Below are 92,683 nucleotides of genomic sequence, written 5' to 3' on the forward strand. Positions count from 1 at the left end.
CCGATAAACAGAATTAAATTAAGTTTTAGCTATTAGATGATACCGTTTTTGGAACATTTGTAAAAGGAGTGACTATAAGTGGAATCTATCGTAAGCAAGGTTCTAGATAATGTTGATATTCAAATTTTAGATTTACTGCAAAAGGATGCACAGTTAAGTAATACTGAGCTCGCAAAGCGTGTCAAGTTATCTCCCCCAGCTATACATTCAAGGATAAAACGTTTGGAAAATGAAGGGTTTATTAATGGACAAGTAGCAATTTTAAACCAGGAGAAGCTAGGTTTTGATTTATTATGTTTCATTTTTATTAGTACAAATATACATCAAGCTGAAGAACTGGAAGTTTTGGAAAAGGCATTAGCTTCTATGTCAGAAGTATTAGAGTGTCATTGTTTAACAGGTGAGTATGATTATCTTCTAAAAGTGGCTAATAAAGATCGGAAGGAATTAGAAATATTTATTAGAAAGTTAAATAAACTAGGCATAACAAAAATTCAAACTAGCCTAGCTCTTAGAGAAATTAAATATTCAACTGTTTTACCTATATGGGAAGAAAAGTCCCGTTCGTAAAAGAACACTTTATCGAACGTGTTTTATAGAACAAGAGAGAGAGAAAAGGTAGAAGAAGAAATAAAAAAATGAAGTCCTTTATAGATTGGATCCCAAGGAACGAGTCATTTAAGATTATTCTTATCACTTCAAGAGAATTGGGCAGGTACACTATGTCTTTCAATAATTACATCTCAACATCACTAGAAATACAAGCTTATGATCGATCCCGATAAAATCATTGCGTTAGAAATTTGAAATTTATAATGCCAACTGTATGCCATATATTTTTTCTTGAAAATGGATTGCTCAACCAGTTTAAGCACTGAGCCGTGGATCGATTAAAAAGCAGTGCACTCTTTATGAGTTGCACTGCTTTTTAAAATTTAATCCCGTTTATTATGGTCTTTAATTAGAAAAACGGTATTAAAGTATGCTGAATGAATCATTATCTTTATTTATTTATTTAACAAAACAGCTTCTTCGTTTCTAGGTTGTAGAGCCATTTGTAGTGCTCTTTTTTCTTCATCGTTTAAAGGGACCAATGGTAACCGGACACCTCCAACATTTAACCCCCGCATATTTAATGCTGATTTTACTGGTGCGGGGCTTGGTGCAGCAAATAATGCTTTCATGATTGGAAGAAGGTTACGATGTGTAGCGGCAGCACCATGGACATCACCATTTTTAAAGCTATTTATCATTTCTTGCATTTCATTACCAATTATGTGTGAAGAAACCGAAACAATTCCTGTTCCACCGATGGCTAAAACCGGTAATGTTAACCCATCATCGCCGCTGTACAATGTAAAATCACCAGTTGTTTTGCTTATGATTTGTGCCATGGCATCTAAGTCACCACTTGCCTCTTTTACAGCCACAATATTGTTGATTCTTGAGAGGTTAACAATCGTCTCTACTGACATATTTACAACACTTCGTCCTGGAATATTATAGAGCATTACCGGTAAAGATGTTGATTGGGCAATAGCCTTAAAGTGCTGAAATAATCCTTCTTGAGACGGCTTGTTATAGTATGGGGTAACGAGCATTATTCCGTCGACTCCTGCTGCCTCAGCTTGCCTTGTTAAGTTGATGGAAGCTTTCGTGTTATTTGAGCCAGTTCCAGCTATGACTGGAACTCTTCCATCAACAACCTCAACAACAATTTTGAATAAATCCAGTTTCTCTTCTGTTGTTAATGTAGGGGACTCTCCAGTTGTACCAGCTATTACTAATCCATCAGAGCCATTAGCAATTAAATAGTTTACTAAAGTTCTCGTAGCATTAAAATCAACCTCATCATTATGATTGAACGGGGTAACCATTGCGGTTAAAACTTGGCCAAAATTCATAACTTCACACCCTTTTGTATGATTTTTTAAAAATATTCAGAGGTGGTGGGCCATTCAGGAGTAAACGCAAAAAAGCAACAACGAGGATTCGCTGCTGCAGTAGAAACAATATTTATCAAAAAAATGTTTCCGCGCATAAGATAGCCCTCCATATAGTTTCCTATATGACAGTCCTGTATTTATTCAATAGCAGAACCAGCTTCAAGAACATGAGATTCTTTCGGCTTCGGCAAATTCCCCTTTCCACAATAGTCATAGGATCTCATTCTCCTCAAAATGTGTACTAATGGTTTTTGCTCCTCTATCCTCACTTCAAAAGTATGAAGTAAGAAAATATTTAATTGACTGTAATATAACAAGGAATCCTTTCTATTGCAAGGCAATTTAGAAAATTTTTTTAAGAATACATGAATAATCAATGAAAATGGATACGGTATAGGGCTGGATTCATCTTTTTTAGATTATGTAATCTCAACATTAATAGTTTTATAGATATATTCTGTTTCATAGGTGATTGGGCTTTTAGAAGCACAACCTGACGAATAAGGGTTTGTATTATCGTAGGACAATGCTAATGCTTTATTCATCGGTGCAATCGCAAAAAACAGTCCAAAGACAAGAGTTATTACCATCACAATATTTAATAATTTTTTATAATAACCTCTCTCCTTTCCTTCTTCTAGACTTTACCATATGAAAATTGGTATTTCTATGTACTGTGGAATCATTTACCATCTGTATAAATATTACCATTTTACGGGTAACTACGTAGTTGAGGGATAGTAGGGATAGTACCCCATTCCCATTAAGAAATGGAAAATCAATACCAAAAACGAAACAAAAGTGAATGGAACGAATACTGGCCTTAGTCCTTTTCTGATTATTAATATATAAATTACATTGGTCTTATATTTTATTAATAATGTAAAGTTACTATTTTAATTGGTAAACACCTTAAAAATTTATAAACAAGGAGGATAGTTGTTGATCTGTTTAAAAAATACATAATTAGCTAAACGATAAATAGGAGGTATTGATTTTGAAAGGGAAAAATAAATTTGCAGCAATGCTGACAGTTGTAACGGTAGGATTAACAACTTCTTTATCAAGTGTACAAGCATTCTCGGAATCTTCAAATTCAGATAATAAACGTAAACCTGAGCTCGTTTTTCCAGTAATCAGTGATGTGCATATTGATGATGGATCAACAGCTGATATGAACAAGTTCAGAACAGCCATGGATCAATTAAATAAAGCTGCGCCTAGACAGGATGCTTTTGTTGTCGTTGGGGATTTAACGGACTATGGATACGCTTCTGAATATGATAAGTTCTTCTCCATTTATAATGAGAAGAAACAAGGTGGTGTCCAATCCATGTTTACAATGGGGAACCATGATTATTGGAATGGACTTTCCGTTGAAAAGGCACAAGATCGTTTTCTCGAGAAAACAGGAATGGATTCTCTTTACTATCATAAAAAAGTAAATGGATATGATTTTATTACGTTAAGTCCGGAAAATGGTAATACGCATGGTTTATATTCCGTTAATCAAATTAACTGGCTAGGTGAAAAGTTAGCTGCAGCAGAAAAAGAGAATCCGGACCAACCAATCTTTGTTTTTCTTCATCAACACATTAAAGACACTGTGTATGGAAGTGACTTGTGGGGAACTCAGGAAAATAAAGAACTTTTATATGATACTTTAAAGAAACATCCACAGGTTATTACATTTTCAGGCCATTCTCATTATCCACTCGAAGACCCGAGAACGATTCATCAAAAAGACTTTACGTCAGTTGGCACGTCTTCTGTAAGTTATTTGGAATTGGAGCCAGGCAAACTTCAAGGGTTCCATCCAGAAGGATATCGGGATATTAGTCAAGGAATGATTGTAGAAGTTTATAATAATAAAGTTGTCATTAAAAAACGTGACTTTCATAAAGACGATTGGACAGGAAAACCATGGGTAATAAAAAATCCTTCTAAAAAAAATAAATTTAAATATACAGACGATCGAGATCAGTTACCACCGGTTTTTGCAGTTAAAGATAAGGCTTCGATTGTAGAAGAAAAATCTACACTAAGAAGTTTGAATGTAACATTTCCACAGGCAATAGATAACGCACTCGTACATTCATATCACATTACAGCCAAAAACAAGGAAACAGGGGAGATGGACGCAGATTTCACCGCATTTTCTGAATTCTATTATGATCCTGTACCAAAGAATTTAGAGTTCCCTGTTGCTGGACTTAAGCCAGGTACTGATTATGAAATTAAGGTACAAGCACTAGATTCATTTAACAATAGCAGTAAAAAGGTGTTACTGGCTGAAGGTCAGACAAAAGCCCTGGAAATGGTCTCGACACAAGCTTCTCCTTCTTTAGTAACAGAAGGTGAATCGACTGCACTCCAAGTGAAGGTGAAAAATTATGGAAGTAAAAGTATGAACGGGAAAATTAAAGTTGATGCACCTGAAGGTTGGAGTTTGGAGCACAATGAACTTGAGTATGTGCTATCAGGAACAGAAGAAAAAATGTTGACAATAAAAGCTACACCTAGCAAGGAGATATCGGGTTCATCACAATTCAAGATTACTGCTTACGAGGAAGGCCAAATAATTGGCTCCAAGAATATAAATGTATTCGTCAACATGATGCTTGGAGAAAGTTTTGACCAATTAGAGTCTGCATTAAAGCCAGCAGTGAATGAAAACATTCCAAGTTCCATTCTCGGTTGGAGCCATACAGCTCCTAATGGCTGGTCGGTTACGAATAGCTCGAATATGCCAGCTGGTACAGAAGAGTGGCAAGGTTGGAGCTTCACAACAAAGGACTTTTGGACAAAAGCAGAAGACCAGGAGCGTAACAAATTTGAACTTGGTCAAGGTGTTATAGCAGTAGCGGATCCTGATGAATGGGATGATAATGGTTCACCAGCAGCAAAAGGCTATTTTGATAGTACATTAACTTCACCTACTGTAAAAGTTGATGATGCCAAAGAGCTATACTTAGGATTTGCATCCCACTATAAACAAGAAGGAACGCAAACAGCTGAAGTGACTGCTGTCTTTGATAATGGGGAAAAACAACAAGTTCTCGTTTATGACAATAAAGCTGCTTCGGATAATAAAAATGGACATGTTTTGAATAAGTATGAAGTTAAATCGATTAATGTTCCTGAAGATGCTGCCTCTATGAAATTACAATGGAGAATGCATAATGCTAAAAATAATTGGTTTTGGTCGATTGACGATATTAGATTGGATGACCAAATGATCGTTTCACCAAAGTAAAGAGAAGAACAGATGAACTTTTCTTGATATTTGTAAAATGCGGACTTTCCTTAAGGGGAAGTTCGCTTTTTCTCTATGTCTCACAAACTCTGGACAAATAAAAAATATTTTAACAAAAAACAAGCTAGCCGGAACCCCGCTGGAAGCTTGATAAACAGTCGGCGGAAAGTGAGCGGATTTCTGAAATCAAGCTGGAACGTTTTTAAATAAAGAAACTGCAGGCAAAACTAAATAAGGACTTGGTTATACTGCATGATTTTTTTATTTTTTATGAACTGCAAACCCAATGGATTGAAGGAATATGCGACACTCCTGCCGAAAAACTGGCTAGCCTAGACCCCACAGACGCTTGCGTCGAGTAGGCTTGGCAGACAGTCGGCGGAAAGTGAGCGGATTTCTGAAATCAAGCTGGAACGTTTTTCAAATAAAAAAACTGTAAACTGACAATAGAATAGGATTTTTTATATGTATTTTAGAAAATTTTAAGATTTGTGTGATATGTTTTTTTTAGTACTAAAAAAAGTTATCGTGGGCAACATTTTTTTATGCAAGAACAGCAGATAAACAACTTTTCTATAAATGAGTAAACGAAAGATCGAAGCGGGGTGAAAATATTTGTCAATTAAAATGAGATTTCTGTTGTCCTACGTTGGCGTAATCCTTATTTCCATCACTTTGTTTTTAACAGCTGGATTTTTACTTATTTTTGCGATAACAGGTGATGTAAAAGCGATAGAACATTTATACAAAAAATCTTATCTCCAAAAACCTTTGACTGCAGTAGAGGAAAGTGTGTTTCTCGATTTAAAGCTTTTGGCAAAAAATAACCCTGAGCAGCTGCTAAATGAAGAACAGCTGAAGAAGATTGAACATGGAGATATTAAGATTGTCGTTAGAAAAGGTAAAAACATTGATTATGCGTCCCAAACACTAGATAAGCCAGGCTTGATACAATCACTTCCCAAGTTCGAAGAAACGAATATCAATACGCGGGACACAATCAAAATGAAAGACTTTTTTTTCACTTATGTGAAGTTTGATTTTTATTTTTCAGATAAAAGTGAAGGAAGTATTTTTGTATTGAGAAAGGCAAGTTCATATGCCGAGCTGACTCGAGAGCTCTTTCCCATTTTATTCGCTCTATTGTTATTACTGTTTGTAATGATTATTGGACTATTAAATTATTTAGTTTCACGTAGCATCATCAAACCGATCTCAATTCTTAAAGAAGGCGCAGAGCGGATAAAATCAGGAGATTTAAACTTTGAAATCAAGGCGACTTCGAATGATGAAATCGGGCAATTGAATAGAGCTTTTGAGGAAATGAGAAAAAAGTTAAAAGAGTCCGTAAACATTCAGCTTCAGTATGAGGAAAATCGCAAAGAGCTTCTCTCTAATATTTCCCATGACTTGAAAACACCGATCACTTCGATTATGGGGTATGTTGAGGGGATTAAAGACGGAGTAGCAAACACCCCACAGAAAATGGACAAGTATTTATCGACTGTATACCTAAAAGCAAGAGATATGGATTCATTGATAGATGAATTATTTTTATTTTCCAAGTTGGATTTGAAAAAAGAACCATTCACTTTTGAAACGGTCAGGTTAGATAAGTATTTAAAAGACTACGTAGAAGAACTTCAACTGGATTTACTTCAACTAGGGATCCAGATTGAACTTCATCAGGTGAATAAGCCGATATACGTGACAGCGGATAGAGAGAAACTGAAACGCGTATTGGCCAACCTGATCAGCAATTGTGTAAAGTATATGAATAAAGATGAAAAACACATTTCCATTTCTCTGCATGAAGGACTATATGATGTTGTTGTACAAGTAACTGATAATGGCTATGGAATAGAATCTTCTGCTTTGCCTTATATATTTAACCGCTTTTATCGTGCTGAGGAATCTAGAAATTCCCGGACAGGTGGAAGTGGTTTAGGACTTGCGATTGCAAAAAAAATTATCGGCGAGCATGGTGGAGATATTTGGGCTACTAGCGAGATAGGAAAAGGTACAAGTGTCTTTTTTTCCATAAAGAAAGGTGAGGAAATGTGAAAAAGATATTACTTATTGAAGACGAAGTCAGTATTGCTGAATTGCAAAGGGACTATTTGGAAATTAATGATTTTAGTGTCGATATTCAACATACTGGTGATGCAGGTCTCCAACAGGCCCTTCAAGGAAATTATCATTTAATCATTTTGGATATCATGCTTCCAGGGTTGAATGGATTTGAGATATGCAAACAAATACGTGCTGTCATGAATATCCCGATTTTGCTTGTATCCGCCAAAAAGGAAGATATTGATAAAATTCGGGGGCTTGGTCTAGGGGCAGATGATTATATTACAAAGCCATTTAGTCCAAGTGAACTAGTTGCAAGAGTGAAAGCGCATATAGCGCGGTATGAACGTTTATCAGGAAGTCACCCCAAATCTAATTCAATCTATGTTCATGGGATTTCAATAGATAAGTCAGCGCGCAGAGTTCACATAAACGGAGAAGTGGTGCCGTTTACAACAAAGGAATTCGATACTTTGGTGTTTTTTGTCATGCATCCGAATCAAGTATTAAGCAAAGAGCAGCTTTATGAAAATATTTGGGGATTGGAATCGGCTGCGGATGTTTCGACTGTCACCGTCCATATCAGGAAACTACGTGAAAAAATTGAAAGAAATCCTGCACATCCTAAATTTTTGGAAACCGTTTGGGGAGCAGGGTATCGCTTTAATGTTTAAATAGCATGTTAAGGACCCGTCACGAAGTGGCGGTTTTTTTTATAAACATTAAGAAATTTTATTAATAAGTTAATCATTATTTAAGAGATTGTTTAGAGGGAGTTTAAGGTTAAGCATTAACATAATGAAGACGGAATAAGTAAGCAACTAAAAATAAAAGGGAGAAAAAAACATCATGAAACCTAAAGAACATGTCAATTTGCTACATAAGAATGACGGGAAATCCATTTGCGGCTGTGAAGTACAAACAGGGAAAGGATGGTGTGTTTCATGTGGAGATGGCTAACGATTGTCATCGGAAGCCTTTTCATCCTTCAAGGCTGTGTCTTGGATAATGAAGTAGAGCTAAATAAACAAGAAAAGGAGACAGGAAAGGGAATGAATGTACAATTTATTCAAGCCGTAGAACGTAAAGAAACGGAAAGAATAAGAAGCTTGATTGAGCAAGGTGCAGAAATAAATACACAGGACTCGGAAGGGCGAACCGCCACAATGATTGCGACTTATAACAATGATGTAGAGACGGCAAAAATCCTTATTGAAGCGGGTGCAGACGTCAACATTCAGGATGACATGAAAAATAGCCCCTTCTTGTATGCCGGTGCTGAAGGTTATGTAGATATACTTAAACTTGCGATTGAAGCGGGTGCAGACCCCTCTATAACCAACCGTTATGGTGGAACGGCTTTAATCCCTGCTTCGGAACATGGTTATGTTGAGGTTATTAAAGAACTTCTTACTAAAACTGATATTGATGTGAATCATGTGAATGATCTCGGTTGGACCGCTTTGCTAGAAGCAATCATTTTGAATGATGGAGATGGAAAACAGCAGCAAACAGTTCAATTGCTAATAGATCATGGGGCAGATGTCAACATCCCCGATAATAACAGTATGACACCTTTACAACATGCCCGCGAGAAAGGGTTTAAGGAAATTGAACAAATTTTACTTAAGGCAGGAGCAAAATAACCAGATCGCTATACTTTTAATTTGTAATATCAATTGCACTACAAAAAAAACCACAATATGATGAGGAGACGAAAAAATGAATAAAAAAGCAATAATTTCATCAGCTATACTACTTGGGATAACGTTGGCAATAACAGGATGTAACACAAACGCACAAGAAAATAAAAGCGCTCAGAAGCAGGAACAAACTGCAAAACAGAGTAAACAAGAAAAAAAGTTAACCGCAGGAGAGGAAATGACTAAAATTCTTACTAGCACGAATTGGCAAGGAACAAAAGTTTATGATAAAAATAATAATGACTTAACAAAGGAGAATGCAAGCTTCATTGGTCTAGCTAAATATGATGATGAAGCATCGAGATATGAATTTTTTGATAAAAATACTAAAAAAAGTCGAGGTGATAAAGGAACTTTCTTTATCACGAATGGGAAGATTAGAGTGTTAATTTCAGAATCAATGGGTTACCAAGCCGTTGTTGAAATAACTGAACTGAATAAGGATATGTTTACTTATAAAAGAATGGGCAAAGATGCAAAAGGTAACGAAGTAGAAGTGTTTGTCGATCATATTCCCTATACTGAAACAGAACTTTCCTTTACTGATCCAGACAAAAATTTGGAAACTTATACAGGAGATGTAGTTACAGACGTTGATGGAGACAAAGTTTTATCAAGCACCACATGGAAAGGTACAGTGGCATTGGATGAAAAGGGAAATGATGTATCAAGCTATAACTCGAATTATTTAGGTCTGGCAAAATATGATGATAAAACAAATAAGTATGAATTTTTTGATGCTAAAACCGGTGAAAGCCGTGGTGATTACGGCTATTACGATGTTGTTCATGGAAATAAGATTAGAGCCCATGTTTCACAAGGGGAAAATAAGTATGGTGCAGTTCTTGAACTTACGGAGCTTAATGAAAATAAATTCACTTATAAACGAATCGGTAAAGATAAAGAGGGCAAAGATATAACGATAACAGTTGAACATATACCTTATGAAGGTGATTTGAAGCTAAAATCAACTAAGTAAATAAAAAAAGGGATTTTGCATTAATAGCAAAATCCCTTTCTTGATATAGTAATAGAATGTAGTTCAATTTTTTTACGCGTTAAACTGTTCAACAGATGTTTCCAGGTCATTAGCGAGCCTTACCATCGAAGAGGTGGAGAAGGAGATGTCCTCCATGGATTTCGCTTGTTGATCGGTTGATTGGGCAACTTGCTTTGAAGCCACTGCCGTTTCCCTTGTTAACCCTGCAAAATCTTCTATCGAAGCATTGATTTCTTGAGAACTTGCTGCCATTTGCTCTGTAATGGCGGATATTTCTTGAATCTGATCACTAACATGCTCAAAGGATTTTATGGTCTGTTTAAATGTTTCTCTTGTATTCAGGACAAATTTTGTCCCTTCCTCTACCTCTTTAGTACCGGTTTCCATCATTTTCACTGATTCATTTATGATGGATTTAAAATGAAGTAGGGACTCTTGTATATTGATTGCAGATTCCTTGGTGCCTACTGCCAATTTCCGTACTTCGTTCGATACCACCGCAAAACCTTTACCCTGTTCACCGGCTCTAGCAGCTTCAATGGCCGCATTTAATGACAGCAGGTTGGTTTGCTCGGCAATTCCCGTAATTAAATGTACAATATTCACAATTTCATTTGCTTGTTCGTCCAATTTCTTTATTTCTGAACTTGTTTGCAGCATAACATCTTTTACTTGCAGAATTTGATTTGAGAGTTCATTTATATCTTTATTTCCGATGGACATTCTAGCTGAAACATGATTTGTCTGTTCGCTGACTTCAGAAGAAGCTTCGGCAATTTTTTGTATCCCTATGGTCATTTCCTCGATGACCCTTGATGATTCTTCACTTCTGTGCAATTGTACTTCCGCAGCCCCTGCAACTTGCTGAATGCCTTTAACAATATGTTGTGTGGAAGTATCCATTTCTTTGATTTTGTGTTCGATATCACTTGATGATTCCAATAGCTGGTATGATGAGTTTTTCATGGAGTTGACAATAATGGTTGTATTGGTGATCATTTCTTCAAAGGATTTCACTAAAACCTTTATTTCGTCGTTTCCTTTAACCCTTGTGTTGCTAATCAGTTTATTGGCTGATAATAAATTTCCATTTGAGATTTCCTTTGCAGCCATGCTGACCTTGAGAAGGGGGCTTAACTTTCTAGTCAAGAACCATATTAATGCACCTACAACGATTGCCATTAAGATTACATTGATTATTATCATCAGGGGAAGGATGCCACCCAGTACTTTGCCGGTCGTAGCATCGACTTTACTGGCATCAATATCCACCCCTAGTATTCCAATGACCTCGTCCCCTTTCTTTATGGGAACAAAAACGGATAAATAGTCACCATATTCAGGATCATGAACGATGGAAGTGGTAGAAACCTTTCCCTTCATGACGCTTTCTACATCCTGATATGAAGTTACGGTTGTGGGGGTTGAAATGGGAGATGCTTTTTTATCTTCCTTACCCATTCCATCTATAAGAATATGGACTTTTTCGCTACTTTCGTCAATCCCCAATGTATAGACATATAATGCTCCAGTTTTTTGTTTATAATCGTCTAACTGTTCGCGTATCTCCCAATATGTAGAGGTTTCGGATTGATTACTTAAAAAATCGGCATAATATGTTGGATTTATTCCTTGAGCGATGTTGCTTGCGATGTCTAAGCTGCTCATAGCGATTGTTTTCTCAACCGTATCATTTGTACTTTTATACATCAATAGTAAACTTCCAATTAATGTAATGGCCATACCTGTTAAAAGAACAAAACCTATTTTCGTACTGAGTTTATTCATCTTTGTTTATTCCTTCCCCGTGTTATATATTTACCATGTTTTATATATCGGTAATAATTCAATATATTTAATGAGCCTTTAAAAGCTTCGAGTAGAGTTTTTTCCCTTTAGTCTTTAACCTGTTGGATAGAGGTTCATAATGAAATGATCTCAATATAAATAATGGATTGTAACTTTTCAAAAGAGAAAAAAGTATAAATCTTTATACAAGGAAAATAACTTCTGTATGAAAGACACGGGTTAAAATATACAAACGATTACCACTTTGATGAAACGCAAGGTCATAAAAGAAAAAAGTTCTTAAAGACAGTTTTTTCAGAAGGAAAAACAAAATTCCAAACTTAAAAGCTCAATAAAGGAGAGGAATGTATTTTAAGGGAAACCTATAGTTATGTTCGATTCTCTATTCTATAAATATCTTAGTATTGAAAAAATTCATCTTTCCCATTCTGATTCTATAAATCTTGACTGAAAAGGATATGATTAATAAATGTTGATTCTCTAAATATTAATTAGCGAAAAATAGAGGTTTTGTTAAATTGTTATAAAATTCAAAAAATGGTTTGACATTAGTAAAATTGGAAGCTTATAATCAACGTAAGATTTCAAATTTAAAAACCGAGTTTTATAATGTAGAACAAATTAACCTTCATGTTATTAAAAGTAATTGTTTAAAATGTCATGAATCAACTTGAAACGCAACTAGAAGTGAAGTGTTTTCCTTACTCCGAATAAAACAAAACGGAGTTTTATAATATAAAACAATTTAACTTTGGCTTATACAAGGGTGAGGAGAAGTTCTTAAAATCAGTCATAAATGATAACGCTTACAAAAAACTTTTGGGAGGGTTTTTATTGAAAAAAAGAATGCCTTTTGTATTCTCCACAAGCTTAACTCTTGCAGCAGCTTTACTTTTATCAGGATGTGGTGGAGGTGAGGGTGAAAAAGCCAGTGGATCTGGCGTTGAAAAGAAAACGATAAAAGTGGCGAATTATTTTGCTGAAAATCACCCTCAAAACATTGCCTTGAGAGAAAAATTTGAAAAAATAGTAGAAAAAGAGAGTAATGGTGAACTAGAGGTTCGGATTTATGCGAACAGTACTTTAGGTGCAGAAAAAGAATTTTATGACGGCGTCAGAAACGGAACGATTGAAATGGGTGTTCCAGGACTAATTATGCAGTCGGACATTCCGAAAATGGGTGTTCCGGAATGGCCCTTCCTATTTCGGGATTACGATCATGTAAAGAAGGTATTGAATGGACCTATCGGAGAAGAATTGACAGAAGAACTTGATCCAAAGCATGGAGTGACACCGCTCGCATGGAGTGCAAATGGATTTAGGATGTTTTCGAGTAATCGTCCAATTAAGAGTATGAAAGATTTTGATGGACTTCGACTCAGAATGCCGAACATTCCGAATTACATAAAACTAGGTGAATCATTGGGGGCAAATGTTAGTCCATTACCAATTTCAGAAGTTTTTACCGCACTTGAACAAAAGGTAGTGGATGCTCAAGATAATCCCATTGCCACGTTGAGATCCTCGGGGTGGAATGAAGTTCAAAGTGATGTACTAGAATCCAAGCATATGTTCAGCCCCAATATTTACATTATCAATAGCAAATTCTATAAAGGGCTGACAAAGGAGCAACAAACCATCATTCAAAAAGCAGCAAAAGAGTCGGCAGCATATGAGTTTGATTTGATGGAAAAAAGTTATGAAGATGACAAAGCATATCTTAAGGATAATGGAATCAAATTCACTAAGCCTGACGAAGATTTTGCACAAAAAATGTTAAAAGCATCTCAACCTGTTTATGATGAAGTTTTTGAGGAAAATGACTGGGCGGAAGAGCTTGTAGGAAAAATAAAAGCAGAATGAAGCAGGCGCTTTAGATAGGAAGGGGGAGATGTATAGGTGAAAAAAATTTCCAAAACCCTAGAAAATTCGTTGAACATTATTATGGCAGCAGCTTTAGCAATTATGGTCGTACTCGTGTTTGGTAATGTAGTACTTCGTTATTTCTTTAATTCAGGGATTACTTGGTCAGAAGAAATGTCAAGGTATCTCTTTATTTGGTTGACGTTCCTCGGCGCCATCGGAGCTTTCAAAAACAAAGAACACTTAGGTGTCGACATGGTCATCAAACGGCTCCCGAATAAGATGAAAAAAGTGGTTCTTGTTATTAGTGATTTGATGATGTTATTCGTTCTTCTCCTGATCCTGGATGGCAGCTGGAAAATGACATTGATAAACATTGATAGTACTGCACCAGCCACAGGCATGCCACTGGCATTTGTATATGGGACAGGTATTCTTGTGAGTGTTTCAATGGGCAGCATGATCATTTTCAATTTATATCGGATTTTCTTCAATAAAATTAAAGACGAAGAATTGGTGATGATAAGTGAGTCAGAAGAGCTAATTTCTCTCCATACTGATGAATTTGCTTCAGATATTAGGATTGTCAAGGAGGAGAAACAGGGATGATAGGTGTATTTGTCGGATCTTTACTGGGAGCCATGGGACTTGGAATACCTATTGCCTTTGCCTTACTTGTGAGTAGTGTAGTGTTAATGTATTTCCTTGGTATTTTTGATAGTCAAATAATCGCACAAAATCTAATCAGTGGCGCTGATAACTTCCCTCTAATGGCCATACCGTTCTTTATGCTTGCAGGAGAGGCGATGAATAGGGGCGGATTATCACGGCGTATCGTTGAGATGGCAATGAACTTGGTTGGCCATATCAAGGGAGGCCTTGGCTATGTTGCGATCATTGCGAGTGTGTTGTTTGCAAGTTTATCAGGATCTGCCGTTGCCGATACAGCAGCGCTTGGGGCTATATTAATTCCAATGATGGTGAAGTCAGGGTATGATGTGAACCGGTCAAGTGGGTTGATTGCATCCGGTGGTATCATTGCCCCGATCATTCCGCCAAGTATTGGCTTTATCATTTTCGGTGTCGCAAGTGGAGTGTCCATTACAAAGCTGTTTATGGCAGGAATCGTTCCTGGTATTTTACTAGCGGTTGGACTAACGGTTACCTGGGCCATTGTTGCACGAAAAGATAAAGTCGCCGTTAACCCCCGGGCTTCAACAAAAGAAATTCTTACTTCTCTTCGTCAAGGAGTTTGGGCTCTATTCCTGCCCATCATTATCATTGGTGGATTGAAATTCGGTTTATTCACACCGACTGAAGCGGCAGTGGTGGCTGCAGTCTACGCCATATTTGTCGGTCTTGTAATCTATCGAGAAATGAAAATGAAAGATTTGTATGAGGTCTTTGTTCATGCAGGAAAAATGACGAGTGTTGTCATGTTTCTGGTCGCCGCGGCACTCGTGTCATCCTGGCTGATAACGGTAGCCGATTTACCTGGTCAGGTGATTGGATTGCTGGAGCCATTTATGGATCATCCATTCCTTCTATTAATAATGATAAACTTATTGGTCATCGTAGTTGGAACTGCTATGGATATGACGCCGACAATCCTTATTCTAACACCTGTATTGATGCCATTGGTGGTCGCTGCAGGTATTGATCCAGTTTACTTTGGTGTCCTGTTTATCCTGAATAACGCCATCGGTTTACTTACACCACCGGTCGGAACCGTATTAAATGTCATGTGCGGCATAAGCAAGATCAGTATGGAAGATATCATGAAGGGGATTTGGCCTTTCTTGCTCGTGGAAGTAATTGTATTGATCTTGTTGATTCTGTTCCCTTCCTTAGTGCTGGTTCCTCTAGGCTGGTTTACCTCCTAACGGAATTAAACTAGTAATTCGGTTTGTATGCTGATATTCATCTTAATTAATAGGAGGAAAATGATAATGAATAATCTGTTCAAGCGTTTGGCGGTGGGGGTTTTACTGCCAGCCGTATTGCTATTAAGTGCTTGCGGAAACCAAAATGAAAGCGCTTCAGCTGACGGTATTCAAAAAAGAACAATCAAAGCAGGAATCGGGAATAGTAAAATGCATCCACAAGGGCAAGGAATGGAGAAATTTAAAGAACTGGTTGAAGAAAAAAGCGGGGGAAAAATGAAGGTCCAAAACTTTTTTGATGCCACCCTCGGGGATGATCAGAAAATGACAGAAGCACTTCAAGGTGGTTTACAGGAAGTAACTGTTCCTTCAACCTCTCCACTTGTGGGAATGATTAAGGAATTTGGAATTTATGACTTCCCGTTTGTCTTTAATAATGAAGAAGAAGCTTATTCCGTACTTGATGGTGCAATAGGCAAAAAACTTTTGGATAAATTACCGGAACATGATTTAGTAGGTCTGGGATATTGGGAAAATGGTTTCCGAAACTTAACCAACAGTAAACACCCTGTTAAAACGGTTGAGGATTTCAAAGGCCTTAAAATTCGTACCATGCAAAATGAAGTGCATTTAGATGCTTTTTCAAAGTTGGGTGCTAATCCATCGCCGATGGCCTTCTCTGAAGTATTTACTGCACTGGAAACCGGCACTGTTGATGGGCAGGAGAACCCACTCGCAACAATTCAAACGCAAAAATATAATGAAGTGCAAGACTACTTAAGTCTTACAAATCATGTTTATACACCATTTGTATTCCTTGTAAGTAAAAAGTTCTGGGACGACCTATCAGAAGAAGAGCAAAAAATCATGAGTGAGGCCGCACAAGAGGCTGGAAAGTATCAACGGGAAGTTAACCAAAAAGAAAATGAAAAGGCACTTAAGTATCTAAAAGAAGAAGGAATGAAAATCAATGAAGTAGAGCCGGAAGAAATGGAAAAAATGAAGAAAGCCATCCAACCAGTGACGGACGAATATGCCCAGAAATTCGGGCCGGATCTTGTAGAGGAAATGATGAGCGAAGTTGAAAAAGTACGCGGTAAATAATCCAGACTGTTTGGAGGATAGAAAATGGATATTATCTCTGAACTTTTACGTGAAATCCAATTACCGAAAATGGTCAAAGTGAGGCAGAAGTTTCTTACACCTCATATAGCTGATGTAGCTGGTGAGGTGAAGAAGGCGATAAAAGAAGCAGGTGTCTTATCAAGAATAAATGAAGATGACAGGGTGGCAATTGCAGTAGGAAGCAGAGGGGTGGCGGACCTTCCTACTATTGTAAGAGAAACGGTGGCTGCCGTTAAGGAGGCTGGCGGTAATCCTTTTATAGTCCCTGCAATGGGAAGCCATGGGGGTGCTACAGGGGATGGACAAATTGATGTGTTGCTTCAACTGGGTATTTCAGAAGAATCGGTTGGAGCGTCAATACTGTCATCGATGGAAGTTATTAAACTGGATGAATTGCCAAATGGGCTCCCTGTCTATATTGATAAGTTTGCATATGAATCAGATAAAATCATTGTCATTAATCGGATAAAACCACATACGGCATTTCGCGGACCGGTTGAAAGCGGACTAATGAAAATGATTACAATCGGTTTAGGCAAGCAAAAGGGAGCCGAAGCTGCACATGCATACAGCTTTAAGTATATGGCGGAACATGTCCCTGAAATGGCAAAAATTTCTTTAGCGAAAGCTCCTATCATATTTGGTCTTGCGACTATTGAAAATGCCTATGATAAACCAGCGAAAATCGTCGCAGTCCCAGCAGAGGAATTGGAGGAAGTGGAACCGGGACTATTGCTTGAAGCAAAATCATTGATGCCAAGAATCCATTTCGATTCGATCGACGTACTTATTGTAAATGAACTCGGAAAGGATATTTCAGGGGATGGAATGGATCCGAATATTACGGGTAACTTCGCCACTCCATATGCTACCGGTGGGCCAGAGGTTAAACGGACCGTTGTACTTGGACTTACTGAAAAAACTCACGGTAATGCAAACGGCATCGGCATGGCTGATATGACGACGAAGGCCGTCATGAATGAAATCGAATGGGAAAAAGGCTATGCCAATGCACTCACAAGCACAGTGACAGATGTAGTAAAGCTCCCGATGTTTTTAGATACGCAGGAATTAGCTGTTAAAGCTGCTATCAAAACGTGCAATGCCTTCAATTTGAATAAAGTGAGAGTCGTAAGAATAAAAAATACGCTTGAAATCGGTGAAATTTGGATTTCTGAAAGCATGATGGAAGAAGCTTTAAAAAACAAAAATTTAGAAATCCTGTCAGAACCAGAAGAATTGGCACTAGACTAAAAACCTTGGTTAATATTTTTAGAGAATGGAAGAATTCATTTGAAATCAGAAAAGGAGTGCTGAAATGACACACCTATATCCACTAATTGATAACGGGATAAACCCTTACCGCGATAATGTACAGGGAAAAGCAAATGAACCCATTACGGTTGCAGGTTTGTTGGACCGTTCGAAGCTGACGCTTGGCTCCACATATGAAGGGGGCAAGCCTGATTGGACGCTTGAAGAAATTTATATGCGGCTAGAGAGGAATGCCCCGCGTATCGCAATAATCGGTGGTTCGTCCGATCATCCGGCCCATATAATGGATTACCAAACGTCAGCACGGGCAGCAATCCGCATTTGGCAAAACGGCGGTGTGCCGTTTCATTTCTCGACACCGGTGATGTGTGATGGCACTGCGCAAAACAATCAAGGAATGAGTTACTCTCTCCAGAGCCGAAACGCGGTTGCACAAATGGTTGTCAACCAGCTAGAAGCTCACAGTTATCATGGTGCATTCGTAATTCAAGGGTGTGATAAGCAGCCTCTTGGTGTTGTAAGTGCACTCGCACATGTTGATCGTGTTCGCCGAAACCGTGGTGAAGCACCCTTTTTCGCAACATTCGCACCTGCTCACGTATTGGAAGGCGGTTCGATTCCAGCTGACGTGATTGAAGAATTGGAAACTCTTGCGAAAAAAGCGGAAAGTAAGGGAGCTACTGATGTAGCCGTTGATTTACGAGATACGATGGCATATATATTGCAATGTTCATCGAATACTGCATTTCAGGGTGTATTTGAACGGGCCTATGAACGAGGAATATTGACGAAGGAACAGCATAAATACTTTGAAATGAGACTTGCTGTCGCAACATGTGACGGGCAGGGAGGTGTATGTGCCTTTAATGGTACGGGGAATAGTTCACGTCATTTAGTGGCAGGCATGGGTCTCGTTCATCCAGCAGTGGAGCTGTTGACCGATCCACCAACACAACGCCAGATTAATTCGGTGCTTGATAGCTTTGCCGGCATGATAAACGAAGAGCGCTACGGCGTGGCCAACATTGTCGCTGCGAACATAAAAAATGCAATCCGTATTCACAGCGCTTCGGGTGGTTCTACTAACTTAATGATGCATATTGTTGCAGGCATGCTTTATGCAGGATACAAATTCAGTTTATGGGACCTTGACCGCATTCATCATTCACATCCAATTCCTGACTTATTTGATTACAGTTTGACAGAAGGAAGGGACATTTATTCACTTGCGATGCAGTGTTGCAGCGGGAACAGCAGAGGAATGGAAACACTTTTTCATGAACTTATTGAGAATGGTGTACCAATGGATCAGGATGCGCCGACTGTCGCAGCAAAAACCTGGAAAGAACGACTTTCGATCACAAGTAGCCTAAAAGCGGTTAATGTAAAGGAAAATCAGGTCATTTTATCCAATCCACGCCGTGGATTCAGCGGTGTTGATGTATTAAAAGGAAACTTCTTTGAAAGCGCCGTTGTAAAAATCAGCGGTATGCCGACACCACAGCTTGACCAATTCGATGATAAGCTTGCATTTGTCCTTTATTACGAAAATGAAGATGATGCAAATAAAAGCCTGCTCGATTCAAATCTGCTTTCAAAAATAAAAGAGCAAAAGCTTTTCGAACATAATCTATTGCTAGAATCTCTTAAATACAACAATGAGCCGGAATGGTCTCTTCTAAAAACCGCTACCTATGGGGAGCTATTTGACAGGATGGTTGAAGCAGGCACATTGAAAATTGCGGTTATTATCTCAGGGCAGGGGCCAGTGGCATTCGGAATGCCTGAAATGTTTACACCAATGCAACACATCAATGCAAATCGTGTTATGAAAAAAATCGCTACAATCATTAGCGATGGCCGCTATTCAGGAGTCACATATGGTGCTGCCATAGGACATATGACACCGGAAGCGTATGAAGGTGGCGGCATTGGTTTACTTAAATCAGGGGATGTAATTCACCTTCAGCTTCGTGATCGACGGATTGATTTTGTAGATTCTACTCAACTTCATTCTGGAAAGGTTATTCATGATTTTGCGGATCATTTTAAAGAAGAAAGACAATCATTGGCAGCTGAACGCAAGCAGCGGATGAAAGTTAGACAAAAAATGGTTGCGGCTAGCAACAGGATGTTTGGACATACAGATGCAGCAAATGGTGTTGTTCCAATCGCTGTCATTGAGGATGCGGTGCTTGATTATGAACAAGATATTATAATCCAGGAAAAAAAAGTAGAAATAAAGTGAGGTATGCTCGTCGTAAATCCGATAAGATAAAGGTAGACAGAATGATAAAAGGAGTGAGGAACGATGCCTATCATCCAATCGGTGGAGCGTGCCTTGAAAATATTGGATTTATTTGATGAGCGTGAGCGTGAACTAACTATAACAGAGATAAGCAAACGAATGAATTTACATAAAAGTACGGTTCATTCACTATTAAAAACCTTACAGGAGCATCACTATATTTCACAAGGCGAAGAAAATGGAAAATACTCGCTAGGATTAAAGCTATTGGAGAGGGGAAGCGTTGTCGTGACCCATCTCGATTTGCGCAATGTAGCAAGAAAACATCTTGAATGGCTTTCAGCAACAACGAATTTGACGCTGCACCTTGTCATATTAGACGGGCAGGAAGGTGTCTATGTCGATAAAGTGGAGGGCACTGGGGTAACGGTCCTCTATTCCCGTATTGGCCGGCGTGTTCCGATTCATACGAGTGCAGTTGGCAAATCTCTTGTTGCAACCAAAACGGATAGTGAACTGGATTTACTCTTGGACGGCTATGATTATACAGGACCGACCGATAGATCGATTAGATCCAAGGACCAATTTTTAGCGGAAATCGAAAAAGCACGCATTAATGGATATTCAATGGATAATGAAGAAAACGAACCGGGCATTTTCTGTCTGGCAGTACCGATAAAAGATTATTCAGGCAAGGTAATCGCTGCAATGAGTGTATCGATGCCTGCTTCTAAAGTAAATGAAGAAACACATGAGTATTATGTACGTCTCTTAAAGGAATGCAGCAGTAAAATTTCGCAGGAGCTCGGCTATGAATATCAAAAAATATAAATGAGGCCTGCCAATTAGGAGGAACTAGAAAATGAGAATTATTCGCTATGTAAAAGAAAGTAAAAAACAACTTGCTGCCGTGACAAACGAAAACAATGTGGTGGACCTTCCATTTACGGATTTTATGTCGTTGATTACAACGGCACGTCATGATAACAGAACAGCGTTTGATATTGTAAAACAAATTGCCGCCGAAGGGGAACTGCAGCCACTGGAAGGTCTTCAATTAACAACTCCTATCGACGCACCTGAAGTATGGGCATCTGGCGTTACCTATAAAAAAAGCAAGGAAGCACGTAACTACGAAGCTACGCAAGGAAAGCTGGACCGCCAAACATTCTATGACAAAGTTTATGATGCAGTGCGTCCTGAGATTTTCTTTAAATCGACTGCAGCAAGAACTGTGGGCCCGAATGATCCGGTATACTTGCGTTCAGATTCAAAATGGCAAATTCCTGAGCCGGAGCTTGGTCTGGTCATCGATAAAGAGGGAACGGTACTCGGATATATCGCGGGTAATGACATGAGCTGCCGAGATATTGAAGGTGAAAATCCGCTTTATCTTCCACAGGCAAAGGTATGGAAAAATTCTTGCTCCATTGGACCGGCAATATTGTTAAAAGAGGCTGTTACGGATCCATATGAGCTTAAAATCATGTGCCGTATTTATCGAAATGAAGAAAAAGTATTTGAAGGTGAAGCGAAAGTAAACCAACTGAAACGAAAATTGGAAGAGCTTGTCGACTATTTAGTCTTAGATAATACTGTTTTTGACGGATCAGTTTTACTTACTGGTACATGTGTGGTTCCGCCAAATGAATTTACATTGAAAGGCGATGACCGAATTGAAATCGAAATACCAGGGATTGGAGTATTGAACAACCCGGTTATCCAAAGTAAAGCAGTTCAAACAATTTAAGGGGTGACAAAATGAGCGAATATAAAACACTTTACTTAAGTGCGAAAGATAGTGTAGCTGTCGCTTTATCCGAAATCCCTGAAAACACATCAGTAGTTGTGAAGAAAGGCATGGAAGAACTTGTCGTATCCATTCTTGAACCGATTCGTTTTGGACATAAGTTCGCAGTCAAAGCCATCGAACAAGGAGCAGACATAATTAAATATGGGGAAGTCATAGGTGCAGCCTCAGCTTTTATTCCCGCTGGTGCACATGTTCATGTACACAATTTAGAAGGTAAAAGAGGAAGGGGTGACAAAATTGCTGAATGAAAAAATGCAGTTTTGGGGCTACCGCCGTCCGGATGGACGCGTCGGTGTCCGGAATCATGTACTGATTTTGCCAACGATAACATGCGCAACACAAACAGCGCAGCGAGTAACAGAGCTGGTGAGCGGAACCGTCACATTCATTCATCAGCATGGCTGTGCGCAAGTGGGCTCTGATTATGATCAAACGGCCCGAACCTATGCGGGAATGGGCATGAATCCAAATGTATATGGTGTCATAGTACTCGGACTTGGCTGTGAAACACATCAGGCGCACCGTATTGGAGATGAAATTGCCAAATGTGGTAAACCAGTGGAAACGGTATCGATTCAGGAACATGGCGGCACTCTTCAAACCATTGCCGAAGTAGCTAAAATTGCGGTCAAAATGGTCCAGGATGCCTCGATGGTGCAGCGGGAATTATGTGATTTTAGCGAGCTGATTGTCGGCACAGAATGCGGTGGGTCGGATGCATGCTCCGGCTTATCGGCTAACCCGGCAGTCGGACGTACAAGCGATTTGGTTGTTCAGCAGGGGGGAACCGCAATATTAGCGGAAACGACTGAACTCATCGGTGCGGAGCATTTGATCGCTAAACGGGCGGTAAACGATCAGGTAGCCAAAAAAGCTTATGCGGTTATTAAAATGATGGAGGACCGCTCGATACAAATGGGCGTAGATATCCGCACCGGAAATCCGAGTCCGGGAAACATTGAGGGAGGTCTCAGCTCACTCGAGGAAAAATCACTGGGGGCAGCGACAAAATCAGGCACAACCAGACTTGAAGAGGTCATTGATTATGCCCAGGTGCCCACAAAAAAAGGGCTCGTATGGATGGATACGCCTGGCCACGACATTGAGCAATTGACGGGAATGGTCGCAGGCGGTGCCCAAATCGTTCTCTTTACAAGTGGAAGAGGCACGCCGACGGGTTCTCCTATTTCACCCGTCATAAAAATCTCGACTAATACACCAATGTTTGACAGGATGAATGAAAATATGGATTTAAATGCTGGTACGATTGTCGATGGTTTAGAAACCGTTGATGAAGTGGGCAGGCGCATCATGGAAGAAATTCAACATGTTTCAAACGGAAAACTAACAAAAGCGGAGATATTAAAGCAGCATGACTTTGGTATATGGAGAATTGGACCGACATTCTAAAACGAAAAAGGAGCTAAAGACTATGATATCAACTACATTTGCAACGAAAACATATAAAAATTTCATTAATAATGAGTGGGTGAATGCATCTTCTGGAAATACAATCGAAAGCATTAATCCTGCGGACAAAGAACCGGTTGGTTATGTTCAAAGCTCAACGGTAGATGACTTGAACAAGGCTGTAGCTTCTGCGCATAAAGCAAAGAGGGATTGGCGTAGGATCGGGCAGTCTGCACGTGGACAAATCCTTTTCAAAACGGCCAATATATTGGAAGAAAATCTAGATGAAATTGCCGAAACGATGACTCGCGAAATGGGTAAAACGTTACCTGAAGCAAAAGGTGAAACGGCACGGGGGGTTGCAATTCTGCGTTACTATGCTGGGGAAGGGATGCGGAAAGACGGCGATGTTATTCCATCATCCGATAAAGATGCCCTAATGTTTACGAAACGTAGCCCACTTGGTGTTGTCGGGATAATCACGCCATGGAACTTCCCGGTTGCAATTCCCATCTGGAAAATGGCTCCTGCTCTTGTATATGGCAACTCAATCGTATGGAAACCGGCTACGGAGGGAGCCGTTACTGCAGCGAAAGTGATGGAATGCTTCACAAAAGCAGGCTTCCCGGAGGGCGTAGTGAACTTCATTACCGGTAAGGGGTCGATCATCGGTCAAGGACTCATAGATCATCCGCTTTTAAATGCGATCACATTTACCGGTTCTGAAAGTGTCGGTCAGAGCGTCGCAAAATCAGCTTCCGCACGCGGCATAAAATATCAGCTTGAAATGGGTGGCAAGAACCCAGTCATCGTAACGAAAGATGCAAACATCGACCAAGCTGTCGAGGCGGTCATCAGCGGTGGATTTCGTTCTTCCGGCCAGAAATGCACAGCTTCAAGTCGTGTAGTCGTTGAATCGTCCGTCTATGATGAATTCAAACAAAAACTGGTAAAGGCAGCAGCGGAAATTACAGTAGGCAACGGTCTTCAAGAGGGTATTTGGATGGGTCCGTGTGCAAGCGAAAGCCAGTTCAAAACGGTCACAGAGTACATTGAAAAAGGCAAGCAGGAAGGCGCAAAACTCATACATGGCGGGGAGATATTAACTGGCGGAGACTATGATAGGGGCTTTTTCATCACACCAGCGATTTTTGAAGACGTGACGTCCGAAATGGAGATTGCACAGGCAGAAATTTTTGGGCCAGTTATCGCGCTTATGAAAGCAACCGATCTTGTCGAAGCGATTGACTTGGCAAATAATACGAAGTACGGATTGAGTGCATCAATCTTCACATCAAATATTAGCTCAATTTTGGAGTTCATTGATGAAATTGAAGCAGGTCTTGTCCGCATTAACGCAGAAAGCGCGGGCGTAGAGTTGCAAGCCCCATTCGGAGGCATGAAGGCATCAAGCACGGGTTCGCGAGAGCAAGGTGAAGCGGCGAAAGAATTTTATACAGCCATAAAAACGGTTTTTATTAAAGGTTCTTAACAAGTGCAAGGGAGGTTTCCATTTTTGAAAATCTCTCTTTCTTCAAAAAAACATTGCGAGGTGCTTGATGAAAATCATAAAAATTTCTTTATACAAAGTTCCGCCCCGCTGGCTGTTTTTAAAAATCGATACGGATGAAGGCATTTCTGGATGGGGAGAGCCTGTCGTGGAAGGCCGTGCTGAAACTGTTAAAGCAGCAGTTAACGAACTGACTGATTATTTGATCGGGAGAAATCCGAACGATATTGAAGATATCTGGCAAACGCTTTATCGAGGTGGATTTTATCGCGGGGGCCCAATTTTAATGAGCGCCATTTCCGGCATTGAGCAGGCACTATGGGATATAAAAGGAAAATACTTCGATATTCCTGTATACCAAATGCTCGGCGGCAAAGCACGTCAAAAAATTAAAGTCTACTCATGGGTCGGAGGAGATAGACCGGTGGATGTAGTTGCTGCCGCAATAGAAAAACAGAAAGAAGGCTTCCTTGCTGTCAAAATGAACGCATCAGAAGAAATGAATTACATAGATAGCTTTTCGAAAGTAGAAGCGGTCATCGAACGCGTTGCTTCAATCAGGGAAGCGGTTGGCAAGGACTTTGGGATCGGTGTGGATTTTCACGGGAGGATTCATAAAACGATGGCAAAGGTGATTGTGAAAGAACTCGAACCATACCGTCCAATGTTCATTGAAGAACCGGTGCTCCCGGAAAACAATGAAGCACTTCGTGAGATTGCCTGGCATACAACGTGTCCGATTGCGACGGGAGAGAGAATGTATACGCGTTGGGGCTTTAAGCAGCTACTACAAGATGGTTATGTCGATATAATTCAGCCGGATCTGTCTCATACAGGTGGTATTTTAGAAGGGAAAAAAATTGCCGCAATGGCAGAAGCGTATGATGTAGCAATTGCGCCGCACTGCCCGCTCGGTCCGATGACTCTTGCTTCATCCATTCATTTGGACGCAACGACACCGAATTTCATTATTCAGGAGCAAAGCCTTGGTATTCATTACAACGAAGGCATGGACATTCTCGATTATATGAAAAATCCAGAATTATTCGATTATGAAAATGGCTATGTGAACATTCCGGATAAACCGGGTCTTGGAGTGGAAATTGATGAAGAAAAAGTGAAGCAGGCAGCAGAGACCGGACATAATTGGAAAAACCCAATTTGGCGTAATGAAGACGGGAGTATCGCTGAATGGTAATAAAAGGAGGAAAAATAATGGACTTTCATGGCATCGTTCCACCGGTAGTCACCTTATTTGATGAAACGGGGAACTTGGATTTGGAGTTGAACAGAAGGTATATCGACCTATTAATCTCACGGAATATTGACGGTATTTTGTTGATGGGTAGTTCAGGTGAGTTCTCCTCACTTACGACTGAAGAAAGGAAATTATATGTACGCGAAATGTTAAAGCACATTAACGGAAGAGTGCCAGTTATGGTCGGAGTCGGGCATACCGTATTAAAAGAGGTGCATGAACTGACTTCTTATGCAGAAGAGCATGGAGCGAACGGCGTTCTTGTAGTAAACCCATATTACTGGAAGCTGTCTGACGAGCAATTATATCGACATTTTTCCAGCGTAGCGAATCATACTAATCTGCAAGTTTTCATTTATAACATCCCGCTCTTGACCGGACAAAATTTATCAATCGAATTGATTAAAAAATTAGCCCAAGATCATCCCAACATAGCAGGTATTAAAGAGACGGTCAGTGATTTCGGGCACCTTCGTCAAGTGCTCGCGGAAGTGAAGAAAGTTCGCAGTGATTTCAAAGTCTTCTCCGCGTTTGACGAGCATTTGCTTCCGGCTCAAATGATTGGTGCAGCTGGAAGCATTAATGGAAGCGCTGTCTTTGCCCCGGAAATATCCGTACATTTATATGAATCGTATCATAAAGGGGATCTCGCTGAAGCCCAGAAAAATCATCAAGTGATTTCAAAACTGATGGATGTGTACAATTACGGTCCGACATTTTTTACAGCCATGAAAGAAGCTGTTCATCAGCGCTGGTTTGACGTTGCGGCTGGACACCGTGCCCCATGCGATGTATACCCTGCTGATTTGAGTGACAAAGTAGCTGCTCTCTTAAAAAATATAGATATGAAAGAAGGCGTCCAAAAATGAAAGAATCACGCGTCTTGCTCGAACAATTAGGCTACCCATCTACTGATCTTAAAGAACTTCCTACATCAACGAAAACATTTCCGGATGGAGCTCAATACCGCATTGAACTACCAAGTGTAGAAGGTCCAGCTGCCCTAAAAGAAACATTGAAAGAAATTGACCGACTCGGTTTGACTATTCACCGGATATCCCAGGGCAGCGGCATCATGCTTCAAACGGATGAAGAAATTAAAGAAATGTGTGAAATGACAGCAGAGCGCGGCATGGAGCTCAGTTTGTTTGTCGGTCCCAGGGGTTCATGGGATGTCAGTGCGGGACCGCTTACGCCAGGAGGTAAATCTCAGGGAATCCGCCATGAAGGATCGGACCAGCTTGTTTATGCAATGGAAGACTTGAAAAGAGGAGCTGCACTTGGTCTTCGCGGTGCGTTAGTTGCGGATGAAGGACTCCTACTTTTAACGAAAGAAATGAAAAAATACGGACAGCTTCCGGAAGACTTTGTTGTTAAAGTATCGGTTCAAATGGGTTCAGCCAATCCAGTATCCGTTAAATTAATGGAAGACATCGGAGCGGATACCTACAACGTGCCACCTGCATTAACGCTGTCTAAACTTGCAGCGATTCGACAATCAATAAACATTCCAATTGATTTATATGTTGAAGTTCCGGATACCTTTGGAGGCTTTCTTCGCTATTATGAAATACCGGAAATTATCCGTGTATTGGCGCCTGTATACATTAAATTTGGTTTGCGTAATCATCCTGATGTATACCCTTCAGGGAAACAATGGGAAAGTACGAACATCTCACTCGCTCAAGAACGTGTACGCCGTGCCGCAATTGGTATTCAAATGATCGAACGATACTATCCTGAAGCAAAAACATCGAAACTTGGTGCAGAAGGTCTCGGTATTGCAAAAATTGAAAAGGCAGCAGCGAAATAGATGTCTGGTATTACAATAAAGGAGTTGAGCCCGAATGACCTTTAAAATATTATTAACGGATTACGAATTTGAACATTTGAAATATGAAGAAGAGATTTTTCAAGAAAGCGGTCTGGATATCAATTTCATCAAAGCGCAATGCAAAACTGAAGAACAAGTTATGGAGCAGGCAAAAGAAGCGGATGCAATTTTAAATCAATATGCTCCTATCTCACGCCGAGTCATTGAGTCGCTTGAAAACACGAAAATCATTTCCCGCTATGGTGTTGGCGTCAATACAATTGATCTCAATGCGGCTAAAGAAAAGGGGATCACTGTCGCCAATGTACCGGATTATGGCATGGAAGAAGTATCGAATCATGCATTGGCACTTTTACTTTCGTCGGCGCGGAAAGTGACACTGTTAAACAAGGAAGTGAAAAAAGGTAACTGGGACTTTAAAGTGTGTGTCCCGATTCACCGTTTTAACGAACAAACGGTTGGGGTTCTCGGCTTTGGCCGGATTCCGCGCCGTTTCATTGAAAAGGTGAAACCGCTCGGCTTTAAAACCGCTGCTTATGACCCTTTCGTATCGGCGGCAGACATGGCTGCTGTCGGGGTTCAAAAAATGGATCTCGACGAAATTATAGGCGAAGCCGATTATTTGTCGATCCATGTGCCCTTAATTGATGATACATACCACCTGATCAATGAGGAGCGCCTTAAACAAATGAAGAGTAACGCGGTCATCATTAACACGGCACGTGGACCGATAATCGATGAAAAAGCACTTTCCTATGCACTTGAAAAAGGGATAATTGCAGGTGCTGCACTTGATGTGACAGAAAATGAGCCGGTCCGAATCGATAGCCCGCTACTCACAATGGACAATGTCATCATTACGCCGCACAGCGCCTGGTATTCTGAGGAAGCGATGGTTGAACTTCGTCAAAAAGCAGCAAGAAATATCGTTCAGGTCTTAAAAGGGGAAAAAACACCATACGCATTAACCTAAGAAAGGGGAAAAATATGAAAATAGCAACTTTTTCCGTGCAAACCGAACAGCACATCGGTCTTGTTAAAGATGATCAAATTATCAGCTTAACGGCTCTCGGTCCAGAAGAATTTCCTGCTTGCATGAAAAAATTTATAGAACGAGGAAGCGAGTTGCGTTCACGTGCTGAACAGTTAATCGAGCAACGGGTAAATGACGATGCAATATTCAAACTGTCAGAAGTAAATATCCTGCCGCCAATCGCAAAGCCGGATAAAATCATTTGCGTAGGACTTAACTATTTTGATCATTGCAAGGAAACCGGGATGGAGCCTCCTGAATCACCGGTCATTTTTTCGAAATATGCTAATGCTATTGCCGGACATAATGATGCGATTGAAATCCCGATTAATTCAACCGAGGTCGACTTTGAAGCAGAGCTTGCGTTTGTCATTGGTAGAGAAGCGAAACATGTGTCAGAAGAAGAGGCGGATGACTACGTCTTTGGCTACACGATTATGAATGATATCAGCGCCCGAGATTTGCAATTTCAGGACGGTCAGTGGTCAAGGGGCAAAACGGCGGATACATTTGCTCCATTTGGTCCTGTTATCGTGACAAAAGATGAAGTGGGTGACCCCCACAATCTAGCGATTTCGCTCGAATTAAACGGTGAAATTATGCAGGATTCAAATACAAGCAACCTAATTTTTACGGTTCCGAAAATCATTTCATTTTTATCACAGTCCATGACGCTAATGCCAGGTGATTTGATTGCAACTGGCACGCCACCAGGCGTTGGAATGGGAAGGAATCCGAAAATCTGGTTGAAAAACGGTGACCGGATGAACGTCAGCATTGAGAAGATCGGTACGCTTTCTAATCACGTAATAGCATGATAAGAGAAAGAAGATGATGACATGGATGTTGTAACCATCGGAGAAACAATGACAGTGTTTACCCCGAATGAAGAAGGACCGCTTCGCCACGCCAGATCTTTTTCGATGAAGTTTGGCGGTGCGGAATCCAATGTAGCGATCGGGTTAAGCCGACTCGGTCATAGCTCACGCTGGATTAGCCGTCTCGGTGAGGATGAATTTGGCGATGCCATGCAATCGTTCATTCGCGGAGAAGGTGTTGATGTCTCTTATGTAACAAGAGACCCTGATGCTCCTACCGGAGTCTTTTTTAAAGAATTCAGACGGCTGAATGATACTCGAGTTTATTATTACCGGAAAGATTCGGCAGCTAGTAAAATGACGGCGGAATTACTAACTGATCTTGCCATCCAAGGCGCCGCTTATCTCCATATTACGGGAATTACCCCTGCACTAGGGAATTCTTGTCAGTCGCTCTTGGATAAAGCGATCCGCATTGCTAAGGAAAACGGAACAAAAATCGTCTTCGATCCGAATATTCGCTTGAAAATATGGGGTGATGAAAATGAAGCACGTCACATCATAACAAAGTACGCCTCGAAAAGTGATATCGTCATGCCTGGGGTGGGCGAAGCCGAATTTTTATTCGGCTCCCATACTCCTGAAAAATTTGCAGATCATTTTCATGAACTCGGTGTCGAAACAGTTTTACTTAAAATGGGCAAAGAAGGCTCTTTAATTTCAGCCCCGTCTGTACCGAAAACATACGTTCCTGGATTCTATGTGGAAAGGGTCGTGGATCCCATCGGTGCTGGTGATGCTTTTGCATCCGGTGTACTTTCCGGTCTGCTTGATGGACTGCCGCTAGATGAAGCTGCAAGGCGTGGAAATGCCATGGGAGCAATGGCAACGATGGTAAATGGCGATGTTGAGGGTTTGCCGGCCCGTGCCGACCTCGCTTTGTTCATGAGTGGCGGCGCTGATGATGTGAAGAGGTAGAAAGGTGGAAAAAATGACTAAACTTGAAGAGCTTAAACATGGGAAGCTGGTCGCTGTCATTCGCGGTGCACGCCCCAATCAAATTATACCAATCGCCCGGGCCCTGAAAGAGGGCGGCATCCGAACGCTAGAAATAACAGTGGAAACTCCCAAAGTGTGCCATTTGATTGAAAGAGTGAAAGAGGAGTTCGGTGATGATATCATTGCGGGTGCCGGTACAGTATTGGATCCTGAAACGGCCCGTGCGGTAATAATGGCAGGGGCGGAATTTATCTTTTCTCCAACCGTCAATGTCAAAACGATTAAAATGGCGAAGCGCTATGGCGTTATTAGCATCCCAGGTGCGCTCACACCAACCGAAATATTGACTGCTTACGAGAATGGAGCTGACATTATCAAAGTTTTCCCGGCAGATGCATTGGGTGTTAGTTACTTTAAAAATCTTAAAGGGCCGCTTCCTCACATCCCTCTAATGCCAACTGGCGGTGTCAACCTTGACAACCTTGCTTCGTTTTTTAAGGCAGGGGCCATCGCTGCGGGAGTTGGCGGTTCATTGATCAATCCTGCGAAATTGATTACAGGTGAAGATTACACCAGGCTGACAGAAACGGCAAAAAAATTCTCGGCTATCGTACAAAAAAGCTAATGCAGTCCTACGCTTATATTCATATCAATTCAATAGGCGCTGGAAATGAAAGTATGACTGTATGTTATTTCCTCCATTCCTACCAATTTGATGTATCCGTTAAATTTCCATCAAGGGTGGCATTGCTGATGGACAGTAGATAAATTAAAGACAAACCAGAAAGGGGAAAAGTGCTATGTTACTAGAAAAGTACAGTAATCTGCAGGGTATTCTCCAAAAAATGGAGTCGGTTGTGGTCGCTTTTTCAGGAGGGGTGGATAGCACGTTTTTGCTAAAAGTCGCTATTGATACTCTGGGTTATGATAATGTGTTAGCCATTACAGCAGATTCGGAAACCTATCCGTCGAGTGAATTGAATGAAGCCATTATGCTAACAAAATGGATTGGTGCCAACCATCGTGTCATTCAAACTTCGGAGTTGGCCATTCCTGGATATAAAGAAAACAATCAGAATCGCTGTTACTTTTGTAAAAGTAGTTTATTTGACCATCTGCTTCCTATTCTTGAAGAATATGAATTTAATAATATTATTTATGGAGTTATCGCTGATGATGCTAACGAATTTCGTCCAGGCATGAAAGCAGCTAAAGAAAAAGGAATCAGGGGACCTCTTCTAGAAGCCGATTTATTCAAAGAAGAAATAAGAGTATTGTCCAAGCAAGCCGGATTGCCAACCTGGGATAAACCGTCATTTGCTTGCTTATCCTCACGAATAGCATATGGCGATATCATTACGAAGGAAAAATTGACCAAAGTTGATAAATCAGAGGCTTACATAAAATCACTGGATATTCATCAGGTAAGAGTCAGGACCCATGAGGATACTGCCCGAATTGAAGTTGAACCCGATGATATGCCGCGAGTGCTTCAATACCATGTGGCGATCACGAAACGGCTGAAGCAATTTGGTTATAAGTATGTATCAATGGATCTCACGGGCTATACAAGCGGAAGTATGAATATGGCGCTTAAAAAGGAAGAAATGTTATGATTGACGATATTTTGGAGCAGGTTCAAAAGGGTTCATTGACAGTTGCGGAAGCGAAGGGAAAACTTGCATCCTATGAAAATTTAGGATTTGTAAAAATCGATCATCATCGTAAAAGGAGACAAGGCTTTCCCGAAATTGTGTTTGGGGAAGGGAAAACAGCTGAACAAATTTTAACGATTGTCCAATCGCTGCGGACAAGGAATGATTCTGTGCTTGTGACTCGTATTTCTCGGGAAAAAGCGGTATTTGTACAAAAAGAATGTAGTGATTTTGAGTATAACGAGATTGCACGGACACTTGCTTGGGTTAAAGAAAAGCCGAAATCCGTTGATTCATATATTGCAATTGTGTGCGCCGGGACATCAGATTTGTCCGTTGCTGAAGAAGCTGCCGTGACGGCCGAAACCCTAGGTATTCCAGTCAGGCGTATATACGATGTAGGTGTTGCTGGACTGCACCGCCTTCTTGATAATATTGACGAGATACGAGGGGCTACGGTATCAGTTTGTGTTGCGGGGATGGAAGGGGCACTTCCAAGTGTGTTAGGAGGCCTTGTCACGAATCCAATTATTGCTGTGCCGACAAGTATTGGTTACGGTGCTAATTTTAACGGTTTATCGGCACTTTTATCGATGCTCAATTCATGCGCATCGGGTGTAAGTGTGGTGAACATAGATAATGGATTTGGTGCAGCCTACAATGCAGCCATTATATACAAACTCGTACATAAAAAGGAGGTCAATAGTGATGAGGACTTTATATTTTGACTGCTTTTCCGGCATAAGCGGAGATATGGTTATTGGTGCGTTGATTGATGCAGGTGCAGACCCTGTACAAATGGAAGAAGAGTTAAAAAAGCTGAACATAGATGAAGAATATAATCTGTCATGGGGGAAGGTCGTCAAAAATGGCATTACAAGTACTAAATTTGATGTCTTTCTTACCAGTAAATCAGAGCAAACACATGAACACAGCCACAGCCATGGACAAGAACACAGTCATGGACATGAACAAAGTCATGGACACAGTCACAGTCATGGACATGAGCACAACCATGGACAAGAACACAACCATAGCCATGAACACAGTCATGGACATGAACACAACCATAGCCATGTACCTCACAACCATCACGGCAGCCGTACCTACAAACAAATTGTAGAAGCTATCAATGAGGCGAACTTTAATGAATCGGTAACAAACAAGTCACTCGCCATTTTTAAGAAGATTGGTGAAGCGGAAGGGCACATACACGGGCTTCCTCTTGATAAAGTTCACTTTCACGAGGTGGGAGCGGTAGACTCAATAATAGATATAATCGGGGCTGCAATTTTAATCGATCAGCTAGGTATTGAATCAGTTCAGTCATCAGCCATTCCAACGGGATCTGGACATATACATATTGATCACGGAATATATCCTGTTCCTGCACCTGCCACTCTTGAAATATTAAAGGGGGTACCGATTGCCTCAAACGATATTCGTTCTGAATTAGCAACGCCGACCGGTGCTGCCATCGCTGCGGTTTTAGCTGAAAATTTCGGCTCGCTTCCACCCATGACTGTCGAATCGATTGGCTATGGTGCGGGAACAAAAACATTCGAAAATCATCCGAATGTCCTACGCATTATTATAGGGGAGATCCAATGAAGCGCCCACCTGATCATGAGCATCTTGATGAACAAATGGTGAAAATGGAAGTGAATCTAGATGATATTTCCGGTGAATGGCTTGGGCATGTAATGGATTTGTTGTTTGAATCAGGAGCAAATGATGTATTTTATACACCAATCTTTATGAAAAAAAATCGACCGGGGGTGTTATTGCAACTTCTCTGTTCACAGCAGGTGATTTCGAAAATGAAGAAGATATTATTTGCTGAAACGACGACTCTCGGTATTCGCTACTACCCTCTTACCGTGCACCGGCTTGAGCGCTCTTTTTTCAATGTGAATACTCAATGGGGGGAAGTGACGATGAAGAGAGGGATTCATGAGGGGTTGACCTTGCAGCAGGCCCCTGAATATGAAGATTGCCGTAAAATTGCCGTACAGAACAATATACCTCTTAAAAGGGTGTATGAAGAAGTATGGAAGTGTCTCGGGGAGGTGGTAGAGAAATGAGTTTGGTGTCGATTCTTACATTTGGATTCATATTAGGGATAAAGCATTCGTTAGAGCCGGATCATGTTATTGCGGTAGCAACCACGGCAGGAAATACGAAAAAATTATCGCGTTCCACTCTAACGGGGGTGTATTGGGGTATAGGCCATACATGTACGCTGTTTCTTATAGGTATGATGTTCATTTGGATGAAAGGGGAGATTCCAGAGTCGTTAAGCATGACGCTGGAATTCGGTGTTGGCATTATGCTTGTTATGCTAGGGGCGAAAAGTTTATTTAAAGCTAGCCCTAATATCACGAACGACAAAGATAGATTTCGCCCTTTTTTGGTGTCTGCTTTAATTGGGTTCGTCCATGGTCTCGCGGGCAGTGCCGCAATGGTCATTCTAACGATGTCGACAGTTACCGGAATAGGCCAAGGGTCCATCTATATAATAATATTTGGCGCTGGAACCATTATTGGCATGCTGTGCTTTACAACTTTACTAGGCATACCGTTTGCTTTGAATGGAAAGGACATCGTTTTAAACCGAATCTTCATCAAGCTGGCGGGAGCTATAAGTTTTTCATTCGGACTTTATTATATATACAAATTGGGTGTAACAGAAGGTTTGTTTGCGCTCTGGGCTAATTGATTTATTTTATAAGCATGACTGAAATCTCAGGCTGTCTGTAACCCATGGACAGTCTCTTTTATTTTTATTAATTCATCAAAACCAATATTAAGTAGACAAAATGTCTTCTAGGAGGTTTCTCAGAAAGAAAAGGGCCACAACTGACAAAAAGGCTTGTCTTAATGGGCACACTTCAATGGACATGTCCAAGCAAATTTATGGGTATATTGTAACGGATATGAATCTCCAATTATTATTCTGAAATTATTTGTAGTTGGAAGAAGGGATGGACAATAAAAATAAGACCCCATGACACTGCTAAGCCATTTTTTTAAGAATGGCAGTGTCGTAGGATCTGTTAGTATTTTTATATAGAAAGTCACGAAATCTAGGTTTTGCTGTAGCCGTTAGGCAGATATGCGTTTATTTTTCCGTTGAAGAATCCATATTTCTATTGCACCGGAGCCAAGCAATACTCCTGAAACAATGAATATAAGCCCAATGAAATGTGCAGGAACTATGGCTTCATTAAGGAAAAATGCTGCCCCTAACAAAGAGAATAAGGTGTTTAAGTTAAGAAATATCGATGATTCGGCTGCGCCTACCTTACCAATGGCATAATTATAGCTCATGTGCCCAAGGGCAGTGGCAAAAATAGCGGAGAACAAGAAAGCTCCCCAGATGGATGGCGGTGCCGTTGCCAGTGAAGATAAGCCCTCTGGTTCCTTCCATAAGCTGATGGCAAAAAGAATAAAAGACCCGATAAGCATCATGTAGCCGGTTAATAATCGTGGATCCATTGTTTTTGAGGCTTTATTAATGAGTATGAAACTCAGTGCCTGTGAAAGAATGGAAAGGAGAATATCCACATCTCCCAGATTAATGGAATGAAGTCCTCCACTTCCTGCCATAACGGTAAAACTCACGCCCAGAGCACCGCATATAAAGCCAAGAAGCCGGATTAAAGTGGGCTTTTTACGAAAGAATATCATGGTCAAGATGACAGTCAATATTGGCCCCATGCCCAGAATCAGCCCAGCATTCGAGGCTGAAGTCTTCGTCAATCCCTCAGCTAAAAAATAATGATGAAAAACGACACTCAAAAGTGCTCCTCCAAAAACGTAAAGAAGTTCACTTTTTTTAGGAAGACGTATTAATCCAAAGAAGAAAAGAATAATAATGACGATAAGAGAAGCAGTAAAAATTCTCAATGAAGTGATCGTTACTGGCTGCGTATGCGCAACTAAAATTTTAATAACTGAGACATTTAACCCCCACGTGATCATTATTCCGGTAAGTAAGATGTATATTTTCAAAAAACTCATTCCAAACAACCTTTCAAACTTATTTAACAATTGATATATTATACAACTTTCACTAAATTAATAGCAAAGAGTAAAATTTGATTAAAAGCCCAAGGGTGAAAAATCAGAAGCTCTTAATCATTAAAAAAGAGGGAAGAAATAACCCCTTCCGCTTTACCTTAATATGGTTTTTTATCATAAATTCAGCTGAAATATAATCAAATAAAAATAAAATTACAAATTATCTAACTTTTCTATTGTTTTTGGTAGGGTTTTCATTTACAATTTCCTTATGATTTACCAAACCGGTTTAGTAATTAACTAAATCGATTTAGCAATAAAGCTTAATGAAAGTGATATGATCAAATGTTTTTCTTTTTATTTGTGATTGTTCGAAAGAAGGAGGTACTGTATTGTCATCAAAATATGGTGTTTTAACGCTGGGCGACGCCATGATTACGCTAAATCCGGAAGAAACAGGACCTTTAAGATTCGTAACCCGTTTTGAGCGAAAAGTAGGAGGCGCAGAACTGAATTTTGCAATTGGCTGTGTAAGGCTAGGCATGCGGGCAAAATGGATAAGTCGTTTAGGCAAGGACGAGTTCGGCAGAGTTATCTATAATTTCGCTCGTGGGGAAGGCGTGGACATGAGTGATGTTGCCTTTGTAAATGGTTATCCAACATCCCTTAACTTTAAAGAAATCCGGGAAGATGGTTCCGGAAAGACATTTTATTACCGCTATCAATCTCCGATTTTAACTTTAAAACCGGAAGATATAACAGAAAAGATGTTTGAAGAGATTGATATAGTCCATCTTACTGGAGTATTTTTGGCTATAGATCCCCAAAATGTGGATATTGCCAAGAGGGTAATGGACATTGCAAAACAAAAAAATATACCTGTTTCCTTTGATCCGAATATTCGCTTAAAGCTATGGTCAATCGAGGAAGCAAGAACAGTTTATTATGATATTTTTCCATATGTTGATATTTTGCTTACAGGTTTGGATGAAATAAGATTGATCATCGGAACTGACTCAAAAGAATCTTTGGCAAAATTCGCGAAGGTGAATGACATTGATCAACTTGTCATCAAGGACGGGAAACATGGTTCAAAACTATATACCAAAAATGAATGGCATGAAAAAGAAGCCTTCCCTGTTATACCCCTGGACACTGTTGGAGCGGGAGATGGTTATGATGCCGGCTATATTTACGGATATCTTCATGGCTTATCCATTGATGAAAGATTAACATTCGCAAATGGTGTAGGAGCTCTTGTCACAACTGTTGCTGGGGACAATGAAGGATTACCGTATTTGGATGAAGTAATGCCTTTCATACAGAATGAGGCCGTTATAGAAAGATAGATGACTGAAAGAAACGAGGGAATGAAATGGCAACAGTAACGATTCAAGCGGAGGAAGCAAAACGATTAGTCATACAACAGCTGACCAAAGTGGGTTTAAATGAAGAAAATGCCGGGAAAATCGCGGAAGTATTGGTTCATGCCGATCTTAGAAATGTCAATTCCCATGGTGTTTTACGAACAGAGCATTATGTGAACCGTTTACAGGCAGGAGGAATAAATCCCGATGCACAGATTTCCTTTCAAAAGACAGGACCCGTTACCGGTGTAGTTGATGGAGATGATGGATTTGGTCATGTGATCAGCGACGTGGCCATGGACCATGCGATCGAAATGGCCAGAGATAATGGCGTGGGCATGGTGACTGTTTTTAATAGCAGCCATTGCGGAGCACTAAGCTATTTCGTTCAAAAAGCCGCTGAAGCAAAGTTGATTGGAATCGCAATGTCACATACCGATAAAATTGTGGTCCCATTCGGAGGGAAAACTTCTTTTCTTGGTACCAACCCAATCGCTTACGGAGTTCCTGCCAAAACGAAGAAACCCTTTATTCTTGATATGGCAACTTCCAATGTTGCACTGGGGAAAATCCTCCAGGCACGGGAAGAGGGAAAGGAAATCCCTGAAGGATGGGGTGTGGATGAAAATGGAGCTACGGTCACAGACCCGAATAAAGTCGTTTCCCTTTCCACTTTCGGAGGCCCGAAAGGCTATGGCCTATCCGTAATTGTAGATGTGTTTTCTGGATTATTGGCCGGTGCGGCATTTGGCCCGCACATTGGGAAAATGTATGACGATCTTGATAAGAAACGGAAGCTGGGACATTATTTTTGTGTAATTAATCCTTCGTTCTTTACGGATACTGATATATTTCTAGAGCAAATGGATCAAATGATCGAAGAGCTGCAACAGGTTGAACCTGCTCCAGGGTTCGATCGCGTATATGTACCGGGTGAGATTGAACAAATCAATGAAGAAAAAAACCTGAAACAAGGTATTACGATAGCATCAAGTGTTTATGAATTTCTTACAAAGTAGGTGGGGAAATGAAAGCGGTTCAAGTACGTAAAGCTCATGAACTTATCATTCAAGAATTTGAAAAACCACGGATTTCGAACTCGACGGATGTCCTTGTAAAAGTAAAAAGAGTCGGGATTTGCGGATCGGATATGCATATTTACCATGGCACCAATCCTCTTGCAACTTTGCCGCGGGTCGTTGGGCATGAAGTAGCGGGAGAAGTTGTGGAGATAGGTCAAGGCGTCGCGGGCATAAAAGTTGGTGACCACGTTGTTATTGAGCCCATCAGTTATTGCGGTGAGTGTTACGCCTGCCGCAAAGGACGCCAAAATGTTTGTGAAAAACTTTCCGTTTTTGGCGTGCATGAAGATGGTGGGTTGAGGGAATGGTTCGTCCTTCCCGAGAAACAATTACATGTTGTGGATTCCGCTTTAGCTTGGGATGAAATAGTATTGGCGGAGCCATACACAATTGGCGCACAGGCCGTTTGGAGAGGCGAAGTCGAGGAAGGGGAAACCGTGCTAATCCAGGGAGCTGGACCTATTGGGATATGCATTTTAAAGATGGCAAAGCTTCAAGGAGCATCTGTGATGATCACGGATTTAAGTGATGAGCGTTTGGAATTCGCTAAAGAAAGCGGCGCTGATATCACTGTCCATGCGGGAAAGGAAGATGTTCAAAAACGAGTGGAAGAATGGACGAATGGGGAAGGGGCCAACGTCGTCATTGATGCAGTATGCTTGCCGATGACCTTTGAATTGTCCTTTGATGTAGTGTCAACGGCCGGGCGGATTGTCGTACTCGGTTTTGATGAACGTCCTTCAGCTATTTCCCAGCTTCCAATCACTAAAAAGGAAGTATCTGTGAAAGGATCTAGATTGCAAACCGACCAGTTTCCAAAAGTGGTTAAGCTTTTGAATGAAGGCAAACTCAGACATGAAGGTTTAGTCACCCATACATTTTCGCTCAATGATATCCAGGAAGCATTTAATTTTGTTGAAAATCATCCCGAACAAGTTCGAAAAGCGATCATCGTTTTTAATTAAGGGGGTAGGAGTCATGGATAAACACTCAATCATACATCAAATAACGGAAACGAAAGTTGTAGCTGTTATCCGGGGACAGGATGCAAAAGAGGCGGTACAGCTGTCTAACGCTGCTGTAGAAGGAGGTGTTCGGGCAATCGAATTGACTTATACAACACCGGGAATTGAAGAAGCTTTCAAAGAACTGCAAAATACGGAAGCACTCTTAGGGGCAGGCTCGGTACTTGATTCTGAAACGGCACGACATGCGATTTTAGCTGGCGCCAATTTTATCGTCAGTCCCTATTTTGTCAATGGAGTAGCCGAACTATGTAATCGATACGGCATTCCCTATATGCCTGGTTGCATGACAATTAGAGAAATGGCTACATCATTGGAAGCAGGTTGTGATGTTTTAAAGTTATTTCCGGCAAACCATTTCGAACCTTCTTTCATCAAGTCGGTTAATGGACCACTGCCCAATGTAAGGATCATGCCAACAGGCGGAATAAATTTAGATAACATGAAGGACTGGCTTAATGCAGGCGCGGTAGCAATCGGTATCGGCAGTGACTTGAACAAAGCCTATCAGAATGGCGGCTATGAGGCCGCAGTGGAGTTAAGCAGAAAATACATGCAGAAAATTGCGGAATGACGGAGGTGCATGATGAACATTACATTTAGATGGTACGGGAAAGACAATGATACCGTTTCATTGGAGCACATTAAACAGATTCCTGGAGTGAAAGGGATCGTCTGGGCACTTCACCAAAAACCTGTTGGTGAGGTATGGGAAAAGGAAGAAATTAAAAAAGAAATCGAGTATATCCAATCATTTGGTTTTCACACGGATGTCGTAGAAAGTGTAAATGTCCATGAATCGATTAAATTGGGTAACGAAGATCGCATGATATATATAGAGAAATACAAAGAGACGATCCGGAATCTTTCGGAAGCTGGAGTGAAAGTCATTTGTTATAACTTCATGCCGATTTTTGATTGGACTCGGACTGAAATGTTCCATCCTTTGGAAGATGGCTCAACTGCCCTGTTTTATGAAAAGGCGAAAGTGGATACGTTAGATCCACAAGATTTAATTCGTACGGTAACGGAAGCCTCAGATTTAACTTTACCAGGTTGGGAACCAGAAAAGATGGATCAAATCTCTGAATTATTCGAAGCTTACAAAACTGTGGACGAAGAGCAGCTGTGGGCGAATCTTGAAATATTCCTAAAAGAAATATTACCTGTTGCCGAGGCTTGCGGTATAAAAATGGCAATACACCCGGATGATCCGCCATGGTCCATTTTTGGCTTGCCAAGAATCATCACCGGAGAGTCGAGCTATGAAAAACTGATCTCGATTTCGGATTCACCGTCGAATGCGTTCACCATGTGTACAGGCTCGATGGGGGCAAACCCTGAAAATGATATGGTCCAAGTGGCTAAAAAGTATGCAAACCGTTCGCCTTTCTCCCATATAAGAAATGTGAAGATTTATGAAAATGGCGACTTTGTGGAAACATCCCATCATACCCAGGATGGATCCATCAATATACAGGGCGTCGTGGAAGAATTGAATAAGCAAAATTATACTGGTTATGTCAGACCGGATCATGGCCGCCATATATGGGGTGAAGATTGCCGCCCTGGATACGGTTTATATGACCGAGCATTGGGAATCATGTATTTGCTCGGATTATGGGATGCATATGAAGCTGGTAAATCAGGTGGGGAATCATGATCCCCATACATGAAAACTTAACGAACAGGGTGGCAGTCATCACTGGGGGCAGCGGTGTTTTATGTTCCAAAATGGCTGTGGAATTGGCCCGTCATGGTGTCAAGATAGCTATATTGAACAGAACGGCAGAAAAAGGTCAAGAAGTGGTCGAACTCATTGAACAAGCAGGGGGAACTGCGATATCAATCGCGGCAGATGTTTTGAATAGAACCTCATTGGAGGATGCAAGAGGGAAAATAATTGATACGTTCGGAAGAGTGGATCTATTAATAAATGGAGCGGGTGGCAATCATCCTGATGCCATTACTGCTCCAGAGAAATATGGGGAAGAAGCAGAAGGAAAATCATTTTTTGATCTGGATGAAGATGGTTTCTCCCAAGTCTTTGCCAGTAATTTTACCGGTACATTTTTGGCAAGTCAGGTTTTTGGAAAAGAATTATTGCAAGTGGAAGCACCAGTTATCGTAAATATATCTTCCATGAGCGCCTACGCTCCAATGACTAAAGTACCAGCATATAGTGCCGCCAAAGCTTCGATAAATAATTTTACCATGTGGATGGCTGTTCATTTTGCCGAAGAAGGTTTACGGGTGAATGCCATTGCTCCAGGTTTCTTTTTGACGAAGCAAAATCGGGATCTTTTGCTTAATGAAGATGACAGTCTGACGGCAAGGTCTGATAAAATCATTACTTCAACACCCATGAAGCGTTTCGGGCAGCCTGAAGATTTACTTGGTACATTGCTTTGGCTCGTTGATGAATCCTATTCGGGCTTTGTCACAGGAATTACGGTACCGGTCGATGGGGGCTTCATGGCATACTCGGGCGTCTGAAGCCAGGTCCAATAAAAAGGCGAACAAGTTAAAGTTTAAATTAGTTCAACGGGTTGGGAAATTGTCTTTTTACTGCATCAGATGGTGATTGTAAAGCTTTACTTATTATAATAGAATATTCCTTATATATAAGCCATTTTGGTATTAGGCAGAAAAAATTGAAATCACACGACAGGAATGAATGAAATGAAAACCATTACAATTACTGATGTCGCCAATCACGCGAAAGTATCAAAAAGCACAGTTTCCCAATACCTGAACAAACGCTATGAATATATGAGTGAAAAAACAAGGAAAAAGATTGAAGAAACAATAGAAGAGTTAAACTATCAGCCTAATATAATAGCGCGCAGTTTAAAACAAAAATCCACTTTTACCGTTGGGGTAGTGGTTGCCAATATCCTTCACACGTTTTCAACGCAAGTTATTAGAGCTATAGAAAACTACTTTTATGAACAAGGGTTCCACATTATCGTTTGCAATGCAGATGACAATCCTGAAAAGGAAAAGAATTATATTGAAATGCTAAGGGCTAAACAAGTGGATGGGATCATCATTTTCCCCACAGGGGACAACCTTGATTTATATCAACGTATGAAGAGTGATCAATTCCCGATTGTTTTCATGGATAGGACGATCGAAGAATTGAATATTGCTACAGTCATGCTCGATAATCACCTTGCTTCCAAGTTAGCGGTCGATCGGTTTATTGAAAAGGGTTTTGAAAACATTGCAATCATAACCACTTCAATAATACGCGATATCAGTCCTCGAATCGAACGGATCAAAGGGTACAAGGATTCGCTCGCGTCACATGGGATACCATTCAATTCAGAATATATTAAAACTGTGAATGCAGATGAAATTCCGGTTGCGCTTTCAGAATTTTTCGAATTGGAAAAGCCGCCTCAAGCCATTTTGGCAGGAAATGATATCGTACTTAATGAAGTATTGCGTTATATGAAACAGCACGAAATCAATATACCTGATGACATAGCGGTCATAGGAATCGATGATGTTCCTTATGCCAGTTTCTATACACCGACCATCACAACGGTTAATCAGCCGGCCATTGAAATGGCAAACTTGGCAGCAGAGTTACTGCTTAGTCAAATCAATAAATCAGGAAAAGAGGATACAAGCGTCCATCGCTTGAAACCGACTTTGCTTTCAAGGAATTCTTGCTAGATTCGGATGTAAGAATTCCTGTGAAAAAGAAAGCGCTTTTTTTACGGGGATTCTAAACCGATTTAGTTTTTGGGTCATATAGGTTTTACTCTTGGTTATTAAATGGAAACGTTTCCAAAAATGCTGCTGCATTTATAGAAACGTATAGGGGGGTTCTTTATGTTTTCAAATGGTAGAGGAATGGTTATCGTTTTCTTGTTCTTGGCAGGGGTAATAAATTATCTGGACCGATCTGCACTATCCATTGCAGCTCCGTTCATCCAAGATGATTTATCCCTAACAGCAACACAGATGGGAATTATCTTTAGTAGCTTTTCAGTTGGTTATGCCGTATTTAACTTCCTTGGAGGCATGGCGTCCGATAAATGGGGAGCAAAGCTTACGCTTTTCGTGGCAATGATCGTTTGGTCATTATTCAGTGGTGCACTTGTGCTTGCTGTCGGTTTTGCCAGTATGATAGTCATCCGCATCTTGTTTGGGATGGGCGAAGGCCCTCTTTCAGCAACCATCAATAAAATGGTGAATAACTGGTTCCCGTCAAATCAACGGGCATCTGTCGTTGGTCTGACGAATAGCGGGACTCCGCTTGGTGGCGCAATCGCAGGTCCAATAGTTGGATTCATTGCCATCTCATATGGATGGAGAGTTTCTTTCATTGCCATAATGATAATTGGTCTTATTTGGGCGATTTGCTGGTGGAAGTTCGTTAAAGAAAAACCACAAGAGTCAAAAGAACAGAAACATACAGGAAAATCTTATGTAGCGGCAACATCGGAAGGAAAGGTGAAATTCACCTTTTATTTAAAACAAAAAACTGTTTTATTTACAGCTCTAGCCTTTTTCTCCTACAACTATATTCTCTTCTTTTTCTTAACTTGGTTCCCAAGCTATTTGGTGGATGCACGCGGCCTAAGTGTGGAAAATATGAGTATCATTACAGTGATTCCTTGGATTTTTGGATTCATCGGACTTGCTTTGGGTGGATTCGTGTCGGATTTCTTCTTTAAAAAATTCGCTCAAAAAGGTGTTTTATTCTCACGTAAACTCGTGCTTGTAACATGCTTGTTCTTATCGGCAGTATGTATCGGTTTTGCCGGACTTGTATCCACGACGGTCAGTGCGGTAACGCTTGTAGCACTTTCCGTCTTCTTCCTATATTTGACTGGTGCCATTTACTGGGCAATCGTCAACGATGTCGTAGACCCTGGTAATGTTGGATCTGTTGGAGGTTTTATGCATTTCTTGGCAAATACAGCAGGAATCATCGGACCGACGTTAACAGGATACATTGTCGATACCTCAGGCACATACACAGTTGCATTCTTGCTTGCTGGTGGATTGGCCATCGTTGCATCGCTTGCAGTCATCCGTTTTGTACGACCGATAGTAAAGCCTGCGTAATAGATTGTTAGAATGGAAGTGTCTCCCAAAGGGAAGACACTTCCATTTTTCATTTGTATTAGGCACGCCTAGCGAATCCGATTTTCTTTTCGAAATGTAGCTGGTGTCTTTTCATTGTATTTCTTAAAGGTACGATAAAATTGGGGCATGCTTTCAAAACCACACATTTCAGCAATATGGGCAATGGTGTGATTCGTTTCCAGCAAAAGTTCCTTTGCCCTGATGATTCTTTTCGTGTTTAGATACACGATTAAGCCAATTCCAGTCGTTTCCTTAAAAACTCTGCTGAAGTGTGCGGGACTGACCAAAGCTTTTTGTGCAAGTGCCGTCAGTGTTAATGGTTCATCAATATGTTCATTAATATAGATTAAAATATCTTTGATCCATTCTGAGCTATAGCTGCCCTCGGATAAATCCTCTTTGCCATTTATCCGGGTACGGTATAAATCAAGTATGATCTGATGAACGATCAGCAAACAAGCATGCCTCGAGCCTATTAATTGGCTAGTTGTTTCTTGCAGGATGAGCTGTAGCTGTTCCTCCAACTTTACTTGCTCCTTCTGCGGCAATGATATTTTGTAATTCTTACTCTTTTTTGTCAGATCAAACAAGTGTAAATATGAAAAAGAATCATCAACCACATCTTTATATATTAATGTGGGACTGAAAAAGATAATGGTGGAGGTGACAGGGTCGTCCTTATTCGGTAATGCCCTATGAATGGTATTATTCGGGATCAGAAATACATCCCCTTGCTGCATATCATAAAACACATCACCGATAAAAAAGGTCCCTTTACCGTTATAAACATAAACAATTTCATAATAGTCATGCATATGATCGGACAATTCATTCTGGGGACTTTTCGTATCTTGATAGACAAATGAGAATGGGAAGAGTAAATCATGGTTTAATGCATTATGAATTTTTTTCATTTGTTCATCTCCTGAAAGTATAATACAACAAGAATGAGTATATTTATAGCAAAAAACGCAATTTATATCTCATAAATTGATGTTAAAATTAAAATAGATTTAAAAATTAAAAAATTCAAGGGAAAAATGAAAGGGCTTTCGAAATGAATTGACGTTTGGTTCTGAACGTCTTACTCATGATAAGGAGGGACAAAATGAATAAATATGTTCAATTGCATTCAAATGATGATGTTGTTATTTCCTTGGAGGGAATTCATAAAGGACAGAGCTTCCAGATTCAAACAGAAGACAGTGGAATGATCCATATCAAGGCAAATGACGACATTCCTAAAGGGCATAAAATGTTAGTGAAACCGGTTAAACGAGGGGAGGACGTAATCAAATTTGGCTACTCGATCGGAAAAGCTAAAGAAGATATCTCCATTGGCGATTGGGTTCACACCCATAATTTAGCATCCGGTTTGCAAGGTATATTGGATTATTCCTATCAACCTAGCATTCAAGATACAAATGAGCCAAGTCAAAATCATACCTTCCAAGGATATATCCGTGAAAATGGGGAAGTGGGTATCCGGAATGAAATCTGGATCATCAATACGGTAGGCTGCATCAATAAAACATGTGAACTTCTCGCTAAAATGGGCAATGAGCAGTTTAAAGATCGTCAAATCGATGGGATTCATCACTTTTCCCACCCCTACGGTTGTTCTCAATTGGGAGATGATTTGACCCATACGCAGAAACTGTTGGCAGCCTTGGCTCAACATCCAAATGCAGCAGGGGTTTTAGTTGTAGGATTAGGGTGTGAGAACAATCAAATCGAAGCATTTAAAGAAGCCATAGGCGAATTTCCTCCTCATCGGATTAAATTTTTAAAAGCCCAGGAGGTTCAAGATGAATTGGAGAGCGGCTTAAGTTTAATGGGGGAATTAGTGGAATATGCGGAAAGGTTCGTATGCCAGACCGTACCAGTTTCAAAGTTGAAAATAGGCTTGAAGTGCGGTGGTTCCGATGGTTTTTCAGGCATTACCGCTAATCCATTGGTTGGTGCGGTTTCCGACTTAATAGTGGAAAATGGCGGGACCACGATATTGACAGAGGTTCCTGAGATGTTTGGAGCGGAAACGATATTGATGAACAGGGCAAGGGATGAAGAAACCTATAAGAAAATCGTTGGCCTTATTAATGATTTCAAACAGTATTTCATTCGCCATGATCAGGAAATTTATGAAAACCCTTCACCTGGAAACAAGGAAGGCGGCATAAGTACACTGGAGGAAAAATCACTTGGATGTACACAAAAAGGGGGCCATGCCACTGTAGTGGATGTAAGCCCATATGGACAACGAGTAGAGAAGCATGGTTTGAATTTAATCAATTCTCCTGGCAATGACCTGATTTCGGTGACGGCTTTGGCAGCAGCCGGCGCACATATCGTTCTATTCACTACGGGAAGGGGAACGCCGTTTGGGGGACCGGTGCCTACTGTAAAAATAGCTACGAATTCGGATTTAGCCGATCGTAAAAAGCACTGGATTGATTATAATGCCGGGCGGTTGATAGAAGGTCAAAAGATCGATGAATTAAAGGACGATTTATTCCATTACATTCTGGAGCTTTCAACAGGTAAAAAGAAAACGAATAATGAAAAATTCGGATATAGGGAGATAAGCATCTTTAAAGAAGGAGTCATTCTCTAATACATACACAATTTCTATCAAGTTATTAAAAAGGAGTGTTATTCAGTGAAAAGTATCGTTTGTGAACAACCTTTTGAATTTAAGATGATACAGTCGGAAAAACCAGTTCCAAACTCAGGGGAAGCTTTGATTCGTGTGCGGCGCATAGGTATATGCGGAACGGATATTCATGCCTATGGAGGCAATCAACCTTTTTTTAGCTATCCTCGAATACTTGGCCATGAATTATCCGGTTTTATTGAGTCGATACCGGAAAATGAATCTGGGCTTAATGTCGGGGATCAAGTATCGATCATCCCCTATATGGAATGTGGAGAATGCCTGGCTTGCAGAAGTGGAAAAACGAATTGCTGTACGGATATGAAAGTGTTGGGTGTACATGCTGAAGGCGGCATGAGTGAGTGGATTACGGTTCCTTATAATCATTTGGTGAGAACCGAGGGTCTCACACTTGACCAATCCGCAATGATAGAGCCTTTAAGTATAGGGGCTCACGCAGTTAGGCGCGCTGCTATTCATAAAGGGGAATTTGCACTTGTAATTGGTGCTGGGCCAATTGGCTTGGGAGTCATGGCATTCGCTAAAGAACAGGGTGCTAAGGTGATCGCAATGGATGTAAATGATGAACGCCTTGCGTTTGCCGGCAAATGGGCAAATGCCGATTATACTTTGAATGTTTTGGAGAATCCAATGGAGAAATTAGCCCAATTGACGAATGGAGATATGCCAAGCGTGGTATTTGATGCGACAGGTAATGCTAAGTCAATGATGGATTCATTTAAATACCCTGCTCACGGCGGAAGATTGATTTATGTAGGTTTAGTTAAAGCGGATATTTCCTTTAATGATCCTGAATTCCATAGTAAAGAGCTTACATTAATGGGAAGCCGCAATGCAACAAGGGATGACTTTGATTATGTCGTGAATACGCTGAAAAATGATTTGTTGGATATGAGCCAGTATATTACCCACCGCACACATTTGGATGAAATGATCAATCAGTTTGAAGGTTGGTTAACTCCTGAAGCTAAAGTGATCAAGGCCATTGTCGAAATATGAACATTAGTACGCTGTCATAAGGAAACCACATAAAACGCAATCCGAATTGGATATTTCTATTAGAAAGGAGTTCCTTGATCATGAACCTAAATAAAAGTCAACTGAAGCATCTGAGTAAAGATACAAACGCTGCCCAATATTCACATATGATGGAACTTCCCATGAAAGTATTGCAAATAGGGGAGGGGAATTTTCTTCGAGGCTTCTTTGATTGGATGATTCAAGAATGTAATAAACAAGGACATTTCATGGGAAGTATTGCAGTTACCCAGCCCCGCCCCGCCGGAAAAGGGAAAATAGAGGAAGTAAAGCGGCAAGATGGTATGTATACATTAATGTTACGTGGTTTTCACCAAGGCGGGAAAGTGGAACATACAGAGATCATTTCCGTTTTTTCAAAGGTAATTGATCCATATGAAGAATGGATGGAATTTTTAGCACTATCAGAAAATCCTGAATTGGAATTTGTAGTTTCCAACACGACTGAAGCAGGACTCAAATACCAGCCGATTCCTTTGGAAGAAGGAAAGCCGATTGAATCTTTTCCAGGAAAGCTGACTGCTTTTTTGTATCATCGCTATCTGCATTTCAACGGGGATGCGAAAAAGGGACTGATCATGCTTCCATGTGAGCTTTTAGAGAAAAATGGTGATTCATTGAAGCAATATGTTCTTAAGCATAGCAGGGATTGGGGTTTACCAAAGCCATTCATGGAGTGGGTGGACCGGGACAACCTATTCCTAAACTCGCTTGTAGACCGTATCGTTACAGGATTTCCAGCCAATGAGTCGGACAACCTATTTGCTGAATGGGGATACAAGGATACTCTGCTAAATACGGCAGAACCCTACCATTTATGGGCTATTGAAGGTGACCCTTGTATTGATCAACGTCTTCCTTTACAACAATCCGGCTTAAATGTGCATTGGGTAAAAGATTTGACACCTTATCAAATGAGGAAGGTAAGGATACTTAATGGTTCACATACCTTGTTGGCTCCTTTAGGCATTTTATCTGGATTGGAAGAAGTAAAACAGGCAATCGATCATCCGGAATTCAGCCAATTTCTGAGCAATGCCATCGAAAAGGAAATAATTCCTTCATTACCTTTTGATCAAAATGAGATGATGCAATATGGGGAAAGTGTTCTTGAGCGATTTAAGAATCCTTTTGTACATCACCTCCTGGCCGATATCTCGCTGAACAGTATTTCGAAGTTCAAGGCTCGTCTCCTGCCTACATTGGAGGAATATCATAAGGCGAAAGGCAGGCTGCCCGACTGTATCATAAAAGGCTTTTCGGGCCTGATCCGATTTTATAGGGTTAACGAAACCAAGGGGAGTTATATTGGTAAAAGCTTTGCGGGTAAAGTCTATGTCGTTAGAGATGATTTAAAGGCAATTGAATTTTTCAGGGAACAATGGCTTCGTTATGAGAGGGAAGAAATCCCGCTTAGACAATTGGTAGAGGCAACGTTGAGTAATCAATATCTATGGGGGAAGGATTTGAGCGGTATCCCTAACCTTGGAAACGAATTATGCCAATATCTAGAAGGGATGATTGACTGAAATTATCCGTTGAAAGGATTTGGACAAGGTTAAGTTCATGAATAACATTACTATCTATTATTTTTTTCTTTATTTTATTTGTATTTTTGGTATACTGAATTAGTGATATTTTTTCTTGGTAGTTTCCTAATGGAAAGATATTAAAAGAATTACATATTCTTTATTCCCGTGAAGGGGAGTAGCGTCAGGGATAACCTGAAATAAAGTCGTCATTACGTGGGAATCCCACCGGCTTTATTGGCCTAATTCATTTAGTGCTTAGCGAGACCTTTGCCATTTATGGCAGAGGTCTCTTTATTTTTGTAAAAAGGAGGAATTTGTGTTGGATTTTTTAACAGGTGAATTCATTTCAGGACTTTTAGCGATCATTATGATAGATTTGGTTCTAGCCGGTGATAATGCGATCCTTATTGGATTGGCTGCAAGAAAGCTTCCAAAAGAACAGCAAAAAAAGGTGATAATATGGGGAGCGGTCGGCGCAATTGTGATAAGGATCATTGCAACGCTGCTGGTTGTTTGGCTATTAGAGGTGCCGGGACTGCATTTAATAGGGGGATTACTTCTTGTATGGATTGCTTATAAGCTCCTTATCGATGAAGAAGAACATGATGTGAAGCCTGCAGACTCTATGTGGGCTGCTATAAAAACCATTATTATTGCAGATGCATTGATGGGATTGGACAATGTCCTAGCGGTTGCAGGTGCTTCTCATGGTAACTTCACTTTAGTGGTGATCGGTTTACTTGTATCAATTCCAGTAGTGATGTATGGAAGCACTTTGATCCTGAAACTGATCGAACGCTTCCCATTCATCATAATAATTGGTGCGGGAATACTAGGCTGGACAGCTTCTAAAATGATCGTAGCTGAACCTTTCATGCACGACTACTTTGCAAATCCCTTCATTAAATATGGATTTGAAGCAATAGTGGTAATTGGAATCCTGGTAGCCGGGATTTCAAGACAGAAAAATATCGAAAAAGAAAAAGCAAACAGAGAAAAAATGCAAATCGAACGTAATGGATAATTGATACAAAGAGACCTTTCGAAATGAAAGGTCTCTTCTTTTTGTCTATGCCATATAAGTACAAAACAAGAAAAAGGATGTACCAAAGTCCGCACTTTGGTATATCCTTTTGCGAATTAGCAAACGATAACATGCACTTCAATCATGATATCTTAGCCAAATGAGCATATGGAGCATTCACCCTATTTATTAGTTTAAGTTAATCCATACACTTTTGACTTCCGTATAATTATCCAAAGCATAACTGCCCATTTCCCGACCGATTCCACTTTGTTTATAACCGCCAAATGGGGAAGCTGCATCAAATGCGTTATAGCAGTTTACCCAAACTGTACCTGCTTTTAATTCATTAGCCACATAATGGGCTTTTTTTACATCCTGTGTCCATAAACCTGCAGCCAATCCATATTCTGAGTTATTTGCACGGTTTATCACATCATCCAAATCGTCAAAAGGCATCGCAGCTACAACAGGACCGAAGATTTCCTCTTTAGCGATTGTCATTTCGTCTTCAACGCCTGCAAATATTGTAGGAGTTACAAAATAACCTTCTCCTTGTCCGTAATTACCCCCGGTAACCACTTCAGCTCCTTCAGACTTTCCTTTTTCAATATAACCGCCGACTCTTTCCATTTGTTCACTGGATACCAAAGGACCTATCTGGGTAGATGGATCAAGACCGGCCCCTTGTTTAATGTTTTTTGCGTGGGACACTAAGTCAGCTACCACGTTATCATAGGATTTCTTTTGAATGTACAGGCGGGAACCGGCACAGCAAACTTGTCCTTGATTAAACATGATGCCCATTAAAGCTCCAGGAATGGCTTTACTCATATCTGCATCCGGTAAAATGATATTAGGTGATTTCCCGCCTAATTCCAACGAGATTTTTTTTACGGTTCCCGAAGCTTGGCGCATGATCATTTTCCCTACTGAGGTTGAACCAGTAAAGGCAATTTTATCGACATCAGGATGATCTACAAGCGGTGACCCTGCTGTTTCACCAAATCCAGGTATAACATTGAGAACGCCAGGAGGAAAACCTGCTTCAAGCGCCAATTGACCTAAATATAATGCTGAAAGCGGCGTTTGCTCAGCTGGTTTTAAAACGATCGTACATCCCGTTGCAAGGGCTGCGCCTAATTTCCATGCGGCCATAAGTAAAGGGAAATTCCAAGGGATGATCTGCCCTACCACCCCGACTGCTTCATGACGGGTATAATTGAAGTAATTCCCAGAAACAGGTATTGTTTGTCCCACTATCTTAGTGGTCCATCCAGCATAATAACGGAAGTGATCAATTGCAAGGGGGACATCGGCATTGGTGGTTTCGCCAATCGGCTTGCCATTATCCAGGGTATCCAATTGTGCTAACGCTTCTTTATGTTCCTCCATGAGGTCCGCTAATTTATAAATGAGGCGACTGCGTTCCGATGCACTCATTTTTTTCCATGGACCGTTGTCGAAAGCCTTACGGGCTGCTTTGACTGCTTTATCTACATCTTCCGGACCTGCTTCACTCACAACCGCTAAAACCTTGCCGTTTGAAGGATCGAGGGTCTCAAAGGTTTTTCCTGAAGCAGCTTCCACCAATTCCCCATTAATCAAAAGCTTTTTAGTGCCCTTCAAGAATTCCTGCACTCTCGGATTAAGTTTAATAGTTTGTTCCATGTATAATACCCCTTTTCATTTGGATTTTAAGTTCGATATTTGTTCGGACAATGGCGTTCCTCTAAGTAAAAGGATCAGGCATAATCTTATGTTTTTGATACTATTCTCATTGACTGACTTGCAGCAAGTCTGAATATCTTTAAAAACTGGATTACTTGAATTCTTACCCCCCTTATCATAAGGAATCAATTTCTCGACATGTAATTATGCAAGACTTATGCCATAACAAAAAACCAATGAAACCAGCTAAAGAAGATGCTGGAGGGACATGGGAAGGTGGCAAACTGTTCCATATTGGAACAGGAAGTTGTACCAATATGGAACAAAAAAGTTTAGAAGTTGGCATAATGCGTTTTCATTTTGGTGGGTATCTGAATTTTCTGTTATAATTAAACTGAATGAACGAACCCTAAATGCTCTGAAACTTTGGATTACATAGAGTTTCATTAATGAAATTGAATAAAAAACAGTGGCCGATTTACTGGATTATACATACGGGAGGATTATTCAATGTCTGTTAATATAAGCTCGGATAAAGGAACCGTACCGGCATTTATTCAAGAATCATGGCAGCGGTGCATTTCGAAGGGACTTCAGCCAAGCATGATGGATAGGGAAGATATGCTTGGTGCATTCGAGTTGGCCGAATACCACGATCGATATGCGGAACTCCTGTACCATTCTTCTCCCATTTTAGAAGAAGTTTATCGCTCGATTAATGGTTTGGAGTCCATTTTATTACTTGCTGCTCCTGAAGGATATATCATTGAAACAGTTGGGGATCCAGCTTTCATTAGGCATGCAGATAATGTTTCCCTAAGAAAAGGGGCTAATTGGCTAGAGGAATCAAAAGGAACAAATGCGATAGGAACAGCCATAGTAGAGAAAAACCCTGTACTAATTCATGGCAGTCAACACTTTCATCAGGATAACCATTTCCTTACTTGTGCCGCATCGCCCATTTATCACCCTGAGGGGCATCTGCTTGGTGTTCTGAATTTAAGCAGTCATCAACAGAATTATCATCCTTTTTCCATTAGTTTAGTTCAGAGGGTGGCTGATAGCATCAAACAAGCACTCTTATTGTCACATACACAAAAAAGGGAGAAAAACCTTTATTTTATATATGATTCATACCCTGATCCGTTAATTACCCTTGATAAAGAGGGAAAAGTTACAGATCTCAATATAGCGGCGTCACATGTTATCGGCACAATGGAAAAACCAGTATCGAATATAATATCAGGTACAGACCCACTTGTTTTAGAACAGAAGGTTTCAATTAAGGACCAGGAATTCCTGGTTCAAACCCTTGGTAAAAATATAGAACATCAATCCTCCGTGATCGTAAGGTTAAAAAAACAAAAATTGATTGATGGTTTAAAAACTAATCGTTATCAATTTACCGATATAATAAGTAATGATCCGCAAATGAATCAAACCATATCCATTGCTAAAAGAGCTGCAGCGCTTGATATCAGCCTGCTAATCACTGGGGAGAGCGGAACGGGAAAAGAACTGTTCGCTCAATCCATTCATGGGGTTAGCTTAAGAAGTGATAAACCATTCATCGCCATCAATTGCAGCGCAATTCCCGAAAACTTATTGGAAAGTGAGTTATTTGGATATGAAAAGGGTGCCTTTACTGGCGCAAAAAGCGGCGGGCATAAGGGGAAATTCGAAGCTGCAGATGGCGGTACCCTGTTTTTGGATGAAATCGGGGACATGCCGCTTAAAGCTCAAGCGACTCTGCTCCGTGTGCTTCAGGAACGATGTGTGACGCGCGTCGGAGGACATGCTTCCATTCCAATCGATGTAAGGGTCATTGCCGCCACCAACAAAGACTTACAAAAAGGAATTGAAGCTGGGGAATTCCGTGCAGATCTATTTTTCCGTCTTTGTGGATTGTCTTTAAAACTTCCAAATCTAAGGAGTCGTAAAGATTTATTGCTGTTAGCAGAATATATTTTAACGGATTTACCTTATAAGAGCGAACATACCGAACTAACTGACGAAGCTAAAACATTCATTTTGGAATATTCGTGGCCAGGTAATTTCCGTGAATTGCAAAATGTGCTGGGACAGGCTGCATTCCTAGCTGATAATGGCCCGATTACAAGGGAATTGGTTGAGGCACTTTGTCCTGCTTCTTCCATGACGCATGAGGAAGGGGCAAATGCCGATCGAGAACCAAGAAACTTTCAAGAACAAGAAACCCTACTTATAAGGAATGCATTGGAACGAACAAATGGGAATATCAGTAACGCAGCGAAACAACTCGACATCGGCCGTAATACGCTATATAGAAAAATGAAAAAGTATGGAATCAACTTTCAAAAGTAAGAGACTCACAGTATATAAAAAAATATGAAGGATCTTTTTATGACAATTTCAGATTCCCGACCTGATTTGGTCGGTTCTTTGTTATCGCAAGTAACTATATGCGGACTAGCATACCTGTCTCCTTATAAGCTACATTTCACCTAAAAAACAATAAATAATGAAGTGCAGGATATCAAAATCTCATATAGAATGATGTTATTGATGTAGTAACTAAATTCCGCAAGGGGATGTGTGGTCAATAGTATGGAGTTGTCATCTGAACATAAAAAGTATAAACATATATTGATTCAATATTTGGAAGAAAATGAATCTGTGTTTTTAAATGAATGGAACGAGACTATTAAGATCAATGAAATAGAACCCTACAAAGATAGAATTAAGGAAAATGGTTATGGGATGTACTCACTGGTCATCCAAACGTTCAAGGAGGTATTGTCTGATGATGTGCTGATAAAATTGGCTTACCAAGTTGCAAAAGAACGTCTTGAAGCAAATATCAACATTGGGGATTTTCTATATAATATCAATTTGGGAAGAAATATCATAATCAGAAATGTTTTTGGCGCCAATATCCCAATTAAATATATGCAGAGATTCATTAATGACATTAACCTGCACTTTGATACGTTCAGCTACCATGCAGTAACTAGATATACGAATCTTACAAATGAAGTGATTGAGGAAAAAAAGTCTTATATTAGTGAAAACCACAAAGATAAATTAGCGGTACTGGGTCAAATATCATCAAGCTTTGTACATGAGTTCCGTAACCCTCTTACAGCTATCATGGGGTTCAATAAATTATTGAAGAGGGAGAATCCTGACTTGAAATATTTGGATATCATTGATTATGAGTTAAACCAGTTGAATTTCAGGATAACCCAATTCCTCCATACCTCTAAATCTGATTTTAATGAAGAACAAAGAGAGGAAATTGCCGTATTAAAGTTAATTGAAGAAATACAAGAATTGACATATGCAAATATTGTGGATGCCAGCGTTAATGTGGAAATAGATATTTATCCAAACTTCGTCATGACAGCGAGCAAGGATGGGTTAAAACAAGTGTTCTTGAATCTTTTTATTAATTCCATTGATGCCTTAAAGGATAAGGAACATCCTAGAATTTTGAGGATAAACTCTTTAATTGAGGCGAATGAAAGAATAATTCGAATTTCAAATAATGGACCGGCCATTGCCAGTGAATTGATCGAATCTATTTTTGAGCCCTTTGTCACAACGAAAGAATTAGGAACGGGAATTGGATTATATGTATGTAAAAAGATCATTGAAAGTAATGATGGATATATGAATTGTGTCTCCAATGAAAATTTAACCACATTCAGCATCCATTTCCCCGAAGTTCAGTACTGAATCATAAGGGTTTCATACATATCAGTAGGGTAATTTACATACAGCATTATATACATATTGAATTTTTTCGAAGCTTGTAAACATAGAGTTTTAATTATTAGAAGGAGGGGCATACCGGTTCTGCCGGTGTTTTACATATAATCATTCTCAGTGAAAATAAATTTATTTGGAAGATGCCAAGAAATCATAATTAGGATTTTAGCATCTTCTTTTTTATCCCTGTATTTTTCAGTATATATGTGTCGAAATAATAAAAGAAAACAAATAAATTGTCATTTTTTGATTCGTTTATGAATCGAAAAGGGTCGATAATTAATGTATGAATCGAAAATTGAAATAATAATTCAATATTGAATCGTTTTAAATACATAAAAGCATTAAACCCTAATAAAATAACTATCCTTTTTTTGGCATGGATATTGCTTTTATTATATATGTATAAAATTTTAGTGAGAGAGGGTGCTTTTATTAAAAAGGAAGTGTTAGGAAAGAAAGGGTAGAGCGGGATATCTATATTTTTACATAAAAGGACTTCACTCAACATAAAGTGCAAAAACAGCAAGGTTCTTTGTACTTTCAGCTGAGGTGCTGATGTTAGTAAAGAGGGAATATAAATCGAAAAGCGGTTACGGTTAATAGAGTATATGCTGTGCAATATACATATAACGATCGTGAATTTGGCCTCATTAAAACTAATGATGAAACGGGAATAGGACTGCACTGTAAACATCGTTTTGAATGAAAGATTTCTACTAAGGTACCCATGAGCAATGGTTTACTGTACAAAACGGAAATTAGACAGTTTTAAAGGATGGTGACAATAGTGGCACTTCAAACAAATGAATTGAAACATGGTCTTAAGACCAGGCATGTCACAATGATTTCTATTGGCGGGGTAATTGGGGCAGGACTATTTATCGGAAGCGGAACAATAATAGATTCAGCTGGGCCTGGTGCTATTTTATCCTATATAATCGCTGGATTGATGATCGTGCTTATAATGCGTATGCTGGGTGAAATGGCTGTGGTAAATCCTGATAGCGGATCCTTTTCAACATATGCGCATCAAGCATTTGGTCCCTGGGCCGGATACACGATCGGCTGGTTATACTGGTTCAACTGGGTTATCATCATTGCTATAGAAACTACGTTATTGGGTACTATGATTCATGATTGGTTTCCTGGTATACCCATGTGGGCTGCTAGTCTATCCTTCCCTATATTAATGACGATTACGAATATCTATTCAGTCAAAGCTTATGGGGAATTTGAATACTGGTTAGCTTTCATGAAAGTGGCTGCCATTGTAATATTCCTCTTCCTGGGTGCCGCCATGATTTTCGGATTTGTTCCGGGATTTGATTCACCAGGCCTTTCAAACATTACTGGAGATGGAGGATTTTTACCAAAAGGGTTTCTGCCTGTCCTTCTTAGTGTGATTTTCATTACTTTCTCTTTATCGGGAAGTGAGGTAGCTGCCATTGCTGCAGGAGAGTCTGAAAACCCTGAAAAAAATATTATTAGAGCCATAAACAGTGTTGTATGGCGTCTCCTTCTTTTCTTTGTTGGTTCAGTGACCGTGTTGGTTCTCGTAATCCCCCAAGGGGCTGAAGATTTACTGAAAACCCCCTATGCCAGCGTATTTGACATGGCAGGCCTGCCGGCAGCGGGTCAAATCATGAATATCGTAATCTTCACTTCATTGCTTTCTGTTTTGAATTCAGGCCTTTATACAAGTTCTCGTATGCTATATTCTTTATCAAAAAAAGGTGATGCACCGAAAATTCTTTCCCGAGTGAATAAGCGGGGAATCCCGATTTGGGCGTTAATGGCAAGTGTTTTCTTTGCTTACGTGTTCACGACATTTAAATTTGTTTCTCCTGATAAATTGTTTGCTTTCCTCGCAAACAGCTCTGGAGGAGTCACTATGATCATGTATATCTTTATCGCCTTTTCTCATCTATATTTACGGAAAAAGACGGAAAAAGAAAATCCCGGGACACTCAAAGTGAAAATGTGGCTATTCCCTTATTTAACCTACGTGACCATTGCCGTATTATTTATTATATTCGTTGCTCAGGCGTTCATTGATTCCATGAGATTGCAATTCTTTCTTACAACTCTTCTCACTATTCTAGTAATTGGGTCATACTTTCTGTTTTATCATAAGAAAAAGGTAATTACTCCTGAACAAGATGCAAAACTAAATAACATTCACGTTAAGGAAGGGTAATGGATACAGTAGTTTTATCAATTAAAGAAAGAAAACTTGATTATCCTTCATGGTTTTTACTTTTTTTGGGGTACACTTTGAACGTTGATTTTCACTCCAGGCACTCGCTTTTCGCGGGCAGTCCGGGAGCCTCCTCGGCGCTCTTTGCGCCTGTAGGGGTCTCCCTTGGACGCGCTTTTCTAAGCGGGAGTCTCGAACACCCGCTCCAATCAACTGAATTGTATTTTAAGAAAAAAAACTGTAGGCTGGTCTCATCCCGAACCATGTTAAAGACTAGTTTTTCTTTATGGTTTTTACGGTTTGATGAAACCCTCCTGACTGGATAGAAGGGGTTTTCAACAATTCTAACGAGTTACTGACCCCACAGGCGCTTAGGCGCTTGGTTTGATGTGACATGGCAGACAGTCGGCGGAAAATGGAGCGGATTTCTGAGATACTGGAACGTTTTCAAATAAAAAACTGCAGGCAAAGGCTCTTTTGAATTTGTCACAGTCTGGGCTGCTCTTAGTGGGCAGCTTTTTTTCTGGTTACAAAAATGATCGCATTCATTTCATGGTAAAGATTTAAGCGAGTTGGGGATTATGACTGCAATCAACCATTACGATACTCATTCATTTGCAACTTTGAAATCCTTTGCTAGAATATAATCTATAGAAAAGATTAGGAGTGGTTACTGTGGCTGAAACTCCAGCTGAAGATTTGATTCATTATATCGCACCAAAAGGAGAATTTATCCCTTTTTTAGATGATACGGACTATATCGCTAAAGGATTGGAATGGAAATTATTCACTGCCCGTTCGGTAAAAAGAGAACTAGTATATAAAAGCGGAAGTTTTCAAGCAAAGGTCAAATTAGCAGGTTATGAACAATACGGCAACGGACTTGACACTGTAGTCGTTCAATTTGAAAATGGTAAGCTTAGTTGCATTAACCCTTCCTATTTAAAGGAAATGCAAAGCTCCAGTTTCGGAAAAGAATTGTTGAGTGGCCCGGTTTCCGAAACAGCCGCAGTTCCAAGTGAAACTGAGCAGGTGATGGAAGCGCCAATTACGGAAAACTCCGATCAGCTAAGTGAAGAACCAAAACAAGCAAAAACCAAAACTAAAAAAACGACAGCAAAACCTAAGTTGGACTTACCTGGGGAAAAAGTGCATTTCACAGCGACCGTCAAGGAGTTCACGGCGAAAATGAACCATTTTACTGGTGAGGAAGATGAAGTCATACTCTTGGAGAATGTCAAAGTGACAACGGAACCTGAATTGACCATCGGCGATGCTTGGTGTGGATATAGCAAGACATTAAAAAAAGCTGAGCTCGAAGAAGGAGACGAAATCGAATTTGATGGAAAAGTGGTCGACAAAAAATATAATAAAGAAATACGCTATAAAGTAAATAATCCATCTAAGTTAGTGAAAAAGGAAGGATAAACGCTTGAAGTTCTTGATAAGGAGTAAGCCGCCGCTTACTCCTTTTTTTGATGCATTAATCAGCCTTCAAAAGAAGTGGATGCGTTCATTGTGAACTTATTAGAATAGATGAGTCCGATTCTGGAATATATTCGTTTGTGGGAGATACAACTTAAAAACCAAAGTGATGCAAATTATTCGCAAATCGTATAGTTAAGGGTTTCGCTTTTGTGGTTTCATATATTCCAGTGTTGGGGATAATACATTATGAAAATGGATTTATAAAAAGATTAGGGGGGATTTTAAATGAAAGAATTATTTCAGTTATTGAAACATGGTAATAAATCGGCTTTCATTGCTGCCTGTGTGAATAGTATCATCGCTGTGCTAAAGGGGATTGCTTACTTCATGACAGGGAATGTCGCTATGTTTGCTGAAACTTTACATACTTTGGGCGATGCTGCGAATCAGTTTTTCGTCTTCATTGGTTCCGCACTAAGTAAAAAGGCACCAACTGATCGATTCCCTGATGGTTTTGGACGTTTGGTTAACCTAGTATTATTAGGGGCAGTATTGATTGTCGGAATCATGTCTTATGAAACGATTAAAGAAGGGTTTCATCACATTTTGCACCCTGCAGAATCAACTGGTATCCTTATTAACTTGTCCGTCCTTTTCTTAGCGGTTGTGTTGGAATCATATGTATTATTTAAAGCGATGAAAGAAGTGGTGCATGAGACTGGAATCGAAGCTAAAGGAGCAGCCGTCATATTTAAGAGCTTCACTGGTTTAAAAAGAGCAAAACCAGCGACGAAATTAGTATTCATGGAAGATATGGTAGCGACCGGTGGCGGGGTGCTTGCGATAATTGCCATTTTATTAGCAAACTTCACGCCTTTCATTCAAGCGGAAGGAGTTGCTTCCGTCATGATCGGTCTCGGTATGTTCTATGTGGTTGGAAGGGTTTTTCTTGATAATGCTGCAGGGGCTCTTGGGGAAGCCGATATTGAAATGCGACAAAAAATCGGGACGATGGTCATGGATGATCCAGACGTAAGGGATATACAGAAACTGGCGGTATTAAAAGAAGGGGAAGACTTCCATGTAGAACTTGAAGTCGAACTTGATCCCCATATTTCAATCGCCCAAGCGGATGACATTAAAGATCGGCTATTTAATGAGATATTCAAGGAAAGAGGGGTAACGGATGTCATTATAGAATTCGATGAAAATGATGGTGTCCCAAAATGGGAAGGTCAAATAAAAAAAGAATTGAATGAAATTAAAAAAGACAGGGAGTAGAAAGAATGGCAGAATACAAAGTGTCATGATAAGAAATTTGCTTGATTATAAATATCACGACACTACTTTAATGCCTGTTCAATTATTCACGTACTTTCCATGCGTATGCATTATAAGCTATCATGGACTTAGTTACATAAAGAAGGATTATGAAAGGGTGAATAAGATTGGAGAAACAAGATATTAAGCTAGTTGCACTTGATATGGATGGCACGCTTCTCAATAAGGCAGGAGAGATATCTGAAGAAAATCGCAGAGCGATAAAAGAAGCCGAAAATCAAGGGGTTTTTGTGGTATTGAGCACAGGAAGATCCTATGCTACATGCAGTGATTTTGCAAAGTCAATGGAACTTCAATCATTTCTCATTACGGTAAACGGAAGCGAAATTTACGATAATCAAGGAAAACTGGTGGAAAGGAATATAGTCGATAGTGATTCCATACAATGGATGTGGGAATTAAGCCAAAAACATGGTACACATTTCTGGGCAATAAGCTGCGATAATATTTACAGGGCTGAAATGCCTGAGAAAATCCATGATTCGCAATGGCTTAAATTCGGATTTGATACAGATGATGAAAGCATCCGCAAAATCATCATGGATGAACTGGTGTCAAAAGGAAACTTTGAAATAAGCAATTCAAGCCCGACGAATATTGAAGTGAATGCCATGGGCGTAAATAAAGCGAAAGCGATAAAGCTCGTATGTTCATTGCTCGATATTACTATGGATAATGTTATGGCAGTGGGTGACAGCCTTAATGACCTTGCAATGATTTCTGAAGCAAAAGTGGGTGTGGCAATGGGAAACGCCCAAGAAATTGTGAAAGAAAAAGCAGATTGGATTACAGCGACAAACGAAGAAGATGGTGTGGCTAAGGCAATTCGTAAATGGGCGCTTTCAAATTGAATCGAAACTGTATATGGGACGTATCCATATACAGTTTTTTTATTGAAATGGCGCTGCCGAAAATGAAATTTTTGCTGCTAAATTAAATTTCTTGAAAATTGTGTATTTTAGAAGTATGATAATCTTGTAGTGTTATATTTTGGTAATATATTAATAATGGGAGGTTTAATGGATGACTAGAAGTTTGCCTGAACAGTGGTGGAATCAATTATCTTTACCAGTTATCTCAGCACCTATGTTTTTAATATCCGGTCCTGAGTTAGTGAAAGAATGCTGTTTGAATGGGGTGATCGGCTCTTTTCCAGCACCGAATGCGCGTCCGATAGAGGTACTGGATCAATGGATGGGTGACATAAACGACACATTGATTGCAGCAAAGGATAAAGAACCAGGCTCAAAGATTGCTCCATGGGCAATGAATATGGTTGTCCACCGTACATATAGCCGGCTTGAAGAAGAGTTGGAATTGGTCAAAAAGCATCAGCCTCCCATCGTCATTACATCATTAGGTTCACCCAAACATGTGGTGGATGTCGTACATAGCTATGGCGGCTTGGTCTTTTCGGATGTCAGTTCTGTGGATTTTGCAAAAAAAGCTGCGGAGTCAGGTGTGGACGGATTGATCTTGGTTGCCGCGGGAGCCGGTGGTCATGCGGGTGAGATAAATAGCTTTGCTTTCGTGGACAGCGTAAGGACTTTCTGGGACGGAATCATTTTGCTTGCCGGATCCATCAGTACTGGTCACAGTATTTTGGCAGCTCAGGCAGCTGGAGCGGATCTTGCATATATGGGTACACGTTTTATCGTGGCGAAAGAGAGCAGGGCAAATGATGAATATCGTGAAATGCTTGTCGATTGTGATCATGATGACATCATCTTGACTGATGCATTTTCAGGCGTTAATTGTAATATGCTGAAACCGAGCATCAGAAAGGAAGGCATGGACCCGGAACAATTAGCCAAAAAAGAAAAAGTCGATTTTGACAGCATGTCCAAACCATCTGAATCTAAAGCGTGGCGTGATATTTGGTCAGCGGGTCATGGTGTAGGGGCAATTAAAAAAATAGATACCGCTGCCGGCATCATTAAACAATTGGAAAAAGAGTATCAGGAGTCTTTGAAGAAATTGACCGGGCAGGCCGAAAAATTAAAAGGAATTATATCAAAATGATATGAAAGCGCTTTATTAATTATGCTAATATAGCTAACAAAAAGGGTATCCATTATGGATATCCTTTTTTGCTATATAATGTCAGACATAATTCATGATAAGGTCTCAATCAGCTAAAAAGGCAATCAAAATAGGATATAAAGAGAAAAGCAGTAAATATACGAGGTAAGATTGTGAAAAAATATTGATAAAAAGAAGGATAAATGTTATATTATTTTCGTGATACTGACCAAATGAACAATATGGTCAGTAATTATTGATTGTTTAAAAATTATATATATTAAGGTGAAGAAGAATTTAAATTTATATTGCAGAAGCAAATGACTTAATTATGCATTCTTCAATCAGTTTTCACCTAGATAGATTAATAAACGGCATATTCGTCGTATAGGAGGGCTTGGTAGGCGTGTTTAAATCTTTAAAGGGTGAATTTTTAGCCATAATAAAACATCCTATGATACTCATTTCCATAATAGGGATCATACTGATTCCTTTATTATATAGCGGCACGTTCCTGTGGGCATTTTGGGATCCATATGGTAAGGTCGACCAATTGCCTGTTGCCATTGTCAATATGGATGAGGGTGCGGAGTTCAATGAATCGGAACTTACAATAGGAAAAGATTTAGTCAAGGAATTAAAGGAAAAGAAGGATTTCGATTGGCATTTCGTTAGTCAAAAAGAAGCCAATGAAGGTCTTGAAAATCAAGATTATTACATGAAAATAGAAATCCCGAAAAACTTTTCGAAGAATGCAACGACCTTACAGGAGGACAATCCGGAAAAACTTGATTTGATTTATACGTCCAATGAAGGGTTCAACTATATATCGACTAAAATAGGTGACGCAGCTTCGGAGAGAATTAAAGGGGAGGTATCGTCAGCCGTTACGAAAACCTATGCAGAGTCAATGTTCGATAATTTGAACGAAGTGGCTGACGGACTCAAAAGTGCCAGTGATGGAGCTGGGGAATTGAAAGATGGGACAGATACAGTGAAGAACGGATCCAGTGAACTTGGTGAAGGGATTAACTCAGCCAAAGAAGGGTCCAAAAAAGTGGATGAAGGAATTGATTCCCTTCATTCAGGTTCTGTCGAAATCCATGAAAACTTGGAAAAATTAGCTGAAAAATCATTGACCTTTTCGAATGGGGTCGGTTCGGCAGCTGCAGGATCGAAAGAACTCAATCAAGGGTTACAACAGTTCAGCTCTGGTGTTGGACAAATGAAAGATGGGCAATCCGAGCTTTTGCAAGGAGCCAAGAAATCTGAAGCGGGAACTGGTGAATTGGCCTCTGGACTGCAGCAGTCATTAGAGGGCTTCAATCAAATAGAAGAAAAGCTGCCCGCTTTGACTGAGGGAGCAAATGGTGTAGCGGCTGGTGCTGCCCGGCTTTCAGGTTCATTGTCTGATTGGAGCGCAGCATCGAACGAAGCAAAAGCGGGGGCATCTGAAGTGTCGGCAGGATTGGATGAGGTTATTTCCGGATTGAAACAACAATCTGAAGCTGCGGATGATCCTGCAGAAAAAGCGCGTTTGGAGGAAGTGATTTCTTCTCTAACCCGAATCAGTGAAGGTAGTAAAGGAGTTTCTGAAGGAGTAGGGAAACTATCAGCCAGTGCAACTGAAATTGCTAAAGGCTCAAATAGCCTTAGTGATGGTGCAAATCAGTTAGGTGAAGGTACAAGTGCATTAAGCGGAGGTTTCACTCAATTAAAGCAAGCTCAGGATAAACTCGCCAATGGGGCGAATGAACTGAAAAATGGTCAAGGTCAATTGGTGTCTGGTTTGACAACATTTGGCGATAGTATAGATTCCGCTCAGAGTGGGCTAGGACAGTTAACCGAAGGCAGCAATAACTTGGTAAGCGGGCTTGATCAGCTTGAAGATGGCTCCAAGCAATTATCAAGTGGAACCTCACAGCTTTCCGAAGGTTCGAAAGGTCTGGTTACGGGAACGGATAAGTTGAAGGAGGGTTCATCCAGCCTTACTAGCGGTATGGGAGAACTGGCGAATGGTGCCATAAAGTTACAAGATGGAATCGCCAAACTTTCAGATGGATCTGCAGAATTACATGAGGAATTGAATGACGGGGCAAACGAAGCAGGTAAGATAAAATCCAATGAAGAAGTATATGACATGTTTGCAAGCCCAGTTAAAGTGGATAAATTACCAATTAATAATGTACCGAACTATGGAACAAGTTTTGCACCATATTTAATTTCATTAAGTTTATTTATCGGGGCTATCGTTCTGACAATCATTTTCCCGTTAAGAGACCCTGCTGTTAAACCGGCGAGTGGATTTAGCTGGTTTATTAGTAAATACAGCGTCATGGCTCTCATAGGAATCTGTCAAGCCATATTGGTGGACTCGATTTTAATTTTAGGCCTTGGAATCAATGTTACGAGCCTGCCACTATTTTTTGCAGTAAGTATTCTTGCTAGCTGCACATTCATGGCAATCATTCAGTTCCTTGGTTCGGCCTTTGACAATCCTGGCCGGTTCATAGCATTATTGATTTTGATTCTTCAACTGACAAGCAGTGGCGGAACATTCCCAAATGAATTGGTTCCAGGCTTCCTGCAAGGATTCACACCGTTCTTACCGATGACTTACTCTATTAATGCTTTTCGGGCAGTGATTTCAACAGGAGATTATAGCTTCATGTGGCATAATCTTGGCATATTGGCCATATTCCTCGTTGCGGCATTAATATTATCACTTCTTTACTTTATGTATCGGCATAAGAAATTGAACGGCGCATTAAATGAACAACAGGAAAAAGCAACTGTACAATGATCAAAAAACAGCGACCCGTCATGGGTCGCTGTTTTTTGATAAATATCAGGTAATAAGTGAAATGCAGGAAAATAAAAGTGCCCCTAAAATAACACCAATCGTAAAGAAATGTATTCATTTTCTAACGGAATTGGCAACGGTTTGTTTGTGACTAAACATTGGTACAGCCTGAACAATGAAGTAATTATTGAAACGGCTATACCCTTGTCTTTTGAGGTGCAGGTGCATATTTCTTCATCGGATTTTTTGCAATGACATCCTTTAAATAAGGATGGCCAGAAGGACCTGGTTTTCTCATAAGTTCCATTAGATAAGCAATATCGTCCATAGCCCTGTGTGTTTGAAAATTGGTGATATTATGTGCCTGCAGTAATGTTAAGAGTTTACTATTCTCAAATCCATATTGCTTCCAAGGTACATTCCGCATCGTACAGAACCATTTTTGATCATTGATTTCCGGATACATTTGGTAGAGAAAACTTCTATCGAAAGAAGCATTATGTGCGAAAATAGAATCGGTACGGGCAATGAAGGATCTAATTTTTTCATCGTGAAAACTTTTTCCTTCGACGGAGCTGTATGGAATCCCATGAATTCTGTATGCTTGATCATAATTCCTTCTTGCTCCATAGGAGAGAGGCTCCCTCAAAAATGATTCTTGATCAACAAGATTAATGATTTCCCCTGTTTCACTGCTGTATGTAAAGAGTATAAGGGCAAGCTCGATAATTTCATCTGAAGAGGGACGTAAACCAGTTGTTTCTACGTCGAGTACTAAACCTAATCTATTAGTCAATTTTTTTTCCTCCAGTTTGGTTACATTCTTCTATTATAGCTGACATAGAATAGCTATTGAAAGTGTAATGATCGTTTTATGCATGGAACGAATACCGAAGGTATATTGAATGAATGTCAGTTTAACTAAAATAACTGAATCAATACTTGGGCGTCCTACCTCTGAATACATATCTTTCATCAAGTCATAAATGAAAGTGAAGTCAATGGAAGCTTCAATTATACGAACCAAATGATTCGCCGGCGCCAGTTGATCTAAAGTAATCATTTCAAGTTGGTCTCGCTGAATAGAATTATGTTTCGAAAGCATCCTCATCACCTCAAGTATTAATAGTTCTATTTTAAAACAAAAAAGATTATAGGCAAAAGGAGTTCCATCTAAAATTTTAAACATAGTTGATTGGAGCGGGTGTGCGAGACTCCTGCGGGAATAGCGAGTCCAAGGGAGACCACACAGGCGCAAGTGCGCCGAGGAGGCTCCCGGACCGCCCGCGGAAAGCGTGTGCCTGAAGTGGAAATCAACGTCAAAATTTGTAAAGCCAAAAAAGACTGTAGACAAACTCGATTTTCATCGAGTTTGTCTACAGTCTGAGATAGAGATTTTAAGCAATCTCTATCTTTTTTTATCCATTGAAGTTCATAAGCATTGCAAAATGCTTTCCAATTCATGTTCGGCAATTTGTACGAATTCTTCGTTTTTTTGAAGGCTGAAAATGTTCTTGGATTGCTTTATATAGTGCAGTCCTTCTTCAGGTTGTTGAAGATGAACCAGATTTTTACCAGTTAAAAGATGGAGTTCCGCATATAAATATAATGATTCTATCGAATTGCAAATGTTGATCCCTTTAAGAGTATAATTTAATGATTCCTGATAATAATGAAGTTCAGTCAATGTTTGTGCTAATCCATGAATGATCTTCACGATAATGGTACCTTCTTGATTCACATGGGGAATATTCTCGATAAATTCCAGTGCTTCATTGAAGATGGCGATGGCCTCTTCATAATTCTTCGTTTTAAAATGGATGATCCCGATACTATTTAAAACTTCTATTTCCTGTTGATGAAGAATGACTCGTTTACCCATGGTAATATGAATGGCCTCATTCAATAATTCTATAGCCTTTTGTTTGTCATTGTATAAATAAAAAAAGAGATACCTTCATGCCATTTTAAGAATTGATAAAATGATATCGATTTTTCCGGTGCAGTTGCCATTTCTTTTTGGACGATTTCATAGATTGCTTCATAATTACGAGTTCGTTTGTATTTGTTAATCAAAAGTTTTATCGTTTCTATGTAATTATAAATCGGTTCATTTTTGGTAGTGAAGAAATACGGCAGGTCAACTTTAAGTTTATCCGCAAAAAGTGCCAATTCATCAATGGTTGGAGAAGTGATGCTTCTTACATAATCTGACAGGTCATTAGGTTCACATATATCCTTAGCCAGTTCTTCCCTTGTAAGATTTTGTTTTATTCGTAATTCGTTGATAACAGAGCCAACCTCTATTTTCATTACAATTGCCCCTTTGTACCTATATCTAGAATTCTATTTTAACATAATTTAATTTTTATCAGTAAGATAATGAAAGATGGTTCGAAATAACTACTTTACGTGTTTTCCAAGGTATCCCTACAACAAAAATTATGAATTGCGTTTTATTATTGAAGTGAGCAAACTAATATGACGTCTTTTCAATATAAAGTGAGAAAAGTATATATTCACGGATAATAGCAAGCATTAAATTTAAAATATAAGGATAAAAAAAGAGGCGGCAACCTGCCGCCTCTAACGTTATTAATTTCCAATGAATTGCTGGGTCCAATAGTGGGCGTATTTCCCTCCTGTCACATGCCCAATTCCAATATGTGTATAGTTCTTATTCAGGATATTGGCCTTATGTCCGGGGCTGTTCATCCATGATTTCATGACAGCATCCGCACTAGGTTGACCTGCTGCGATATTTTCCCCTGCGTACTCGTAACTGATCCCAAAGGATTTCATCATATCGAAAGGCGATCCATAACTCGGGCTTGTATGATTGAAATAATTATTATCACGCATATCCTCAGATTTCAGAATTGCTACGTTGGAAACGTCTGTATCCATTTCAAGGGGAGAGAGGCCAGCTTTTGAACGTTCTTCGTTAACCAAACTAAGAACCCGCTGTTCAACTGATTGACTTTCTTTTTGATTTACTGTTGTGTTGGATGCCGGAAGATTAATGATTTGTCCGATTCGAATTTGATTTGCATCCTTTATAGCAGAGTTCGTTTTGAGTAATTCGTCAATGCTGACATCATATTCAGAAGCAATTTTCGTTAAGGTATCTCCTTTTGCCACCTCGTATGTATTGGCTCCCATTGCAACTTTTGGAGATAGTAGGGATAGAGACAGTGCTGATAAAATGATGATTTTCTTCATTTTGATTCCTCCTAGTAGAATATCTGGATTGGAAGTATAGTATGCTATAAAAATAGTTTTGTGTAAAATTAGCTCATTAACATTCTTTATTGGAATGGGAAAAAGGTATCGAATAAGAACATACAAAATACGGGTCCATATAACTTGGGAGAGTATATGGTAAATCAAAATCATAGGGCTTTTTGATAAATTGGTAGGATCATTACATGTAGATAAAGAATCATTTTACGTTTGCAGGCCGTGTTTGTCAGGGTAAACAATAAGAACATCAAAACGATATAGTTATATGTAACTAAATATGATTGAACTAATAAATTATCCTAAGGGTGGAACTTGTATGGATTTAAAGGCAGGCAAATTGTTTTGGAAAGATACATTTGAAGCAAAAGAATACCCAATGCTGGAAGAGGATCTTTCATGTGATGTTTGTATAGTGGGGAGTGGTTCATCGGGGGCGCACTGTGCCTATTTTTTGGCAGAGACGGGTCTGGATGTGGTTCTGATCGATAAACGGGATATAAGTGAAGGGAGTACGGTTGCGAATACTGGACTCTTACAGTATTCAAATGATAAAACATTAACATCCCTCATTCATAGTTTTGGAGAAGAAGCTGGGACGCGGCATGTTCTGCGTTGTTTGGACGCCATTCGGATACTTGAAAAAGAGGTTGTTCCAAGTTTAAAGGAAAACCCGGATTTTAAAATTAGAAAAAGCTTATACTATGCATCCAATCCCAAGGATGTTTCTATGCTTAAAGAAGAATATAATAATCTGAAATCCCGCAATTTCCCTGTTGAATATTATACTGAAAAAGAGATTAACCGGAAATTTTCATTTCCGAAAGCAGGAGCGCTGGTTACAGATAATGATGCTGAAATCAATCCTTATAAACATGCACATTTATTGATTGAAAAGGCAGTTTCGAAAGGCGTACGTGTCTATTCAAAAACAAAAATCAATGGGAAGATATTAAAAGAGAATCAAACCCAGTTATTTACCCAAACCGGACATACGATACATGCACAGACGGTCATCTTCGCAACTGGGTATGAAGCCCAAGAAGAGGTGAAGGATAAAAATGCAGTGATTCTCAGTTCGTATGCCATCGCAACCAATCAAATAGCAGATCAAGCTAAATGGCATGATAATATGATGATATGGGAAACGGCACGGCCTTATTTATATGCAAGAAAAACTCCTGACAATCGAATTATCATTGGTGGTCTTGATGAATCGACCGGTTATCTGGATAAAAGGGATTCAATGATTTTGAACAAAAGAGATAAATTATTAAAGCGGCTTGTCAATTTGTTTCCAGAATTAGAGAATCGGATTTCGGCTGATTATTATTGGGGAGCTTTTTTTGGTGAGACCCATGATGGCTTACCGACAATAGGAATGTATCCTGACCATCCTAATTGCTACTTCTTATTGGGTTATGGCGGGAATGGAACGGTTTACAGTGTCATCCTTTCCCAAATCATCAGGGATTTGATTACAAAGGGTGGACATGAGGACTCGGCATTGTACGTTAAGGAAAGGAATTTTTCAAAAAGTATTGTCCATTAAAACAGGTATCTCTTATTCATGAATAGAAATAAGTAGACAGCTGAATATACGGAGGGATTCTTCGATGTGGTTTAAGGAATTGGAAACAGAAAGGCTGCGTTTAATCGAAATAGGTCACCATCATGCTGAGAGTCTATTTGAAATCCTCTCTAAAGATGAAGTGACTAAATATGATGGGATAGAAAGTTTAATTCTATTAGAAGATGCCCGTCGCTTAATCGACTCGTTTAAAAGTGCCTATATAAACAAACGTGGGATGCGATGGGGAGTCATTTTAAAGGATTCAGGCAAATTCATCGGTACCGTTGGCCTGAATCAATTGAGCCTAGCCAACAAACGCGCTGAAATAGGATATGAAATCCATCCTGAATATTGGAGGAAACACCTTGCGTCTGAAGCTGTCGACGAAGTATTGCGCTATTGCTTTGAAGAATTGAAACTACAAAGAATCGCCGCTTTAACTTTCAAGGATAATATTGCATCCAGAAACCTATTGAAGAAATTTGGATTCAAAGAGGAAGGCAGCCTCCGAAGTTATCTATTTCTTCGTGAACAATCGCATGATGCCCTTGTGTTTTCCTTGTTAAGCACAGAGTATTGCCAGTTACGGCAACAAAGTGTTCAGGGATCAAATAGATTTTAGTTTAATATAGAAGATTGCAGCTGGCCCAAGTGCCAGTTTTTTATTTGCAGATGATTTTATATCAGTAATGGACAATATACATATTTTTCATGTTAAAATGGAATGCGAATTCATTTAATCAGTCCGGGTGGACATAAAAAGGAGCAAAATCATTGTGAAGATACTATTTCCGTTGCTTGCGGTCCTAGGCGGCATCACCATTGCCATACAAGGACAAATCAATGGTGGATTAGGGAAAAAAGTGGGGGTCATTGAGGCTTCTTTCATTTCGTTTGGAATCGGGACACTCGCTTTATTATTTATTGTTTTGTTTGCAGGAAATGGAAATATTTCTGCGGTAGCTTCTGTACCAAAATGGCAATTGATAGGCGGACTGTTAGGGGCTATTTATGTCATTGTTATTATATTGGTTGTCCCTCAGATTGGAGTGGCACCTGCATTGGTCGGGGTTATCGCAGGCCAGATACTAATCGGGGCTGTCATTGACCATTTCGGTTTATTTGGAGGGGTACGCATCCCATTGGACGCGAAAAAGGTGGCAGGCATATGTTTACTTTTCGTGTCATTATATTTATTTAATCATAAATGAAGAAGGGTCATTTTCCATTGAAACGACGGGTACATATAGGGGAGAATGAAGGGATATTTCTATTCTACCATAGTTATTAACCGTTATTTGGATATCGATTAAAAAGAACTAAATATTTTAATGAAGTAATGCATTATCCTACTAAAATATATTATTTGAGAGTGGATGGTTTGCTAGGAAGGTGGTCTTAGTAACCAACCTAACATTAATTATTAGAATATTTAGAAATAAATAGACAAGAGAACCTATATGAATACTGATTTAGAGGTGTTTGGAAAAACACCTGGAAGTCGGAAGTCCTTTCAGGTGATCATTTCTATTTACCTAGTATCTAGATCGAATTGATTAGCAATTAATTACTATATTGTGAAAAAGTACTCACTGGTTTATTGATTTTTTGATTTATTCGTAATATACTTAAAATTCAACATCTTTAATTCGAGGTATAGTACCCTTAGCGAGGTTGAAAAGAGGGTGATTTTTAACTAGTAAACTGCATTAATTGCTTTTATAGGTAGAAATACAGATTTATGCAAACGGTTCGCTAGTTGTTTTTTGGTGAATTCCTGCAATGAATGCTTCTAACTTTCCTCGCTGACATTATTTGTACTATACGAAAGATTAATAGGTGTTAGAAGGATAATCTCTTAAATGTGATTATTCTAAGAAAGATTAAAGATGAGGGGGAATATTTTTTGAAAAAGTCTAAATTTTCAGTGCTTGCTCTTCTTATGGCCATCATGCTTATGCTTGCGGCATGCAATGGCGGTTCGAAGGAAACTTCGAATGAAAAAGAAGGTGGCTCGGGTGACTCATCCGGATCAAAGGTATTAAATGTAAACAATTCGAGTGAACCTGGTTCGCTTCACCCTGCAAATGCACAAGGTACTCATGAATCATGGATCCTTGAACATACGTTTGAGGGACTGACAAAGAAAACGGAAGAAGGCAAAATCGTACCTGGTTCTGCAGAATCATGGGAAATCAGTGAAGATGGATTAACTTGGACATTCAAATTGAAAGATGGTTTGAAATGGTCAAATGGAGATCCGCTTACAGCCAATGACTTCGAATATGCTTGGAAATATGCTTTGAAACCGGAAACGGCTGCTGATTATGCTTACCAACTTTATTATCTTAAAGGCGGGGAAGCTTACAACAGTAAGAAAGGGAAGGAAGAGGACGTAGGGGTTAAAGCGACAGACGAACATACATTAGTCGTTACTTTGGAACAGCCTACACCGTATTTCCTTGACTTGACTTCTTTCTATACTTTCTATCCAATCAATAAAAAGGTACAGGAAGAAAATCCAAAATGGGCTTTGGATGCAAAAACTCACGTTTCAAACGGTCCGTTCAAATTAACGGAGTGGAAACATAAAGAAAGCCTGAAAATCGAAAAGAATGAAAATTACTACGATAAAGATAAAATCAAATTGGATGCGGTTAACTTTGCTCTAATTGAAGATGAAAATACAGCATGGCAAATGTATCAGAGTGGCGAATTGGACCTCGCTTATCCACTGCCAGTGGATATTCAAGGTCAAATGGTCAATTCTGATGATAAAGAATTCAAAATGGGCAAAGAACTTGCCGTTTACTATTACAACTTTAATACAGAAGTGAAACCTTTCAATAATGCTAAAGTAAGGAAAGCGCTTTCAATGGCTATCGAGCGTCAAAAAATCACCGAAAATGTTGCTCAAGGCGGACAAAAGCCTGCTTTCGGCGTAGTCCCTCCGGGTATTCCTGATGCATCTGGAGATTTCCAGGAAAATACAGGTAACCTATTTAAGGAAGATGTTACCGAAGCTAAGAAATTGTTAAAAGAAGGACTTGCTGAAGAAGGCATGAAAGAATTACCTGAGTTTTCAATTTTGTATAACACTTTAGATTCACACAAGAAAATTGCTGAAGCGGTTCAAGGAATGTGGCGTGATAACTTAGGTGTTGAAGTGACACTTGAAAATGCAGAATTCCAAGTTAAGCTTGACCGTGAAAAAGCTGGTGACTTTGAAATTTCCCGTGCAGGATGGGTTGGTGACTATGTTGACCCGATGACATTCATGCTTTGGGAAACGGACGGCGCCTATAATGATGCAGGTTGGTCAAACAAAGAATATGATAATTTATTAAAAGAAGCAAAATCTACAATGGATCCAAAAGAACGCATGGATGCTTTGCATAAAGCAGAGAAAGTCATGATTGACGAAATGCCGATCCTTCCGGTTTACTTCTATACAAAACCATATATGGTTAAATCGAATGTTACTGGAGTTTTTGCTCCGATTAACGCTTATCCGAACTTTATTTACGCGGATAAAAAATAATAGAAGGATAATAGTGAAATGGGAGGTATGTCCGATTAAGGACATACCCCATTTTTCAATTGCGAATTTGAATATTTCATGCATTCATTTCCGTTTTCAACTTCTTAGAAAATCGATGATTGGGGTGATTACCATGTTGAGATATACATTAAACCGTTTTAAATGGGCGATTATTACTTTATGGGCTGTTATTACATTAACGTTCATCATAATGCATACGATTCCGGGAAATCCATTTGCAAAAGAAGGAGCCATGCCTCCTGCTGTTTATGAAAACCTTCAAGTCCACTATGGATTGGACAAGCCGTTGTTGACCCAATATGGGAATTATTTATTGGAAGTCGTTCAATTTGATTTTGGTCCTTCATTGAAATCTTCATCCATTTCCGTGAATGATTACATTTTGAAGGGGTTTCCGGTGTCCTTGCACTTAGGGGCACAAGCTTTGGTGATTGCCATCTTCTTTGGCCTCATTTTGGGTGTCGTGGCATCACTGAAAAGAAATAAATGGCCCGACTATTTATCAATGATCATTGCCATCGTAGGGATTTCCGTTCCTAACTTTATCCTGGCGACTATTTTAATCAATTATTTTGCAATTAAATGGAATATATTCCCTGTTGCTACATGGGCGACATGGCAGCATACCATTTTACCATCCATTGCCCTTTCTATGATGCCGCTTGCTTTCATCGCGAGACTGATGCGGACAAGCATGCTTGAAGTAATGGGGCAGGATTACATTTTGACAGCAAAAGCCAAAGGATTGAAACGGAGCGGTGTCATAATCAAACATGCGATTCGGAATGCGTTATTGCCGATTATCACGATTCTGGGCATCCTTACGGCTAATATCGTGACAGGAAGCTTCATCATTGAACGTATTTTTGGTATTCCGGGCATGGGAGATATGTTCGTAAAGGGAATATCCAACAGGGACTACCCGGTGATTCTTGGTTCCACAATTGTGTATAGTGCGGTGCTTATTCTATTGATATTCATTGTTGATGTCGCCTATACGTTGATTGATCCTAGAATTAAAGTGACGGGGGAGAAGAAATAATGGCAGATAAAGTGCATTTAACCGAAGATATGTTCCAACCCGCCGAAGGCAACTTTAAGGAAGCTGAAAAAATAGCAAGACCTACAGTTTCATATTGGTCTGACGTCTGGCGTCGATTTAAAGAAAATAAGCTGGCGATGACTGGATTTGTTCTTATAATCCTCTTGGTCTTGATGGCGATTTTTGGTCCGTACATTAACGGATATACTTATTATGGACAAGATTTCGAGAATAAGAATCTTAGCCCAAATAGCGAGCATTGGTTTGGAACGGATTCATCAGGAAGGGATCTATTTACGCGAGCTTGGTACGGTGCAAGGATATCTTTGTTCATTGGATTGATGGCAGCGCTGATAGACTTTTTAATTGGTGTCCTTTATGGCGGGATTTCTGCCATTCGCGGTGGACGCACGGATAATATCATGATGCGGTTTGCCGAGGTTATCTATGCGATTCCATACCTATTGATGGTTATCTTAATGATGGTCGTATTAAAACCTGGTATTCTGCCGATCATCATTGCGATGTCGATTACGGGGTGGATTCCGATGGCGCGACTGGTACGGGGACAGGTTTTACAACTGAAAGAGAATGAATATATCCATGCTGCAACTATCTCTGGAGCCAATACGAGCTGGACTTTAAGAAAACACATGATTCCTAATACAATGGGACCGATCCTTGTCAATTTAACGTTGACTGTACCTACTGCCATTTTTGCTGAAGCTACACTTAGCTTTTTGGGACTGGGAGTTCCGGCACCTCAGGCAAGCTGGGGAACATTGACAAGTGATGCACTGGGAAGCATTCTGGTAGGGAATTTCTATCAACTGTTAATCCCGGCAATATTGATTTCCTTAACGATGTTCGCGTTCAATGTGGCTGGTGACGGGTTGCAGGATGCCTTAGATCCAAAACTACGGAAATAAATGAGTCCTAACATAATGATTTGATATTACTAGAATAGGAGGGACGATGATGGAGAACCTATTAGAAGTCAACGATTTACAAATCACCTTCCATACTTATGCAGGTAAAGTGCAAGCGGTTCGCGGTGTGAACTTTGGCGTGAAAAAGGGGGAAGCCGTTGCGATTGTTGGGGAGTCCGGATGCGGCAAAAGTGTTACAGCGAAATCTATCATGAGATTATTGGAAACACCCCCGGCAGAGTATGGAAAAGGGTCGATAAACTTTGGCGGTAAAGACCTTCTTAAAATGAGTGAAAAGGAAATGCAGAGGATTCGCGGAAATGAAATCAGCATGATTTTCCAGGATCCGATGACTTCGCTCAATCCAACGACAAAAATCGGCAGCCAGATCATGGAAGGCATTTTAAAGCATAATAAAAATATGTCCCGAAATGATGCATACGAACGGGCGTTGGAAACACTGAAACTAGTAGGTATTCCACAGCCGGAAAAAAGGATGCAGCAATATCCGCATGAGTTTTCAGGTGGTATGCGCCAAAGGGCGATGATAGCGATGGCCCTTGCTTGCGAACCGAAATTACTGATTGCCGATGAACCAACAACTGCATTGGATGTAACGATACAAGCGCAAATTTTGGAACTGATGAAAGATATCCAACGAAGAATGGATACTTCCATCATTTTAATCACTCATGATTTAGGCGTGGTTGCAGAAACTTGTGAACGGGTAGTCGTCATGTATGCAGGCAAGGTTGTTGAGACGGGTACGGTAGAGGCTATATTTTCAAACCCGCAGCATCCTTATACAAGAGGTTTGCTTAAAACGGTGCCAAGGCTGGATATGGAAAAAACGGCTCCGTTGGTTCCGATTATCGGATCACCACCGGATTTATTGGATCCGCCAAAAGGATGCCCATTTTACCCAAGATGTGAATCAGCAATGAAAGTGTGCAAAGACCATGATCCGGAGCTTGAAGTAGTGGAAGAAGGTCAGACAGCCGCATGCTGGCTGCACCACCCGATGGCCAAGGCAGCACAGGTACAAGCACCGACTAATGTATAAAGGAGGAGAACCAATGGTTTCACTGAAAAATAAGGCCGTAAAAGAAAAGACATACAACGAAAATTCTCCTCTTGTTGAAATAAAGAATCTGAAGAAGCATTTTCCTATCGGTTCTCAATCGCTTAAAGCGGTAGACGGTTTGGATCTCAAAATCTATCCAGGGGAAACTGTCGGTCTTGTTGGGGAAAGCGGTTGCGGTAAGTCGACTGCAGGTCGTACAATCACTCGATTATATGAACCGACAGATGGAGAAGTTCTTTTTCAGGGGAAAAATATTTTCGATTACAAACCCGGGGAAATGTCACATATCCGCCGTGAAATACAAATGATTTTCCAAGATCCTTACGCATCCTTGAACCCAAGGATGAAGGTGGAGGAATTGATTGGCGAACCACTTGCCATTCATGGGATATCAAAAGGTAAAGAGCGAAGAAAACGGGTGGAAGACCTGTTAAAGCTGGTTGGTTTAAGTCCGGAACATATCACTCGTTTTCCGCATGAATTCAGTGGCGGACAACGCCAGCGTATTGGAATTGCAAGGGCATTGGCTTTAAATCCTAAATTCATCGTTTGTGATGAACCAATCTCTGCTTTGGATGTTTCGATACAGGCCCAAGTGGTCAACTTATTAAAAGAACTGCAAAAAGAAATGGGATTGACTTATTTATTCATCGCGCATGATTTATCGATGGTCAAGTATATTTCAGATCGCATTTTAGTCATGTACCTTGGAAGAATGATGGAACTTTCGGATAGTGATTCTTTAACGAAAGATCCGCTACACCCATACACACAGGCCTTGCTATCCGCAGTGCCGATACCAGACCCGACTATTAAACGGGAAAGGATCGTCCTTAAAGGCGATGTACCAAGTCCGATCAATCCGCCGAGCGGCTGTGTATTTCGGACGCGCTGTCCTAAGGCGATGGAGATATGCTCCAGTGCTGTACCTGAATGGAAAGAACAAAAACCAGGGCATTTCGTTGCTTGTCATTTATATTGGTAAACAAAAAAACCAGTTGCATTTGCGACTGGTCTTTTTTTACACATTTATGTAAAATATTTTTAGAATAGAAACGATTATCAAATTATTTATCAGCATGTCAAAATAAAAAACTAGGAATCTGAAAATAAAACATATAAAATGTAATTATATGTAAATATAAAATTCTGTTGAATGTTTCAATTTGTGAGAGAAGGAGGGACTGTTATTGTATTCCACGATAACTAGTGAGATCGTCGATCGTGTCATGATTGTTACTCTTAATCGTCCAGAGAGAATGAATGCTTTCAATGAAAAGATGTGTGAGGAGATGATTCGCGCTTTTAATGAAGCGGATGAAAATGATGACGTAAGAGCCGTCATATTAACTGGCGCTGGGGATGCTTTTTGTGCTGGAATGGATTTGGAAAAAGGTGCAGAAACGTTTATGGATCACACTCCTTTGGTTGAATACCGCGATGCAGGAGGAATGTTGTCATTACGGATTTTCGAGATGAAGAAACCTATGATTGCTGCCATTAATGGAGCGGCAGTCGGGATTGGGATAACAATGACTTTGCCCATGGACATTAGAATCGCTTCAACAGATGCAAATATGGGCTTTGTATTTGCGAGGCGGGGGATAACGATGGAGGCATGCAGCGGCTGGTTCTTACCCAGGCTTGTCGGAATGGGCAAAGCTTCCGAATGGATTTTTACCGGCAGGATGATTTCGGCCAGTGAAGCATATGAGGGAAGGTTGGTAAACAAGATCGTCGAGCCAGAAGAATTGATGTCTGCTGCTATGGAAATTGCAACAGACATTGCGGAAAATACATCTTCCGTTTCTGTGACGTTATCCCGGCAATTAATGTGGACCATGCTCGGTGCAAACCATCCTGTTGAATCACACAAAATAGAATCGAAAATGATTCATTGGACCGGAAAACAAGCGGATGCACTAGAAGGGATCGAAGCTTTCCTCGAAAAAAGGAAAGCTGATTTCAAGATGAAAAGCAGTAGTGATATGCCTCCGTTTTATCCTTGGGGAACGGATCGAACATATGAAGTGGATAAGAAATGATTGAATGGAATGGCCCAGGGAAACCAGGGGAAGTGCGTGATAATTTTTACTTTTCGGATAAATTAGGGTTTCTATTCTTAGTGTGTTATACTGGGTTTACCATTTACTAAACTTGTTTCATGTTCCCTATTCCCCGTGAATAGGGTTTTTTTATGATTGCTTTTTTAATCAAAAAAAACAGACCCTACAAGTAGGGTCCGTTATATATTGTATTTAAAATTATGCTTTTTGAACGTTAGTAGCTTGTGGTCCACGTTGACCTTGCTCAACTTCAAAAGTAACTTCTTGACCTTCGTCTAATGATTTGAATCCTTCGCTTTGGATAGCTGAGAAATGTACGAATACATCGTCTCCGTTTTCGCGTTCGATGAAGCCAAATCCTTTTTCTGCGTTAAACCATTTTACTTTACCTTGTTCCATTGTTGTTGCCTCCTAGTGTGAATCCACACATTGTGTTACTACCCTTGCTCAATCATTAGACGAAAAGTTTTTCACTTATCAATCTTCCCGAACAAAAATAATTCTTTTTAAATATAACAGATAATGTCGGAATCTGCAAGCTAACATGGGAAGATTATTTATGTACACATTCGATGAACAATTTTTAATACCCTTTTTTGTAATCAAGTAAATTTATTGAAGGTTTTTTACCATTTAGATAGTTCTTTAAATTCGGCATGAAAATATCATGAATGAGCCTTTGGTCGTAAAATTCCGTATTTCCGGATGTGTGCGGCGTGATGATTGCATTGTCCAACTCCCATAGTGGGCTATTCTCAGGAAGTGGCTCCGTTTCAAACACATCAAGTCCAGCACCCGCAATTTCTTTGTCCATAAGCGCTTGAACCAAATCGTTTTGAATGACGAGATTTCCCCTTCCTATATTAATGAAAAAAGCGGAGCGCTTCATTAACTTGAATTCCTTTTTCCCGAACATATACCTTGTTTCTGGGGTCAAAGGTAATGTCACGACAATATAATCACATCTTGGAAGAAGATCATTCAATTGTTTTTGTGTGAACATCTCATCGACAAATTCTTCTGATTTATTCGAATGGCGCATTCCTAACACTGTCATGCCAAAAGCCTTGGCAATTTTTGCGGTTTCCTTTCCGATTTTTCCGACACCGATGATTCCGATGGTCTTTTCATGAATTTCCTGCTTCATATGTGCGTGATGCCAAGTCTTTGTCTGCTGTTGTTTAATATATGTATCTACTTTTCTTGTTAAGGCAAGCATTAACGCGAAAATAGTCTCTGAAATGGGATACGCATGAACACCGTTTGCAGTTGTAATCTGAACATTCCTTTGTTCTAAATTTTCCAGGGGTAAAGCATTCACTCCGGCGCTCCATGTCTGGATCCATTTTACTTCGCTTGCATCAATCGATACAGACATTTCCGCTTTCCAGCCTGCGATCACTTCAGCATCGGCTATATGATTTCTCCATATTTCCGGAGATCTTCCGGTGATAACCGTCCAATCGGGAACCAATTCTTTAATTTTCTGTAGTAAGAGCTCATTCAAATTTTGGCTTATTATTAGTTTTCTTTTTGGCATAACTAACCTCCTATATCTTTTTTTCTGAATTATACGTAAGTTTTGAAAATCTTTCAATCGGGAAAGCGATTGCTTAACAATCTTGCTATAATACTAATAATCAATGGAATGGGGTGTATTCATGAACGTGAAAGACATATATGGACAGCTGCCTATTATAGAATCAAAACGTTTGGTCATGAGGAAAGTCACCATGAATGATGCCGGAGACATGTTCGCTTATGCATCCAACAGTGAAGTTTCCCGTTACGTCACATGGGAAGCTCATCGTTCCCTATGTGATACAAAAGATTTTATCAGGTTTATCCTGCAAAATTATGAGGATAAGAAAATCGCTCCATGGGGCATAGAACACAAGGAAAGTGGTAAGTTGATTGGTACTATTGATTTTGTTTCATGGCAGGTTGATCATCATAGTGCAGAAATCGGGTATGTGCTTGCACCCGAATATTGGGGGAATGGCTTGATGACGGAGGCAGCGCAAAAGATAATCGCCTTTGGCTTTGAAAATATGAACCTAGTTCGTATACAAGCAAGGTGCTTCGTTGAAAATATGGGTTCAGAACGCGTCATGCAAAAGGCTGGTATGTCTATTGAGGGAATCATTAGAAAAGGAATGTTTGTAAAGGGTAAGCATCAAGACTTAAAGCTATATTCCATTATAAAATGATGGCTTTGGAGTCTGCTGATTAAAGAAGAAATAAGGAAAAATACATCGGTTTTGAAATTATAAATATTGGAAAATCAAAAACAAACAATATGTGCAAATATTGAATCAAAAACTATACAAAACGTCTAATGTAAAAAGTCCGTTTGAAAAATATAATGAAACTATAAAATCGTGTTGAAATGGAGGGTTTCTTTAATGGCAGTAATAAATGAAGTAAAAACGTTGAAAAATTATATCGGTGGCAAATGGGTGGATTCCACAACATCGAAACATGAACAAGTGCCTAATCCGGCAACAGGAGAAGCTTTGGCGATCGTTCCCCTTTCAACAAAGGAAGATGTAAACCAAGCGGTGCAGGTTGCTAAAAAGGCGTATAAAGAATGGAAAAAGATCGCCGTTCCAAAAAGAGCCCGCTTCTTATTCCGTTATCAGCAATTATTGATAGAACACTGGGATGAGCTTGCAAAGCTGGTCACAATCGAAAATGGAAAAAGCTATACAGAAGCATATGGTGAGGTTCAGCGGGGGATTGAATGCGTGGAATTCGCAGCAGGTGCGCCTACCTTGATGATGGGCAGCCAGCTTCCTGATATTTCTCCAGGTATTGAATCTGGCATGTATCGTTATCCAATGGGTGTCGTTGCAGGGATTACGCCGTTTAATTTCCCGATGATGGTACCATGTTGGATGTTCCCGCTGGCAATAGCTTGTGGAAATACGTTTATCTTAAAACCTTCAGAACGGACACCGCTATTGGCCAACCGTCTTGTGGAATTATTGACAGAAGCAGGTGTTCCGGATGGAGTTGTCAATATTGTCCATGGTGCCCACGATGTCGTGAATGGGATATTGGAACATGAAGACATTAAAGCGGTATCATTTGTTGGATCCCAGCCTGTCGCAGAGTATGTATACAAAACGGCAGCTGCCAATAAAAAACGTGTCCAGGCTTTATCAGGAGCGAAAAATCATTCAATCGTCATGCCTGATGCGGATTTGGATAATGCGGTAACGAACATTACGAATGCCGCTTTCGGATCTGCAGGCGAGCGCTGCATGGCTGCGTCAGTGGTTGTTGCGGTGGGAGAAGTGGGAGATACGCTCGTTGAGAGATTAAAGGCTGCAGCGGATGACATCAAGATAGGAAATGGAATGGATAAGGACGTTTTCTTGGGGCCTGTGATTCGTGATACTCATAAAAAGAGAACAGAACAATATATTGAAATCGGGGAGAAAGAAGGAGCTGTCCTCCTTCGTGATGGCAGGAATGAAGGCGATCAGGAAAATGGCTATTACGTTGGACCGACATTATTTGATCATGTAAAAACAAACATGAAAATATGGAGTGATGAAATTTTTGCTCCTGTCTTATCCATAGTACGGGTCAATACACTTGAAGAAGCAATCGAATTGACCAATCAATCAGAATTTGCCAATGGTGCCTGCCTCTATACTGATAGTGCAAAAGCCATCAGGGAATTTCGCGAAGAAATTGATGCAGGGATGCTTGGCATTAATCTTGGGGTACCCGCGCCAATGGCATTCTTTCCATTTTCTGGCTATAAAAGTTCCTTTTATGGAGACCTTCATGCCAATGGGAAAGACGGAGTGGAATTTTACACTAGAAAGAAAATGTTAACGGCAAGATACTGATAGGAAAAAGGGGGTCGGCTCAAATTGTGGTCGGCCTTCCTTTATACATCTTTTTAGGAGGAGTGTAGCTTATGCAGGTTGAAAAGCAGGGTCAGGATCTTAAAGCGATGGATGGTAAATATGTGTGGCATCATATGAAAGGGGCTGAACCCACCCCTGGGGCAATGGTGATAAAAAAAGGGCAAGGAGCATGGATTACGGATGTTGATGGGAATCGATTCCTGGATGGGATGTCAGGTTTATGGTGTGTCAACGTTGGTTATGGCCGCACGGAACTGGCTGAAGCCGCTTACGAGCAACTGAAGGAACTTCCTTATGCCCCTTTAACGAATAGCCACATTCCGGCTATTAAGCTAGCAGAGAAATTAAATGAATGGCTTGGTGGGGATTATGTGATTTTCTTCTCTAACAGCGGTTCAGAAGCAAATGAGACTGCCTTTAAAATTGCGCGGCAGTATCATCAGCAAAAAGGTGAACATGGACGCTATAAATTCATTTCGCGTTATCGCGGCTATCATGGCAATTCAATGGGTGCCCTGTCAGCGACCGGGCAGGCGCAGCGAAAATACAAATATGAACCGCTGGCCCCAGGATTTCTTCATGTAGCACCGCCGGATTCTTACAGAAATCCAGAGGATGAAAGCGGTGAAAAAAGTGCAGCGGAAATTGAACGTACCATTACATGGGAGCTGAGCGAAACGGTTGCTGCGGTCATCATGGAACCAATCATCACTGGGGGCGGAATTTTAATGCCACCTGATGGTTATATGAAACGTGTCAAAGAAATTTGTGAGAAAAATGGTGTCCTTCTCATTTCGGATGAGGTCATTTGCGGGTTTGGCCGTACTGGTAAGAGATTCGGATTTATGAACTATGATGTAAAACCAGACATCGTAACAATGGCTAAAGGAATCACGAGCGCTTATCTGCCATTATCCGCTACAGCCGTCAAACGTGAAATTTATGAAGCGTATATTGGCTCAGATGTATATGACCGCTTTCGGCATGTAAATACATTTGGCGGCAATCCGGCTGCATGTGCCGTCGCTTTGAAGAATATTGAAATATATGAAAATGAAAAACTTATAGAACGGTCTAAGGAGTTAGGGTTACGTTTTCTGCAAGAGTTTGAAGAAATTAAAACTCATCCCAATGTTGGGGATGTGCGAGGGAAAGGTTTGTTGGTAGGGATTGAACTAGTGGAAGATAAACTGACAAAACAACCGATCGAACTTTCCAAAATCAATAAAGTGATTGCATCATGTAAAGAAAAGGGGCTGATCATAGGTAAAAATGGTGATACTGTAGCGGGTTTCAATAATGTCCTGACTCTTGCTCCCCCACTTAGTATAACTGAAGAGGATTTTTCATTCATCATAACGACGGTAAAGCGAACGCTAGCTGAACTATGAAAATAAATAGAAAAACCTGAATATTCAATTAAGTTTACGCGTGTACTGTTGATAGACAAACATGCTTTTTAAATGAGACTGATGCGTTTAGTTTTAGCACCGTTTTAGAACTTTGAACGGTGCTTTTGTCTATGATCAAGGAAGAATAAGAGGAAAAGGAATCTAGTAGAAATTATAGGCAATATTTTGGAATCGTTTTCCTTGCTTAGTTATAGCAGATGTTCGAAAATGGAATGATAAGGAGTGGTAGAAACTCAATATTAACCGTCAGAAGAGGTGAGGGACATGAATAATGAAGATATAACAAAAAAACTAACATTACATATCCCTGAAATTTTAGGGAGTGGGAATTTTTCAAAGTATGCTGTATTGGTACCGCTTCTAGAGAAAGAAGATGGAATTCATGTTCTTTTCGAGGAACGTTCACACAAACTGAGGAGGCAGCCAGGGGATATATGTTTTCCCGGCGGAAAAATAGACAAGCTGGACCATGATGAACAGGCGGCGGCTCTAAGGGAAACATATGAGGAACTTAATTTGAGAAAAGAAGATATCGATAATGTCTTTCCTATCGATTATTTGGTATCTCCATTTGGGATGATCGTCTATCCTTATGCAGGGTTTGTTCGTAACCATCAACGGATAATACCTAATCCAGCTGAGGTAGAAACCATTTTTACGGTCCCGCTATCCTTTTTCATGGAAAAACCGCCAGAAATTTACCATGTGGAATATAAAGTGGAACCGCATGAAAACTTCCCCCATGATTTAGTCGTTGGCGGGGAGAATTATAAATGGCAGCCGAAACAGATGGAAGAATATTTTTACTTATATAATGGTCGGGTAATCTGGGGAATGACGGCGAAAATCCTTACCCATTTTATTGAAATTCTTCGTTAGACACTTCTAAAGCACCTTTTTTTTTCAGTCTTTTTCTATTAAGCTTTAATTATGGTAAATGTTAGGTTTTTAATAGAAGCGGGGGGATGAGTGGATGAAGTATAGTTTTGAAGTACTTGAAAAAGAACGGGAAATGGCAATGGCTGCACTAGTCAACTTCAATGAAAACCGCGAATACTATGATGAAACCAAAGATCAGGAACTTAAGCTAGCATACTACAAAGATGGTTCCTTGGACCGGGAAGGATTGAAGGACCTACTTGTGGCAACCCATAAAAACCAGCTGAACTACTCACCACATCGTCATGTTTACCCATGGGTGGACTTACAGGAAAATGGCCAGCTGAAAAGTCTGTATTCCGGTAAAGGGATGGATCCTGTACAAGTGATTGAGGAAGATATCCGTATACTGGAAGTGTTGTCAAAAGGTATTGAATCAATAAATTCGGAGAACATTCTCGTTAATTGTGAACATGTAGTACCTCAATCATGGTTCGATAAAAAAGAACCGATGAGGGGGGATTTGCATCATCTGTTCGCTTGTGAACCAACGTGTAATAGCAGCCGGAGTAACTATCCATACCATGATTTTGAGGATTATATCCCTGAGAGATCGGCTGCCGGTATAAAAGCGGGTTGCGGAAAATCAGACGAAAGTAAATTCGAGCCTGAATACGGAAAAGGAATCGTGGCGAGGGCAACTTTGTATTTTTTACTCAGATATGAGGGAATCATCGATAGCAGCAAAATCGACCTGGCACTGCTTTTGGAATGGCATCAGCTTTTTCCAGTCAGCACTTATGAAAAACATAGAAACCAGGCTATACATGAAATGCAGGGTAATCGTAACCCATATATAGATTTTCCCGAAATGGCGGAGAAATGGAATTAAAGAAGAATATAAAAAAGAGGATTGAAGCTGTAGTACAAGCTTCAATCCTTTTTTTAAGATTATAAGAATTTTACGCAAACAGGGAAGGGAACTTGAACATCCTTTTGCAATAATGTTAATTTTCCGTCATGCTCATTCCGTGCATATAGTGTCAGGTTTCCTGATTGTTCATTAGAAGCGATCAGGAATTTTCCGCTAGGATCCAATGAAAAATCACGTGGCCAGTGACCTTCGGTAGAAACAAGTTCCACGAATGCCAGTTTGCCTGTTTCTTGATTGATTTGGAAAACGGCAATACTGTCATGTCCGCGGTTTGCAGCATATATGAATTGCCCGTCATCAGAAATATGAATGGCACTTCCTTGGTTATTTTCTTTGAAATCTTCCGGGACGGTCCGAACCGTTTGTAATTCAGAAAAACTTCCAGTTTGACTATCGAAGCTCAAAACAATGACTTCTGGTACCAATTCTGCCATAACATACGCAAATTTTCCGTTTGGGTGGAAGGTCAGATGCCGTGGTCCGCTGCCGGGAGCAACAGATAAGCTGTTTACTTCTTCCAAAATCCCACTATGTATTTTATAGGTTATCACTTTATCTATCCCGAGGTCGACTACAGCAATGAACCTTTCATCTGGTGTGAAACCAGCAAAGTGAGTGTGTGCTTTTTCCTGACGTTCTTCATTCGGTCCTTGACCTTTATGTTGAACAGTTGATGATACAGGCAAAGGGGTCGCATCGTCATGAAGCGGATATGATTCAATCACGCCTTCACCATAACTGGAAGTGACCAAGACCTGTTTCTTGCTGTCAACACTAATATGGCAGGAAGAACCGTTTGGTGTCAGTTGTTTCCCCAAGAAGGTAAGCTCACCTGAATCTTCATTAATCGAATAGGCTGAAACACCTCCACTGCCCGATTCTTTTAAAATGGCGTAGAGATTCTTTTTGTCCTGGCTGATGGCGACATAAGTCGGATCGGTCAATTCTGCTGCAAGAACCGGTGTGCTGAGTTTTCCTTCTGCTGTATCTAAAGTAAATCGGTAAACACCTTTGCTGTTTCCTTTTGTGTAAGTGCCTATGTATCCAATAATGTTCTGTTGGTCATGTTTTACCATATTTATCTCCTCCAAGAAAGATTTGTGTTTATTTTTATTTTAACATAGATGATACCTTATATCCTTTTCCCGTATTCTGTTGATTTGGAACCTTTTTATTTTGGAGGTTTTTGGGTGCGAAGAAAAAAACCCCGACTAGGGGGTCAAATTTAATCGACTGGCTTTGAGGCTTCGATAGGAATATGCCTAAACTCAGAAACGGAAAATAAACCCTGATCCGTCAGTTTGATTTCAGGGATGACAGGTAACGCCAAGAAGGCAAGTGTAAGAAAAGGGTTGAAATGCCTGTTAGCACCGAGTTTCAATAGGGCCTCATCGATTTTATTCAATGAATGGACCACATCCATATAATCACATTAACTCATCAATCCAGCTATTGGCAGGGGAAGGGAAGCGAGTATTTCCCCATTTTGGATTACGGTCAATCCACCCTGCATTTTTTTGATTTCCTTTGCTGCCAGCAGCATATCCTGATCATTCGTTCCGGCAATGATCAAATTATGTGAATCATGGGCTACTGTAGTGGCAATTGCACCTGATTTCAACCCGAGCCCTTTGACGATTCCAAGACCTAATTGTTTGGTCAGATGATGCCTTTCAATAACAGCAAGTTTTAAATGATCAACATGTTCGGAGAAATGGAATAGTCCATCATGATTAAGTGTGACCGGTTCAATCGAATGCTTTGTAATCAAGCTGTTTGGAGTTATCTCAATAATATTAGCGAACTCATTTTTAAAAGGTATCGCCAAATCATCTTCGGTTATTTCATGAAAATGAACGGAGTGCGTCAACCCGTCATCAATAACCTGTTTCCTATCATCTGGAAAGTTAAGTAAATGATTATTTTGAACGATAAGCTTTCCATCTTTAAAAACCGAGTGGATGGTGATGGAATCAAGATCATCCAATAGAAGGAAGTCTGCCTTGTATCCAGGTGATATTGCACCATGTTCCTTTAAACCAAAGCATTCTGCTGCATTAATGGTCGCCAATTGTATGGCGGTAATTGGCGGGACACCTGTATCTATGGAAAGTCGAACGTTGTGATCGATACTTCCCTCATATACAATATCATCTAGGTGCCGGTCATCGGTGACGAATAAACAACGGCGGGAGTTCTTCTCGTTAATAACTGGAATCAGGTTTATTAAGTCTTTGGCAACCGTTCCTTCCCTGATCATAAGATACATACCTTTACGCAGTCTTTCTTTTGCCTCTTCCGCAGTAGTGCATTCATGATCCGTTTTTATGCCTGCACTCATATAAACATCGAGCTGTTGTCCGGATAATCCGGCTGCATGGCCATCGATGCTTTTGCCTAGTCTATTTGCATCATATATTTTTTGCAGCATATCCTCCTCCGTATGTGAAACGGCAGGGAAATTCATGACTTCGGCTAAACCAAGCACTCTCGGGTTTTGATAAAAGGAAATTAAATCTTCACTTCTTAAGACAGCACCAGAATGTTCAAACTCCGTAGCAGGTACACAAGACGGCATCATGAAGTAAAAGTCAAAAGGAAGTTGAGCGGATTGTTCAATCATATATTCCATGCCCTTTTTGCCAGAAACATTGGCAATTTCATGAGGGTCTGCAACGATGCAGGTCACACCATGTAAAAGGAGGATTTTTGCAAGTTCATATGGCCTGACCATCGATGATTCTATATGAACATGGCCATCAATGAAGGAAGGGCATACGAATTTTCCTGCAGCATCGATTTGTGAAATACCATCATAATGCCCAATTCCAGCAAAGTAACCATCGACTATCGCAATGTCGCCTGTATAGATATCCCCATTGAAAACATCAATGATTTGCCCGTTTTTAATGACGCAATCTGCTGGTGTTCTTCCTGCTGCAACGTCAATTCTCCTTTTAAGCAATTTTTTTTTCATATTCGTAACCCCTTTGGCAAAATATATCCGGTTAATATTTCACTTTTTCCGTATTGGTTTCCCATGTGCGGAATGGTAAATCATGGTCATTAAAAGACAATTGTTTCATTTCAATCGTGCGATTTTCCATTGGCAGGGCAAGTTCTTTGTATATAAAGTGATCATCAAAGCCGATAATTGCAGCGTCTTCTTTAGTGCATGCGTAATAAATGGCTTTTGGACGTGCCCAATAAATAGCACCGATGCACATGGGGCAAGGTTCGCAGCTAGTGTATATTTCACAATCTGTAAGCTGGAAGCTGTCGAGATTCCTGCATGCATCACGAATCGCCTGTACTTCGGCGTGAGCAGTAGGATCGTTGGCTGTTGTCACATTATTACATCCTCTGCCTACGACTTTGCCATCTTTTACGATTATAGCACCGAAAGGTCCTCCGTTCTTCGCCAATACATTTTCATATGCAAGCTGAACAGCCATCTCCATGAATTTTACATCCACTAAAAACACCCCTTCATATATATTTATAACCTAAAGTACTGATGTTACGTTTATTAACGTAAATATAATAAACAATATACCATATGCATGGGGAAATGGAATATTGTTTTCTGAAAATAGAGAAAAGTCAGTTTGTGTTAGAATATATGATGTGCAATCAAAATGGTTTAAAAGAATTTTTACAAATAATAATAAAACTGATATTGTTAAAAGAAAATCATTAAGATTATGAAGGTGAAGTGCATGGGGTTTTTGGGAGTTCTTTTACCGATATTCGGTATTTTTGTTTTAGGGTTCATCGGTCAGAAAAAGTTCAAACTTGATACAAAATCGATTTCCACGATGGCATTATATTTAATGTCACCTTTTCTTGTGTTCCGGACTTTTTATTCCGCAGAATTTACGATTAATTATTTCTACCTGTTCTTATTCACGATAGTACTTTGTCTTTCTCTTATACTGGTAGTCTACATCATATCTTATTTTCGCAATTATACAGTCACTGAGACAAGCGGCATGATATTGGCATCTGCATTCATGAATAACGGAAATTACGGAACACCCGTCATTTTCCTGTTATTCGGAGCCGCAGGACTCGATTATGCAATCATCCTTATGGTGGGACAGCAGTTAGTGATGTGCACGATCGGCATTTATTTCGCAGCAAAGGGCAGCCCGGAAGGTAACGGAGTTCAAACGGCGATTAAAGCAGTATGTCGAATGCCAATTGTTTATGGAGCCATTGCCGGTACAGTATTTCAGTTCGTTAACGTACCTTTAAGCAATTCGGTTATGGAAGCTATTAACCTTGTTGCAAATGCAGCGATTCCCACAATAATGATTACACTGGGAATGCAGCTGGCCAACATTTCGCTGAAAAAAATAGCCTATCGGAAGCTATCAGTTTCGCTGCTCCTTAAACTTGCCGTGTCACCGGCCATTGCCTTCCTGCTATCTCTTGCCTTGCCAGTGGGTGATATGGTCAGGCATATCATGATCATCGTAGCTGCAATGCCAACGGCGGCCAACACTACGATGTATGCGCTCCAATTCAATACGGAGCCTGAATTCGTATCAAGTGCTACGTTCATAAGTACATCATTAAGCCTGATTACGCTTCCAATCATCTTTTTCTTTGTATTATAGGAGATTATCATTCTAATTATGTGGGCAAACTTATTATATACAAGAAGCGGAAGAATCCTGGCTAATTAAAAGAGGGATCCGGAAAGATTATATGAATTACCTTTGACCTCGCGGTTAGTGAACGACTTGTGGACTTGAATTTAGGTGTCCAAAACATTTTCATTTAAAATTAAAGGGCAAGCTTGTTAAACTGGTGTTTACTTTTTTTAATGCCTGTATTTGATTGGAGGGGTTTTATGTTCCAGACTAAAATTGAACTGACTAATACTGGAAAGATTGATGCCATTTTAAAGGGAATCGTTCTGAAAACCTATGAAGAGTCACTGGAAGAAAAACTCTTGCTATGCATGGAGTGCGGTGATGTCGATTTTTATATCGCGTATTCAAATAATGAGGAACTTCAGGATGCGATAAATGAAAACTTTGAAATTGATGAATATGGCGAAATCGTGAAAATAGATGAACATCAGGAACTTATGGATGATTTATACGATTATTTCTTGATCATACATAAGGAAAGTGATTTGTTTGATTTTTTTCCGGTAGGTCCATATACTCACGGAGGGGAAATCCGTGAATCGGATACGGATATGCTGGCGCCAAGGGGTTTATATTCAGCGCCATTTGAAGACGCGATAAAGGAATGATGAAAAAGACAGCGATAGCTGTCTTTTTGTATTTTTAAGAGCGTATTAAGCCTTCGGGAAATAAATGCATTTTTACAAAAAGAGGGAATTTTTTTATGGGATATCAGTTTAAATTTATCAGTTTTATGAAATATAGCAATAATATCATGAAATATAATATCATTTTTAACAATTTAAAGTTTATATGGTAATTTTAAGAAATATTATATATC

The 92,683-nt window shown here is 40.0% G+C and carries 78 protein-coding genes, 2 pseudogenes and 1 riboswitch; of the genes and pseudogenes, 65 read left to right on the forward strand and 15 right to left on the reverse strand.

Features of this window, described 5'->3' with window-relative positions:
- The first annotated feature begins 78 nt into the window (after positions 1-78).
- Positions 79-570 carry an Lrp/AsnC family transcriptional regulator gene (locus ACWF5P_RS22915; protein WP_230175854.1) on the forward strand — a complete coding sequence of 164 codons (492 nt, stop codon included), beginning with the start codon at positions 79-81 and terminating at the stop codon, positions 568-570.
- 437 nt (positions 571-1,007) lie between these two features.
- Here ACWF5P_RS22915 and dapA read toward each other — a convergent pair whose 3' ends face one another.
- Positions 1,008-1,904: a 4-hydroxy-tetrahydrodipicolinate synthase gene (gene dapA / locus ACWF5P_RS22920; protein WP_101225060.1), complete on the reverse strand. Its 897-nt coding sequence runs from the start codon at positions 1,902-1,904 to the stop codon at positions 1,008-1,010.
- 133 nt (positions 1,905-2,037) lie between these two features.
- A riboswitch (Lysine riboswitch) is annotated at positions 2,038-2,216 on the reverse strand.
- Between the two features lie 727 nt (positions 2,217-2,943).
- On the opposite strand from dapA, the gene ACWF5P_RS22925 reads away from it, so the two are divergent.
- The 5 genes from ACWF5P_RS22925 (at position 2,944) to ACWF5P_RS22945 (ending at position 9,957) form a co-directional block, all read left to right on the forward strand.
- Positions 2,944-5,202, forward strand: coding sequence for a metallophosphoesterase (locus ACWF5P_RS22925; RefSeq protein ID WP_434167063.1), 2,259 nt, complete (start codon positions 2,944-2,946; stop codon positions 5,200-5,202).
- A gap of 615 nt (positions 5,203-5,817) precedes the next feature.
- Complete coding sequence (locus tag ACWF5P_RS22930) at positions 5,818-7,266, forward strand: sensor histidine kinase (RefSeq protein ID WP_402937268.1); 1,449 nt, start codon at positions 5,818-5,820, stop codon at positions 7,264-7,266.
- The gene (locus tag ACWF5P_RS22935; protein ID WP_434167062.1) at positions 7,263-7,949 is read left to right on the forward strand and encodes a response regulator; all 687 of its coding nucleotides are present in this window, start codon (positions 7,263-7,265) and stop codon (positions 7,947-7,949) included. The genes ACWF5P_RS22930 and ACWF5P_RS22935 overlap by 4 nt, the downstream gene beginning before the upstream one ends.
- A gap of 270 nt (positions 7,950-8,219) precedes the next feature.
- Complete coding sequence (locus ACWF5P_RS22940; RefSeq protein ID WP_434167061.1) at positions 8,220-8,921, forward strand: ankyrin repeat domain-containing protein; 702 nt, start codon at positions 8,220-8,222, stop codon at positions 8,919-8,921.
- Between the two features lie 76 nt (positions 8,922-8,997).
- Positions 8,998-9,957 (forward strand): DUF4822 domain-containing protein, encoded by a 960-nt coding sequence (locus tag ACWF5P_RS22945; protein WP_101225053.1) that lies wholly within the window; start codon positions 8,998-9,000, stop codon positions 9,955-9,957.
- 72 nt (positions 9,958-10,029) lie between these two features.
- On the opposite strand, the gene ACWF5P_RS22950 is transcribed toward ACWF5P_RS22945, so the two are convergent.
- The gene (locus ACWF5P_RS22950) at positions 10,030-11,766 is read right to left on the reverse strand and encodes a methyl-accepting chemotaxis protein (RefSeq protein WP_434167060.1); all 1,737 of its coding nucleotides are present in this window, start codon (positions 11,764-11,766) and stop codon (positions 10,030-10,032) included.
- Positions 11,767-12,621: 855 nt separating this feature from the next.
- Between ACWF5P_RS22950 and ACWF5P_RS22955 the strand changes: the two genes are divergently transcribed.
- The 23 genes from ACWF5P_RS22955 (at position 12,622) to ACWF5P_RS23065 (ending at position 35,230) form a co-directional block, all read left to right on the forward strand.
- Positions 12,622-13,650: a TRAP transporter substrate-binding protein gene (locus ACWF5P_RS22955; RefSeq protein WP_434167059.1), complete on the forward strand. Its 1,029-nt coding sequence runs from the start codon at positions 12,622-12,624 to the stop codon at positions 13,648-13,650.
- A 36-nt stretch (positions 13,651-13,686) separates the two neighbouring features.
- Positions 13,687-14,259 carry a TRAP transporter small permease subunit gene (locus ACWF5P_RS22960; protein ID WP_434167058.1) on the forward strand — a complete coding sequence of 191 codons (573 nt, stop codon included), beginning with the start codon at positions 13,687-13,689 and terminating at the stop codon, positions 14,257-14,259.
- Positions 14,256-15,533 carry a TRAP transporter large permease gene (locus ACWF5P_RS22965; protein WP_101225474.1) on the forward strand — a complete coding sequence of 426 codons (1,278 nt, stop codon included), beginning with the start codon at positions 14,256-14,258 and terminating at the stop codon, positions 15,531-15,533. Before ACWF5P_RS22960 ends, ACWF5P_RS22965 begins: the two co-directional genes overlap by 4 nt.
- 60 nt (positions 15,534-15,593) lie before the next feature.
- A complete protein-coding gene (locus ACWF5P_RS22970; RefSeq protein ID WP_230175860.1) occupies positions 15,594-16,637 on the forward strand; it encodes a TRAP transporter substrate-binding protein in 1,044 nt (347 codons plus the stop codon).
- A gap of 24 nt (positions 16,638-16,661) precedes the next feature.
- A complete protein-coding gene (locus tag ACWF5P_RS22975; RefSeq protein ID WP_434167057.1) occupies positions 16,662-17,912 on the forward strand; it encodes a lactate racemase domain-containing protein in 1,251 nt (416 codons plus the stop codon).
- 64 nt (positions 17,913-17,976) lie between these two features.
- Positions 17,977-20,181 carry a dihydroxy-acid dehydratase domain-containing protein gene (locus tag ACWF5P_RS22980; protein ID WP_434167056.1) on the forward strand — a complete coding sequence of 735 codons (2,205 nt, stop codon included), beginning with the start codon at positions 17,977-17,979 and terminating at the stop codon, positions 20,179-20,181.
- A gap of 63 nt (positions 20,182-20,244) precedes the next feature.
- Positions 20,245-21,012: an IclR family transcriptional regulator gene (locus ACWF5P_RS22985; RefSeq protein WP_101225470.1), complete on the forward strand. Its 768-nt coding sequence runs from the start codon at positions 20,245-20,247 to the stop codon at positions 21,010-21,012.
- A 31-nt stretch (positions 21,013-21,043) separates the two neighbouring features.
- Positions 21,044-21,931 (forward strand): fumarylacetoacetate hydrolase family protein, encoded by an 888-nt coding sequence (locus ACWF5P_RS22990; protein WP_101225469.1) that lies wholly within the window; start codon positions 21,044-21,046, stop codon positions 21,929-21,931.
- An 11-nt stretch (positions 21,932-21,942) separates the two neighbouring features.
- Positions 21,943-22,242: a UxaA family hydrolase gene (locus ACWF5P_RS22995; RefSeq protein ID WP_230175863.1), complete on the forward strand. Its 300-nt coding sequence runs from the start codon at positions 21,943-21,945 to the stop codon at positions 22,240-22,242.
- A 4-nt stretch (positions 22,243-22,246) separates the two neighbouring features.
- Positions 22,247-23,404 (forward strand): UxaA family hydrolase, encoded by a 1,158-nt coding sequence (locus ACWF5P_RS23000; RefSeq protein ID WP_434169676.1) that lies wholly within the window; start codon positions 22,247-22,249, stop codon positions 23,402-23,404.
- A 22-nt stretch (positions 23,405-23,426) separates the two neighbouring features.
- Positions 23,427-24,896 (forward strand): alpha-ketoglutaric semialdehyde dehydrogenase GucD, encoded by a 1,470-nt coding sequence (gene gucD / locus ACWF5P_RS23005; RefSeq protein ID WP_275732616.1) that lies wholly within the window; start codon positions 23,427-23,429, stop codon positions 24,894-24,896.
- Between the two features lie 67 nt (positions 24,897-24,963).
- Positions 24,964-26,112, forward strand: coding sequence for a galactonate dehydratase (gene dgoD, locus ACWF5P_RS23010; RefSeq protein ID WP_230175865.1), 1,149 nt, complete (start codon positions 24,964-24,966; stop codon positions 26,110-26,112).
- A gap of 17 nt (positions 26,113-26,129) precedes the next feature.
- Positions 26,130-27,041 (forward strand): dihydrodipicolinate synthase family protein, encoded by a 912-nt coding sequence (locus ACWF5P_RS23015; RefSeq protein ID WP_434167055.1) that lies wholly within the window; start codon positions 26,130-26,132, stop codon positions 27,039-27,041.
- The gene (locus ACWF5P_RS23020) at positions 27,038-27,985 is read left to right on the forward strand and encodes a U32 family peptidase (protein WP_434167054.1); all 948 of its coding nucleotides are present in this window, start codon (positions 27,038-27,040) and stop codon (positions 27,983-27,985) included. The genes ACWF5P_RS23015 and ACWF5P_RS23020 overlap by 4 nt, the downstream gene beginning before the upstream one ends.
- Positions 27,986-28,019: 34 nt before the next feature.
- Positions 28,020-28,979: a C-terminal binding protein gene (locus ACWF5P_RS23025; protein ID WP_402937247.1), complete on the forward strand. Its 960-nt coding sequence runs from the start codon at positions 28,020-28,022 to the stop codon at positions 28,977-28,979.
- A gap of 14 nt (positions 28,980-28,993) precedes the next feature.
- Positions 28,994-29,857, forward strand: coding sequence for a fumarylacetoacetate hydrolase family protein (locus ACWF5P_RS23030; RefSeq protein WP_434167053.1), 864 nt, complete (start codon positions 28,994-28,996; stop codon positions 29,855-29,857).
- A 21-nt stretch (positions 29,858-29,878) separates the two neighbouring features.
- Entirely contained in the window at positions 29,879-30,835 is a 957-nt protein-coding gene (locus ACWF5P_RS23035; protein ID WP_434167052.1) for a PfkB family carbohydrate kinase, read from the forward strand.
- Between the two features lie 13 nt (positions 30,836-30,848).
- Entirely contained in the window at positions 30,849-31,481 is a 633-nt protein-coding gene (locus ACWF5P_RS23040; protein WP_101225487.1) for a bifunctional 4-hydroxy-2-oxoglutarate aldolase/2-dehydro-3-deoxy-phosphogluconate aldolase, read from the forward strand.
- 175 nt (positions 31,482-31,656) lie between these two features.
- Entirely contained in the window at positions 31,657-32,472 is an 816-nt protein-coding gene (larE, locus tag ACWF5P_RS23045) for an ATP-dependent sacrificial sulfur transferase LarE (RefSeq protein WP_137017608.1), read from the forward strand.
- Positions 32,469-33,239, forward strand: coding sequence for a nickel pincer cofactor biosynthesis protein LarB (gene larB / locus ACWF5P_RS23050; protein ID WP_101225459.1), 771 nt, complete (start codon positions 32,469-32,471; stop codon positions 33,237-33,239). Before larE ends, larB begins: the two co-directional genes overlap by 4 nt.
- Complete coding sequence (locus ACWF5P_RS23055; RefSeq protein WP_434167051.1) at positions 33,220-34,122, forward strand: LarC family nickel insertion protein; 903 nt, start codon at positions 33,220-33,222, stop codon at positions 34,120-34,122. Before larB ends, ACWF5P_RS23055 begins: the two co-directional genes overlap by 20 nt.
- Complete coding sequence (larC, locus tag ACWF5P_RS23060) at positions 34,119-34,595, forward strand: nickel insertion protein (protein WP_137017611.1); 477 nt, start codon at positions 34,119-34,121, stop codon at positions 34,593-34,595. Before ACWF5P_RS23055 ends, larC begins: the two co-directional genes overlap by 4 nt.
- Positions 34,592-35,230 (forward strand): DUF4833 domain-containing protein, encoded by a 639-nt coding sequence (locus ACWF5P_RS23065; protein WP_260357778.1) that lies wholly within the window; start codon positions 34,592-34,594, stop codon positions 35,228-35,230. Before larC ends, ACWF5P_RS23065 begins: the two co-directional genes overlap by 4 nt.
- 386 nt (positions 35,231-35,616) lie before the next feature.
- Here the strand turns inward: ACWF5P_RS23065 and ACWF5P_RS23070 are convergent, their stop codons facing one another.
- Positions 35,617-36,534, reverse strand: a complete 918-nt coding sequence (locus ACWF5P_RS23070; protein WP_101225455.1) for a DMT family transporter — start codon at positions 36,532-36,534, stop codon at positions 35,617-35,619.
- 392 nt (positions 36,535-36,926) lie between these two features.
- On the opposite strand from ACWF5P_RS23070, the gene ACWF5P_RS23075 reads away from it, so the two are divergent.
- The 8 genes from ACWF5P_RS23075 (at position 36,927) to ACWF5P_RS23110 (ending at position 45,093) form a co-directional block, all read left to right on the forward strand.
- Complete coding sequence (locus ACWF5P_RS23075; protein WP_452445338.1) at positions 36,927-37,883, forward strand: sugar kinase; 957 nt, start codon at positions 36,927-36,929, stop codon at positions 37,881-37,883.
- A gap of 26 nt (positions 37,884-37,909) precedes the next feature.
- Positions 37,910-38,920 (forward strand): ureidoglycolate dehydrogenase, encoded by a 1,011-nt coding sequence (gene allD / locus ACWF5P_RS23080; RefSeq protein WP_101225453.1) that lies wholly within the window; start codon positions 37,910-37,912, stop codon positions 38,918-38,920.
- A gap of 8 nt (positions 38,921-38,928) precedes the next feature.
- Positions 38,929-39,948, forward strand: a complete 1,020-nt coding sequence (locus ACWF5P_RS23085; protein WP_452445339.1) for a zinc-binding alcohol dehydrogenase family protein — start codon at positions 38,929-38,931, stop codon at positions 39,946-39,948.
- Between the two features lie 13 nt (positions 39,949-39,961).
- On the forward strand, positions 39,962-40,582 hold the full coding sequence (locus ACWF5P_RS23090; protein ID WP_101225451.1) for a bifunctional 2-keto-4-hydroxyglutarate aldolase/2-keto-3-deoxy-6-phosphogluconate aldolase: 621 nt from the start codon (positions 39,962-39,964) through the stop codon (positions 40,580-40,582).
- Positions 40,583-40,594: 12 nt separating this feature from the next.
- Positions 40,595-41,671 carry a mannonate dehydratase gene (gene uxuA / locus ACWF5P_RS23095; protein WP_101225450.1) on the forward strand — a complete coding sequence of 359 codons (1,077 nt, stop codon included), beginning with the start codon at positions 40,595-40,597 and terminating at the stop codon, positions 41,669-41,671.
- Entirely contained in the window at positions 41,668-42,504 is an 837-nt protein-coding gene (locus ACWF5P_RS23100; RefSeq protein WP_434167048.1) for an SDR family oxidoreductase, read from the forward strand. The genes uxuA and ACWF5P_RS23100 overlap by 4 nt, the downstream gene beginning before the upstream one ends.
- A 186-nt stretch (positions 42,505-42,690) precedes the next feature.
- Positions 42,691-43,692 carry a LacI family DNA-binding transcriptional regulator gene (locus ACWF5P_RS23105; RefSeq protein WP_101225448.1) on the forward strand — a complete coding sequence of 334 codons (1,002 nt, stop codon included), beginning with the start codon at positions 42,691-42,693 and terminating at the stop codon, positions 43,690-43,692.
- A 159-nt stretch (positions 43,693-43,851) separates the two neighbouring features.
- On the forward strand, positions 43,852-45,093 hold the full coding sequence (locus ACWF5P_RS23110; protein WP_101225447.1) for an MFS transporter: 1,242 nt from the start codon (positions 43,852-43,854) through the stop codon (positions 45,091-45,093).
- 68 nt (positions 45,094-45,161) lie between these two features.
- Here ACWF5P_RS23110 and ACWF5P_RS23115 read toward each other — a convergent pair whose 3' ends face one another.
- Positions 45,162-46,028: a helix-turn-helix domain-containing protein gene (locus ACWF5P_RS23115; RefSeq protein ID WP_434167047.1), complete on the reverse strand. Its 867-nt coding sequence runs from the start codon at positions 46,026-46,028 to the stop codon at positions 45,162-45,164.
- 194 nt (positions 46,029-46,222) lie between these two features.
- On the opposite strand from ACWF5P_RS23115, the gene ACWF5P_RS23120 reads away from it, so the two are divergent.
- The 4 genes from ACWF5P_RS23120 (at position 46,223) to ACWF5P_RS23135 (ending at position 51,382) form a co-directional block, all read left to right on the forward strand.
- On the forward strand, positions 46,223-47,728 hold the full coding sequence (locus tag ACWF5P_RS23120; RefSeq protein ID WP_452445340.1) for a UxaA family hydrolase: 1,506 nt from the start codon (positions 46,223-46,225) through the stop codon (positions 47,726-47,728).
- A 45-nt stretch (positions 47,729-47,773) separates the two neighbouring features.
- A complete protein-coding gene (locus ACWF5P_RS23125; RefSeq protein WP_101225444.1) occupies positions 47,774-48,787 on the forward strand; it encodes a zinc-binding alcohol dehydrogenase family protein in 1,014 nt (337 codons plus the stop codon).
- Positions 48,788-48,867: 80 nt separating this feature from the next.
- Complete coding sequence (locus tag ACWF5P_RS23130; RefSeq protein ID WP_434167045.1) at positions 48,868-50,355, forward strand: tagaturonate reductase; 1,488 nt, start codon at positions 48,868-48,870, stop codon at positions 50,353-50,355.
- A 322-nt stretch (positions 50,356-50,677) separates the two neighbouring features.
- Positions 50,678-51,382: a TerC family protein gene (locus tag ACWF5P_RS23135; protein WP_101225442.1), complete on the forward strand. Its 705-nt coding sequence runs from the start codon at positions 50,678-50,680 to the stop codon at positions 51,380-51,382.
- A 189-nt stretch (positions 51,383-51,571) separates the two neighbouring features.
- Here ACWF5P_RS23135 and ACWF5P_RS23140 read toward each other — a convergent pair whose 3' ends face one another.
- The gene (locus ACWF5P_RS23140) at positions 51,572-53,053 is read right to left on the reverse strand and encodes an aldehyde dehydrogenase family protein (protein ID WP_434167043.1); all 1,482 of its coding nucleotides are present in this window, start codon (positions 53,051-53,053) and stop codon (positions 51,572-51,574) included.
- Between the two features lie 510 nt (positions 53,054-53,563).
- Between ACWF5P_RS23140 and ACWF5P_RS23145 the strand changes: the two genes are divergently transcribed.
- From ACWF5P_RS23145 to ACWF5P_RS23180, 8 genes are all read left to right on the forward strand, one after another.
- Complete coding sequence (locus ACWF5P_RS23145; RefSeq protein WP_452445341.1) at positions 53,564-55,396, forward strand: sigma-54-dependent Fis family transcriptional regulator; 1,833 nt, start codon at positions 53,564-53,566, stop codon at positions 55,394-55,396.
- Between the two features lie 243 nt (positions 55,397-55,639).
- A complete protein-coding gene (locus ACWF5P_RS23150) occupies positions 55,640-56,770 on the forward strand; it encodes a histidine kinase N-terminal domain-containing protein (protein ID WP_434167041.1) in 1,131 nt (376 codons plus the stop codon).
- A gap of 814 nt (positions 56,771-57,584) precedes the next feature.
- Positions 57,585-59,003 (forward strand): amino acid permease, encoded by a 1,419-nt coding sequence (locus ACWF5P_RS23155; protein ID WP_434169675.1) that lies wholly within the window; start codon positions 57,585-57,587, stop codon positions 59,001-59,003.
- A 675-nt stretch (positions 59,004-59,678) separates the two neighbouring features.
- A complete protein-coding gene (locus ACWF5P_RS23160; RefSeq protein WP_230175878.1) occupies positions 59,679-60,431 on the forward strand; it encodes a hypothetical protein in 753 nt (250 codons plus the stop codon).
- Positions 60,432-60,716: 285 nt separating this feature from the next.
- On the forward strand, positions 60,717-61,712 hold the full coding sequence (locus ACWF5P_RS23165) for a cation diffusion facilitator family transporter (RefSeq protein WP_434167039.1): 996 nt from the start codon (positions 60,717-60,719) through the stop codon (positions 61,710-61,712).
- A gap of 161 nt (positions 61,713-61,873) precedes the next feature.
- Positions 61,874-62,623, forward strand: coding sequence for a Cof-type HAD-IIB family hydrolase (locus ACWF5P_RS23170; RefSeq protein WP_260357994.1), 750 nt, complete (start codon positions 61,874-61,876; stop codon positions 62,621-62,623).
- 172 nt (positions 62,624-62,795) lie between these two features.
- Positions 62,796-63,794, forward strand: coding sequence for an NAD(P)H-dependent flavin oxidoreductase (locus tag ACWF5P_RS23175; RefSeq protein WP_137017632.1), 999 nt, complete (start codon positions 62,796-62,798; stop codon positions 63,792-63,794).
- Positions 63,795-64,200: 406 nt separating this feature from the next.
- Entirely contained in the window at positions 64,201-66,597 is a 2,397-nt protein-coding gene (locus ACWF5P_RS23180; RefSeq protein WP_452445342.1) for a YhgE/Pip family protein, read from the forward strand.
- Positions 66,598-66,793: 196 nt separating this feature from the next.
- Here the strand turns inward: ACWF5P_RS23180 and ACWF5P_RS23185 are convergent, their stop codons facing one another.
- The 5 genes and pseudogenes from ACWF5P_RS23185 to ACWF5P_RS23205 form a co-directional block, all read right to left on the reverse strand.
- Complete coding sequence (locus tag ACWF5P_RS23185; protein WP_452445343.1) at positions 66,794-67,393, reverse strand: exonuclease domain-containing protein; 600 nt, start codon at positions 67,391-67,393, stop codon at positions 66,794-66,796.
- Positions 67,394-67,462: 69 nt separating this feature from the next.
- Positions 67,463-67,702 (reverse strand): annotated as a pseudogene (locus tag ACWF5P_RS23190) (IS5/IS1182 family transposase); the annotation flags it as partial.
- A 327-nt stretch (positions 67,703-68,029) separates the two neighbouring features.
- Positions 68,030-68,479, reverse strand: a complete 450-nt coding sequence (locus ACWF5P_RS23195) for a tetratricopeptide repeat protein (RefSeq protein ID WP_452445344.1) — start codon at positions 68,477-68,479, stop codon at positions 68,030-68,032.
- 29 nt (positions 68,480-68,508) lie between these two features.
- Positions 68,509-68,910, reverse strand: a complete 402-nt coding sequence (locus ACWF5P_RS23200; RefSeq protein WP_452445345.1) for a helix-turn-helix domain-containing protein — start codon at positions 68,908-68,910, stop codon at positions 68,509-68,511.
- Positions 68,911-69,192: 282 nt separating this feature from the next.
- Positions 69,193-69,819 carry a CAP domain-containing protein gene (locus tag ACWF5P_RS23205; RefSeq protein WP_101225430.1) on the reverse strand — a complete coding sequence of 209 codons (627 nt, stop codon included), beginning with the start codon at positions 69,817-69,819 and terminating at the stop codon, positions 69,193-69,195.
- Positions 69,820-70,156: 337 nt separating this feature from the next.
- On the opposite strand from ACWF5P_RS23205, the gene ACWF5P_RS23210 reads away from it, so the two are divergent.
- The 9 genes from ACWF5P_RS23210 (at position 70,157) to ACWF5P_RS23250 (ending at position 80,072) form a co-directional block, all read left to right on the forward strand.
- Positions 70,157-71,389 (forward strand): FAD-dependent oxidoreductase, encoded by a 1,233-nt coding sequence (locus tag ACWF5P_RS23210; RefSeq protein ID WP_434167034.1) that lies wholly within the window; start codon positions 70,157-70,159, stop codon positions 71,387-71,389.
- Between the two features lie 64 nt (positions 71,390-71,453).
- The gene (locus ACWF5P_RS23215; protein WP_452445346.1) at positions 71,454-72,032 is read left to right on the forward strand and encodes a GNAT family N-acetyltransferase; all 579 of its coding nucleotides are present in this window, start codon (positions 71,454-71,456) and stop codon (positions 72,030-72,032) included.
- Between the two features lie 154 nt (positions 72,033-72,186).
- Entirely contained in the window at positions 72,187-72,621 is a 435-nt protein-coding gene (locus ACWF5P_RS23220; RefSeq protein ID WP_137017639.1) for a DMT family transporter, read from the forward strand.
- A 695-nt stretch (positions 72,622-73,316) separates the two neighbouring features.
- On the forward strand, positions 73,317-74,951 hold the full coding sequence (locus ACWF5P_RS23225) for a peptide ABC transporter substrate-binding protein (protein ID WP_230175882.1): 1,635 nt from the start codon (positions 73,317-73,319) through the stop codon (positions 74,949-74,951).
- Between the two features lie 133 nt (positions 74,952-75,084).
- Positions 75,085-76,014 (forward strand): ABC transporter permease subunit, encoded by a 930-nt coding sequence (locus tag ACWF5P_RS23230; RefSeq protein ID WP_434167032.1) that lies wholly within the window; start codon positions 75,085-75,087, stop codon positions 76,012-76,014.
- The gene (locus tag ACWF5P_RS23235; protein WP_101225426.1) at positions 76,014-76,943 is read left to right on the forward strand and encodes an ABC transporter permease; all 930 of its coding nucleotides are present in this window, start codon (positions 76,014-76,016) and stop codon (positions 76,941-76,943) included. The genes ACWF5P_RS23230 and ACWF5P_RS23235 overlap by 1 nt, the downstream gene beginning before the upstream one ends.
- Before the next feature lie 49 nt (positions 76,944-76,992).
- On the forward strand, positions 76,993-78,006 hold the full coding sequence (locus ACWF5P_RS23240; protein WP_034307038.1) for an ABC transporter ATP-binding protein: 1,014 nt from the start codon (positions 76,993-76,995) through the stop codon (positions 78,004-78,006).
- A gap of 13 nt (positions 78,007-78,019) precedes the next feature.
- Positions 78,020-79,012 carry an ABC transporter ATP-binding protein gene (locus ACWF5P_RS23245; protein WP_048679436.1) on the forward strand — a complete coding sequence of 331 codons (993 nt, stop codon included), beginning with the start codon at positions 78,020-78,022 and terminating at the stop codon, positions 79,010-79,012.
- A 205-nt stretch (positions 79,013-79,217) separates the two neighbouring features.
- Positions 79,218-80,072, forward strand: a complete 855-nt coding sequence (locus ACWF5P_RS23250; RefSeq protein WP_202190653.1) for a crotonase/enoyl-CoA hydratase family protein — start codon at positions 79,218-79,220, stop codon at positions 80,070-80,072.
- A 219-nt stretch (positions 80,073-80,291) separates the two neighbouring features.
- On the opposite strand, the gene ACWF5P_RS23255 is transcribed toward ACWF5P_RS23250, so the two are convergent.
- Together ACWF5P_RS23255 and ACWF5P_RS23260 are read right to left on the reverse strand one after the other, a co-directional pair.
- The gene (locus ACWF5P_RS23255) at positions 80,292-80,492 is read right to left on the reverse strand and encodes a cold-shock protein (protein ID WP_029714163.1); all 201 of its coding nucleotides are present in this window, start codon (positions 80,490-80,492) and stop codon (positions 80,292-80,294) included.
- A gap of 184 nt (positions 80,493-80,676) precedes the next feature.
- Positions 80,677-81,633 carry a D-2-hydroxyacid dehydrogenase gene (locus ACWF5P_RS23260; protein WP_452445348.1) on the reverse strand — a complete coding sequence of 319 codons (957 nt, stop codon included), beginning with the start codon at positions 81,631-81,633 and terminating at the stop codon, positions 80,677-80,679.
- Positions 81,634-81,754: 121 nt separating this feature from the next.
- Here ACWF5P_RS23260 and ACWF5P_RS23265 point away from each other — a divergent pair, with 121 nt between their 5' ends.
- From ACWF5P_RS23265 to ACWF5P_RS23285, 5 genes are all read left to right on the forward strand, one after another.
- Positions 81,755-82,303, forward strand: a complete 549-nt coding sequence (locus ACWF5P_RS23265; RefSeq protein ID WP_434167030.1) for a GNAT family N-acetyltransferase — start codon at positions 81,755-81,757, stop codon at positions 82,301-82,303.
- A 195-nt stretch (positions 82,304-82,498) separates the two neighbouring features.
- Positions 82,499-83,956: a CoA-acylating methylmalonate-semialdehyde dehydrogenase gene (locus tag ACWF5P_RS23270; protein ID WP_452445349.1), complete on the forward strand. Its 1,458-nt coding sequence runs from the start codon at positions 82,499-82,501 to the stop codon at positions 83,954-83,956.
- 71 nt (positions 83,957-84,027) lie between these two features.
- On the forward strand, positions 84,028-85,368 hold the full coding sequence (locus ACWF5P_RS23275) for an aminotransferase (RefSeq protein ID WP_452445350.1): 1,341 nt from the start codon (positions 84,028-84,030) through the stop codon (positions 85,366-85,368).
- Between the two features lie 285 nt (positions 85,369-85,653).
- Positions 85,654-86,268, forward strand: coding sequence for an NUDIX hydrolase (locus ACWF5P_RS23280; RefSeq protein WP_101225421.1), 615 nt, complete (start codon positions 85,654-85,656; stop codon positions 86,266-86,268).
- A gap of 94 nt (positions 86,269-86,362) precedes the next feature.
- Positions 86,363-87,160: an endonuclease I family protein gene (locus ACWF5P_RS23285; RefSeq protein WP_452445351.1), complete on the forward strand. Its 798-nt coding sequence runs from the start codon at positions 86,363-86,365 to the stop codon at positions 87,158-87,160.
- 59 nt (positions 87,161-87,219) lie between these two features.
- Here ACWF5P_RS23285 and ACWF5P_RS23290 read toward each other — a convergent pair whose 3' ends face one another.
- The 3 genes and pseudogenes from ACWF5P_RS23290 to ACWF5P_RS23300 form a co-directional block, all read right to left on the reverse strand.
- Entirely contained in the window at positions 87,220-88,278 is a 1,059-nt protein-coding gene (locus ACWF5P_RS23290) for a lactonase family protein (RefSeq protein WP_402937192.1), read from the reverse strand.
- Between the two features lie 149 nt (positions 88,279-88,427).
- A pseudogene (gene ade / locus ACWF5P_RS23295) lies at positions 88,428-90,179 on the reverse strand (adenine deaminase).
- Between the two features lie 31 nt (positions 90,180-90,210).
- Positions 90,211-90,663, reverse strand: coding sequence for a nucleoside deaminase (locus ACWF5P_RS23300; protein WP_101225484.1), 453 nt, complete (start codon positions 90,661-90,663; stop codon positions 90,211-90,213).
- Between the two features lie 258 nt (positions 90,664-90,921).
- On the opposite strand from ACWF5P_RS23300, the gene ACWF5P_RS23305 reads away from it, so the two are divergent.
- Positions 90,922-91,824 carry an AEC family transporter gene (locus tag ACWF5P_RS23305; RefSeq protein WP_101225417.1) on the forward strand — a complete coding sequence of 301 codons (903 nt, stop codon included), beginning with the start codon at positions 90,922-90,924 and terminating at the stop codon, positions 91,822-91,824.
- 236 nt (positions 91,825-92,060) lie between these two features.
- A complete protein-coding gene (locus ACWF5P_RS23310) occupies positions 92,061-92,471 on the forward strand; it encodes a hypothetical protein (RefSeq protein ID WP_260357756.1) in 411 nt (136 codons plus the stop codon).
- Positions 92,472-92,683 lie beyond the last annotated feature (212 nt).

The organism is Peribacillus sp. NPDC055009 (genome assembly GCF_053608705.1).

Excerpts from the sequence above, each read along its gene's own strand:
- dapA (WP_101225060.1), bottom strand. The coding sequence starts at position 1,904 with ATGAATTTTGGCCAAGTTTTAACCGCAATGGTTACCCCGTTCAATCAT.
- ACWF5P_RS22940 (WP_434167061.1), top strand. The coding sequence starts at position 8,220 with ATGTGGAGATGGCTAACGATTGTCATCGGAAGCCTTTTCATCCTTCAA.
- ACWF5P_RS22945 (WP_101225053.1), top strand. The coding sequence starts at position 8,998 with ATGAATAAAAAAGCAATAATTTCATCAGCTATACTACTTGGGATAACG.
- ACWF5P_RS22950 (WP_434167060.1), bottom strand. The coding sequence starts at position 11,766 with ATGAATAAACTCAGTACGAAAATAGGTTTTGTTCTTTTAACAGGTATG.
- ACWF5P_RS22965 (WP_101225474.1), top strand. The coding sequence starts at position 14,256 with ATGATAGGTGTATTTGTCGGATCTTTACTGGGAGCCATGGGACTTGGA.
- ACWF5P_RS22970 (WP_230175860.1), top strand. The coding sequence starts at position 15,594 with ATGATAATGAATAATCTGTTCAAGCGTTTGGCGGTGGGGGTTTTACTG.
- ACWF5P_RS22975 (WP_434167057.1), top strand. The coding sequence starts at position 16,662 with ATGGATATTATCTCTGAACTTTTACGTGAAATCCAATTACCGAAAATG.
- ACWF5P_RS22980 (WP_434167056.1), top strand. The coding sequence starts at position 17,977 with ATGACACACCTATATCCACTAATTGATAACGGGATAAACCCTTACCGC.
- ACWF5P_RS22985 (WP_101225470.1), top strand. The coding sequence starts at position 20,245 with ATGCCTATCATCCAATCGGTGGAGCGTGCCTTGAAAATATTGGATTTA.
- ACWF5P_RS22990 (WP_101225469.1), top strand. The coding sequence starts at position 21,044 with ATGAGAATTATTCGCTATGTAAAAGAAAGTAAAAAACAACTTGCTGCC.
- ACWF5P_RS22995 (WP_230175863.1), top strand. The coding sequence starts at position 21,943 with ATGAGCGAATATAAAACACTTTACTTAAGTGCGAAAGATAGTGTAGCT.
- ACWF5P_RS23000 (WP_434169676.1), top strand. The coding sequence starts at position 22,247 with ATGCAGTTTTGGGGCTACCGCCGTCCGGATGGACGCGTCGGTGTCCGG.
- gucD (WP_275732616.1), top strand. The coding sequence starts at position 23,427 with ATGATATCAACTACATTTGCAACGAAAACATATAAAAATTTCATTAAT.
- dgoD (WP_230175865.1), top strand. The coding sequence starts at position 24,964 with ATGAAAATCATAAAAATTTCTTTATACAAAGTTCCGCCCCGCTGGCTG.
- ACWF5P_RS23015 (WP_434167055.1), top strand. The coding sequence starts at position 26,130 with ATGGACTTTCATGGCATCGTTCCACCGGTAGTCACCTTATTTGATGAA.
- ACWF5P_RS23020 (WP_434167054.1), top strand. The coding sequence starts at position 27,038 with ATGAAAGAATCACGCGTCTTGCTCGAACAATTAGGCTACCCATCTACT.
- ACWF5P_RS23025 (WP_402937247.1), top strand. The coding sequence starts at position 28,020 with ATGACCTTTAAAATATTATTAACGGATTACGAATTTGAACATTTGAAA.
- ACWF5P_RS23030 (WP_434167053.1), top strand. The coding sequence starts at position 28,994 with ATGAAAATAGCAACTTTTTCCGTGCAAACCGAACAGCACATCGGTCTT.
- ACWF5P_RS23035 (WP_434167052.1), top strand. The coding sequence starts at position 29,879 with ATGGATGTTGTAACCATCGGAGAAACAATGACAGTGTTTACCCCGAAT.
- ACWF5P_RS23040 (WP_101225487.1), top strand. The coding sequence starts at position 30,849 with ATGACTAAACTTGAAGAGCTTAAACATGGGAAGCTGGTCGCTGTCATT.
- larE (WP_137017608.1), top strand. The coding sequence starts at position 31,657 with ATGTTACTAGAAAAGTACAGTAATCTGCAGGGTATTCTCCAAAAAATG.
- larB (WP_101225459.1), top strand. The coding sequence starts at position 32,469 with ATGATTGACGATATTTTGGAGCAGGTTCAAAAGGGTTCATTGACAGTT.
- ACWF5P_RS23055 (WP_434167051.1), top strand. The coding sequence starts at position 33,220 with ATGAGGACTTTATATTTTGACTGCTTTTCCGGCATAAGCGGAGATATG.
- larC (WP_137017611.1), top strand. The coding sequence starts at position 34,119 with ATGAAGCGCCCACCTGATCATGAGCATCTTGATGAACAAATGGTGAAA.
- ACWF5P_RS23065 (WP_260357778.1), top strand. The coding sequence starts at position 34,592 with ATGAGTTTGGTGTCGATTCTTACATTTGGATTCATATTAGGGATAAAG.
- ACWF5P_RS23070 (WP_101225455.1), bottom strand. The coding sequence starts at position 36,534 with ATGAGTTTTTTGAAAATATACATCTTACTTACCGGAATAATGATCACG.
- allD (WP_101225453.1), top strand. The coding sequence starts at position 37,910 with ATGGCAACAGTAACGATTCAAGCGGAGGAAGCAAAACGATTAGTCATA.
- ACWF5P_RS23085 (WP_452445339.1), top strand. The coding sequence starts at position 38,929 with ATGAAAGCGGTTCAAGTACGTAAAGCTCATGAACTTATCATTCAAGAA.
- ACWF5P_RS23090 (WP_101225451.1), top strand. The coding sequence starts at position 39,962 with ATGGATAAACACTCAATCATACATCAAATAACGGAAACGAAAGTTGTA.
- uxuA (WP_101225450.1), top strand. The coding sequence starts at position 40,595 with ATGAACATTACATTTAGATGGTACGGGAAAGACAATGATACCGTTTCA.
- ACWF5P_RS23100 (WP_434167048.1), top strand. The coding sequence starts at position 41,668 with ATGATCCCCATACATGAAAACTTAACGAACAGGGTGGCAGTCATCACT.
- ACWF5P_RS23105 (WP_101225448.1), top strand. The coding sequence starts at position 42,691 with ATGAAAACCATTACAATTACTGATGTCGCCAATCACGCGAAAGTATCA.
- ACWF5P_RS23110 (WP_101225447.1), top strand. The coding sequence starts at position 43,852 with ATGTTTTCAAATGGTAGAGGAATGGTTATCGTTTTCTTGTTCTTGGCA.
- ACWF5P_RS23115 (WP_434167047.1), bottom strand. The coding sequence starts at position 46,028 with ATGAAAAAAATTCATAATGCATTAAACCATGATTTACTCTTCCCATTC.
- ACWF5P_RS23120 (WP_452445340.1), top strand. The coding sequence starts at position 46,223 with ATGAATAAATATGTTCAATTGCATTCAAATGATGATGTTGTTATTTCC.
- ACWF5P_RS23130 (WP_434167045.1), top strand. The coding sequence starts at position 48,868 with ATGAACCTAAATAAAAGTCAACTGAAGCATCTGAGTAAAGATACAAAC.
- ACWF5P_RS23140 (WP_434167043.1), bottom strand. The coding sequence starts at position 53,053 with ATGGAACAAACTATTAAACTTAATCCGAGAGTGCAGGAATTCTTGAAG.
- ACWF5P_RS23145 (WP_452445341.1), top strand. The coding sequence starts at position 53,564 with ATGTCTGTTAATATAAGCTCGGATAAAGGAACCGTACCGGCATTTATT.
- ACWF5P_RS23150 (WP_434167041.1), top strand. The coding sequence starts at position 55,640 with ATGGAGTTGTCATCTGAACATAAAAAGTATAAACATATATTGATTCAA.
- ACWF5P_RS23165 (WP_434167039.1), top strand. The coding sequence starts at position 60,717 with ATGAAAGAATTATTTCAGTTATTGAAACATGGTAATAAATCGGCTTTC.
- ACWF5P_RS23175 (WP_137017632.1), top strand. The coding sequence starts at position 62,796 with ATGACTAGAAGTTTGCCTGAACAGTGGTGGAATCAATTATCTTTACCA.
- ACWF5P_RS23195 (WP_452445344.1), bottom strand. The coding sequence starts at position 68,479 with ATGGGTAAACGAGTCATTCTTCATCAACAGGAAATAGAAGTTTTAAAT.
- ACWF5P_RS23200 (WP_452445345.1), bottom strand. The coding sequence starts at position 68,910 with ATGAAAATAGAGGTTGGCTCTGTTATCAACGAATTACGAATAAAACAA.
- ACWF5P_RS23205 (WP_101225430.1), bottom strand. The coding sequence starts at position 69,819 with ATGAAGAAAATCATCATTTTATCAGCACTGTCTCTATCCCTACTATCT.
- ACWF5P_RS23210 (WP_434167034.1), top strand. The coding sequence starts at position 70,157 with ATGGATTTAAAGGCAGGCAAATTGTTTTGGAAAGATACATTTGAAGCA.
- ACWF5P_RS23215 (WP_452445346.1), top strand. The coding sequence starts at position 71,454 with ATGTGGTTTAAGGAATTGGAAACAGAAAGGCTGCGTTTAATCGAAATA.
- ACWF5P_RS23230 (WP_434167032.1), top strand. The coding sequence starts at position 75,085 with ATGTTGAGATATACATTAAACCGTTTTAAATGGGCGATTATTACTTTA.
- ACWF5P_RS23235 (WP_101225426.1), top strand. The coding sequence starts at position 76,014 with ATGGCAGATAAAGTGCATTTAACCGAAGATATGTTCCAACCCGCCGAA.
- ACWF5P_RS23240 (WP_034307038.1), top strand. The coding sequence starts at position 76,993 with ATGGAGAACCTATTAGAAGTCAACGATTTACAAATCACCTTCCATACT.
- ACWF5P_RS23245 (WP_048679436.1), top strand. The coding sequence starts at position 78,020 with ATGGTTTCACTGAAAAATAAGGCCGTAAAAGAAAAGACATACAACGAA.
- ACWF5P_RS23255 (WP_029714163.1), bottom strand. The coding sequence starts at position 80,492 with ATGGAACAAGGTAAAGTAAAATGGTTTAACGCAGAAAAAGGATTTGGC.
- ACWF5P_RS23260 (WP_452445348.1), bottom strand. The coding sequence starts at position 81,633 with ATGCCAAAAAGAAAACTAATAATAAGCCAAAATTTGAATGAGCTCTTA.
- ACWF5P_RS23265 (WP_434167030.1), top strand. The coding sequence starts at position 81,755 with ATGAACGTGAAAGACATATATGGACAGCTGCCTATTATAGAATCAAAA.
- ACWF5P_RS23270 (WP_452445349.1), top strand. The coding sequence starts at position 82,499 with ATGGCAGTAATAAATGAAGTAAAAACGTTGAAAAATTATATCGGTGGC.
- ACWF5P_RS23275 (WP_452445350.1), top strand. The coding sequence starts at position 84,028 with ATGCAGGTTGAAAAGCAGGGTCAGGATCTTAAAGCGATGGATGGTAAA.
- ACWF5P_RS23280 (WP_101225421.1), top strand. The coding sequence starts at position 85,654 with ATGAATAATGAAGATATAACAAAAAAACTAACATTACATATCCCTGAA.
- ACWF5P_RS23285 (WP_452445351.1), top strand. The coding sequence starts at position 86,363 with ATGAAGTATAGTTTTGAAGTACTTGAAAAAGAACGGGAAATGGCAATG.
- ACWF5P_RS23290 (WP_402937192.1), bottom strand. The coding sequence starts at position 88,278 with ATGGTAAAACATGACCAACAGAACATTATTGGATACATAGGCACTTAC.
- ACWF5P_RS23300 (WP_101225484.1), bottom strand. The coding sequence starts at position 90,663 with ATGGAGATGGCTGTTCAGCTTGCATATGAAAATGTATTGGCGAAGAAC.
- ACWF5P_RS23305 (WP_101225417.1), top strand. The coding sequence starts at position 90,922 with ATGGGGTTTTTGGGAGTTCTTTTACCGATATTCGGTATTTTTGTTTTA.
- ACWF5P_RS23310 (WP_260357756.1), top strand. The coding sequence starts at position 92,061 with ATGTTCCAGACTAAAATTGAACTGACTAATACTGGAAAGATTGATGCC.